Origin of the sequence: Paenibacillus brevis, assembly GCF_018919145.1 — a bacterium.
In the GTDB taxonomy this organism is placed as follows: domain Bacteria; phylum Bacillota; class Bacilli; order Paenibacillales; family Paenibacillaceae; genus Fontibacillus; species Fontibacillus brevis.
On the sequence record NZ_JAHLQJ010000005.1, the window covers coordinates 172050 to 278846 of the forward strand.

The 106797-nt window shown below is 46.5% G+C and carries 79 protein-coding genes, 11 tRNA genes, 1 rRNA gene and 1 pseudogene; 20 read left to right on the plus strand and 72 right to left on the minus strand.

What is annotated here, in order from left to right; translation table 11 throughout:
- Positions 1-36: 36 nt before the first annotated feature.
- From KQJ23_RS07585 to KQJ23_RS07595, 3 genes are all read right to left on the minus strand, one after another.
- Positions 37-1752: an extracellular solute-binding protein gene (locus KQJ23_RS07585; RefSeq protein WP_216478252.1), complete on the minus strand. Its 1716-nt coding sequence runs from the start codon at positions 1750-1752 to the stop codon at positions 37-39.
- A 282-nt stretch (positions 1753-2034) separates the two neighbouring features.
- Entirely contained in the window at positions 2035-3429 is a 1395-nt protein-coding gene (locus tag KQJ23_RS07590; protein ID WP_216478253.1) for a response regulator transcription factor, read from the minus strand.
- Positions 3426-5171, minus strand: a complete 1746-nt coding sequence (locus KQJ23_RS07595) for a sensor histidine kinase (protein WP_346779361.1) — start codon at positions 5169-5171, stop codon at positions 3426-3428. Before KQJ23_RS07595 ends, KQJ23_RS07590 begins: the two co-directional genes overlap by 4 nt.
- A gap of 418 nt (positions 5172-5589) precedes the next feature.
- On the opposite strand from KQJ23_RS07595, the gene KQJ23_RS07600 reads away from it, so the two are divergent.
- Positions 5590-6936, plus strand: coding sequence for an MFS transporter (locus KQJ23_RS07600; RefSeq protein ID WP_216478254.1), 1347 nt, complete (start codon positions 5590-5592; stop codon positions 6934-6936).
- A 64-nt stretch (positions 6937-7000) separates the two neighbouring features.
- On the plus strand, positions 7001-7765 hold the full coding sequence (locus KQJ23_RS07605; protein ID WP_249529585.1) for a PIG-L deacetylase family protein: 765 nt from the start codon (positions 7001-7003) through the stop codon (positions 7763-7765).
- A gap of 70 nt (positions 7766-7835) precedes the next feature.
- On the opposite strand, the gene KQJ23_RS07610 is transcribed toward KQJ23_RS07605, so the two are convergent.
- On the minus strand, positions 7836-8417 hold the full coding sequence (locus KQJ23_RS07610) for a TetR/AcrR family transcriptional regulator (protein WP_216478255.1): 582 nt from the start codon (positions 8415-8417) through the stop codon (positions 7836-7838).
- 140 nt (positions 8418-8557) lie between these two features.
- Between KQJ23_RS07610 and KQJ23_RS07615 the strand changes: the two genes are divergently transcribed.
- Positions 8558-9469 carry an ABC transporter ATP-binding protein gene (locus KQJ23_RS07615; RefSeq protein ID WP_216478256.1) on the plus strand — a complete coding sequence of 304 codons (912 nt, stop codon included), beginning with the start codon at positions 8558-8560 and terminating at the stop codon, positions 9467-9469.
- Positions 9462-11069: an ABC transporter permease gene (locus KQJ23_RS07620; protein ID WP_216478257.1), complete on the plus strand. Its 1608-nt coding sequence runs from the start codon at positions 9462-9464 to the stop codon at positions 11067-11069. The genes KQJ23_RS07615 and KQJ23_RS07620 overlap by 8 nt, the downstream gene beginning before the upstream one ends.
- 122 nt (positions 11070-11191) lie before the next feature.
- Here the strand turns inward: KQJ23_RS07620 and KQJ23_RS07625 are convergent, their stop codons facing one another.
- The 5 genes from KQJ23_RS07625 to KQJ23_RS07645 form a co-directional block, all read right to left on the minus strand.
- Positions 11192-11560: an MmcQ/YjbR family DNA-binding protein gene (locus tag KQJ23_RS07625; protein ID WP_216478258.1), complete on the minus strand. Its 369-nt coding sequence runs from the start codon at positions 11558-11560 to the stop codon at positions 11192-11194.
- Positions 11561-11596: 36 nt separating this feature from the next.
- Positions 11597-12352: an aminoglycoside 6-adenylyltransferase gene (locus KQJ23_RS07630; RefSeq protein ID WP_216478259.1), complete on the minus strand. Its 756-nt coding sequence runs from the start codon at positions 12350-12352 to the stop codon at positions 11597-11599.
- Positions 12353-12478: 126 nt separating this feature from the next.
- A complete protein-coding gene (locus tag KQJ23_RS07635) occupies positions 12479-13318 on the minus strand; it encodes a dihydrodipicolinate synthase family protein (protein WP_216478260.1) in 840 nt (279 codons plus the stop codon).
- 80 nt (positions 13319-13398) lie between these two features.
- Entirely contained in the window at positions 13399-14502 is a 1104-nt protein-coding gene (locus KQJ23_RS07640) for a PRK06851 family protein (protein ID WP_216478261.1), read from the minus strand.
- A 73-nt stretch (positions 14503-14575) separates the two neighbouring features.
- Entirely contained in the window at positions 14576-15196 is a 621-nt protein-coding gene (locus tag KQJ23_RS07645; protein WP_216478262.1) for a LysE/ArgO family amino acid transporter, read from the minus strand.
- A gap of 101 nt (positions 15197-15297) precedes the next feature.
- Here KQJ23_RS07645 and KQJ23_RS07650 point away from each other — a divergent pair, with 101 nt between their 5' ends.
- Positions 15298-16713, plus strand: coding sequence for an aminotransferase-like domain-containing protein (locus KQJ23_RS07650; protein ID WP_216478263.1), 1416 nt, complete (start codon positions 15298-15300; stop codon positions 16711-16713).
- A gap of 140 nt (positions 16714-16853) precedes the next feature.
- On the opposite strand, the gene KQJ23_RS07655 is transcribed toward KQJ23_RS07650, so the two are convergent.
- Entirely contained in the window at positions 16854-18464 is a 1611-nt protein-coding gene (locus KQJ23_RS07655) for a mannitol dehydrogenase family protein (protein ID WP_216478264.1), read from the minus strand.
- On the minus strand, positions 18465-19541 hold the full coding sequence (gene uxuA / locus KQJ23_RS07660) for a mannonate dehydratase (RefSeq protein ID WP_216478265.1): 1077 nt from the start codon (positions 19539-19541) through the stop codon (positions 18465-18467).
- 200 nt (positions 19542-19741) lie between these two features.
- On the opposite strand from uxuA, the gene KQJ23_RS07665 reads away from it, so the two are divergent.
- Positions 19742-20395, plus strand: coding sequence for a GntR family transcriptional regulator (locus KQJ23_RS07665; protein WP_216478266.1), 654 nt, complete (start codon positions 19742-19744; stop codon positions 20393-20395).
- 86 nt (positions 20396-20481) lie between these two features.
- Here KQJ23_RS07665 and KQJ23_RS07670 read toward each other — a convergent pair whose 3' ends face one another.
- The 4 genes from KQJ23_RS07670 to KQJ23_RS07685 all read right to left on the minus strand — a co-directional run bounded on the left by KQJ23_RS07670 (position 20482) and on the right by KQJ23_RS07685 (position 25585).
- Positions 20482-22113 carry a glycoside hydrolase family 13 protein gene (locus KQJ23_RS07670; RefSeq protein WP_216478267.1) on the minus strand — a complete coding sequence of 544 codons (1632 nt, stop codon included), beginning with the start codon at positions 22111-22113 and terminating at the stop codon, positions 20482-20484.
- 161 nt (positions 22114-22274) lie between these two features.
- Positions 22275-23132, minus strand: coding sequence for a carbohydrate ABC transporter permease (locus tag KQJ23_RS07675; RefSeq protein ID WP_216478268.1), 858 nt, complete (start codon positions 23130-23132; stop codon positions 22275-22277).
- A gap of 3 nt (positions 23133-23135) precedes the next feature.
- Positions 23136-24110 (minus strand): carbohydrate ABC transporter permease, encoded by a 975-nt coding sequence (locus tag KQJ23_RS07680; protein ID WP_216478269.1) that lies wholly within the window; start codon positions 24108-24110, stop codon positions 23136-23138.
- A gap of 62 nt (positions 24111-24172) precedes the next feature.
- Entirely contained in the window at positions 24173-25585 is a 1413-nt protein-coding gene (locus KQJ23_RS07685; protein ID WP_249529588.1) for an ABC transporter substrate-binding protein, read from the minus strand.
- A 120-nt stretch (positions 25586-25705) separates the two neighbouring features.
- On the opposite strand from KQJ23_RS07685, the gene KQJ23_RS07690 reads away from it, so the two are divergent.
- Positions 25706-25918 carry a hypothetical protein gene (locus KQJ23_RS07690; RefSeq protein ID WP_216478270.1) on the plus strand — a complete coding sequence of 71 codons (213 nt, stop codon included), beginning with the start codon at positions 25706-25708 and terminating at the stop codon, positions 25916-25918.
- A 242-nt stretch (positions 25919-26160) separates the two neighbouring features.
- On the opposite strand, the gene KQJ23_RS07695 is transcribed toward KQJ23_RS07690, so the two are convergent.
- On the minus strand, positions 26161-29265 hold the full coding sequence (locus KQJ23_RS07695) for a glycoside hydrolase family 2 TIM barrel-domain containing protein (protein ID WP_216478271.1): 3105 nt from the start codon (positions 29263-29265) through the stop codon (positions 26161-26163).
- 133 nt (positions 29266-29398) lie between these two features.
- On the opposite strand from KQJ23_RS07695, the gene KQJ23_RS24090 reads away from it, so the two are divergent.
- Positions 29399-30259 carry a helix-turn-helix domain-containing protein gene (locus KQJ23_RS24090; protein ID WP_216478272.1) on the plus strand — a complete coding sequence of 287 codons (861 nt, stop codon included), beginning with the start codon at positions 29399-29401 and terminating at the stop codon, positions 30257-30259.
- Between the two features lie 84 nt (positions 30260-30343).
- On the opposite strand, the gene KQJ23_RS07705 is transcribed toward KQJ23_RS24090, so the two are convergent.
- The 10 genes from KQJ23_RS07705 to KQJ23_RS07745 form a co-directional block, all read right to left on the minus strand.
- Positions 30344-31207, minus strand: a complete 864-nt coding sequence (locus tag KQJ23_RS07705) for a carbohydrate ABC transporter permease (RefSeq protein ID WP_216478273.1) — start codon at positions 31205-31207, stop codon at positions 30344-30346.
- Positions 31208-31221: 14 nt separating this feature from the next.
- The gene (locus tag KQJ23_RS07710; RefSeq protein WP_216478274.1) at positions 31222-32103 is read right to left on the minus strand and encodes a carbohydrate ABC transporter permease; all 882 of its coding nucleotides are present in this window, start codon (positions 32101-32103) and stop codon (positions 31222-31224) included.
- A gap of 32 nt (positions 32104-32135) precedes the next feature.
- Entirely contained in the window at positions 32136-33461 is a 1326-nt protein-coding gene (locus tag KQJ23_RS07715; RefSeq protein ID WP_216478275.1) for an ABC transporter substrate-binding protein, read from the minus strand.
- Positions 33462-33628: 167 nt separating this feature from the next.
- Positions 33629-34849, minus strand: coding sequence for a response regulator transcription factor (locus tag KQJ23_RS07720; protein WP_216478276.1), 1221 nt, complete (start codon positions 34847-34849; stop codon positions 33629-33631).
- Positions 34816-36513, minus strand: coding sequence for a sensor histidine kinase (locus KQJ23_RS07725; protein WP_216478277.1), 1698 nt, complete (start codon positions 36511-36513; stop codon positions 34816-34818). The genes KQJ23_RS07720 and KQJ23_RS07725 overlap by 34 nt, the downstream gene beginning before the upstream one ends.
- A complete protein-coding gene (locus KQJ23_RS23925) occupies positions 36510-36632 on the minus strand; it encodes a hypothetical protein (protein ID WP_283571159.1) in 123 nt (40 codons plus the stop codon). The genes KQJ23_RS07725 and KQJ23_RS23925 overlap by 4 nt, the downstream gene beginning before the upstream one ends.
- Positions 36633-39647: a glycoside hydrolase family 2 TIM barrel-domain containing protein gene (locus KQJ23_RS07730; RefSeq protein WP_216478278.1), complete on the minus strand. Its 3015-nt coding sequence runs from the start codon at positions 39645-39647 to the stop codon at positions 36633-36635.
- 126 nt (positions 39648-39773) lie between these two features.
- Complete coding sequence (gene dgoD / locus KQJ23_RS07735) at positions 39774-40925, minus strand: galactonate dehydratase (RefSeq protein WP_216478279.1); 1152 nt, start codon at positions 40923-40925, stop codon at positions 39774-39776.
- Positions 40926-40937: 12 nt separating this feature from the next.
- Positions 40938-41582: a bifunctional 4-hydroxy-2-oxoglutarate aldolase/2-dehydro-3-deoxy-phosphogluconate aldolase gene (locus KQJ23_RS07740; protein WP_346779362.1), complete on the minus strand. Its 645-nt coding sequence runs from the start codon at positions 41580-41582 to the stop codon at positions 40938-40940.
- Between the two features lie 13 nt (positions 41583-41595).
- Positions 41596-42552, minus strand: coding sequence for a sugar kinase (locus tag KQJ23_RS07745; RefSeq protein WP_216478280.1), 957 nt, complete (start codon positions 42550-42552; stop codon positions 41596-41598).
- A 254-nt stretch (positions 42553-42806) separates the two neighbouring features.
- On the opposite strand from KQJ23_RS07745, the gene KQJ23_RS07750 reads away from it, so the two are divergent.
- Together KQJ23_RS07750 and glf are read left to right on the plus strand one after the other, a co-directional pair.
- Entirely contained in the window at positions 42807-43475 is a 669-nt protein-coding gene (locus tag KQJ23_RS07750) for a FadR/GntR family transcriptional regulator (protein ID WP_216478281.1), read from the plus strand.
- A gap of 59 nt (positions 43476-43534) precedes the next feature.
- Positions 43535-44638, plus strand: coding sequence for a UDP-galactopyranose mutase (glf, locus tag KQJ23_RS07755; protein WP_216478282.1), 1104 nt, complete (start codon positions 43535-43537; stop codon positions 44636-44638).
- Between the two features lie 73 nt (positions 44639-44711).
- Here the strand turns inward: glf and KQJ23_RS07760 are convergent, their stop codons facing one another.
- The 11 genes from KQJ23_RS07760 to KQJ23_RS07810 form a co-directional block, all read right to left on the minus strand.
- Complete coding sequence (locus tag KQJ23_RS07760; RefSeq protein WP_216478283.1) at positions 44712-45338, minus strand: HAD family hydrolase; 627 nt, start codon at positions 45336-45338, stop codon at positions 44712-44714.
- A gap of 78 nt (positions 45339-45416) precedes the next feature.
- Positions 45417-46367, minus strand: a complete 951-nt coding sequence (locus KQJ23_RS07765) for a LacI family DNA-binding transcriptional regulator (protein WP_216478284.1) — start codon at positions 46365-46367, stop codon at positions 45417-45419.
- 156 nt (positions 46368-46523) lie between these two features.
- A complete protein-coding gene (locus KQJ23_RS07770; protein WP_216478285.1) occupies positions 46524-47501 on the minus strand; it encodes a ring-cleaving dioxygenase in 978 nt (325 codons plus the stop codon).
- 15 nt (positions 47502-47516) lie between these two features.
- The gene (locus KQJ23_RS07775) at positions 47517-48458 is read right to left on the minus strand and encodes a ring-cleaving dioxygenase (protein WP_216478286.1); all 942 of its coding nucleotides are present in this window, start codon (positions 48456-48458) and stop codon (positions 47517-47519) included.
- Between the two features lie 87 nt (positions 48459-48545).
- Positions 48546-48983 (minus strand): MarR family winged helix-turn-helix transcriptional regulator, encoded by a 438-nt coding sequence (locus tag KQJ23_RS07780; protein ID WP_044482370.1) that lies wholly within the window; start codon positions 48981-48983, stop codon positions 48546-48548.
- 66 nt (positions 48984-49049) lie between these two features.
- Entirely contained in the window at positions 49050-49856 is an 807-nt protein-coding gene (locus KQJ23_RS07785) for an aminoglycoside adenylyltransferase domain-containing protein (RefSeq protein WP_216478287.1), read from the minus strand.
- A 215-nt stretch (positions 49857-50071) separates the two neighbouring features.
- On the minus strand, positions 50072-52144 hold the full coding sequence (locus KQJ23_RS07790; RefSeq protein ID WP_216478288.1) for a serine hydrolase domain-containing protein: 2073 nt from the start codon (positions 52142-52144) through the stop codon (positions 50072-50074).
- Between the two features lie 118 nt (positions 52145-52262).
- The gene (locus tag KQJ23_RS07795; protein ID WP_216478289.1) at positions 52263-53570 is read right to left on the minus strand and encodes a sensor histidine kinase; all 1308 of its coding nucleotides are present in this window, start codon (positions 53568-53570) and stop codon (positions 52263-52265) included.
- A 2-nt stretch (positions 53571-53572) separates the two neighbouring features.
- Entirely contained in the window at positions 53573-54313 is a 741-nt protein-coding gene (locus tag KQJ23_RS07800) for a LytR/AlgR family response regulator transcription factor (RefSeq protein ID WP_216478290.1), read from the minus strand.
- Between the two features lie 24 nt (positions 54314-54337).
- Positions 54338-55546 carry an MFS transporter gene (locus tag KQJ23_RS07805; protein WP_216478332.1) on the minus strand — a complete coding sequence of 403 codons (1209 nt, stop codon included), beginning with the start codon at positions 55544-55546 and terminating at the stop codon, positions 54338-54340.
- Positions 55547-55600: 54 nt separating this feature from the next.
- Complete coding sequence (locus tag KQJ23_RS07810) at positions 55601-56629, minus strand: ROK family protein (RefSeq protein ID WP_216478291.1); 1029 nt, start codon at positions 56627-56629, stop codon at positions 55601-55603.
- Between the two features lie 88 nt (positions 56630-56717).
- On the opposite strand from KQJ23_RS07810, the gene KQJ23_RS07815 reads away from it, so the two are divergent.
- Positions 56718-57554 carry an SDR family oxidoreductase gene (locus KQJ23_RS07815; protein ID WP_216478292.1) on the plus strand — a complete coding sequence of 279 codons (837 nt, stop codon included), beginning with the start codon at positions 56718-56720 and terminating at the stop codon, positions 57552-57554.
- Positions 57555-57665: 111 nt separating this feature from the next.
- Here the strand turns inward: KQJ23_RS07815 and KQJ23_RS07820 are convergent, their stop codons facing one another.
- Entirely contained in the window at positions 57666-58535 is an 870-nt protein-coding gene (locus tag KQJ23_RS07820) for an ROK family protein (protein ID WP_216478293.1), read from the minus strand.
- A gap of 188 nt (positions 58536-58723) precedes the next feature.
- Here KQJ23_RS07820 and KQJ23_RS07825 point away from each other — a divergent pair, with 188 nt between their 5' ends.
- From KQJ23_RS07825 to KQJ23_RS07850, 6 genes are all read left to right on the plus strand, one after another.
- On the plus strand, positions 58724-60187 hold the full coding sequence (locus tag KQJ23_RS07825; RefSeq protein WP_216478294.1) for a glycoside hydrolase family 32 protein: 1464 nt from the start codon (positions 58724-58726) through the stop codon (positions 60185-60187).
- A gap of 68 nt (positions 60188-60255) precedes the next feature.
- Positions 60256-61605, plus strand: coding sequence for an ABC transporter substrate-binding protein (locus tag KQJ23_RS07830; protein ID WP_216478295.1), 1350 nt, complete (start codon positions 60256-60258; stop codon positions 61603-61605).
- Positions 61606-61710: 105 nt separating this feature from the next.
- Positions 61711-62586 carry a carbohydrate ABC transporter permease gene (locus tag KQJ23_RS07835; protein ID WP_216478296.1) on the plus strand — a complete coding sequence of 292 codons (876 nt, stop codon included), beginning with the start codon at positions 61711-61713 and terminating at the stop codon, positions 62584-62586.
- 1 nt (position 62587) lies between these two features.
- Entirely contained in the window at positions 62588-63421 is an 834-nt protein-coding gene (locus KQJ23_RS07840; protein WP_216478297.1) for a carbohydrate ABC transporter permease, read from the plus strand.
- Positions 63422-63440: 19 nt separating this feature from the next.
- Positions 63441-64529, plus strand: coding sequence for a glycoside hydrolase family 172 protein (locus KQJ23_RS07845; protein WP_216478298.1), 1089 nt, complete (start codon positions 63441-63443; stop codon positions 64527-64529).
- A 42-nt stretch (positions 64530-64571) separates the two neighbouring features.
- Positions 64572-65570: a LacI family DNA-binding transcriptional regulator gene (locus tag KQJ23_RS07850; RefSeq protein ID WP_216478299.1), complete on the plus strand. Its 999-nt coding sequence runs from the start codon at positions 64572-64574 to the stop codon at positions 65568-65570.
- Positions 65571-65803: 233 nt separating this feature from the next.
- Here KQJ23_RS07850 and KQJ23_RS07855 read toward each other — a convergent pair whose 3' ends face one another.
- From KQJ23_RS07855 to KQJ23_RS07870, 4 genes are all read right to left on the minus strand, one after another.
- On the minus strand, positions 65804-66727 hold the full coding sequence (locus tag KQJ23_RS07855; RefSeq protein WP_216478300.1) for a ketopantoate reductase family protein: 924 nt from the start codon (positions 66725-66727) through the stop codon (positions 65804-65806).
- A gap of 326 nt (positions 66728-67053) precedes the next feature.
- Positions 67054-67722 carry a hypothetical protein gene (locus tag KQJ23_RS07860; protein ID WP_216478301.1) on the minus strand — a complete coding sequence of 223 codons (669 nt, stop codon included), beginning with the start codon at positions 67720-67722 and terminating at the stop codon, positions 67054-67056.
- Between the two features lie 73 nt (positions 67723-67795).
- Positions 67796-68278 (minus strand): SRPBCC family protein, encoded by a 483-nt coding sequence (locus tag KQJ23_RS07865; protein WP_216478302.1) that lies wholly within the window; start codon positions 68276-68278, stop codon positions 67796-67798.
- 536 nt (positions 68279-68814) lie between these two features.
- Positions 68815-73800, minus strand: coding sequence for a sacsin N-terminal ATP-binding-like domain-containing protein (locus KQJ23_RS07870; RefSeq protein WP_216478303.1), 4986 nt, complete (start codon positions 73798-73800; stop codon positions 68815-68817).
- Positions 73801-74024: 224 nt separating this feature from the next.
- On the opposite strand from KQJ23_RS07870, the pseudogene KQJ23_RS24165 reads away from it, so the two are divergent.
- Positions 74025-74270, plus strand: a pseudogene (locus KQJ23_RS24165) (IS4 family transposase); the annotation flags it as partial.
- A gap of 22 nt (positions 74271-74292) precedes the next feature.
- Here KQJ23_RS24165 and KQJ23_RS07875 read toward each other — a convergent pair.
- The 8 genes from KQJ23_RS07875 to KQJ23_RS07915 all read right to left on the minus strand — a co-directional run bounded on the left by KQJ23_RS07875 (position 74293) and on the right by KQJ23_RS07915 (position 90346).
- On the minus strand, positions 74293-74943 hold the full coding sequence (locus KQJ23_RS07875) for a hypothetical protein (RefSeq protein WP_216478304.1): 651 nt from the start codon (positions 74941-74943) through the stop codon (positions 74293-74295).
- On the minus strand, positions 74909-81214 hold the full coding sequence (locus KQJ23_RS07880) for an ATP-binding protein (protein WP_216478305.1): 6306 nt from the start codon (positions 81212-81214) through the stop codon (positions 74909-74911). Before KQJ23_RS07880 ends, KQJ23_RS07875 begins: the two co-directional genes overlap by 35 nt.
- Positions 81215-81266: 52 nt before the next feature.
- Positions 81267-82169 carry an ATP-binding protein gene (locus KQJ23_RS23695; RefSeq protein ID WP_249529589.1) on the minus strand — a complete coding sequence of 301 codons (903 nt, stop codon included), beginning with the start codon at positions 82167-82169 and terminating at the stop codon, positions 81267-81269.
- Between the two features lie 139 nt (positions 82170-82308).
- On the minus strand, positions 82309-84204 hold the full coding sequence (locus tag KQJ23_RS07895) for a TnsD family Tn7-like transposition protein (RefSeq protein ID WP_216478306.1): 1896 nt from the start codon (positions 84202-84204) through the stop codon (positions 82309-82311).
- On the minus strand, positions 84155-85549 hold the full coding sequence (locus KQJ23_RS07900; protein WP_216478307.1) for a TnsD family Tn7-like transposition protein: 1395 nt from the start codon (positions 85547-85549) through the stop codon (positions 84155-84157). Before KQJ23_RS07900 ends, KQJ23_RS07895 begins: the two co-directional genes overlap by 50 nt.
- Before the next feature lie 57 nt (positions 85550-85606).
- Positions 85607-87367 (minus strand): ATP-binding protein, encoded by a 1761-nt coding sequence (locus tag KQJ23_RS07905; RefSeq protein WP_216478308.1) that lies wholly within the window; start codon positions 87365-87367, stop codon positions 85607-85609.
- A gap of 1 nt (position 87368) precedes the next feature.
- Positions 87369-89519, minus strand: a complete 2151-nt coding sequence (locus KQJ23_RS07910; protein WP_216478309.1) for a Mu transposase C-terminal domain-containing protein — start codon at positions 89517-89519, stop codon at positions 87369-87371.
- Complete coding sequence (locus KQJ23_RS07915; RefSeq protein WP_216478310.1) at positions 89516-90346, minus strand: TnsA endonuclease N-terminal domain-containing protein; 831 nt, start codon at positions 90344-90346, stop codon at positions 89516-89518. The genes KQJ23_RS07910 and KQJ23_RS07915 overlap by 4 nt, the downstream gene beginning before the upstream one ends.
- 168 nt (positions 90347-90514) lie before the next feature.
- Between KQJ23_RS07915 and KQJ23_RS07920 the strand changes: the two genes are divergently transcribed.
- A complete protein-coding gene (locus tag KQJ23_RS07920; RefSeq protein WP_216478311.1) occupies positions 90515-90994 on the plus strand; it encodes a helix-turn-helix domain-containing protein in 480 nt (159 codons plus the stop codon).
- Positions 90995-91281: 287 nt separating this feature from the next.
- On the opposite strand, the gene KQJ23_RS07925 is transcribed toward KQJ23_RS07920, so the two are convergent.
- Positions 91282-91644 (minus strand): hypothetical protein, encoded by a 363-nt coding sequence (locus KQJ23_RS07925; protein ID WP_216478312.1) that lies wholly within the window; start codon positions 91642-91644, stop codon positions 91282-91284.
- Between the two features lie 953 nt (positions 91645-92597).
- Between KQJ23_RS07925 and KQJ23_RS07930 the strand changes: the two genes are divergently transcribed.
- A complete protein-coding gene (locus tag KQJ23_RS07930; protein WP_249529590.1) occupies positions 92598-93278 on the plus strand; it encodes a DUF6037 family protein in 681 nt (226 codons plus the stop codon).
- 280 nt (positions 93279-93558) lie between these two features.
- Here KQJ23_RS07930 and KQJ23_RS07935 read toward each other — a convergent pair whose 3' ends face one another.
- The 21 genes from KQJ23_RS07935 to rrf all read right to left on the minus strand — a co-directional run bounded on the left by KQJ23_RS07935 (position 93559) and on the right by rrf (position 106667).
- On the minus strand, positions 93559-93849 hold the full coding sequence (locus tag KQJ23_RS07935) for a hypothetical protein (RefSeq protein ID WP_216478313.1): 291 nt from the start codon (positions 93847-93849) through the stop codon (positions 93559-93561).
- A gap of 198 nt (positions 93850-94047) precedes the next feature.
- A complete protein-coding gene (locus KQJ23_RS07940; RefSeq protein ID WP_216478314.1) occupies positions 94048-94248 on the minus strand; it encodes a helix-turn-helix domain-containing protein in 201 nt (66 codons plus the stop codon).
- A 181-nt stretch (positions 94249-94429) separates the two neighbouring features.
- The gene (gene glmS / locus KQJ23_RS07945) at positions 94430-96262 is read right to left on the minus strand and encodes a glutamine--fructose-6-phosphate transaminase (isomerizing) (RefSeq protein WP_216478315.1); all 1833 of its coding nucleotides are present in this window, start codon (positions 96260-96262) and stop codon (positions 94430-94432) included.
- 940 nt (positions 96263-97202) lie between these two features.
- Positions 97203-98543, minus strand: a complete 1341-nt coding sequence (gene glmM / locus KQJ23_RS07950) for a phosphoglucosamine mutase (RefSeq protein WP_216478316.1) — start codon at positions 98541-98543, stop codon at positions 97203-97205.
- A gap of 40 nt (positions 98544-98583) precedes the next feature.
- Positions 98584-99963 (minus strand): CdaR family protein, encoded by a 1380-nt coding sequence (locus KQJ23_RS07955; protein ID WP_216478317.1) that lies wholly within the window; start codon positions 99961-99963, stop codon positions 98584-98586.
- Entirely contained in the window at positions 99963-100787 is an 825-nt protein-coding gene (gene cdaA / locus KQJ23_RS07960) for a diadenylate cyclase CdaA (RefSeq protein WP_216478318.1), read from the minus strand. The genes KQJ23_RS07955 and cdaA overlap by 1 nt, the downstream gene beginning before the upstream one ends.
- A gap of 244 nt (positions 100788-101031) precedes the next feature.
- Entirely contained in the window at positions 101032-101655 is a 624-nt protein-coding gene (locus KQJ23_RS07965) for a zf-HC2 domain-containing protein (protein ID WP_216478319.1), read from the minus strand.
- 99 nt (positions 101656-101754) lie between these two features.
- Positions 101755-102348 carry an RNA polymerase sigma factor SigW gene (gene sigW, locus KQJ23_RS07970; protein WP_233500853.1) on the minus strand — a complete coding sequence of 198 codons (594 nt, stop codon included), beginning with the start codon at positions 102346-102348 and terminating at the stop codon, positions 101755-101757.
- Between the two features lie 239 nt (positions 102349-102587).
- Positions 102588-105386 (minus strand): phosphoenolpyruvate carboxylase, encoded by a 2799-nt coding sequence (gene ppc, locus KQJ23_RS07975; protein WP_216478320.1) that lies wholly within the window; start codon positions 105384-105386, stop codon positions 102588-102590.
- Between the two features lie 206 nt (positions 105387-105592).
- Positions 105593-105666: transfer RNA gene (locus tag KQJ23_RS07980), tRNA-Gly, on the minus strand.
- Between the two features lie 9 nt (positions 105667-105675).
- Positions 105676-105752: transfer RNA gene (locus KQJ23_RS07985), tRNA-Pro, on the minus strand.
- Positions 105753-105786: 34 nt separating this feature from the next.
- Positions 105787-105863 (minus strand) — tRNA-Arg (locus tag KQJ23_RS07990).
- 6 nt (positions 105864-105869) lie between these two features.
- Positions 105870-105944, minus strand: a tRNA-Gly gene (locus KQJ23_RS07995).
- A gap of 3 nt (positions 105945-105947) precedes the next feature.
- Positions 105948-106031 (minus strand) — tRNA-Leu (locus tag KQJ23_RS08000).
- Positions 106032-106042: 11 nt separating this feature from the next.
- Positions 106043-106115 (minus strand) — tRNA-Lys (locus tag KQJ23_RS08005).
- 9 nt (positions 106116-106124) lie between these two features.
- Positions 106125-106199 (minus strand) — tRNA-Gln (locus KQJ23_RS08010).
- A 10-nt stretch (positions 106200-106209) separates the two neighbouring features.
- A tRNA-Val gene (locus KQJ23_RS08015) sits at positions 106210-106285 on the minus strand.
- A 26-nt stretch (positions 106286-106311) separates the two neighbouring features.
- A tRNA-Glu gene (locus KQJ23_RS08020) sits at positions 106312-106386 on the minus strand.
- A 5-nt stretch (positions 106387-106391) separates the two neighbouring features.
- Positions 106392-106464, minus strand: a tRNA-Thr gene (locus KQJ23_RS08025).
- Positions 106465-106467: 3 nt separating this feature from the next.
- Positions 106468-106543 (minus strand) — tRNA-Asn (locus tag KQJ23_RS08030).
- A gap of 7 nt (positions 106544-106550) precedes the next feature.
- A 5S ribosomal RNA gene (gene rrf / locus KQJ23_RS08035) occupies positions 106551-106667 on the minus strand.
- Positions 106668-106797 lie beyond the last annotated feature (130 nt).

Consider the following 106797-nt stretch of genomic DNA (forward strand, 5'->3'; position numbering starts at 1 on the left):
ACGAGTACCAGGTACCCGTCTTGACGAAGAATCAACCTATTTAAGTTCGTTCACTTCTTCAGTGATTTTGTCGCCGCCTTGATCCTTCCATTTCTCCACAAAGGTATCGAACGAATCCAGATCAGCACTGCCCATAATAATCTTCAGGAAGGTCTCATCCTCGAGCTTCTTCAGGTTGGTCCATCTGGACTCCATCGTCTTGGTCTGAGCCGTGGCGATGCTGCGTACCCAGTTGATATCGGCATCCACGAAGGCGGAACCGCCATTCAAGTGGGCGTACAGGTGAGTGAAGAATCCGGCATCGGTCTCTTGATCCCAGTATTCGATATCATAGTTATCCATCGGATCTTTCTTGACATTCAGTGCATGGTTAGCCATTTCATAAGCCCAGCCATAGTTGTTATTATCGAAATCTTCCAAGGTCATTTTGCCTGCTAGGTAGTCGCGAAGCGAGTTCACAGCATACTCAAGCTGGTCGCCGGCACCCAGAATCAGGAACAGCGGCACCTCTTGCGAGGTCATTTGCTTGCCTGCGGTCAGGGTCTGATATTCTTCATCCTTGCCCCATTGATGGAGTGTCGTCATCTTGATGACGGTCTCCGGATGCTTGTAATTCTTGCTGACTACGAGATAGCTGCTGCCTGTGGCCGAGTTGGAATTGAACTTGCCGGAAGCATCGAGAGGAGCAGCATAGGCTCTCCAGTTGGCCTTCGGATCGTTCTTGATATTGTCAGGAATGTTGTTATAGGCGGACCACCAAGGCCCGAAGAAAATACCGGTCTGCCCGCTTGCTACAACCTCGCCTGTGCTCTTGCGGACGCCCAGCTCCTTATCAAGAATGCCCTTGGCATACCAATCTCTCATCAGGGCAAGTGTCTCTTTCGTCTCTGGTGTTGTCGAGCCGTACACGGCATTGCCGTCCGCATCCTTCACCCAGATTCCCGGATAGGCGCCGTTGGCAAAGAAGATCGAGGAGAAGTTATACCAATGATCCGTCGAGTTCAGGAAGGTAGAATAGAGCGTTCCGCCTTGCTGCGTGCCGACGATACCGATCGTATTTTCACCGCCCATTTTATTGTCAATGAACGCTTGGGCGATTTTCTCAATGTCCTCCAGCGTCTTCGGCGGCTCCAGGCCGAGCTGGTCGAGCCAGTCCTTACGGATCCAGGTCAGCGGAGCGGACGGAAGTGTCGTCTCCGGAAGGGCATACAGCTTGCCGTCGAAGGTCACGCTGTCCAGCAGCCCGGGGTTGGAGTCGTAAACCGCTTTCAAAGCCGGGCTTGCGTATTTCTCATATACTTCTTTCAGGTCGGCCAGTTGTCCGGCTTTCACCATTTGTCTCAGTTGAGTTTCGTTGACGATCATGGCATCCGGCAGATCGTTGCTGGAGATCGCCAGACTGACCTTTTGCTGGTAATCGGTACCGTTAGCCGCTTCCCAGGCGTGCTTGACGACGATATTGTATTTGTCTTTGAGCCAGCGGGTGTAGACGTTATCCTCTGATGTATCTGTGCCGTCAAACTTGTAGTTCGGGTCGATGCCCCGGCCGACGGAAATCTCGGTAGGCTCGTCGAACTTCGCGAACGGATCCACCACTTCCTCCACAACCGGCGTGTTCGTTCCCTTATTGCCGCCCGATGCATCGGGACTGTTCGAAGCGTTGCTCCCGGCATTCTTATTACCGCCGCCGCAAGCAGACAGGCTCATGGCTACGAGGATGACCGAAAGCAATAACAACAAATGCTTTTTCATTTTGCTCCCCCTTTAGGATGGTTACTTCTTGTGACGACTTCACTATAGCACGGGCTTCCCGCTGCTCGGGATAGAGAGCTTTCGCCGATCAGGGTAGAGAATTTGATGCTTTCCGGATTCAACCCTGCGGATACTGGCGATAGATTTCATACCACGTGGAGTATTCGCATGGAGTGACGGCAAGTTCCGCTCACGCTGGAATACGGTGATTTTGTGCAAAATTTCGTATAAAAAGGCGCACGAAATGTCTACCTTCATTTCGTGCGCCTCTCTACCCTTGGACTATTGCTCTGAAGAAGAAGCCTGCTGCCTGTATTCGCTCGGCAGCAGGCCGACCTGCTCGCGGAATAGCCGGCTGAAATATTTCTCATCGTTATAACCGCATTGCTCGGCAATCCACTGGATTGTTCGGGACGTATTGCGCAGCAAGCTCTTCGCCTGCTCCATTCGAGTGACACGGACGTAATCCGCAAAGGACTGGCCCGTGTACTGCTTGAAGCATTGGCTGAAATAGCTGCTGCTCATATTCACCAGCTGAGCGATCTCACCGGTAGAGATCGATTGGCTCAGATTCTGGCGGGCAAGGTTCATCGCTTTATCCAGGCTGCTGCGGATCTCAAGCGAAAATTGCTGCTTCGCTCCTGCCAGCCGGATCTGATCCCGGGCCCCTGCCAACCACAGTTCAAAGCTATACCAGCTTGGATAGTAATCCTCCATCGTGATGGGTTCCTCCAAGGTTGGCCTGTACAACCGGTTCCATTCATCCGAGAGTGAAATGAAAATCCGGATCAATCGCACCGACGGGAGTCTCATTCCCTTCAATTCCTGCAACAGCCTATAGAATAGCCGGTCCTCATAAATCCATTCCGTTCCGCTCCAGCGGTCCCGGATGGAATCCATGGAGGGACTCTGTTCCGCGGAGTCCCTATTCACCAGTTCCCTTGCATCCACATAATTAACCGGGGAGGAAGGTTCATAGTCATAGAACAAGTCGTGCTTCTTATAGGAACGAATGACCTGAAGAATCGTCTTGCGATCAAGTCCCTCCAGCCCGGACAGCGTGACCCGGGCCACACCGGGTCCAGGCTGATATTCCGGCTCCGCCTCCGTACCCCCATCCCCGGCTTCCTCATCATGCCAATACCAGACCCCGGGCTCCGCTTCGACAGCGGAGGGCGGTACCTGGCCTGACTCCGCCGCATCTGCGGATGGATTTAGTATATAGCAGAGCTGCAGGGTATTTATGCCTTCCCTCTCCCAGCTGCTATCCGGATCCGGCCTGGTTGAACCCGACTCCTTCTGCTTCATCAACCGGCTGACCCGACCAAGCACCTCCTCGAATTGTTCCTTCTCCAACTGAATTTTTGCAATGTAATCAATCGCCCCGAGCCTCAGCGCTTCTTGAATGTATTCGAAGTCTTGATGGAGGGTCAGGACGACTATCTTGACTTGACGATAGCGCTCCCGGACGATCCTCATCAGCTCAATTCCTGACATCACCGGCATGGAAAGATCGGTCATCAAAAGATCCACCGGATTGGATTCCATGAATTTCAAAGCATTCTCGCCATTGTTGGCTTCTCCGACGACCTCCATCTCAAATTGCTGCCAGGGCATCGCGGAGATAAGTCCCTTCCGAACCAGCTTGTCATCATCTACAATCAGGACGCGAATCATCCTATCTGTTCACCCCCGTTAATGGGAAGCCGAAGTGTAACTACCGTTCCTTTGCCCAGGTCGCTCTTGATGAACAACCCCGCCGTATCACCGTAATTGGCTCTCAAAATTCTCTTCACATATTTCATGCCGATCCCCATCCCAACCTTATGACTTTCCTTGCTGTCGTCATGCAACAGACTGGCTATCTTCTCGGGAGTCATACCTTCCCCGTTATCCTGAATAACGATAACGAGTTCTTCCTCTTGAAGCCTTGCGCTGACATTAATGTATCCATCATCGCTAACTCCATGATATAAGGCGTTCTCAACCAAAGGCTGCAATAAAAAGCGCGGGCTAGGCAAAGCCAGGCACTGCTCATCAATATCCAGGTCTACATCGAACTGGAAGTCGTACCGGATCTGCTGAAGCTGCAAATACTCCTTAAGCGCCTCTATCTCGTCCCCGATCGTCGAGACCTCTCCCATTTTGCCCAGATTATAATAGAGCAGCTTGTTCAGACTGAGCACCAGCTTGTCGATCTCGGTCTGGCCATTCATGAGTGCAAGCCAGTGTACCGTATCCAGCGTATTCATCAGAAAATGAGGATTGATCTGGTAGAGCAGCTTCTCTACCTCAAGATCAGCTCTTCGCTTTTCCTTCTGCTCGATTTCGTTATATAGAGCCCAGATTTTCCCCTTCATGCTGCGGGTCTGATAGAGCAAATAATCAAATTCCGGGATAAACGTCTGCTCCGTCTGTACTGTTGCATCGGAGTGAATCAACGACTTAATCTCCCGATGGAACTTATCCAGCGGACGATAGACCATTTTCCATAGCACCCAGGCCATAAATACCGTTACCAGTAGGAAAATCAAAAAAATGCCTGTAATCTGGATCAGCCAGCGGTTCCGCTCCTGCTTCAGTTCATGCTCGGGCAAGACGGATACGATACTCCAGCCCTGATTGCTGGTCTCCCGGTTCCAGAAGTATTTTCCAGAATAACCGGAGGTCATCTCCGGATTTCCGCCGGGAAACATCGTGTTTACCGGAAATTTATCCGGTACCTCGCTGAAAGCGATTGCACCATCATCATTAAGAAGCAGCAGTCTTCTGGAGCTGTCCTTCTGATTCTGGGGCGCGAACAAAGACTTGAGCGCATTACGCCCGGATTCAATATAAAGGTAAACATTCTGATCCGGAAGATTCACCTTGCGCATGATGCTGAAGACATATTGGTTAATCGAGCCGTTATAACTGGTGTGCGGGCCAAAGTAGGTTATCTCCGGATAAGTGGACAGCACCGGCAGACTGTCAGGCTCAAAGTTCCCTCGAACCCGGAAGTTCTCATATTGATAGGTTTGTTTGTCGGGATAATAATACAGCACTAAGCCCACGTTGGGGTTAGAAAAGGTAATAATATTCAACTCGCTGCGCAGCTCATTAGCAAGCCTTAACCGCTCGTAGGGCTCCTGCTCGGCCGCAAGCTGCTCGAACAGACGGTTCGTTCCGACCCCGTATGCAAGCTGCTGGGAGACATGGCTCATATTGCTCAGCGCATTCTCAAGAGTCATCAAATCCTGCTTCAGATTACTCTGCAAGGCACTCTCCACTTTATTGCCGATAATCGAATCAATCGTATAAAAGGAGATGAAGCCCAGGCAGATGAACGGCGCTAAACTGCTGATGAGAAAGATGAAGATGATCCGGTTTTTGAATGTTATATTTTTCAGCCGCCTAAGGATTCTGTCCGTAAGCTTCACCCTTTCCTGATTACTTCCCCTGTAAATACGAGTTCAAAAAGTCAGGTTTTCAGCACCGAGAAGATTGCGAGAACCCGAAGAAGGAGGGACGGAGAGTAGGCAGAACCTGCGTGAGTGAAATGCTTCCAAAGGAAGCATGCCTCGCAAGCATCCGCTCGGACTTCAAGGGTGAATGCAAGATTCGACGCCGAATCAACTCCTTGCAATACTTCGTGATCAAAAGGTGACTTTTTGAACTGCCTCTGTAAGATTCGGGAGCCTGGAAAGCCCCTATTTATACATCATAGCGTGAAATACGATTCAGCAGGGGGGAAAGTTCACCGGGATCAGGGTAGAAAAATTAACAGGAAAGAACTGTTTGACATTCCTTCCAGATCGAGGTATATATCAGACAAAAAACAAGGAGTGATCTGAGATCATGGAGGAAAGGGTCCCGGCACGCGAGAAAGTATTCTATTCCGGCGGTTTGCTCGGGCAAAACATGCTTTACAGCTTCATGTCCGCCTATATCCTTTTCTTCTACACCGACCTGCTCGGCATAAAGGCTACCACCGCCAGTCTCATTCTCGTCGTTGCCAGCATCGTCGATGCGTGCCTGGACCCGTTGATGGGCATGATTGCCGACAAAACGCGAAGCCGATGGGGGAAATTCCGCCCCTATCTGCTGTTCGCCCCTTGGTTGATTGCTGCGGCAACCGTCCTGTGTTTCTGGGATTTCGGCGCTTCACCTGGCATCACACTCGCGATATCCGCAGCGGCTTATTTGCTCTGGGGCATGCTCTACACCGTCTGCGATACCCCATTATGGGCTTTATCCTCCGTGATCTCCACGGCGCCCAAAGAGCGGAATCTGTTGGTGACTCTAGGCAAAATCGGCGGAATGCTCGGGGTCGTCGTGATCACGATCGGCGGGATTCAGCTCCTGCTTTCCTTTGGCGGGGAACGAAATTCGCGTGCCTATTTACTCTCCGCCATCCTCATCGGTATTATCGCGGCAGTCCTGATCTTTCTTGCCGGCTTTACTTCCAGAGAGCGGATTGCCCCTCCGGTTGAACGCATCTCTTTTCACCGTAATATCCAGACCGTCTATAAGAACAAACCTTTGCTCGTCCTGCTTTTCTCCCTGCTCGTCATGAATCTGGTCATTAATTTAATGCAAGGGATTCAGCTGTATTACGTTGTTTATGTGTGGCAGGATGCCGGCTTTGTCATGAAAATCGGTATTAGTCTGGTGGTTGGAATGATTCTGGGGATGGGAGCTACACCGAAGCTGCTTCATCGTTTCCCTAAAAAGAGACTATATATTTTCTCCTGTCTTTTCGGCTGTCTTTCATGTACGATCACATTTTTGTTAGGACAGCAGAATCCCGTTCTTATTCTGATTATGCTTGGATTCAATTTTTTCTTCTGCGGAATGGCGACCGTGGTCAGCACCTCCATGCTGCTTGATACGATTGATTATTCCGAATGGAGACTCGGCTTTCGCGGCGAGGGCATCGTCTTCTCGACCAACACCTTCATCTCTAAATTTAGCGGTGCTGTGTCACGGATGATGATCGGCGCAGGGCTGGGTCTGCTTCATTATGTGGAAAATCAGCCCGTTACCGCACAGCTGCAAAATGGACTCAGCTTTATGATGCTAATGCTTCCCGCCCTGTGCTTTGCCGCCGCCATTATTCCCGTATTGTTCTATGGAATTACCGAGCAACAAAGGATTCATGTCCAGCATGAGTTGGAGAGAAGGAGAACCACCCTTTCAGGGTGATCCATAGACATGTCATCAGAATTGTACGTTCCATCCATCCATTTCCATACAAAGGAGCGATCTTATGATGAACTCATCGCTGAATGAAATCAACAAGCTATTGGCGCCGCCTGACATTACCGGCTGTCGGAAAATCCTGTGCATTCAGCCTCACCCCGACGACAATGAAATCGGAATGGGGGGAATTATCGCCAGCTACGCTGCAAGAGGCTGTGAGATCCATTATCTGACGATTACAAACGGGGATCTCGGCGCACTGGACGTTAGCTTGTCCCATGAACAGATTGCCGAAGCAAGAGTACAAGAGACGGAATTAGCGGGCAGACATCTGGGGGCATCCTTCTTTTATACACTTGGCTATGAGGACGGAACCCTGCAGGACATCCCCTCGCTCTCTCAAAAAATAGCCGAAATCATCCGTCAGGTTCAGCCGGAAGCGGTATTCTGTCCTGATCCTTGGTTGAATTACGAAGCGCATTATGATCATATCGTTACCGGAAGAGCGGCGGCACACGCAGTCATTAGCAGCTCTCTGCCGTCCTATCCAAAGGGCACGCAGACAACTCCATGGCAGCCCGCCGCCATCGGCTTCTACTTCACTTCCAAACCGAATACCGTTATTGACATTACCCCGTATTACGAGCAGAAATTCCATGCTATGCGTCTGCATAAAAGTCAACTGTCGGAAGAAATTCTTGGTCTTTACTATATTTATTTCAAAAAATCAGGACAACAACTGGCGGCTGACCTGGATTTTGAAATCGGAGAAGGGCTAAAGGTTCTGTCTCCGCTTCACCTGCACTGCTTTGTCAATGCAGAGCACATCTAAATGCACACGACGCCGTATCCTGTCTTGACGGCAGACAGAATACGGCGTCTTGCTTTTCATAAATTTAACCTTATTTCTTTCCGGCCAGTCCATACAGGAACAATTCCATGACTTCCTTCGTATAAGGCAGAACCGAACTGTAGACGGATTTCTTGCGCAGCCCTTCAGTGAATATGCTCAGATAGACGATCATGGCTTCAATCGTCAGTTCATCATGAATCTTCCCATCGTTCTTTCCTTGCATGAACAAGTTCATATAGAGCTCAAGACCTTCTTGCTCGTACAACTCGCGGACCCGGCTGTCCGGTCTGTTATATTCCTTCATTACCTCATCGATAAATTCCGAGGAGTTGTGCTCCATCTCGGCGCTCTCTAAGAACATCATCTTCTCCAGCTTGGTCTCAAAGCTCAGGTCACCATGCACGATGGCATGGAACTCCTCATATACCTCGGATATATAGTGCAGAATGACCTCGCGGATCAGGTTGTCCTTTGTCCCGAAGTAGTTAAATATCGTAACCTTGGATACTCCGGCATCAGCAGCGATTTCAGCCACAGTCGTATCCTGGACCCCTTTTTGCAAATAGAGTGAAAGAGCGCTCTTTAAAATTGCCTTCGTCTTCACTTCTTTTCTCTTCTGAAATCCGTCCATCCCGATCCCTCCAACTTTATTATAGCCATTTTTTGAACTTCCTCAATGATTTTAGTTCAAAAGTATTGCATAACCATTAAAATCGCAGTATATTATGAACCATAAACGTTATTTGGGTTCAAAATTTAGGAGGGAATCGGATGGATACAATTGTTACGATCCGTGGTTTGTCGAAGAGATTTGGCACTTTCTCAGCTTTGAAAAATGTCAACTTGGATATTCGGGCAGGTGAAGTGCTGGGCTTCATCGGACCTAACGGAGCGGGAAAATCGACGACAATCCGTCTATTGCTTGGGATCCTGAAGCCTTCATCCGGCACGGCAAAAATATTCGGAGAGGATGTATGGAGCCGCGCCGTCGAGATCCATCGCCGTATTGCTTATGTCCCCGGCGATGTAAACCTCTGGCCTAACCTGACCGGAGGCGAAATTATCGATCTCTTTATAAAGCTGCAAGGCAGCGGAGATGTTGCCCGCCGGGACGAACTGATAGGTCGGTTCGAGCTTGATCCGTCCAAGAAGAGCCGGACCTACTCCAAGGGCAACCGCCAAAAGGTTGCCCTCATTGCAGCATTTGCTTCCGACGCGGATTTGTTCATTCTGGATGAACCGACTTCCGGACTTGATCCTTTAATGGAACGGGTATTCCAGGAATGTGTGGAGGAGATCAAAGCCAAGGGCAAAAGCGTTCTATTATCGAGCCACATTCTGTCCGAGGTGGAGCGCCTGTGCGATCGCGTAGCCATCATCCGCGAGGGAGAGATTATCGAGACCGGAACTTTGGAAGAATTGCGCCATTTGACCCGCAGCCTCTTTCAGGTGGAAACCCGCATTCCGGCTGACCGTCTATCTACATTTCCCGGTGTGCACGATCTTGAGCAGACTGAACGCAAGGCGGTATTCCAGGTCGATTCCGAACAGGTCGGCGTAGTGTTGGAGTATTTAACAGGCCTCGGAGTTATGAAGCTGGAGAGCATGCCGCCGACACTGGAGGATCTGTTCATGCGACATTATGAGAAGCAAGGCGGAAGGCAAGGTGCATCCCATGCCTAAGCTCTTTGCCTCAAGCATGCGGCTCCTTCGCTTCCAGCTTCGGCAAGACTGGCTCAAGCTCATGCTCTGGATTGCCGGGATCTCCTTATTCTCCATTGCCGTCGGTTATAGCCTTCCCGGCTTATTTCCTACGTCAGCCGAGCGGCAGGCGATCGCCGAGACGATGCGCAATCCCGCGATGATCGCCATCATCGGCCCTAGCGGGGCTCTGGACCATTATTCGATCGGAGCGATGTTCAGCCATGAGATGCTGTTATTTACCGCTCTGGCCGTCGCCGTGATGAATATAATGCTCGTGACAGGGCATACCCGAGGCGATGAAGAAGAAGGCCGCCTGGAAATGCTGAGATCCATGCCAGTCGGCAAATTGGCAGTCCTGAGCGCAACATTTATGGAGATGCTTCTTGCCAATGGCCTCTTGGCTCTGATTCACGGCATCGGACTTGGAGCCCTCGGGCTTGAATCCATGTCCGTAGCCGGATCCATGCTCTATGGCGTTTCTCTTGGTGTCGTCGGAATCGCTTTCGCAGCTTCTTCCGCACTCTTCGCACAGCTGGCTGCTTCCAGCCGGGGGGCTATCAGTCTATCGCTCGCCTTCTTGGGTGCCAACTATATGCTCCGAGCCGTCACCGATGTCAGCGCGCCTGAATTTTCCTGGCTATCACCACTAGCCTGGGGCTATCTGACCGAGCCTTACGTAAAAAACAGCTGGTTACCGGCGCTCATCGGGCTTCTCTATTGCGGGGGAATACTGAGTGCAGCTTTCCGGCTGAACCACTTGCGCGATCTGGGCGCCGGATTTCTTCCGCAGCGCGGAGGCCGGGCCCATGCCAAGCCATCCCTTCTCTCCCCGCACGGTCTGGCGCTTCGTCTTCTGAAGGCAACGCTGATCAGCTGGATCATCGCCTTGTTCGTTATCGGGATCACTTACGGCTCGGTATTCGGAGATCTGGACAGCTTCTTTGAGGGCAATGAGTCACTGGAGCTGATGCTCCCCAAGGACAGTACCTATACGCTTACGGAGCAGTTTATGAGCGTATTGATGGTGATCCTTGCCGTAGCGGGCACAATTCCGGTACTCACCGCCATATTCCAGTTGAGGGGAGAAGAAAAGAAGGGGCGCATGGATGCCATTTATGCTGCAGCGGTGTCCCGGAAACGCATGTATTTCACTTATATTGCCATCGGAGCCGGGATAGGAATCGTCTCTATGTTCGCCTCCGCGCTTGGGCTGTATCTTGCCCAGGCAGCCGTCATGGAAACTCCGATCGATCTCGGAACGATTCTGCTGGCCGCATTGGCTTATGTTCCCGCACTCTTATTCATGCTTAGTATCGGCAGTCTGCTCGTGGGCGCCCTGCCTAGATGGACCGGAATCGGCTGGCTCTATCTGGTTTATTGCTTTATTGTTGATTATATGGGGGGCCTCTTGCAGCTTCCGGAGTGGATGAAGAAGCTGACCGTCTTCAACCATGTACCGAAATTGCCGGTTGAATCCTTACATTGGGGACCGCCGCTGATTACGGCGGTGCTGGCGGCAGGAATCTGCCTTGCAGGCGCTGCATTCTATCGAAGAAGAGATATCATCGAGAATCGATAATATATTTTATACACGAAGCAGGCAGCCGTTCTCTTGGTAAGAACGCTGCCTGTTTTTCTCATTATGAAAGTCCCTTTGAAGCATATACTCGATCTTACCTTGATCCGTTTACCGTAATCTCCTCATTTACCGTCGATACGAAGCAAGATAGCCTCTCGCGCTGCTCTTGTGAGTGAGTTAAGCACCAGCTCATAAGAGTGATCGATCATGTCCTGCAGATCGCTCATAGGAAGACTCCCATCCACTGCTACGGTATTCCAGTGTGTCTTGTTTAAATGATATCCCGGCTGAACGCAAGGATGCTGCTCCCGCAAATTCGCGGCAATGACTGGATCGCATTTTAAGGATATTCGGGTCTCTCCCTCAACGGTCCGACTCAGCAGCGCAAACATTTTACCGCCAACCTTCAATACAACCGTTTCGGGACCAAACGGATAATCCTCGACAGCCCCTTTTTTCGAAAGACCATAACCGGTCAACTGTGAATGCAATACTATCTCTCCCTCCTCAAAATTCTATACAAAAGCTTAGGCTTTCTTCCTGAGCCGCAGCCATAAAGGCTCGATCTTGCCGCGGCCCATCGCCTTCGCAAACATCCATTCACTTTCAGCATCAATCATATCCATCAGTTGGTCCGCAGCAGTAGAATGATCCTCTATAGTTAACCGATTCATCACCGGCTTGAGCTCCTCCAAGATGACCCGCGGCAGGCTGTCCTGTAGTGTTTTCATCCCCAAATTAGCCTGTTCCGGCACATAGCGGTGCAGCAGCACCTTAGAGAAGTGCGTAAGAACTTGATGGAGAAGATGCACGCACCAGATATCATTTTGCCGTTTCGCACTCAGCTTGTACTGATAAATAAACCATACCGTATCATCGACATCGGCTTGGAAATCTTCCTCTCGGAGCGTCAAGCTCGTGTCCATCTGCAGTCCGCTCAGCCGGTTAAGCGGATCATATAGAATCTTGATGGCATCTTTCTTGCTGATCTCATCGAAGGTAACGGTGAACAGATCAATATGTACCATATTCTCGAATACACCCAGAATTTGCGGGGCGATAATATAGATATCATCCACAAAGATCAGTGGCTGATAAGCCTCCAGATGATTTATCCGTGACGGCAAAAAGGAAGGCACATCCCTAACCGCGCAATACATATCGATATCTGAATAGGCATCATGCTCGTCCCGGGCTATGGAGCCTCTCAGAAACACCGCCTCTACGTTTGGATCCTTTTTCAGACTATCCAAGATCTTGTCCATTGCGACTTGCAGTTCCACTGCCATCATCTCCCGGCCACATTTACTTGCTTCAATCTAATGATTCTATTATAAACGCAGCCGTAACACAGACAAGCCCGCTGTCCCCTAAAAGGATAGCAGGCTCGAAGTCCGGTACTCAGGTTTTTAGAGGCAGTTGTCGATACTGTTGCCTAGCGGGCTTCGGCAAATCCCCATGAAGATGCCCTTGGATTGGATTGCCGCCTTCAAATAAAGGAGCGGAGTCCCCGAGAAGACCTCATCAATCTGCCTGCTCATTCGCTCCCTCTCAGCCTGGGAAACGGGCTCGCCGGAAAGCAGCTTTCCGAACCAATTTGTTATTTCAACAGGATATAAATTACCCGCCATAGAGGACAGACGATTAAATCCAAGCTTGACCTTGTCCTCCAAGCCCGTATCCCCACCGGCATAATAGTAAAACGCCTTATCGATCCTGCTTCGTAAAAGCTCGACCTTCGACGGATCGCCTGCTTCTTTTATTCCAATTACCTGTTCTAAGCGGCTTAATTGCAAAATAGCATCCACCGACAGATCAAATCCGGTTCTTCTGGGATTATTATAGAGGATCACCGGCTTATTGCTTGCTTCCGCAATCTTTTCCGAATATCGCACCGCTTCTGCTTGAGAAGGAAGAATATAGGGCGGGTATCCTAATAGAATTCCAGCCACTCCTGTACCTCGGATCGCTGCTGCCAGCTTCACAGCTTCGGTCTCCCGAATGGAGGCGACCCCGAATATGATCTCCATGTGATCACACAGCTTCTGGTCCTCCGTCACAGCTTGAAGCAGCATCAGCTTTTCTTCAAGATTCATACTATGCTGTTCTCCTGTCGAGCCGCTAACAAGCACAGACTGAGCACCTTGACGACGTAAATCATGGATATGCGCGAGTGTTGCCCCCACATTTAACGATTCATCCTGGTTGAAAGCGGTTGGAACTGCGATATGCACCACTGCGTTAAGCATAGTCGGCCTCCTTTATCTCTAACATGTCTTCTTCAACATATCAGAATCCGGACGGAACGAAAAGCTCAAAGAAAGAAGTCTCAGGAAGGCAACCTGTCAGCCCAAGCCGCCAATTCGTCCCGGAGTCTATTGCCCAGCAGATCGACTTTGGAGAAGTCCATCGCGGACACGTAAATCCCCTCCAACTCGTCGCGGTACCGCTTCGCTTCCGCAAGATGACTTATAGCATCCTTCATGCTTGCTTTATACTGGGAGCCCACTTCCGCAAGCTGCCCAGCATAACGTTCATCCGTTCCCGGCTTCACGCTGGCAGCATAAGTATCAATGATCTCGTCTCCTTCCCGCTCCGGAAAGTATTCATGCGGACTGGTGCTGTCAAAAATCGTGAAATTCAGTTCGCGGACAATGACCATATCCAGGCTGTTCGGATCAAATCCGCAATGATAGATTTCAACGTCAAAGCCGCGGCTCTCCGCCTCCGCTGCAATCTTCTTCAGCATGGTCGATTTGCCAGTGCCTGCCCGGCCTTTTATAAAGTAACGGTGCGCTAATCCTTCCGTCAGATTCGGTACGAAGTCAACCGCCCCGGCAGGCGTAGCCGCCCCCAGAAACCGATGCTTGACGATCGGGCTCTTCTCAAGCCGATGATCTCCAAACAATTGTACCAGCATGCGATGGGTCAATTGATCCGCCTGCTCAAAATCCATCTGGGCATAATAAATCTGCTCCCATTGGTCATGAATTCGGAGTGCCTCGGCGAACTTGCTGTAAGCAGATGCATAGGCATCGGCAACTTGTTGATTGATCAGAAGAATCTCTTCCTTCTGGCCGATCAAAGCGCGGGAATCCCATGCTTCTCCGAGATTCACATACTCTTCAACAGCTCCCGGGGCCTTCGGCTCAATCACATGAGGCGCCGTACCGTCCACAACGCCGACTCCTAATGCCGGAATGATCACTGCGTCAAGAGATTCGGCGTCGGAGGAGCAGTGAATCAGCTCAACATCATAGCCCCGCTCATGCCATTCCTTGCCAATGCTCTTCATCAGCGTGGACTTCCCGGTTCCGGGACCTCCCTTCAAAATAAATAACCGCTGGAGATCCTTCAGATTGGATTCAAACAAAGAGTAGAAGCCCCGTGCCGTATTCCCGCCAGCAAAATATCTCAATTCTCTTGCAGTCACAAACCCACTTCCTTTCCCGATTCTTCCCTGAATACTGTCACCTTACAATATGCGTCAGCAATTAGGGAGGTGCCTATAGGGAGAGAGATGTCCACAGCGATACCAGCAAGTATAGCGCCGTTCCCCAGATAAAGACGGCAGAGCACTTGTTGAACAGCACAAACATGCTGTAAGGGAGATTCATCTTCTTGAACGCAGCCCCCGTTACAATGAGTCCAAAAAACCAGAGCCAAGAGACGGTTATGCATGCCAGCATAAAGGACACTTGGGCCTGGCCGCTGTATTGGACTGCACTTGTTCCGATGACGCCAATCGTATCCAGCAGCGCATGCGGATTCAAGATCGAGACGGAGCAGGCGAATAGAATCTGCTTCTTCAGCGGCAGCGCCTCTTTATTATCCAGACTAGTCACCGCAGTTGAACTCCAAATCATTGTCCCCATATAAAGCAGAAATATAATTCCGCCAATAAGCAGCATAAGCCTGAGCCACTCAAACTGCGTCACTACAAGGGATAGTCCCGTTACAGACAGGACAATTAATACCGTATCGCAGACCGCTGCGGCGATCATTGCCGGGAATGCCTTGATCAGTCTGGGTTGCGTGATGCCTTGCGAGAATACAAACACATTTTGTACACCTAAAGGTAAAATCAGTCCTAGCGCTAAAATCAGTCCATGGACTACCGGTTCCATTCTCTCAACTCCTTCCTTCTCTATCATAGTCATGGTATAACTAGAGAACAGGTCCAATTGGATGGGTAAATATCCAACCAATTATGCAAGGAGGGATCGCTATGAACTGGCAGCCTGACCGCTCGCTGCCCCTAAGCTTAACTGCGCAAATCAAGGATTGGATGATCGAAAAAATTCAAAGCGGGGAATGGCCGGCTGGAACCAAGCTGCCTCCGCAGCGTAAGCTTGCGCTATCGCTAGGCGTCAATCGCAGCACGCTTCAAGAAGCAATCGACGAGTTGAAGGCGGACGGATTGCTGAGTTCCCGGACAGGATCGGCTACCTTTGTTGCCAATGATTCCTGGTATCTTCTCGTTAAGCAAAAGCTGCCGAATTGGCAGCAATATATTGAAGCAAGCATTCATAAATCCAATTATCAGACCATCCAGCTGATCAACGAATTCGAGCAGGACGCTTCCATAATTCGATTAGGAACAGGCGAGTTGAGTCCTTCCCTGCTCCCGGTTAACGAGCTTCAAGCATCCCTCGGCTCACTGCCCCTGGACGGAAAGATGCTCGGATATTCCTCTCCTCAAGGCAGCGAAACTTTGAGACAAGCCATCTGTGACTATGTGAAAAAGAGAGGGATCACTACCGCGCCCGAAAATATTTGCGTTGTCTCTGGAGGACTTCAAGCCTTGCAGTTGATTGCGCTCGGCCTGCTGGAACCCGGATCGCTCGTCCTTCAACACGAATATTCTTATTTGAATTCCGTGCGCCCCTTTCAATCCTTCGGCATGAATCTGCACGGGCTTTCGGCAGATCAATATACGGCCGAGCATATCCGGGGGATTCGCAGACGCAGACAAGCCATCCTTTATACCATTCCAACCCTCCATAATCCCACAGGCGAATGCATGACATGGGAGGATAAAAACACCTTATACCAGCTATGCGAAGCGGAAAAGCTGCCCGTCATCGAGGATGACGTCTATTGCGAGTTGAGCTTCGGTCCCGCAGCCCCCGCTATAAAATCCCTCGACCAATCCGGGCAGGTGATCTACATCGGCAGTGTGTCCAAGACCCTAAGCCCCGGGCTTCGGATCGGATGGGTTATCGCCTCGGCACCGGTCATTCAGCGAATCTCGGATATTAAAATGCAGATGGACTACGGCTCGAGCGCCCTTTCCCAGCTCGTTGTCGAGCACTGGCTGCGCACCGGCTTATATGAAAATCATGTTCGGCAATTAAGAGCTGAGCTGCAGTCGCGTGCAGAACTTATGGAGCATTTGCTAAAGCAATATTTTGATAGCAGGGCTTCCTGGGAAAGTCCGCAGGGAGGATTCTACATCTGGTTGAGATTTCATCAACCTGTCATTACGAAGGAACTGTTCATGCGGCTTCTGAAAAAGAAGGTGCTTATTCATCCCGGTTATATTTACGGGGCACAGGATGCCCACCATCTTCGGCTATCCTTCGCCTACAGCTCGGAGGAGGAGTTAAGGAAGGGGATGGAGGTGCTGTATCGCGAGATTTGATCCTAGTGAAAAGGGTGTCCCCCCATCGACGATGGATTTTGGGACACCCTCAGCTATCCGCAGCATTTGCGGTCACAGCTATATTCGATTCACACGTTGCTTCATCACACACAATCATCAATTCAATTTAGATGAAGCCGTTAAATCACATACTTTTCCAATGTGCCCCGTACGGCCCCAGGGCCTGACAGCATCTCATGGAACATTGCCTCAATCTTCCCGCCAAGGCCAATCTCATATAATTGCACACCGAATAGCCGGGCATCTTCCAGAATATGACGAACCCCTGGCGCATGCGCATCTCCCAGCCGAACGCCGTGCAAATGATCTTGCAGAGATTCAAGCAGAGGATCCGGACTAAGCGCAAACGGCTGCCCCTCATCATCCACCCCGAGCAAATAACGGCACCAGGCAGCAATCGCCAGCGGAATAGCCGTTAATCCGGCAGGGTCCAGGTCTGCTCTTCGCACATAAGCTTTGAGGGTCTCCCCGAAGCGGATGCCTACCTTTTGCGAGGTGTCCGTGGCAATCCGCTGGGGCGTATCCGGAATATACGGATTCGCGAACCGCTCTTGCAATACCTCATCAAGAAATGCCTTTGGATTAATGATACCGGGGTCTACCACGACCGGCAGCCCTTCCTCGTAGCCGATGATTTCAACAAACCGCCGCAGCACGGGGTCTCTCATCTCATCCGCAATCAACGTATAGCCTAGCAGGCAGCCCGTAACGGCAAGTGCGGTATGCAGAGGATTGAGGCATGTAGTAACTTTCATCGTCTCGATCTTGTTAACGGTGTCCCGATCGGTGAAAATGATTCCCGCCTCTTCCAAGGCCGGACGCCCGTTTGTAAACTTGTCCTCGATGACCAAATATTCGCTGATCTCTGCATTCACAAACGGAGCGGTGTACGTATGCTTGGACGTGACGATAAGCTCCATCCCGGACAAGCCTGCCTCCTTCAGTGCCGATTGGACCTGTTCGGAGGGCCGTGGTGTAATCTTGTCGATCATGGACAGCGGGAATGTAATTTTTCGTTCATTCTCCAAATAAGGCACGAAGCCTTCTTCCACCAGGCCCTTGGCAGCCCAGGCCTTGGCGACAGCAAGCACACTGTCCCTCAGCTTGTCACCATTATGGGAACAGTTGTCCATACTTACGAAGGTCATCGGGTATTGCCCTTTGAGATAACGGCGGTAAGCCAGCGAAGTGACAATGCTCATGACATGGATCGGCCCTTCAGGACCAGTCACTAAATCCTTCTCCACAATACCCGTGTATTTGCCATCCGGTCCAGTCAGGGAGTAGCCCTTCTCCGTAATTGTGAAGCTGGCCATTTGCAGACTTGGATTCTCGAACGCCTCAATCAGGCGGCGATAATCCTCCGGACGTTCCTTTCCCACGGCAAGCCCCTCTACAATACTCCCGACTACATTCTTTCTAAACTCTCCTTTTGCATTCATCAGGACCAGTAATGTCAGGTTATCATAAGGCTTATAGACCTTGTCGATCATTTCGAAATCGAAGGTCTCTGCCGCCATGATACCCGTATTTGCCTTTCCGGCGTTAAGCAGCTTCTGATGGGCGTTGGCCACAAAGCCGCGAAAAATGTTGCCTGCTCCAAAATGCACCCACTGCGGATTGACTTGTGTATTCTTTGCAACGACGTCCAAATCAAATTGCGGCAATCCGACTCCGGCAGCCGCCCATGCTGCCTCATCCGCGATCCCCTTACGATTAAGCTGCAGCATTCACTTCACTCCTTTTACATTTTCCAGACTGTCCCAGACACCAAGCAGATACATAATTCCCATGGCCCGGTCATACAGGCCATATCCCGGCCGGCAATTCTTCTCTTCGCCCCATAAATGTCTGCCGTGATCCGGACGCACATATCCCCGGAATCCATTCTCGTGGTAGGCCTTAACAACCTCAGCCACATCCACACTTCCGTCTTGTCCGCGATGAGACACCTCAATGAAGTCCCCGTTCTCGAACACCTTGACATTACGGATATGAGCAAAATAGATACGGTCATGGAACTCCCGAATCATGGCCGGCAAATCATTCTCCGGATTTGTGCCTAGTGAACCCGTGCAGAAGGTCAGCCCATTATACGGACTATCAACCATGTCAAGTAAGCGCCGAATGGTGTCCCGACTGCGGATGATCCGCGGCAAGCCGAAGATCGGCCAGGCCGGGTCGTCAGGATGAATCGCCATCTTGATATCCACTTCTTCACAGACAGGAATGATACGCTCCAGAAAATACTTCAGATTATCAAACAGCTTCTCTTCCGATACATCTGCATAGGCTGCAAACAGGTCGTCCAGCTTCTCCAGCCGCTCCGGCTCCCAGCCAGGCATGGTGAAATTGCCCGCCCCCTTGAGGATTTTATCGACCATACTGCGGGGGTCGTCAACAATGGCAGCCTTTTCATAAAACAGAGCATTAGACCCGTCCGGCAGCTCCTTGTACAGCTCGGTTCTTGTCCAGTCGAACACAGGCATGAAATTATAACAAATGACCTTTACGCCTACTTTAGCTAATTTTCGGATGGTATCGATATAGATATCGATGTATTTATCACGGGATGGAAGGCCGATTTTAATATCGTCATGAACATTCACGCTCTCTACAACCGCCGTACTGAAGCCTTTGCTTGTAATCTGATCAGCAACCTTTTGAATTTCTTTCATTTCCCACACTTCTCCGGCGACCTTGTGATGCAACGACCACACGATACCCATTACACCCGGAATTTGCCGGATATGATCCAACGTAATATTGTCGTTCCCTTCCCCATACCATCTCCAAGTCATATTCATAACTGAGCCCTCCAAGTATTAGTCTCGACATCTTGTATACAAGATTTTTCTTGATCATAAGGGAAGGAAATTCATTTGTCAACCGCTTAAAATGGCGATTTCAATTAATATATCAAGTGAATTTCTTTACAAAGGGTTTGACCCTTATCGAACAAGTTGTATACTAGTGTTAGTTCATTTAATGCGAAAGTAGGAATGGAATGTACACGAAAGAAGAAATCATGAAGCTGTTGAAGACCGATATATTATCGTTAAAGTTAAAACCTGGAACTATCCTGAGTGAAACTACACTCGCTGATCAATTCCAATTATCAAGAACGCCTTTGCGCGATGTATTGAAGCAACTATCCCTGGAGTCCTATATCGATGTCTATCCTAAGAAAGGGAACTTCGTCTCTCACATAGACCTGGATTCCGTCGAGCAAATGATTTATTTGCGAAGCGCGCTGGAGAAAGAGATCCTGAAGGACCTGACCTCCAAACTGTCACTGAACGATACCCGAGAATTAAAAGAAATTTTAGACAAGCAGAGGTTGCTGATTGAGGATGAAGAAGCTACAGACCTATTTCTTGCGCTGGATGACCAGTTTCACCGCACTTTATTCAAAGTGGCGGGCCGCGAGTTTCTATGGAATTTAATCCAGCAGTCCAACGTGCACTATGTCCGTTACCGCAAGCTGCACATGCTGGAAAGAGGGAAGCTGCTGCAGATTTGGGGCGAGCATCAATCCATGCTGGAGTATATTGCGAACAAAAATACAGAAGAGATCGACGCCCTGGTGCGGCATCACCTTAGAGATGATATGAATTCCCTGGAGTTTCTCGACAAATACTCCGATTACATCAAGAAGTGACTGCCACAATGTTAATTCTATATGACAAGCCGGATTAAAAAACCGGGCAATTCAGCACTTTCTCCTGAATTGCCCGGTTCCTTTTTTTAAGCAAGCTTCGTTACAAACGCCTCATAAGGCTGCAACTTCAGCTGTTGGAAATCTACGGTATCTCTCGCATAGTTGCCGATGATGAATTCGCTGACCTGACCGATCCCCGGCATTTCCAGCATAACTGGTGCGGGACTAAAGTTGGCGGTAACCAGCCAGGTCTCGTCTTTATAGCGGCGGAAGTACATAAACATTTCCTCGGGAACGTCCTCCACCAGTTCAAACTCACCCCATACCACGATCGGGTTATTTTTCCGCAGCTCAATCAGTTTGCGGTAGCAGTGAAAGACCGAATCGGGATCGGCAAGACTCTCTTCTACATTGATCTCCGCATAATTGGGATTCACGTGCAGCCAAGGCTGTCCGGTCGTAAATCCAGCGTTCGGCGTCACATCCCACTGCATCGGAGTTCGCGCATTATCTCTCCCCTTGGCATTAATCGAAGCGATAATGTCTTCCTTGGCATAGCCCTGGGCAAGACGCTCATGATACATATTGACCGTCTCAATGTCTTGCGCCTCGCTGATATCATCAATCGGATAATTCGTCATTCCGATCTCTTCGCCCTGATAAATATAAGGCGTCCCCTTCATCAAATGAAGCAAAATCGCAAACATCTTCGCGCTCTCCACCCGGTACTTGCCGTCGTCCCCCCAGCGGGATACGATTCTCGGAAGATCATGGTTATTCCAGAACAGGCTGTTCCAGCCTTCATTTCCCAGCTCGATCTGCCACTTGGCCAGTACCTGCTTCAATTCATGGACGGACAAAGGCTTCAAATCCCACTTGTCCTTCCCTTCCTGCTGATCCAGTCCGATATGCTCGAACTGGAATACCATCGACAGCTCATTCCTGTCCGGATTGGAGTATAGCTTCGCCACTTCCGGCGTTGCTCCCCAGGTCTCTCCCACTGTCAAGACATCATGCTTGCCGAAGGTCTCCCGATGCATCTCCTGAAGGTATTCGTGAAGCTTCGGCCCATTTCCCGTAATCTCCTGATCGGGAATCTTGCCGACCAGATCGATGACGTCCATGCGGAAGCCGCCAACGCCTTTATCCAGCCAGAAATTCATCATGTCCCAGACTTCCTGCCGGACTTTAGGGTGCTCCCAGTTCAGATCAGGCTGCCTGCGGCTGAATAGATGCAGATAATATTGGCCGCTTGCCTCATCGAACTCCCAGGCCGGACCGCTGAATGTGGAGCGCAGCGAATTGGGAACCCCGCCGTTCACCGGATCGCGCCAAATATAGTAGTCCCGGTAAGGATTGTCTTTCCCTTGACGGGCTTCGATGAACCAGGGATGTTCATCCGAGGTATGGTTCACAACCAGATCCATAATGATTCGAATGTTGCGAAGCTTGGCCTTCTCAATGAGCTCATCCATGTCGGCCATCGTTCCGAATTCGGTCATAATATCCTTATAGTCGCTAATGTCATAGCCGTTATCGTCATTGGGAGACCTGTATACCGGGCTGAGCCATATCGCCGTAATGCCAAGCTGCTCCAGATAGTCCAGACGATTGATCATTCCCCGAAGATCACCGATCCCGTCGCCATCGCTGTCCTGGAAGCTGCGGGGGTAAACCTGATAGATGACGGCTGTCTGCCACCATTTCGTACTGTTCATAGGTATCACTCCTGTTCGCTATATTTTACTACGACCATGGACCGGATTTCCAGGCAAGGCAAAAGGGACCGCCGCAAGGCAAAAGGGACCGCCGCAAGGCAGCCCCTAGCAAGGGTCGTTCATTATAGTAAGCCAGTACGGCGCTATTCACAATAATGTCGCTACTCCTTAACGCCCCCAAGCGCAACGCCTGCGATAATATACCGGGACAGCAGGAAATAAACCACGAATAGCGGCAAGGCCGTCAGGGCCAGCCCCATGTAGATCGAGCCGAATTCTGTCTTGTAAATATCGCCGCGCAGCAAGCTTACCATGATCGGCATGGTATATTTTTCCTTCTGAGTTAAGAGAATCAATGGCATGAACAGGTTGTTCCAGTTCGCTACAAAGGCAAAGATCGCCTGCGTTGCGACCGCCGGCATCATCAATGGCAGAATGATCCGGTTAAACGTCTTGAACTCGCTGGAGCCGTCCACCCGGGATGCCTCCACGATCTCCAATGACAGTGTAGCCAACAGGTATTGCCGCATGAAGAACACAACCGCCGGAGCCGCAATGGCGGGCAGGATCAGCGGAAGAAAGCTGTTCGTCCAGCCCAGTTTGTACATGAATTGATAGAAGCCGATCGCGCTGGCCTGGGAAGGAATCATCATGACGCACATGATGAACGTAAAGAACGGCTTGCGCAGCTTCCAGTCATAGGTCACCAATCCGTAAGCGGCCAGTGACGAGAAATATACCGTCAGAATGGTTGCCGAACCCGAGATAACGAAAGAATTCATAAAGCCTTGAATCGGATCAAAGCTCTTATCAAGCAGCACCTGAAGGTTATTCATAAAATGAGTCGAAGGCAGCAGGGAGAGACCGCTTTGAATTTCTGCCGTGGATCGCGTAGCGTTGACGAACATAATCCAGAACGGGAGAATACTGAGGAGCGACAGCAGGATACAGATGATATAGATGATCGTCCGGCTGAATTTCAGGCCGAAGGCTCCTCCGCTTTTCAGTTGTTTATCCATGTGTTACACCTCTCTCTCGACTGCTGTTGCTTTAAGCGATTTTTTGTATAGTTTTTCCGCTTTCTTTACTTTCGCCGCATCGCGGTCCCGCATCACGTAGAACAGAACAGCAGAGAGCGCTGCAGCAATCAGGAACAGGATCATACTTGCCGCTGCTGCGCGGTTGTACAGGTAACTTCCCTTGAAGGCTTGCCCGTAGATGAACATCGACGTTGTCAATGTGGCATCATCCGGTCCGCCCAGAAGGAACAGCTGCGGAATATCGAACATGGTCAGACCGCCGATCATCGACGTAATCAGGGTAAACAGCAGGATCGTGCGAAGACTCGGCAATGTAATCCGGAAGAAGGTCTGCCATCCGTTGGCTCCGTCGATCGCCGCGGATTCGAAAAGTGCCGGGTTAATCCCCATCACGCCTGCAACAAGAATGATCATGGTATTGCCATACCACATCCAGAATTGGATGAACGCCACGATTCCCCGTGCGGTCGTCTTATCCTGGAGAAAGAAGATCGGTCCGTCAGACAATCCCAGCATTTGAATTAAACTGTTGATTGGCCCCATCGGATAGGCGAACATTGTGCTGAACAGAATGGCGATTGTACTGGCCGTAATAATGTTCGGCATATATAACAGTACCTTGAACGCGCCTTGCCCCCTGATATTTAGCCGCTTGTTCGTGAACCATGCCGTAAGCAGCAGCGCGAGTGTAATCTGAGGAACGAAGTTGACGATCCAGAGGAGCCCCGTGTTTAACAGGGACTTTTTAAAGGACGCATTTTCAAAGATAAGATCCTTGAAATTTTGAAACGGGTTATCCAGAATATGAATCGGCTTTGGAATAAGTCCCTTCATATCGGTAAACCCGATGACTGCGGTATATAGGATTGGGTATAACGAAAAAATCAAAAATGCCAAGACGAACGGAAAGGTAAAAATATAGCCGTACTTCGAGTAGTTCACACCTTTGCGGCGCATGCTCTCACCCCAATTGTTGATATGAAGAGGCGGGGTTGCTCCCCCGCCCCTTCTATTCTTAATTATTCGCTGCCAATATCAAGCTGGTCCTTGACCTGCTGCTTGAAGGTAGCAATCGCATCATCGCGGCTCTTGTTGCCTGCGGTGTACTCGCGTACCTGATCCCGCCACAATCTGTTGATCGTCTCATCATATTGCGTCAGGTTCTTACCGGAAGCGTTCGCATTGGCCGGTACGAAAATATCGAACATATTTTGTCCGCCGAGCAGCGGAACCTCACCATTGGAATTGCTCATCACCACGGAGGAGGCAACACTGTCCTTCGTGCCTTGCTCGCCATCCTTCATCGTTCCGTTTGCCCAGAAGTATTGAAGGCCAGTCTCGGAGGAATCAAGCGTTACCCAGTTGATGAAGTCGGCAACCGCCTGCTTCTTGGCTTCGTCCTTCGTTACGTCTTTATGGGCGAGAAGCCAGGTACCGCCCCAGAAGAAGCCTGTCGGCGGCTCGGTAACAGCCCAGTCACCATCCGTGTCTTTTACTTGACCGTTCATAACATAGTTAATCAGCCATGCCGGACCGAAGAATCCGAAGATCGGTTGGGCACCCGACCCGGACATATCCGCATACCAAGCTTCCGTCCAGTCTTGCGTATCGTTATGGTAGCCGTTATCCTTCAACTTCTTGGAGAGATCAAGGAACTCTTCGCGCTTCGGATCAATATGAAGCTTACCGTCAACGATCCAGCCTTTCTCCGAACTGTTCTCGATGGCATGCCAGATATCGCCGTCACCGGATACAATGCCGTAGCCTTTGGCTTTCAGCATGGCGGCTGCTTCGTAGAACTTTTCCCAGCCTGGACCAATTTCGCTCTTTATCGTAGCAGGATCATCCGTACCGAACACATCCTGGGCAATCGAGCGGCGATAGATAAAGGCTCCGCCAGTCGCCTGGTAGCCGAGGCCTTTCAATTGACCGTCTTTGCTGCCGATATCCACGGAATACTGTGCGATGCCTGCATCCTTCACTTTTTGGTCATCCAGACCAAGGTCCGCATAGTTCGCGGCATAGTCGGATGCATCGCCCTGGGTATACTTCAGGACGAATGCGGCTTCAGCTGCGTAAATGTCCGGAGCATCCTTGCCGCCAGCAGCAAGCGCCTGGTCAAGAGCCGGTTGATAAGCACCGTCCGTTGTTGCAATGATCGTAGTCTTGAACTCTACATTCGCTTCCGGATGGACTTCCAAATATTTTGTCGTCATGTTCGGAATTTCGTCTGTAAAGCTCCAGAGATTAATGGTAACCTTCTCGCCGCTCGTGTTGGACGGCGTCTCGGCCGCGTTGTTCGTCGATGGGGCTGGAGTGGAATTCGAGCCGGACGAGCTGGAGTTGTCTCCGCACGCCGCAAGCAGCGATGTCATCATGAGAATTGCTGAAATTCCGGCTATTACACGTTTCATACCTTTCATACGTTTCATACTTTGCCTCCCCCTATTTATTGAATCTTCGGTTTTTTGTAACCGCATACATATTATAAATCCGGTAATATGCAGGCATAAGGAGACAGGTATTGGATATAATTCTACTTTTATTAGATTGTGAGCGAGGCGAAAATTTTAATGCAGAATGTCACTATAATTGCTGATGCGAGGGCTCGTGCGGCGATTTTAATGCAGAATGTCACTATAATTGCTGATGGGAGGGCTCGTGCGGCGATTTTAATGCAGAATGTCACTATAATTGCCGATGGGAGGGCTCGTGCGGCGATTTTAATGCAGAATGTCACTAAAATTACTGATGTGGGTGACTAAAAAGCTTCGAGGCTTGCCAAAAGTAAGTTTGGAGGTCGGTTGGCTTTCACTCGCTCATAATTTAATCAAAAAAGCCGCGGTGGACGCAAGAAACCAAGGGGACTAAGCATGAGAAATCCCCTTGGTTTCTATATGTTTATATGAATATCAGTCTATTTCGTTATTAAGGATGACTGAATTTTACTTTTGAGACACCCTCTTCTCGATGAAAGAAAGCTGCTCAATACATGAATCATGGCCTGCTACAAAAACTCCAGTGTCATGCTGTACGTATAGATGCCTTTCTTAATTTTGTATTCGTCATGAATCGTCTTGGTCCAACCGTTATCTCCGCCCAGGCCGGCATGCTTGTGATCGAGATTCAAGTACACCCTATCGGAGAGGCCTAACTCCTCCGCATAAGACGCGCTGTCAATCTGATCTACGCTGTGCCGGTGAATATCAAAATGGAAATGACCCGCCGCGGCTACTTTAACCTTCCGGCCATCTAACGAGGATACATATAAATAACGTACGTCTTCCATGCCGCCGCATTCCACCGGAAGAATATAAGGAACATACTGCTGATCGACCGTGCTCTCATAAAGCCCGATCAGCGCTGACGTCTTGCGGTCCGTATAGTTCTCCCATGGGCCGCGCCCATACCATTGAATCTGATTCCAGCCCTCTGAAAATGCGAAACTCAGACCGATTCGCGGAATTGAATCGACCTTGGCATTATTCACCACGGTATTGGTGATCTCGATCCCTTTTCCGCCCACCGCATAGCTTGTTATTGTTTCAATGCAACCATGGTAAAGACTGCGCACCTCGATAGTCACGCAAGCGGATGCTGCATATACCCGGATATGCTGGATGTCTTTTTGCCGATGATGAAGCCCGATTCCTCTCCATTCATCTGCATAGTTTGGGGACTCCAGATGGATTCCGGCATCGATCCCTGTAGGTGGACGGTAAAACTGATTGGCACCGCCTGTGAAGTAACTCTGATTCTTATAACGCACTACGGTGAACTCTGCCGTGCTTTTCGAGAAGGCAACTTCCAGATGCTCATTGTGAATCAGCACTTGCTGCTCCGTCTCCTCGCAGGTCAAGCTGCCTTGCTCAATCTCTCCGGTATGAAGACGACGGACCGAATCCTTGATCTCGAACTGGCAGGCATAAATACGGGAGCCCCTATCTGCATAAAATATGTCTTCGTCCAGAAGCGCATAAAAATTAAGAAATGCTTCCCCGTTCACTTTGGAGTAATCATAAGGCGGTTCAATCCATTCTGTTGCCCCGGGCGGTGTGTTGAATTTAGGGAAGCTCCCGCCATCAACAACCGTCCCGTCGCATACCAATTCCCAACAGATATTCAGATGCCTAAGATCCCGATGCGTGTAATGATTGAATAGCCGATACTTTTTTGTGCCTTGAGGATCATATGGCGACTCGAAATCATCAATCAGGAGCGGCGAATGCACATTCCTGATTTCATAAGCTGCAGGCTTCGGCGTCAAGTCCGGGAAAACAATGCCGTTCAGACACATATCCAGCGCCGGGTCCACGATTTCTTCGCCAAAAGCTCCGCCATAGACATATTTCATGCTGCCGTCTTGAGCCGTTTTAACGAGTGCTTTATCCTGGAAATCCCAAATGAATCCTCCCTGGAAGCGAGGAAACTTATGAATGAGATCCCAGAATTCCTTAAAGTTCCCGTTGCTGTTGCTCTTTGCGTATGCGTATTCACACATGATGAAGGGCCTCAAGTCCTCGCTGTTAGCCATGATATCCAGAATCCAATCCTTGGGAGGATACATCGGCGCGATGATATCCGAGACATTGGCCGGCGGATTTCCAGATTCATACTGGACATATCGGGTCTTGTCATATTCCTTGATCCAGCCGTACATGGCCGCATGATTGGCGCCATATCCTGATTCATTGCCGAGAGACCACAAAATAATCGACGGATGATTCTTGTCCCGAAGCACCATTCGGGCCGCCCGCTCCATATAAGCATGAGTCCACACCGGCGATTCGCTCAATTGGCCGCCGATCCCATGGGTTTCGAGATTCGTCTCGTCCACCAAATAGATGCCCAACTCGTCGCAGAGGTCGTACCATTCGATTGCATGAGGATAGTGACTGGTTCGGACAGCATTGATATTCAGCGATTTCATCAGCTTGATTTGCTCTCGCATATAGTCGGTTGACACTGTACGCCCGGTTTCCGGGCAAAAAGCATGCAGGTTCACGCCCCGAATCAGGAGGCGCTTGCCATTGATCTTAAGGATTCCGTTACCGTCGATTTGGACCTCGCGGAAGCCAACATTTGCGCTCTCGATATCGACGATGTTACCGTCCTTGTCGATCATCTCCAACACCAATTTATAAAGATAGGGCGTCTCGTCGCTCCATAAATGGGGCTTAGAAACAGCCTGCTGGACCTTCGCCACGTATTTCTCTTGCAGATAGAATCCACAATCTCCGAATGTCGGCGTTTCAAACTGCGTAACCAGCATAAAGTCGGCGTCGTAAAGCGAAAGGCGCACATATGCTTCCCCGTAGCGGTCCGCCTGGTTGTTAGGATAGACCTTTACAACTAATTCAGCTTGCTCATAATTTCCCGAAAAAAGCGTTTCGATCTTATAATCCTGGATGCGCATGCGCGGCTTGGCGTAAAGCGATACATCCCTAAAAATCCCGGAAAGATGCCAATAGTCTTGATCCTCCAGATACGTACCGGCTCCGAAGCGCATCACCTGAACGGCTACCCGGTTTTGTCCCTGTTGAAGGTAATCCGTAATTTCGAAGGCCGCATTAAGCTTGCTGTCCTGCGAAAAACCCGCCCATTTCCCGTTAATCCACAGATAGAAGCAAGATTCCACGCCACCGAAGTCTATGAAGACGTCACGGCCAATAAAGTCCTCAGGCAGTTCAAAGCCCCGGACATAGCATCCGGTAAGATTACCATCCTCCGGAACAAAGGGCGGATTCAGGACGAACTCATCCTTCTTGAGCCGAATTTCATGACGGGAATTCTCCCCCTTCTTGCCAAAGGGATACAAAATGTTCGTATATACCGGTGTACCATAGCCTGACAGCTCCCAATTTGACGGAACGGAAATCGAATCCCAACCGGACACGTCATATTCCGGACAATAGAAATCATCGGTTACCCGATCCGGAGAAGGGTAGAGCTTAAACTTCCAAGAGCCATTCAGGTATTTCATGTATTTAGAGCTGCTGCGATCCCCTTGAAGAGCTTGTTCTACAGATTCGTATACTCCATAAGGCTCGTGCATGGGCGTCCGGTTCACTTGCGTAATTTGCGGGTTCTCCCATTCGCGATTCAGCTTCATTTCCTGGAATCACACTCCTTGTTCTATTTGGTGTTGATTCAATGTCCCACATCCTAATAATATAAGGGTATAGCGTGTCTTGAAATGTCAGTAATGGTATTTCATTTATCCATTTTGGTAGGAGTGGTTCTCAGTGAATTACGAAGAGATCAAGGAAAACGATGTCGTCTACCGGTGCATCGGCGACAATTTTGATCAAGGCATTTTATCCTGCGGCTTTATGCGAAAAAGAACCGCCGAACGCTCTCAGTATGATTTCAAAATCGGGTACTATAGCTGTGTTTTGATCCTGCAAGGAAGCGGACGTTACCTATCCGAGGACGGCACAGTGACGCCCATGCAAGCCGGCGATCTGGTCCAACGGTTCCCCGAGCGGTTGCACTCCACCGAAATCGAACCGGATGGGACCTGGATTGAGTTCTACATCAGCGTCGGGCATCCTGTGTACGACTACTTGACATCGTTGGGACTTCTCAGGACCGACAAAGAGGTACAAGTGACAACACAGCATCCTGGCGATGTTGTTCAGGATTTCGCAGGGTTGCTTAACTCCCTTAAGGAGGCAACCGAGGCAAGCCTCCCCTATCTTCTAATGAGGGCCCAGGAGCTCCTGATCCGGCTGCATGGCAGCGTCCAAAGTCCGCCAAGCGATCCCCATGAAGCGATAATAGCTAAGGCCTGCCAGCTCATTAGCGGGTCTAACGATATCCATTTCGAGATGAAAGAAGCAGCAGCCGTACTGAATATGGGTTACGAAAATTTCAGGAAGCTGTTCAAGCGGATTACGGGGATCTCCCCCCAGCGCTACCACACCGGGCAACTGATGAAGCAGGCCAAAATGATGCTGCTCTCCGGGCTCACCATTAAGCATGTTGCCTTAAGTCTGGGCTATGGCGATATTTATTCCTTTACGAAGCAATTCACGAAGTCGGAGGGGATGCCGCCGGGACGGTATGTGCGCAGCCGTCAGCGGGACAATACAAAACGGCCTTAGTCCAACATGAGGGACCAAGGCCGCTGTTCAAATAAATGATGCTGCTGTGCGAGCAATTGAAGCTCCTGCTCCATAGGCTGGCAATCAGCCTTTTACGGCGCCTTCAATCATCCCTGCGATTAATTGCTTCTGGAAGATCAGGACGATAATCAGCAGCGGTACGACACTGATCACCGAACCGGCCATAATCAGATGATATGGCGTATTGTTGCTGTCCTCCAGCGCTTTAAGCGCAACGGACAAGGTCATGTTCTCCTGGGAACGGAGAATGACCGAGGGCCACAGAAAGTTATTCCATTGCTTGACGAACAAGATAATCCCCAATCCGGCAAAACCGGATTTCAGGTTAGGCAATACGATCCGCCGGAATAGCTTAAATTCGGTGCAGCCGTCAATGCGGGCCGCCTCCAACATCTCTTCCGGAAGCGCCGAACAGTACTGGCGCATAAAGAAGATGCCAAATGCGTTCGCTAAATCCGGCAGGATGACGCCCCAAATATTATCAATAAGGCCCATTCCTTTATATATGGAGAACAAAGGAACCATGGTCGCTTCATGCGGGATCATGAGGGAAGCCAGGACCATAATGAACAGGAAGTTCTTCCCCTTGAAATGATATTTGGCAAATGCGAAACCGGCCAAGCTGCAGAAAACGAGGGCAACTACCGTAGAAGTGGTTGCGAGCAGGAAGCTGTTCCAGGTTATGATGCCGAACTTGCGGTTAACAAATAGCTCAGTGAAGTTCTCCCAATGAAATACCTTGGGTACCCACATCGGCGGATTGACGAAAATCTCGCTGATATCCTTGAGCGAAGAGCTGAATAGCCAGAACAAGGGAAACATGGTCGCAAGAGAGACCAGGGTCATGATGATAAAGGTAGTTACGGACAGGATTCCGCGCTTCCCCTCGTGATGCTTCACATGCTGCAATTTCATCGCTTTTTCCATCTCACTCCCACCTCCTATTCCTTATCATCGAATACGCGCATCTGGATTAACGAGATTGTCATCATCAGAATAAAGAAGCAGACGGCAATCGACGACGCGTAACCGAAGTTAAAGTTTTGGAAGCTTTCCGTATACAGCATCAGAACGGGAGTTAAGGTAGAATTGAGCGGTCCGCCCTGTGTCAAAATGAACGGCTCTGTGAACAAGGAAAAGGTTCCAATGGTGGACAGTACCGTGCAGAACAACAGCATTTTTTTCACCAGCGGAATTGTTATGAAGAAGAAACTTTTAATCTTTGTCGCCCCATCCACGTAAGCCGCCTCGTAAAGATCCTTTGAAATATTTTGCAATCCCGTCATTAATAGCAGCATATTGTAGCCAAGCCAACGGTAGAGCACCATGATCGACACCGAGATTCTGGCCCACCATGGTGATTCAAGCCATGGAATCGGATTATCAATGAGTCCGATATTTCGAAGCACACTGTTGAAGAGCCCATTTTGCGTGTTCAATAACAGAACGAACACGAAGGATACCGCTACGACGGATACAAAATTCGGAACAAACAAGGCCATCCGGAAAAAGCCCTTGCCTACCATCCAGTTAGAATTCAGCATCGATGCAAATATAAGTCCGAGGAACAGCATCAAGGGCACATACATTAAAAAGATGATCGAGCTGTTCCACAAGGATAACCAGAAATTTTTGTCCCCGAACAATTGGACATAATTCTCAAAGCCTATGAACGTCTTCTCGCCTGACCCATTCCAGTCCGTAAAGCTGATGTAGATAGAATAAAGAATGGGATAAAGGGAGAAGACGAAGAACAGGATGAAATAAGGCGAGATGTAAATATAGGGAGCTATTTTCAACTGCTTATTTAATCTGGATGTCATATCGTCCCCTCCAATCCTATCAGAAATATGCGCTATTCTCTTTTTGTTTTACTGCGAAGCTCGTCCGCCATTTCCTTCAATGCCTGCTCGAGGCTTGAATTGTTAAGGAATACCTTGGCCCATACATCGGTCATCAGCTTGTTAGCCATAGGGAAATCGGAAGTATAGGCGAGCGGGTAGGTGTTTGCCAAGGAATCGGCATAAACCTTACGGATCGCTTGGTTGTTAAAGTAGGTTGAAGGCTCATCAATAGCCGGGTTATTATCGATCATCATGGCCGGGAACAAGCCTGCGTCGGACATCATTTTTACCTGATTCTCTTCACTGCCCAGCATAAATTCGATGAACTGCCATGCTTCTTCCGGATGCTTGGAATTTTTGTTAATAGCCAGGTTGGAGCCGCCTTGGTTAGCGCCCGAATACTTGTCGTCCTTTGACCACTTCGGCATCATGGCTACGGACCATTTTCCGCTATCGGCCGGAGAATATTGATTTTCGATAATGGCATCATGCCACGATCCGCCCACCACGGTTGCAACCTGTCCGTCACGGATTCCGTTGCCCCATTGGTCCGTATTGGCGCGGGCATCGTACACGAGATTTTCCTGTTGCATCTTAATCAAGTAATCCGCGATTTCTTGAATTTCCGGAGAATCCACAGCTACCTTCCCTTGGTCGTCAAAATACCACAGCCCGCGCTGCCACATCATGGATTCAAATACCCGGTTGCTGGAGTTGGTTTTGGAGTCCCCGTACATGAATGCGCCGGTTTTTTCCTTCACCAGCTTCGCAGCCTCATAATAATCTTCCCAGGTCTGGATTTTCTGGGATACCTCAACCGGATCGGTTGGGAGTCCTGCCTGAGCAAACAGGTCGTTCCGGTAAAACATGACGACCGGACCACTATCCCATGGCATAGCGTAGGTCTTGCCGTCCTTCGTCGCATCCTCCCACTTGTAGGGGCTCATCTTGTCTTTGTAAGGCGCTACTTTATCCGTAATATCCAGCAAGGAATCGATCTGTACAATTTGCGCCAGGTTGGTGGATTCTACAGTAATGATATCCGGCACGGCATCTTCCGTGTTCGAGGTGATCAAGTATTTGGAATACAAATCCGTGGATTTCATATTCTGAAATTCAACCTCAATGTTCGGATATTTCGCCTGAAATGCTTCCATGTTCAAGTCAAGTCCATCTTTTGCCGTTTCCCAGGTCCACACAACCAGCTTGACCTTCTCGTCGCCCTTGCCCTGTCCCGCAGCCGATGAATTGTTGTTCTTATTGCCTGAGCAGGCCGTAGCCAGCAAAGAAATCATTAAGCAAGCAATAAGCAAATAGGCTATACTTTTCTTTCGCATTATTTGTAACCCTCCTTAGATGTGTACCGCTTCTTTCACTTAGTATCTTAAAATGTCTGAAAGGGCTTTCATACTGACATATGTTTTATATTAGTGTCCTCTTTTTCGATAAATAAAAAAATGCCCGAAAAGGCAGGGCATCGGAGTAGTTTTGTTGGAATCCGGCGTCATTTTGTTTGAATTCTATACTGGCCAGGTGTAAGCTCGGCTCTTTTCTTGAACCATTTAGAGAAATATTTAACATCTTGAATGCCGACCTTCTCAGCCACTTCCTCGGTACGGATCGTAGTTGCGCTTAGCAGTTCCTTGGCCTTTTCCAGCCTGCGCTCGGAAATGAAGGTAATGATGCTGCTTCCCGTAGCCTCCTTAAAAATCGTGCTGAAATAGCTGCGGCTTACGCCGATTTGCGAGGCCACATCCGCCGCACGCAGGTCGTCCTGCAAGTGTTGATCAATATAATCGATCGCTCTAATAATGTCTTCCTTATGGGTATCCTGCAGCAGCTCCAAGCCGGATTCGATTCCCCATAAACGGAACAAGGCCTCGGCCTGACGGAGCCATTCGTCTTCACCGTTGATTACCGGGCTTTGTCTCCATGCCAGTCCGCTATGCTTCAGCTGCATTTCTACCAGCGAGGATTGAACGAGCGATAAACAGGACTGATGCGTGACCACGATAGCAGTGCGGTCATCGGTCTGCAAGAAATCGATTTGACCCGCGCCGGCAGCCATAATATGTTTCCATGAATTTCGAAGAGATTGCATGCCTCCCCCTCCTTCTTCTTCAGGAAAATATAAAAACAGGATGTAGCACTTCTTGAGCATCCAATGCCATTCGGCTCTGAGCTTCCGGAGTAATTGTTGCTTGGCCGTGTAGTCGTTTTGATGCAACCATGCGCCCAGTGCCTCCTCTCCATCGCTTTGAATTTCTGAAGAAGGGGAATCTCCTGCCCACGCGGTAGTCTGTTGAGCGAGTACCCGTTGATCAAATTGCTGACGGATCCGCTCAAGAGCAAGCTCCATATGCTCATCATCCATGTCTGTCTTTACGATATAATCATGGACACCGATTTGAATTCCACTCTTCGCATACACGAAATCCCGATGGCAGCTTAATAATAGAATTGCCGTATCCGGCGCCTCTTCTTTAATTTTTTTGGCCAGCTCGATCCCATCGAGCTCCGGCATAACGATATCTGTAATTACCAGCTGCGGCCGATACTGCACAAACTTTTGCCAGCCCACGCTGCCATTAGGCGCATCGTCCACAACCACCATGCCATACTTCTCCCAATCCGTCGTCATACGAAGACCCTTACGCACCAACTGCTCATCATCGACAATTAGCACTTGAATCAGAGATGCATGTCCACTGTTGTCTTTAACCATGATAAAGTCACCTTCGTTCCCTTATTTCTGTTGGATCCTATCGAGAGACCGTAGCTATTGCCATAGTGCTGTTTAATTCGTTCATCCACATTCCTAAGTCCCAGTCCGCCTTGCTTGCCGGGAATCTTGCGGCCCGACGCTATATATGCCAAATGTTCCGGCTTCACGCCGATCCCATCGTCTTCCAGCACCATAAACAGCTTATTTCTTTCCGAATATACCTTCATCGTAATCCTTCCTTGTCCATCACGGAATCCATGGAAAAAGATATTTTCAAGCAAAGGCTGAAACACCATACGCGGAATAAGGCATTCCTCCAGCCCCGGCTCCACTTCCAACTCGAAGGTAAATGCATCGTCATAGCGATATCGTTGAATTTCAATAAAATGATAGGCGATATCAAGCTCTTTTTCTAACGGAACCAGCGTCTGCTTAAAATTGAAGCTTCCCTCAAGCACTACAATCAAATGCTGAAGCATTTTATGGATTTCCGGCTGATGCGCCAGCTTGGCCTTCCATTGGATCGAATTCAGCGTATTGAACAATAGATGGGGATTAATCTGGTAATGAAGAATTTGTAATTCAGCCTCACTCTTAAGCTTTTCGGTACGACTGATTTCATGCATCGAAGCAATAAGCCGTTCCGTCATTTTATTAAAGCTCTCGCTCAAAAAACCCAGCTCATCCTTTGACATGACCGGAGTTCGGATCAATAGATCTCCTTCCCCGAACCTGCGCATGGAATGGGCTAATTTCTTGATCGGCATCGTAAAGCGGAATGAGAAAAAGCTCGCCATAGCGATACCTAGCAAAATAGCCAGGACGGAAATAAGAATGGAATATTGTAAAATCACTGTGGAGGATTCATAAAAATCCGCATATTTGATTCTGGCTTCCACAATCCAATCTTCCATTTCCAAAGAACGGGACCAGACGATGTCATCATCGTGATGCTCATTGTCTGCCGAAGTTTGAAGCAACGTTTGCCCTGACGGGTCCATGATCTGCAAATGGGAGCGGGTATCTTTTTCAAACGACTTAATGACCTCAATCACTGTATCCGCTTTCATATCGATTAATATTTTGCTGCCATGGGGCAGGCCGAATGAGTTCTTTAAGGGCATCAGGAGGCTGATCACATATTCGTCGTTCTGCGCCGAATAATAATCAGGGATATGGATAGATACATGTCTTCGGTCGTAAGCAGAGATGGAGGTCCAAAATGGCGAACTCGCCAGCTTCTCGCTGACGATAAGCTCGTTGCCTATGATTCTTCCGGAAGGAGTTACCACGGCCACTTTATACAGGTTATTGCCTAATGAGTTCAAGTAATTTTGAAAGTCCCGCTCTTCAACGAATCGGGTATATGTTGCAGGCGGCTCATCCTCAATATAAATGGAGGAAGCTATTAAATACGTTAATATATTGCCAGTAATTTGATCCATCTGCCGAAGATCGTTATCGATATGAATTTTCAACTGCTCCACCGCATACATTCCGTAACTGCCGAACTGTGTATTCACGACCTCGGAGGACTTATGAAACGAGAAGTAGCTTAGTGCTCCCACAGGTAATACGGCTGCAATGAAGAAGGCAAGCAGCAGCTTGGTACGCACACTCCCGTTATTTCTGAATAGCTGTAATCTTCTCCAAAAGTTCTTCATTCTTGTACCTTCTTGCTGCGAATAGAGCCGCCGATTTTTTTAACCAGTATATCAAAAGTACTCGCTAATTTGAACAAATGATGTCCCCATGAAATCATGGAGACACCTGGTCCGTTCATTTATTCATCTTCCTTGAACACTGGAGTTATTGCAATTTCAAAGGAGAATTCCTTCTCGTCCAGACGGTATATATCCAGAAGCTCCGGTCCGCAGGAATTGGAACCTACGCCGCTCATTTTATAATCAACATGAACAATGGTTTCCTTCCGCGGCTTCAATTCGTACGTATGCTGCGCCTCGGTCAGATCCTCCGGCGTAAAATGGGAGGCGTTGAACGAGAATGGCTGCGGCCCCGTAAATTTCAAGCCCATGCCTTGCTCATTGGTTACGCTCACCCATTCCGTCCCGTCATGGGAGCCGTTCTCCTGAGGCATGACATACGGGACGAACAAGCTATCGACCATAGCCAAATATCTTCCTTTTCTGGTGCTGTGATTCTTGTCGATATAGCTCTCATGAGGGCCATTACCGAAATACTCCACCTCCTCGGTCCCGGGCGGCATCGTGACCTGCAGCCCGAAGCGCGGCAGGAAGATCAGGTCTTCACGTACGCGCACATCCACCTTTAAGTCTACCCGGCCATCTCCGGCCACGCGCCAGTAAGCAGTCCCATGCAATAATGGGGGCTTGATATAGCCGCCAAGAGAAAAGTCTACGCTGATCGCTATCTTGGCCGCGTCCTGCTCGGTGACTTCTGCCTTATACACATGCATAGTTGCCCGGTCATAGCCCTCTTCGTACCATTGCCGCTTGACCTTCCGGTCATTATCGATCGGGGCACGCCAAATATTAAAACCGAGCGGTTTGTGCAGCATCTCTACCCCATGCTTGGTCATGGAGATAAATGAACCATGATACGTATCGAAGACATGTCTGAAATCAAAGCCCTCAATGATGAGTTGATCCTTCTGCTTCACGATCTCGATTTCGTTGTTCCTTATGCCCGCAGCTTCCTTAGCAAGCCGTGTCACCGGGAGCTCAAACTGCTCGAAGGTCACTTCATGTCCGGCGGGTACGAACCGCTGATCCTCTTTCAATCTGCAGGACAAGGTCAATATATAGGGCCCTACCGCTGCCTGCGGACAATGATACGGTATCTCAACATTCCGGGAGGCATGGGCTTTAATATCTCCCAGGTCAATATAGCCCTGCTCCTTAAGCAAGCCTTCCTCTTCTACCTTCCAAAATAGTCTTAAATGAGATAAGTCTATAAAATCATAGAGATTGTTGATTTTAATCATGCCTTTGGCCAAATCTACCGCTTCAAAGGAGGCTGGCGCTATAATTTTTTTCAGCTCCAGCAGGCCCGTATGGGGAATCCGATCCGGGGATACCAATCCATCGATACAGAAATTCCCGTCATTAGGCTCATCCCCGAAATCCCCGCCATACGCATAGTAAGGAGTACCGTCTTCCGTGGCCGTCAAAATACCGTGATCGGACCATTCCCATACACAGCCGCCCATCAGCTTCGGATATTTGTAAATGACGTCCCAATATTCCTTCAGATCGCCGGGGCCATTCCCCATAGCATGACTGTATTCACACATGAACATCGGCTTCGTACTGTTCTCGTTCTTGGCATACTCTTCAATATAGGCCGGGGAGGAGTACATCCGGCTCTCCATGTCCAGCACCACGACGTCCGGGCTTCCGAAATGCCGCGGATCCGAGCCTTCATAGTGCACAGGCCTTGAAGCATCCCGTGATTTCGTCCATCTGGCCATGGCCATATGGTTCTCGTCATAGCCGGATTCATTGCCCATGGACCAGATAATGACGGACGGATGGTTCTTGTCCCGTTCAACCATACGGATCGCACGTTCCACGAAAGCAGGCTTCCATTCGGGAATACGGGTCAGCATGTTAAAATCTCCGACGGCATGGAACACGCCGTGACACTCCAGGTCCGCTTCATCGATGACATAGAAGCCGTACTCGTTGCATAGCTGCAAGAATCTCGGATCATTCGGATAATGGGAGGCTCTGATCGTATTGATGTTATGCTGCTTCATCAGCTTCAGATCGGCAATCATATGATTGACCGGAACCGTCTGTCCCAATACCGGATGAGAGTCATGCCGGTTGACCCCTTTGAGCTTCACCGGAACCTGGTTGATATAAAATACGCCGTCCGTAATCTCTATTTTTCTGAATCCGATCGAAAAGTAGAAGACCTCTTCCCCCGCCGAAATAGTCAGGTGATACAGATTAGGCGCTTCAGCGGACCACAGCTGCGGCTGTTCCACCTCGAGCATGAGGCTGCCCTTACCGTCCACCTGGCATGCTCCGCTTGCTATGATTTGTCCTCCGGCATCCGTCAGCTTGACTTCAGCTTCAAGGTTCCCGACCGACTCCAGCTCACAGGTCACGGTTGCATGATCCAGCCCGGCGTTTAATTCTGTACGATTAAATACGTCCCGAACATGCTGCGAACTTCTTGCAAGTAAATAGACATCCCGGAAAATCCCCGAGAATCTCCAAATATCCTGGTCCTCGATATAGGAGCCATCGCACCATTTCAGCACCATCACCGCAATGTTGTTCTTACCTGACTGGACGTAAGACGAAATATCGAATTCGGCCGGGACACGGCTGCCTTGGCTGTATCCGACCCATGTACCATTAATCCACAGATAGAAGCAGGAGTTCACGCCTTCGAAGACGATGTACTTTTGTTTTCCTTCCCAATCCTTGGACAAGTTAAACTCCCGGACATACAACCCCGCCGGATTCGCGTTGGGTACATAAGGCGGATCACAAGGAAAAGGGTAATTCACATTCGTATAATGCAGCTGATCATACCCATTAACCTGCCAGCAGGATGGAACCAGCAGATCCTCCCACCCGCTCACATCCGCATCCGCATCATAAAACCCGTCCTCAACCTGTTGAACCGACTCGTGATATTTAAACTTCCAATTCCCGTTCAGGGTTCTATAAAAAGGAGAGCGCCCTCTTTGCTGCTGCAGTGCCGATTTTTCGTCCGCAAAAGGAATGTAGTAAGCTCTCGCAGCCTCTCTGTTCTTATGCAGCACGTTCAAGTCTTCCCAGTACTTAGGCAGATCGATCATCATCATGCTCCTCACTCATCATTCAGCTTAGTCTGTTACACATTCATTCTACTGGATGTGAAAAGGCTTTCAACCTGATTCTTGTTTGAATTAAGGGTTATTTTGTTTGAAATCGATGAGCGAAAATTACCACTCGGCCACAGAGCCGTCACGATGACGCCAGATCGGATTTCTCCAACGATGCGGAGCTTCAAGTGCCATCCGGATCACATACTCTTCATTCACGGTGATGCCAAGTCCAGGCCCTTGGGGAATCTGAACATATCCATCATCGTATGCAAACACATTCGGATCGACGATATAATCCAGCAGATCATTGCCCTGATTGTAATGAATGCCGAGACTTTGCTCCTGAATGACGGCATTGTGCGCCGTGGCATCCACCTGGAGGCAAGCGGCCAACGCAATCGGTCCGAGCGGACAGTGAGGAGCAACTCCTACATCGAAGGCTTCGGCCATGGCAAAGATCTTCTTGCATTCTGTAATTCCGCCCGCATGGGACAAATCGGGCTGAATGATATCTACATAACCGTCCTGCAGAAGCGACTTAAAGTTCCAGCGGGAGAACATTCTTTCTCCTGTAGCGATCGGCGTGCTGGTATGCTTCGCGATTTCGCGAAGGGCTTCATTATTCTCAGGAAGCACGGGCTCTTCAATGAACATCAGACGGAATGGATCAAGCTCCTTGGCAAGCACCTTTGCCATCGGCTTATGGATCCGGCCATGAAAATCAACGCCGATTCCGAAATCCGGTCCCGCAGCGCTGCGAATAGCAGCCACTCTCTCAACGACCTTGTCAACCTTGTCGTGCGTATCAATATACTGCATTTCTTCGCAAGCATTCATCTTGATGGCTGTGAATCCGGCGTTTTTCTTCTCCAGTGCAGCCAGTCCCACATCGCTCGGACGGTCCCCGCCGATCCAGGAATACACGCGCATCGAATCCCTGCAAGCCCCTCCAAGCAATTGATATACAGGGGCGTTAAAGTATTTTCCCTTGATATCCCATAAAGCCTGATCGATCCCGGCAATCGCACTCATTAAAATCGGGCCTCCGCGATAAAAGCCTCCGCGGTACATAACCTGCCAATGATCCTCGATGCGAAGCGGGTCTTTGCCGACGAGAAAGTCCATTAATTCGTCTACGGCCGCTTGAACCGTATGGGCCTTGCCTTCAATAACCGGCTCGCCCCAGCCCACAATTCCCTCATCCGTCTCGATTTTGAGAAACAACCAGCGTGGGGGTACGATAAATGTCTTGAAATTAGTAATTTTCATGAGTTTCTCTCCTTATCCTCTGGCGCTTGTAATTGCTGCTTTAAATCTGCGAGCCAATTCCGTAATATCATCGTATCTTTCTTCTGCAATAGCCGCCTTGTTCAGCAGAGAACTGCCCAGGCCCACAGCCACTGCCCCTGCGCGAATAAACTCGGCGACGTTCTCCAATGTCACTCCGCCCGTCGGCATCATCGGAATTCCCGCCAACGGTGCCGACACCTCTTTGATATAGCCGGCCCCCAGTGTTGCTCCCGGGAAAATCTTCAGTACGTCCGCCCCCCACTCATAGCCCTTGGCAATTTCGGTAGGAGTCATCACGCCAGGAATGGAGATACGTCCATACCGATTCGTCATTTTAATCGTCGCTTCATCCAGGATCGGCGAGAAAATAAAATCGGCTCCTGCTTGAAGCGCTTTTTCCGCCACATTCGCATTCATTACGGTACCTGCACCGACCAGAACCTGGTTGCCGTATTTCTCTTTCAGCATAGGTATGAGCTCGAAGACTCCCTCCGAATCTACCGTAATCTCTAATGCTTCTACTCCGCCGGCTACCAGCGCATCGGTAATAAGCTGCACCTTATCACCCGGCGGTCTTCGCACAACGGCTACGATGCCTGAACTCATCAATTTGTCCAACTGCTCTTGCTTCGTCACTTCCCCCACACTCCTATCGTTTTACATTCTGATAGTCTTGATCTCCATGGATCATGCGCAGCAGTTCCGCCTCATTGGGGAGCCCTTCCACATCACCATTGACACTTACTGCGATCGCTCCCATTGCACTGGCTCTGCAAACGGCCTGTTCAAGTGTTTCTCCTTGCAGAAGCCCGCTGATGAAGCCCGCTGCAAACGCATCTCCTGCTCCTACGGGATCCACCTCCTCTGCCGGAAAAGGAGCCATATAACCGCTGTGCTGCTCCGACTGAAAATACGCCCCTTTGCTGCCAAGCTTCACGACAACGCCAGCTACTCCTGGTTTTAACAAGGCTGAGGCAATATCCTCAGGCTGCGTGCAGCCTGTCAACAGCTCGCCTTCGTCCAAACCGGGAAGAATGTAGTCTGCCGAGCCAGCCAGCTCCAGCAATATTTCCTTGGCTGCTTTCTCGCTATCCCAGAGCTTCCAGCGTACATTGGGATCAAAAACGATCTTCAAGCCAAGCTTCTTGGCTGACCCAACGGCCTTGCGCGTGAGTGCCAGGCAATCCGGGCTCAGCGCAGGAGTAATTCCTGTAATATGCAGAATCTTAAACCCCGCCAGATACGCTTCATCCAGCTCATCCGGATGCATCATGCTTGCCGCAGAATGACGCCGATAATAATAGACCTGCGTCTTCCCGTGAGAACGCTGTTCTTTGAAGTACACCCCTGTAGGAGCATCGCCGGTATGCCTGCATCTTGATGTATCGATGCCGTATCCCCTGATTTGATGAAGCAAATAACGCCCAAAAGGATCCTCACCCAGCTTGCTGAACCAGCCTACGCGATGTCCCAATTTGGCTAACCCGATCGCGACGTTAGACTCGGCTCCGGCCATTTGCTTGTTAAATTGGTGAACATACTCCAGCGGCAGGTTCTTATCCGAGCTGAACAGCACCATGGATTCACCAAAGGTTACTACTTCCATCGCCTTCCCTCCTCAGTTTATAGATCACATCTTTATTTTGTAATCAATGTTTAACCTCCAATAGATATGATCAATAACTAATAAAAACGAACAAGCATACACAATTCCTGAGGTATTCCGATAATAGATATGATCTTTTCGAAGTAATAATATTATCTTTGGTTTCACATGTCAATCCTCATTTTAATTAGAAGAAACAGAATCGGTTATGCTAAAATGAACATGATAGAGTAGACCAAACAGGGGAAATGGATATGAAAAAGACAGCTTTTACAGCTACAATAGATCAGATCAAAGAAAAAGTTATCAGCGGGGAATGGCCTCCCGGTTCCCGCATTCCGACTCTTCAACAAATTTCGAAAGAGCTGGGGGTGGGGGTCTCTACAGTCAGGGAGGCCTTGCGAACCTTGGAAAGCCAGGGGAACATTAGTATTGAGCATGGCCGGGGAATGTACGTGAGGAACGACCCCTTGTTACTGGAGGATCCGACTGCAAACCTGAAAGAACTTGGTGATATTTCGCTGGTTAAGCTGCTTGAAGCAAGGATACTTATTGAACCTGCTTTAGCTGCATTAAGTGCGGAAAGGGCAACACTGCCCGAGGTTAAACAATTAAGAGAGCTTGCTGATAACATGGTGCTGCAAATGGAGGAGGGCGGTCCTTTTCTGGATACCGACCTTGCCTTTCATCGCCTAATTGCAGAGTCTGCCCAACAGCCTGTCTTATTCCGGATGATGGAGTCGATATTCCCTCTGCTCTCTGAAGGCCGGAAGCATACAAACACACTGCCTCATATGAGAACAAAGGCTTCCAGCTACCATGTGCTGATTGCAATTGCAATTGAAGAGCGGCACAGTGAACAGGCACGCCAGCTTATGTATCATCACATCAATGATATGCTGGAGGCGCTAAAAAAATCATGAACAACCGGCAATCTATTGAACCCCACCTTATATAGTAGTTAAAAGAAGGAGATTACACCATGTACGATTATTTGATTGTCGGTGCGGGCTTGTTCGGCGCTGTATTCGCTTATGAAGCACGCCAGCGGGGCAAACGCTGCCTGGTGATCGACAAGAGAGAGCATGCCGGCGGCAATGTCTACACCGAGCATATCGAAGGAATCAATGTTCATAAATATGGCGCCCATATTTTCCATACCAATAGCAAACCGATCTGGGACTATGTCCATCAGTTCGCTGAATTCAACCGCTATACCAATGCCCCTTTGGCCAATTACCGGGAGGAGCTCTACAACCTCCCCTTCAATATGAACACCTTTCATCAGCTCTGGGGAGTGGTTCGTCCGGAGGAAGCAAAGCAACGGATCGAGGAACAAAGACAGGCCGCCGGCATTACGGATCCTCAAAATCTGGAGGAACAGGCGATCTCGCTGGTAGGCACTGATATTTATGAGAAGCTGATTAAGGGATACACCGAGAAGCAGTGGGGACGCTCTGCCAGGGATCTGCCAGCCTTCATCATCAAGCGGCTGCCGGTTCGCTTCACCTATGATAACAACTATTTTAACGACCAGTATCAGGGCATACCGAAGGGCGGCTATAACGTCATTATCGACAAAATGCTTGAAGGGATTGAAGTCCGTCTGCAGGTCGATTTCTTTGAGCAGCGCGAGGAGCTTGTGAAATCGGCGAAGAAGATGGTCTTCACGGGGATGATCGATCAGTATTACGATTACAGATACGGCGTGCTCGAGTACCGGAGCCTGCAATTCGAGACAAAGTTCTTGAGCTGGACCGGCAACTATCAGGGCAATGCCGTGGTGAATTATACCGATCGCCAGACGCCTTACACCCGGGTTATTGAGCATAAGCATTTTGAATTCGGCACCCAGGCCGGCACGGTGATCACAGAGGAATATCCGACCGAATGGAAGCCCGGTCTGGAGCCGTATTATCCGATTAACGACGAGAAGAACAATGAGATATACAAGCAGTACAAGGCTTTAGCTGATCAGGAATCGGACGTTATTTTTGGCGGCAGATTGGGCGGCTACAAGTATTACGACATGCATCAGGTCATTGCGGAAGCCTTGACGGCCGCAGGAAGAGAATTAGGGAAATAAGCACAGTCCCGGTGATCTCATCAAAAGGATCATCGGGACTGTTTCATTAAGCATCTGAACAAAAGCTCACTCATTAATGACGTTCTATCAGGGGAAGAATATCACTTGGGTGTTCAAATTTATACTTCGCCGGAATAGCGTCGGGCTGCCTGCATCCCCACAATGCCAACCCAAAATCCACACCGGCTGCTCTCGCACATTCATAATCGTAAATCGTATCTCCGATATAAATGGACTCCTCAGCCTTTGCACCCGACATCTCGAGAAACTTAAGCAATGGCTCGGGATGCGGCTTATGCAAATTCGTATCATCTGCACATACAGCGTAGGTCAAATCGTATACGAGACCAAAGGGGACGAAGTCGTCCAAAAACTCCTGGTATGTCTTCGACGTTACTACCCCGGTAAGCGCCGATTGCTCACTAAGATCAGTAAGCAGTTGCCGGACACCTTCGTAGACATGAATCGTATGGCGATACTCTTCCATCAGATCATTCCATCTTTTATTGGCAAGATCAATGTACTCAATCCCAAGTCGGCGCAGGGAGACGGCCCCTGGAATCCCGAGAACAAAGGTAAGATCTTGCTGGCTCATTTCCAGATCGTAATTTTGCTTCAGAAGCTTCTGCAGAGATCCCAACACGGCTTGCTCCGTATGGATCAGCGTGCCGTCAATGTCAAAGATGCAGGCATTGTACATGAATGTTCCTCCTTCAGCATGATTGGTGATTTGAGAATATCTCCATGCTAAAGTATGAAATGCATTTCAAGTCAATAGCTAGATCGATTGCCGCGTAATAATACGGTATGGAATCTCAACCTTATCCTTGGATTCCCCGATCAATAGGTCAAAGGCTTGCTCACCGACCTGTATCAGCTGATGATCAACCGTAGACAGTTGTAATCCGATCCCGACAGGCTGATTCTCTTGGCCAATAATCGCCAAATCTTCCGGCACCCGCAAGCCAAGGCCCGATGCATATCGATAAACCCCCGCCGCAACCTCATCGCCGTTCGCATATACAGCAGTCGGCTTAAGATCAGAATCGAGCAATAGCCGGGCTGCTCTCTCCCCGTCATCCATGCTGTAACAATCCGTAACATGATACGCCGGCGGCAGATCGCCAAATACATGATGATAGGCCCTGATAATCAGCTGCGTACTATTGCTCTCTATTCCTCTGGCCGTCGTAAATGCGACCCGTTCATGTCCTCTGGTTCTTAGCAGTTGAAAAGCGTCTACGAAGGACGCATATCGATCAATATAAGCGCAGCCGAGATCAGGATGGTCGGTATATTCACATACGACGATTGTGCCATATTTCGTATAAGGGATAATCGCATCCCAGTCGTTCGAACGCGAGGTGATCATAATTCCGTCCAGCTGTTTATTTTTGAGCATGGCCAAGCAACTGAGCTCTTGAGCCGGATCGTATCTCGTAGGCAGAACCATCACAGAGTAACCATGTTCAACCGACCGATTAAGAACCCCGTGAAGCAGTTGATCAAAGGCCTGATTGTTGTTGTACGGCATGATAACGCCGATCGTCCTCGTTTTCTGGCGGATTAAATCAACTGCTAGACGGTTTGGCGTATAGTCGAGTTCGTCGATCACCCGCTGCACGGCTATCCGCTTCGCTTCGGATACGTAAGGATTGTGATTCAGAACCCTGGATACGGTAGATACGGATACCCCCGCAAGCTTTGCAATATCACTTATATTGGCCATTGCAACCTTCCTCTGAACCTCATGCTTTTATTTTCTTCCTGCTTCCTATTCACAGGAATCTTATAACTAAGATACCACACAATTATCTACCTCAGTGCTGCCGGGCTTCTATATTTCTCGATTTCTCGTTGATTTTTTCAAATGCTTTATTGCGGATCATTCCTTAACAAACTCCTTGGTGCTTCTTACCGTATCAATTGGACGGACCAATTTCTCGATTTGCGCGCGCTTGGGCTCCAGGAAGGGTGGCAGCGATAATTTTTCGCCCAAGGTTTCATAAGGCTCATCCCCCATAAATCCAGGCCCGTCCGTGGCGAATTCAAACAGAATTTGCGGTGCGACTCTGGCATATAAAGACTCAAAGAAGTGGCGGTTGACATACCCGGAAGTCGGGAAGCCAAAGCTGCTCATTCGCTCAATCCATTCATTCAATACGGAGCGGTCCTCCACCCGGAATGCCGCATGGTGCACCGTGCCATAGCCTTGACGCGCCGGAGGCAGGAACGTGTTGCGCTCTACGATCACCGAAGCCCCATTGCCGCCTTCCCCTACCTCGAATAAATGATAGGACCCATCCTTGGCGGTTTCCTGGAACAACAAGACCTTCTCCAGAATTTCTTTAAAGTCATCAAAGTTTGCAATCCGGACAAAGACCGGCCCCAAGCCTGTAATCGCATATTCCAAAGGAACAGGGCCCTTCTGCCATGGCGTTCCGGATTCGACGCCTGTATTGTGCTCGTCGGAAATCAGCTGATAATGCTGGTCATCGAAATCGGTGAACGCGAGTACTTTTTTGCCAAACTGCTCTTTGATCCCGTTGTGGTTGACTTTGAGCCGATCGAAGCGTTGCACCCAGTACGTTAGCGCTGCATCGCTTGGTACGCGGAAGGAGGTCTTCGAAATCTCGTTGGTTCCATGCGTGCCCTTTGGAATCCCGGGGAAATCAAAAAATGTCATGTCCGTTCCCGCGCTTCCTTTATCGTCGGCAAAGAATAAATGGTACGTCTGAATATCATCCTGATTCACGGTCTTCTTGATTAACCGCATGCCTAATACATAGGTGAAAAATTCATAGTTCTTTTCTGCGCTGCTCGTAATAGCTGTTACGTGGTGTACTCCTTTAAGATGGTTCATTCTATTCTCCTCCAATTAATCCTCAAGCGGGATCAGTTTATTTTCAATTTCTGCTCTGTGCTCTTCCAAAAAAGGCGGCAAATCCAGTTTTTCACCGAGTGTGTCTACATCTCCATCCACGGTGAAGCCGGGTTCATCGGTTGCGATTTCAAATAGAATTCCATTCGATTCCCGGAAATACAGGCTCTTAAAATAGAATCGATCAACTATGCCGGATGAATGGAAGCCGCGTGCCCGCACTTGCTCTTCCCAGTAGATCAGCTCCTCGTCACTTTTTACACGAATAGCCAAATGATGAATGCTGCCGCGACCTGGCTTTTCCGAAGGTCCGTCCAGATACTTCACAACGATTTCGCCAAAGGCCTCTCCTTCGATGGATTGAAAGATAGCTTCGTCATCTGTCCGACTGACCTCTGTATAACCAAGCATGTCCGTAAGCGTGCTCGCCAGCTTATCCAGTCTTCGAACCGTGATTTCCACCGTTCCCATCCCTTGGATCTGATGCTCCGCAGGGACTGCTGACTTCTCCCAGGTCTGCCAGTGCGTAACCTTCGCACCATGGGAGACGAGAAGCGCCATACGCAGGCCTTCTGAATCTTCAAATAGCAAAGCCGGGTGATTCGCATAAGTCGTGATCCCCCCGTGCTCCACCCCCAATTCCTCAAACCGCGCTTTCCAGTACAACAGACTAGCTTCGGAGGGTACGAGCAGTCCGATCTTCGTGATAGCATTGGTACCACGATAAGTATTCCCTACCGGTGGAATTTCAAAGAAGGATAGCTCAGTACCCGGGCTGCCCGTTTTATCCCCATAAAATAAGTGATACATTGAGGGCTCATCCTGGTTTACGGTTACTTTCACGCGCCGCAAGCCAAGCACATCCCGGTAGAAGCGGCTATTTTGATTGGCGTTCTTGGTAATCATAGAAATGTGATGATGTCCTGGAATTTTCAACATGGATTACTCCTCCTTGGGTTCGGTTTACTAGTCAAGTGATCGGGGTTAAAAAAATGTACAACTTAGCTTGCCTCTGGCCTAGCAATGCTAAGTGTCCATTTTACTTTCCGTATGCTTCTGCAGCTTAGACATCAGCTTATATAGTGATTTCTGCTCTTCCTCAGTCAAGCACTCATTGAATAACGACGTTTGAAACGCAAGCTGGTGCTCAAAGACTTCCTTCATCTTATCTTCTCCTTTAGGAGTGAGATAAATCCACTTCGTCTTCCATTCCTGCTTACGCTGGATATAGCCCTCTTGCTCAAGCCGCTGGAGCATACGGGACATTCCGCCCTCCGTCACCGTTGCCTTCATCGCTAATTGACTCTGCATGATGGGCTGGTAACTGGCAATCTGATTCAATACATCAAATTGAGCGGCTGTGATATGAAATGGCTTCAGGAATTCATTCGACAACAAATTGCTTTGATGGGTAAAGCGGGCAATACGCAACCAATTCAGTGAACTAAGAGTATTCTTTTTCAATCGAGCTCACTTCCCTTCGCTACTATCACTTTACACCTCAAGTGAGTAAAAAGCAAGGGTTCTCTATTAGCGTAATGATAAGTTTCGTTTTATTTCTCGTATCATGTCGTCAGCAAATGCCAACAAAGACTGTGAATCAACAATACTATGTTCTGTCTCTCCGCAGCCTGTCCCTGTATATTCATGCAGGCATTGTCTGATCAGCGGGTGAAATGCTTGGGGCAAAGCTTTTAATCCCCAATCTCCTCCCTCTTGCTTGGATGATACCTTCCCTTCTTTTATGAAATACAAAACTCTGCAAAGATTTAAGGTGAGGTACATAGGAGTTAGATATGCAGGAGGATTGTCAGCAATCTCCTCAGCACATCCTTCTACATCCTGTAAAATGGAGGCAAGGTAATATTTACTGTCGATCGGCTCATAAAGCTCGCTTAATGGTTGTCCATATAGAGCTATCCCTCTTTCATATGCAACAACAATCTGAGAAGCTAGGTCCTCATCTTCAAAGCCCCCGCAAAGATAATTCTCGTCTGCAAGATATTTCTCCCTGTGATAATCAGAGTAATGAAACTCAAAAGGTGTCGGATAAACAAAAGACGTTAAGCAGTTTTCTAAAATGATGGTGAATTCTATTCCGCGCTCATTAGACCCTTTAGACATTTCGTCATGCAAAGACAACGCTATTTTTGCAATCCTGGGGTTATTTACCGGCATCAGCTTTTCTTTAACCACAATTAAAAAATCGATGTCACTCTTAATCGGATTAAAACACCCCATGGCTAGTGATCCATGCAAATAAATCCCTAACAAGTTCTCCCTAAGTTCATCTTTGAAAAGAGGAACGATTTTATCTAAAAAAGCCTGGGTATCCACATCAATCACCTTCCATATTATTTCATAATAGCACTCTAAGTATAATTTAACTGCTACTTATATCAAGGTAACACTCATTTATAACGGAGATGTCCGTTGGTTTAATTAAGCTGCTCCGTCTGATAGGATTTAAAAAAACGAATCCTGCGGGAGGATGAACCTCTCCCGCAGGACGTGCTGTTTTTTATAGTTCCGCCAGCCCAAGACATGTTTCCCTATTTATTGGCTAACTTGATCTCGAACACATCTCCCGCCTGACCGCCGAACACGATAACGCCATTCTCCGGCAGAAGCGCCGCCCGATTGCCACTGGCTACGGAGAACTCCACCAGCCCCCCGTCTGCCGTATAGACGGCAAATCCTCCTCCAACCGGAAGCTGTACGCTCATCGTTTTCCCGGCAGCCTCACTGCCCACCTTGAACCACCGCACATAACCCGATTCAGGAATCGTGACTCGTGAAGCCGTCCCGCCATAAATCGTGCTTACTGCCGCTTCACTTACGTAAGTGCGGGCATCTTCCATCAGGTATTCTACTCCATCTCGCTGCTGAAAGCTCAGATCAAAGGTATCACGGCCATTCATTACTGGAATTTCTGCGATGTTAACGGCATGATTTGCATCCTTGATCTGTGTTCCATTGGCATAGCCGCCCTTCTCATCCAGCACAAGTGGCTTCCACAGGATGGATGAAGGAACAAGATAGAAGAGAGAATTAATTTTCTCGTCCAGTGCGTAATACGTTTTGCCTTCTCTTTGTTGCCATACCTTGGATACCTCTGGACTTAATACGTTCTCGCCCAGCTTTTGATATTCATAGTAAGCCATAAGCGTCTGTCCAAGCCCCGGAAGCTCCAGGTTGGTCCGGGTACGCATATACGTATGTCCATTAGTTTGTTCATCAAAGCTGATCAAGGTGTGGCCATCCTCACTAGTGAACTCTCCATCACCTGTGTATACGTAATTCTGTTCCGGAATCATATTGCTTAATAAGCTAGGCATGGCAATCACACCGTCTTCCATGGCTACCTCAAGGGTTGAACCTACCGTCCCATATAGACCAGAGAACTCAAGCAATTCCCTTGGCACATCTACTTTCACAGGCGCTTCAAAGGTTGGCGGAGGCAATACTTCAGCAATTCGCCCCGTCTCCTGTAAGTAAGCCAGCATAATATTGGATGCCGAGAGCGTATTGAAGATCGAAGAACCACCTGAGGTCAGCAGCGCGATGGACAGACCTTCTTCCGGCAAGGCAATCAATGCCGCATGATAGAGAACCGTGTCTCCGCCCTTGGTCACTGCCTTAATGCCGTATTGGTCAAACGGACTGAGGTCTACGGAATCCCACCCGAGACCATAACCATACGTATTAGTCTCATCTTCTACCCAGATGCCCTTACGATACTCCTTGGCCTGCATGGCCAGTGCAGATTCGGTAGACATGAGCTCAGGACGTTTACCCATCAATACCTCCGAGAACAGGGTTACTTCTTCTGCGGTAGAGTAAATCCCACCCGTTCCCAGTATATTCGCATTCTCATCCGGCAAATCCCCGGCAATCCCCGGGAAGCGCACCGGACTCAACGAAGCCCGATTAAACGTATCTAATGGCGTCTTGGTATAAGTTAACCCTAGCGGCGTGCTCATATAGCGATCCAGGTATTCGTTATAGCTTAACCCACTTACTCGTTCTACCAAAAGCTGTAGCAACTGAAATCCATCATTGGCGTATACCGAATATTCTCCCGGATCGGATTTCAGCCGCTCGTTCCGCAAATTTTCCAGCAATGTATCATAGTTCTGCGAGTCATTATCCGCCATCAGCATACTATTCTTATAATGGCTACCATATAATCCTGCCGAATGATTCATCAGCATCCGGGTTGTGATCTGTTTGTAGCGTTCATCGGCCATTTGAAAATCGGGAATATAGTCTGTCAGCGGACGATCAAGGTCCACCTTCCCAGCATCAACCAGCATCAGCACGGCCGCGGTAGAGTACACCTTGCTCACGGAACCGATACCAAACATAGTATCTTTGGAGACTGCCTCCTGCTTCCCATCTTGCGTGACCCCAAGTCCACCAGACAATACAACCTTTCCTTGATCGCGAATCGCATATTGCACGCTATTTACGCCATAATCCCGAACGAGCACTTCGGCAGCTTCCCGCGCTTTGCGCTCGGCGAGTCCGACATCCTTATGATCTGCTGCACCAACTCCAGCTACCGGCAAAGCGAACATCAGGGCTGCAATTGTAGCCACGCCTAGCTTTTTCAATGTATTCATAGGGTGATCTCCTCTCTTCTCCATCCAAATTCTTTGATTGAGTCTCATTATACGGATGAATTTCTTCACGAGCATGGAAAGACCCCGAAACGAAAAAAAAGACCCCTGAACAGCATTTTTAGGCTGAGGAGTCTTTGGTTGAGAAAGGGATCATCACCATGTTGTCAAACGTGTGATTGTCAGATTCAATCGTCATATGTCCGCCGTATTTCTCACAAATTCGCTCAATATTGACCAAGCCAAAGCCGTGATAACCAGAGCTTGCCTTCCGGGTACTCAGATCGCTCATCTCACGGTCTACATAATTGCGGACGCAAATCAAAAGTGCAGATTTATTGGAACGAATCTGAATCCGGATATGTCGGTCCTGCGCGACCCGTACCTTCTTGGAAGCCTCTACTGCATTATCCAGCAGATTCCCCAGCACGACGCAAAGATCATAGCGTTCGATTCCAAGCTCCCGATCCTGCAAGCTAAGCTCCGTATCCACGCGAATACCGTTCTCCTGACCGATGTTCAGCGCGTTCGTCACCAACGCATCGACGACCAGGTTCCCGGTGTTCACCCGATGGTAAGCATGCTCCACTTTATTCAAGATTACCCGGACATGCCGGCTTGCCTCGTCCACCTGTCCCTGTTCAATGCACTCTGCGACATAGAGCAGCTGCTTGTTATTATCGTGGATAATGCTTTTAATTTTCTTGAAGCTATGCACCGTCTTCTCGTAGTTCGCATCCTGATAATCCATCTGCTGCTGAAGCCCGGCATTCTCCTGCGACAATTGGAATCTGGCAATGACGGTGTCCAGTATATAGACCACCAGCACATTCAGCACGATGGAACCGATAATGGAGATGAAGTAATGAATGTTCTTCTCGCTGTAGACAGACAGCACGTTCACTTGATAGATGCTGATGATCGGCACGCTTAGAAACATCAGGTAATAGCGTGAATGCAGAGGGAAGCTGCGGCGTTTGGCAACGAACCGGATTATCTGTACGACGGCAAACATGATCATACTGCTCAGCAAAATACTCATCTTGGCAACCAACATCTCTTCCCGTGCCTGCACGATCTCCCAATTGTCCAGAACCACAGAGGTCGAAGGATTGAGCAAATACAAACAGAGTAAGTTAATGAGGGAGATCAGCACGGCGTACAGCACCGAGAAGATCACCCTCATGCGCATCTCCACTTCATACCCCATCGCTAGACTGAAGATGACGAATAGGGCGATTAAGGAGGACAAAATTGGTGTGAAGTAGACGCTCATATACAAAAAATTCAGCAGAAGAAAGAGAAGAACAAACCATTTCTTCGTCGGCTTGCTCTTCTCCTTGCCAAACACGGAGTTAAAGTAGAAGTTCACCTGCACGGCCATAACCAGCACCACACTCAAATTAAGAAAAAGCAGCATACCGTCCATCCTCACTCCGCCTTCAAGACCATAAATTTTGTACAGGCATCCTTGACTTCCTTCATCTTGGACCGGCCGATCGGTAACTGCATGCCGTTCGACATCACCACCTGTCCCCCGGAAAACTTATGCACATGCAATAAATTAATCAAAATGGAGCGGTGGATTTGCAGAAAGCGTTCCGCCTTGAGCGCCGAGGCATAGCCGGAAACTAACCCCTTACCTTCGTAGACGGCATGTGTGGTCGTGAACTTGAGTTTATTCTTGACCGTTAAACTCTTCACGACCTCAATGGCAATAATCTCATCTTGTCTAAGCACAATTTCTTCATGCGCAGATTTGATAATCAGAATATCTGACTCACTTTCCTGGAAGAAACGGCATACCTTCAACATTTTCTCTTCAAATACCTCAGGCTCCACCGGCTTGATCAGATACTGAAACGTGATGACATCAAAGCTCTCCAGCATGTACTCCGGATAGCTGGTCAGGAAGATGATCTGCTCACTCTGCCGCTTCATCTCCCGCAGTCTCCGGGCCGTCTCTATTCCATTCCGTCCATTCATTTCAATATCCAGAATAAGAATATGGAACGGTTCGCCACCGGCCTCATAATACTCGATCAAATGCTCTCCAGCCTCAAATGCCGTGACTTCAAAATCAATTCCGCTCTTGACCGATAGGGCAAGCAGCAATTGCCGGACCTGCTCCCGCTGCCGCTCTTCATCATCACAAATCGCAATACGATACAAGAAGCCGCCTCCTATCTCGCTTGATTAAATCAGTTCCCCGCGTCTTTTGAGATAACGATATAATACAAAACCGCAAAGCGTACACAGAAGAGCACACAGTCCGATAAATGCGTATCCCGCCTGTAGCCCGCGCAATAGCCCCATCTGTGTCGCTTCTCCGTACATTTTTTTGACCGTTTCAATCACAAACCCAATCAGATAATTCCCAATAACACTACCAAGTCCCATCAAAGTAACGGTAAAGGTGATGGCCGTGTCACTCCCGCGCGGATAGCGCTTGGCAATAAAGGCCATGACCGTTGGATAAATCATCGCGATGCCCAGCCCTGAGGCAGCAAACAGAAAGGACCACCGTTCCCCTCCGACAATCGCGATAAATGTGCATGCCGCCGAGAAACCAGAGAAAATAATCAGAGACAGGGTGAAGCCAATTTTGTCCGTCACTGGGCCGAGCACAAGCCGTCCTACCGAGAATAGCAGGAAGAAGATCGATAATAGGCCGGATGCCTTGACGGTATCCCAATGGTACGCCTTCTCCAGAAAATTGACCAGCCAGCCCCCAACCGCGAGCTCGGATACCACGCCAAAGGACAGGATGAGCACCATCCACCATAATGCCGGGTCCCGCGTCAACTCCTTAAACGGGGTTCGGCTCTCCAGCGGCAAATCGTCCCCCGGAAATTTACTATACAATGCGCTCAGGATGGGAAGCAAAGATAAGGAGAGCATCACCAGGTACATGCCCCGCCAATCCAGCGTATGTCCAAAGACTTGCATCGACATGACGCCGGTGGCCAGCAAAGGCGCAACGGTCGAACTGATTCCATAGAAAAAGTGCGACAGGTTCATCATCGTACCTACATTTTTGACAAAAATTCTAGCACCCAAAATAGCGAGAGCAATCTCAAGCATACCGTTGCCGATATACATGAGGAAATAGGAACCTGCAAATAGCGGATAGGTGTGGGACAAGAAAATGAAAACCCCGGAGAGCAGCATGGAGGCGAAAGACATGATACTTGTCGCCTTGATCCCCCATTTTCGTACCAGGATAGCTGTAAAGGAACACGCAATGAGATAACCGAGTGCATTCAAGGATAATAAGCTGCCTAGCTGCTCTTCGTTCAGATTGAAGTCAAATTGAATTCTAGGTATGGCGGGTCCCTTAATATTTTCCGAGATGCCGAAAATAATAAAGCCTAAAAAAATCGTTACGAGTTGCATGATATACATCTTGTTTTTGCTTATGTAGCCAGTTCGTAATTTCAAGTGAGTAATGCCTCCTAATTATCTACGTTCCACTAATTGCAAACGGTAAGTCAAGCTTTCTAATGCCAGGGTGATAATACCCGTTAAATATTCATGATGGATGTCATTCTTAATCGTAAGCAGGGGCATATGCTCCTTCGGAATATACTTCATGCAGCTCTCCGTTAACGGCTCCAGCATGGACGGATGGGTTAATTCCCCCGTTACTGCGATGGACACCGGATTCATGATCGCGATGATGGAAGCAAGAACCTGGACCGCGTTGGTCATAAAGTGCTCCTGCTCATGCCACTTCGCCAACTGCTCTTCCCTGGTCATACCAAACGGCAGATAGGATACCTCACCCGCAAAGTGCGTATGTCCGGTCACCATACGACCATTCACAATAAAGCCGGCACCGGGAAAATGGTTGTTAGGGAAGGTCACGACGGCCACCGTCTTGTCTTCTTCGACATCTTGCAGGTTGTAAAAGCCATAGACCGCAAGATTCATGTCATTTTCAATAATGACGTCGATACCGTACTTCTCCTCTAACCAAGGACCAAGGGCGAGTCCGGCTAAGGCAGCAACATCGCAAATCCCGATAACCCCATGATGGGCTACACCGGGAATCCCGATGCCGATCGCCTTGATGTTGTCGTACTTCTGAATCAATTCCCCAATGATCAAATCAATTCGCGATCGGTCGATAGGCGGGAGGCTCCTAACCTCCTCTTCCACCATCTCGCCCATCAGATTAACGATGGCATAGCTAATGGAATGGGCGCCGCTCTCTGTTTTCACCAACAAGCATAGTACATAAGCATAATCGGCATTAAACATATATTGTCTGGCCGGGCGCCCGCCGCTGGACTCCTCGAATTCCGTCTCAAGCACCTCTCCGCTCTCAACCAGTTCATTAAGGATCGTCCCGCAGGTTGCCACGCTTAAACCGGTGCTTCCGGCAATCGATGCCTTCGTACCGGTCCCTATAGCCTTCAAGGTATTTTTAACCAATTCCACATTGATTTTTTTCACTTGCCGTGTATTATGGGAGGTAGGTATCATGGAATCACTTCTTTCTTAGCCTACTTTTTTTAACTCTTTTAATAAGAGGAATATAAATTGACCCGGAATAAATGTCAAGGAGGAAATGATGGAGCCTAAAATTTGTCTAGTTACAGGAGCGAACTCCGGCATTGGCTTTGCTACCGCTGAAGGATTAGCGAAACAAGGCGCTCATGTGGTGCTTGTCAGCCGCGATGCGAAGCGTGGAGAGGATGCACGGCAGGAAATTACGAGTCGCACCGGTAATTCCGCTATTGATGTGTTGGTGGGAGATCTGTCTTCCTTTGCAGATATTCGCCAGCTTGCCGAGCAAGTTGGCGAGCGCTATGGACGATTGGACGTACTAATCAATAATGCCGGGGGCGTATTTTCACAGAAACAGCTTAGTCAAGACGGTTATGAAATGACCTTTGCCGTGAATTATTTGGCTCCCTTCCTGCTAACCCATTTGCTGCTCGACTCCCTGAAGGCTTCCGGCGCGGGGCGTATCATTAATGTAGCTTCACGTATGCAGACCAACCAGCTCAGGCTTGAATTTCTGCCGAAGCAAGATGCCGGCAGATATTCCGGCATGAACGTCTATAAACAAGCCAAAACAGCCCTGCTGATGTTGACCTATTTCCTGGCCAAGCAATTGCCGAAGAATGAAGTCACTGTAAATGCTCTGCATCCGGGAGTTATCTATACACCTCAATCCGCAAGATCAGCGCCCTCCTTCGTCCGTCCCTTGATGAAGCTAGTGATGCAAAGTCCGGAGCAAGGGGCTGCGACCTCGCTTTATCTGGCTACCTCACCAGAGGTAAGCCAGATTACGGGCAACTATTACACCGGGCTGCAGCCTGTCCGCACTGTCCCGATCTCCTACGATGCGGCGCTTCAGCAGCAATTATACGAGCAAAGCCTGATCTGGACGGGATTAAGTTAGCCAAATAAGAGAAAGGCCGTGAAAGGAGGCTGTATAGCTCCCTTTCACGGCCTTTCTCTTATTTGCTCATTCGATATCTAATTGGACCTTCCACTCACTATACGCCACCTCTTAGATTGCAGCAATTCCCAGCGCGAGCGCTCCGCATAATCCGGCGTTGTCTCCCAAGGCCGGAGGAACGATATAATCGTCCATATCGTCAAGAATAGCAGGGGAAGCAACGTATCCGTTTAAGTTCTGTGCCGCTTGCGCACGGACTAACGGGAACAACTGCTCCTGGTGCATGACCCCGCCACCGAGAATTACTTTTTTCGGCGATAACAATAGAATCACCCCTGAAAGGGCCTGACCCAGATAGTAAGCTTCCATCTCCCATGCTTTATGATCGTCCGGCAATTCGTTTCCTTTCACTCCCCAGCGTTTTTCGATTGCGGGTCCGCTGGCCATCCCCTCCAAGCAGTCATCATGAAAAGGACATACCCCTTTGAAATTGTCCTCCGGATGCCGCCGGGTTAAGATATGCCCCCCTTCCGGATGGACCAGGCCATGCACCAATTTGCCTTCCGCGTACACCCCGACGCCAACGCCCGTTCCGATCGTATAGTAAACGCAGCTATCCAATCCCTTGGCCGCGCCCCACTTCGCCTCGCCGAAAACAGCAGCGTTCACGTCGGTATCGAAACCGATCGGTACCGTAAAGAAGCGCTTCATATATCCGACGAAGTCAAATCCCGCCCATCCCGGCTTCGGCGTCGTGGTCACCAGCCCGTAAGCGGGACCGGAGCGATCCAGGTCGATCGGCCCAAAGGATCCGATGCCGAGCGCCTCAATACCCTTGTCCCGAAAAAACGCGACCGATTGCTCCAATGTTATCTCCGGCGCTTCCGTCGGAAAGCTGATTCGTTCGAGTATTTCCCCCTGTTCATTTCCGACACCGCATATAAATTTCGTACCTCCGGCTTCAATCGCACCGATTCTCATTGTTAGCTCCTCCTCTGTAAGTGTTTCCGTGTATATTTTACTATTAAGAAAAACGTTTTACCACATCATTTTTTTATCTCTGAAAACAAAAGTATTTATCGATATTTATAAGCAATGTAACCGTTGACAAGATAATAAATTATGTTATTATGATTTTGTAAAACGTTTTACCAAATGGAGATGACAAGATGAAAAAAGTATTTTACAAACCGCAAGACGGATGGGTCGGAGACGTAATCCCGTTCTATGACCGTGGAGAGTATAAGCTCTACTATCTCCATGATCAAAGAGACGGTGGTGATTACGGAAACCATACGACATGGAATCTGATTACCACTAAAAACGGCTTGGATTTTAAAAATTATGGGGTCACATTGCCAAACGGCGATGAAACCGAGCCGGACCGCAATGCCTATACCGGTTCCGTGATCATGGACCAAGACGGCTTGTACCACCTCTTTTATACCGGGCACAATCCCAACGCCGAGTTCAGCGTAGACGGCAAGCCCTTGCAGGTTGTATTGAAGGCCACCGGAACCGACGGAATTCATTGGACGAAGGATGCCGATTTCAAGCTGTATGGCGACGGGGTGATCTACGAGCAGTTCGATTGGCGTGATCCGTTCGTGTTTTTCAATGAGGAACGGCAAGAGTACTGGATGCTCGTGACCTCCAGATTAATGAACTCCTCCGAGAAGAAAGGCGGCTGCATCGCACTCCTTACTTCTGATGATCTCGTGCACTGGAGTTATCGCGAACCGTTCTACAATCCGGACAAGTATATCACGATGGAATGTCCGGATTATTTTCAAATGGGAGACTGGCATTACCTGGTCTACTCGACGTTCAGCGAGAAGTTCGTGACGCATTATAAGAAGAGCAAAAGCATCCGGGGCATCTACTCTTCCCCGATCCCGGACACCTTTGACGGCAGGGGATTTTACGCGGCGAAAACGGCTTCGGACGAACAGCAAAGGTACGCGTTCGGCTGGGTCCCTTCCAAGCAAGGGTCAAGTGACTATGGTGATTGGGAATGGGCCGGAACCTTGGTCGTGCATGAAATTCACCAAAATGATGGCGGCGATCTGCTCGTCAGGATGCCTCAAGCCATCTATGAGCATTTTAATACCGAGAGCGACCTCCTTCCCCAAGCGGAAAGCAACTGCCGCCACGACGGCCGCTGCTTCGAACTGGCTTCTCCCGATGGACTGGCTTACCGGGTCTTGAATGATCTTCCTGCTCAGGTTCTGATCGAAGCCGCGTTTACGGACTGGGATGAGGCCAAGGATTTCGGCATTGCGCTGCGCACCGACAAGGCGCTCGACACCGGCTATTTCATCAAATTTGATCCGTTCCACAATCGGATTGCTTTCGATATGTGGCCCAGAACCGAGCCCGGCTTCTTCCAATGGCAAATTGCCGGCGACAAACCGCAAATGATCGAATTGGAGCGTCCGTTCCGCTTTGCGGAGCATGAACAAATCCACGTCAAGCTAATTTTAGAGGATGATATATTGTGCCTTTACGTTAACGACATGGTCGCGATGACCACGCGGATCTATAACTTCGAAACCGGCTATCTCGGCTTTTATGCCAATGAAGGTTCTGTTAAAGTTCACGACATCAAGATCAAGACAGCGGAAGTACGTTAATCTACTGCGAATTTAAAAATCTCTCAAAGAGATTTTTAAAGATAAAATCAATAATGGGGGGTTTTGAAATGGGAAGAAACAAAACAAGGTTTAAGTTCTTTTCTCTTATCTTTATTTCCGCTTTGCTTGCAACCGCTCTCGCAGGCTGCGGCGGTTCGGCGAACAAGAACGCCGGAGACGACGCCAAGGACCAAGGGAATTCGTCCGCAGGCAACGAAGGCAAAACAATTACCTGGCTGACGGCCCGGCCGGAGAACGGAGCAATCATTCAAACCGTTCGGGAACTGGCGGACAGCTATGCACAAGATCATCCCGGATTCAAGCTGGATATTCAAGTGACAGCCGACCGGCCTTCGTATTTGACCAAGCTGAGAACGCTCGTGGCTTCCGGAGAGGTTCCTGAATTTATTGATACGGACGCCGATCCGTACGCTCAGGAACTGGCAGAAGCGGGAATGCTGGTTGATATGAAGCAATTCCTGGACGAGCAAGGCTTGTACGATCAGTTCTACGAGCCTGCGTTGAAATACCAGGAGCTGCCGGATGGAAGCTTGTACCTTATCCCCCTGGAATACCACCTGGAGATGACTTGGTACAATAAGAAAATATTTGAGGAAAATAACCTGACCGAACCAAAAACGATCGATGATATGCTTACCGTCAGCAAGGCGCTTAAAGAAAAGGGCATCACTCCAATCGCCGTTGACGGCGTGGATGTCTGGCCCGTACTGCGCTATGCGGCGATGATTCCATTCCGCGCTACCGGGAATGAATTTGCCCGAAATCTGAGCCAGGGTAAAGCTAAAATGACCGACGAAGTCGGCATGCAAGCGGCAAGCTTCGTCTCTGAAATCGGCCAATACTTCCAACAAGGATTCGCCACGACGGATTACACGACGGCCCTAAACATGTTCCTTAACGGCGAAGCCGCCATGTATCGCATGGGCACCTGGGAGATTCCGTCCTTCGTGAATGAGAACCTGCCGAAGAATATGAAGGATAATGTCGATTATTTCTATCTCCCGACCATGACGGGCGCCCAAACACCGGATAACGAATTTTTCGGCAACAGCGGGATCGGCCTGGCAGCGACTGCCGACAAATTCGAAGGAATCGCCAAAGACTTTCTCAGCTTCGTCTTAAAGAATTACAGCGACGTCTATGTGGCTAAACAGCAGATGTCTCCCTTGAAATTCACGATTGAAGACGAGTCCAAGTTCTCCGAGCTGTTCCTGCAGATTAAACAGGATATGGATAACTACGGTTCGGAATTTGCCAAGCCTTGGGATACGCTGCTTGACGCCAATACGAACTCCGTCATGAGCGATTTGATCATGAAATTGGCTATGGGAGGCATGACTCCGGAAGAGTTCGCCAAGCAAGTCGACGATACTATCGCCCAGAACGTGAACAACTAAATCGTTTGTGCTCGCACAAATTGTCCCCTGCCCGGTCCCGTTAAGGTCCGGGCGGGGAGCTTTCCTCCTAAGTTTGTCAATCTGAATCAATGGGAGAGATTCCACATGAATGTACTCAAGGATAAGAAGGCATGGTTGGTCTTTGTCACTCCCGCCCTGCTCTTTTATTTGGGAACCGTCTTTATTCCTATCATCCAGTCGCTGAATTACGGCTTTCAAGATTGGAACGGCATCAAGGACGCCAAATACATCGGGCTGGGCAATTATATCAAAATGTTTCATGATCCTTACTTCTGGAACTCTGTACAAAATAACCTGGCCTACGTCGTCATCGTTGTGTTGATGCAAGTATTCATCGGCTTGTTTTTTGCGCTGTTGCTCTCCTATGTCAAAAAAGGGGCCGGCATTTTCAGAACGCTATATTACTTGCCAGCCGTCGTGGTCACCGTTGCCATTGCGCAAATGTTCCGTAACTTCTATTCCTTGCAGCCTTTAGGCTTGCTCAACATGTTTCTGGAGTGGATAGGGCTTGGCCATCTGCAAAGCGCCTGGTTATCCGATCCGCACACCGCGTTGATCGCTGTCTCCATTCCCGAAGGCTGGCGTTTTACCGGGATGTACATGGTTATCTTTTATGCGGCACTGATCGCCATACCGAAAGAAATCGAGGAAGCAGCCACCATCGATGGCGTTAACGGCTGGCAGTTAATCCGTTATATCAAGCTGCCAAGCATCAAGCATGTGCTGAGTCTGGCGCTGATCATGTGCACCACCGGCGCGCTGCGTGGCTTCGATATCCCTTATATCATCGGGGTTCCGGGTTCATCGACCGAGTTGGTCACAACCTATATGTATAAAAAGGCGTTCTCCACGATCCAATATGGTTACGGGAGTTCAATTGCCGTCTTTATCGTTCTCGAAAGCCTGCTTGCCGTCTTGATCATCCGGACTATCTTCAATTCCAGGAAAGGAGGCGCGTAATATGCGATCTAAAAAAACAGCCTTATCCTTCCTGTTGTATTTTATTGTTATCGCAATACTGATCGTACAAATTTATCCGGTGATCTGGCTGCTGTTGTCCAGCTTCAAATCGAGCATCGAACTGACGACCAAGCCGTTTTCGCTGCCTACCGTATGGTCATTCGCCAACTACGCCGACGTGTTCAGGGAAAGCAGCCTGCTGCTGTATATCAAAAATACCGCCATCGTAACCTTCAGCTGTCTGGCACTGATCATCTTCCTCAGCGCAACGGCAGGCTTCGCCCTTGTCAAAATGAATTTTAAACTGAATTCAAAGCTGCTGTTGTTCTTTACGATCGGCATCATGATTCCGATTCAGGTGACTTTAATCCCGCTGTTTATTATGTACAAAGACTACGGAATGCTGAACTCCTACTTGGCATTGATTCTGCCGCAAGTCGGATTTGCCTTGCCGTTGTCGATTCTGATCTTCACCAGCTTTTATAGCTACGTCCCCAATGAATTGATTGAAGCCGCCACCATCGATGGCTGCAACATCTATCAGGTGTTTTATAAAATCATCTCGCCGCTGACCATCAACACGACGGTCACGGTCGCCTCGATCAATTTTATTTTCATCTGGAACGATTTTATTTTTTCCAACACTTTTACGAACGATAAGCAATACAAAACGATCGCCGTCGGGCTCCAGGATTTTATCGGGGCGTTCGGCGCGACGGATTGGGGCCAGACGTTTGCGGCAATCTGTATCAGTATCATTCCGATTATCATCACTTACCTGTTCCTGAACAAATACGTGATGGCCGGCGTGTCCGATGGTGCGGTCAAAGGATAAGAGATAAGGAGAGATCCCCATGCAATCAATGAATCAACTTTTTGGCAGAATGGAAGGAAGAAGCCGGGCAATTACCGCGGAGAATCCTCGCGGCTTGAAAGGCGAAGGCGGGCAAGCGGCCGGCCCGTTAGGGGTTGCCAGAAAAGGAAAGGCCTTTATTTCCCTCGCTCAAGGCGAGACGGCGACGCTCGTCGATATCGAGAGCCCCGGCATTATCCAGCATATCTGGATGACCGTTACCGATCAAACCGAATCCGGCTGGTTCGTATTGCGCGACCTGGTACTCCGAATGTATTGGGACGGCGAAGAATCCCCATCCGTGGAAGTTCCATTAGGCGATTTCTTCTGCAACGGCTTCGGTGCCAGAGCAATCGTCAACTCCATGCCGATTGTGGTCAATCCGGTCGGCGGCATGAACAGCTATTTCGCCATGCCCTTCGGAAAATCCGCCAGAGTAACCATTACGAATGAGCACCCTCAAGAGATCGAGGCGTTCTTTTATCAATTTGATTACCTGCTGGTTGATGGGCTGCCGGAGGATACGGAATATTTCCACGCTCAATTCCGCCGGGAAAATCCGACCCGGCTCAAGCAGGATTATACGATTATTGATGGAATTAAAGGAAGAGGGAAATATGTCGGCACCTATATGGCCTGGACCTCCCTGTCCCGCTACTGGTACGGCGAAGGGGAAGTGAAATTTTACCTCGACGGCGACCGGGATTGGCCGACGATTTGCGGTACGGGAGCAGAGGATTACTTCGGCGGCGCCTGGGGGTTTGTGAAATCCGACAACGGCAACCCGGTTCAGGAACAGACGTACTCTACCCCGTTTATGGGTTTTCCTTATTTTGCAGTAAAAGATACCACAAGAGCGCATATTTACGATGGAGCAGCTTGTCCAATGCGCGGCTTCTATCGTTGGCATATACTTGATCCCATTTTGTTTGAAGAGGATTTGCGAGTCACGGTTCAACAGATCGGACATGACGGAAAAGCTTTGTTCGAAAGAAGCGACGACGTGAGTTCCATATCCTATTGGTATCAGACCGAGCCGCATCAAGCGTTTCCCGAGCTGCCCGGCGTATCAGAAAGACGCCCGCGTTAATCAAGAGAAACTTCGCAACTATAAAGAAACAGAGGTCCAAAAATGACGAATAAGAGGGTTACCTTAGTTCAAGTCGCCAAAGACGCGGGTGTATCGCCCGCAACGGTCTCTCATTTTTTGAACGGCAACTTTCAGAAAATGGGCGTAGAGACAAAGGAAAAGATCCGTCTCTCGATCAAAAAGCTGGGGTATCAAGTAAACCCTGTGGCCAAAAGCCTTATTACCGGCAGAATGCATACCATCGGACTTGTTTTGTCCGATAGTGTCTATGACGGAGACGGTTACTTTGAGGACTTATACTTTCTTCACTTTGCCAAAGTCATCAAGCAGCAGTTGAAGGCCTTGGGATATAAAATCATCCTTCTGGACTTTGAAGAAATCTTTATGAACGTCCAGATGGTCGACGGGATTATCGTCAAGGCAACATTGGAAACGGAAAAGTTCATGCCTAAACTAATGAATCTTAACGTACCTGTCATTACAGTAGGCCGCCACAATTTGCCTTACGGAGCACATGTGCTGCGCGTCAACGACTACCAAAGCGGCCAGACCGGGGTGAATCACTTGTTATCCCGCGGCTATGACAATTTAATCATTTTGACGTATCCGCACGGGCAAGTTCCCGGATTCGATGACCGGCTGAACGGAGCGAGCAAGGCCCTGCAGCAGCATGGCAGGCTGACTACAGTGTTGACGGGCGATATGACAGAGAAATTCGGGTACGATACCGTGGTTAACCTGGCCCAAACCAACCAACTGCCCCAGGCGTTGTTTTGTTTGAATGATATTTCCGCCATCGGGGCTTTAAAGGCCTGCAAAGATTTAGAGCTGGCCGTTCCGGAGAAGCTTGCGATACTTGGTGTCGACGACATGCCAACCGTCTCCGAGTTGTTGAGCTTATCAACGATTCGGCATCCCATCAACGAACTGGCCGCGGCCGCCTCCAAGCTGATGATCGAGTCCATTGAGGTCGACGGTCAACCGATTACTCCAGTCGAAGAAGTATTTCCGACGGAATTGATGGTACGGCGCACCAGTTGATTTACGAATGAGCTTCAGGCTTTGCCTGTTTCGCTGAATGGATTAGGCCTGCTTACAGCTCAACTCCCAGCCTGTTATAATGGTCGGAAGGTTGAGTTCAAAAGCAGGTCTGATTTGACTTATACTGTATTGGTTCGAAATTAAAGAACCTTCAAATAGGCCTCGTCTAACTACTTGGACAAAAAAGCGAATACCCGCAGGTACCCGCCTAGAATCAGATGATTTGATGTACTTTATGATTTCGCTCCTTCATACACGAGCAGGTTCTGATTAACCGCCTGAAGGAAGGGAGCCTCGATGCTGTAATCTCCGGCCAGCTTTAACAAATACCCATGCAGATGCGCTGCTTCAGTATCCAGACCCTTCTCCATATCCCGAAGCATCGAGGATTTCATTTCATCCGAGGACTTGTCCATCGTCTCCATATGTTTAGCCACAATATCATGGTCTAGCGGAGCCCCATGCTCAAGCATAATTCCCTCGATTTCTTGAAATAAATGCTGAATGAAATCCCGCCCGCCTTTACTCTCACGGATCGGACCGAGTGCAGACCTCATCAAGGTCGTCACACCGGCAATCGTGGCTATATACAAATACTTATGCCAAATATCTTGTTCGATAAATTCACTGCGAATGAAGGAAGGCAATGCTCCGCTCAGCACCTGTTCGATCTTCTGGATCCGGTCGGTTTGCTTATTCTCGAACTCGCCATATCTTACAGTATCAGCCTTGCTTGTCTGTACAATATGGCCCTCGCGGTTCAAGGTTGTCTCAATAAAACAAAGCCCTCCGATGACCTTGTCCTCCCCGAACTCACGTTGCAGTACCGGATAATGCGCTACACCGTTCAACAACGGCAGAATGACTGTCTGCTCGCCAACAAATGGCTTTACATCCTGAATCGCTGCTTGCAAATGGTAGGCTTTGGTTGAGAACAATACCAAGTCATAAGTTCCCGCCGTACCGGAATCCTCGATCGTGATCAGCACAGGACGAAACTTAAAATCGCCGTTGACACTGGAGATAACCAAGCCATCTTCCTCAAGCTGCTTCTTACGCTGACTTCGGACTAGAAAAGTAACATCTGCTCCTTTTTCTACAAGCCGTCCACCAAAATAACCGCCCACTCCGCCTGCTCCAAGCACTAATATACGCATTCTTTTGCCTCCATCCCAGATTGTCTGACCGTTAAAACTAAACTATAGTTAGTTTACCATATATTTATTATCGGCTTGGGGAGGCTTAGTTCTTTGCTAGATCACTCCATATACTTAGCCACTAGCTCATAACATCTTTCTTTGGTAAGCTGCGCTTACGTCGCCGCATACTCTAAGGACGTTATCGTGCCGCCTTCGTACAGTTCTCCATATTAGAAACTGGTCCGTTAGGGCCATCTGGCATCCCCGGCGGAAAAGAAAACGAGCAGTGCCAGGAAAGAACCTGGAACTGCTCGGTCTATAACAACAAACTTTATGCGGTAGATTTACTTCTTATTTGCCTGTTTAACCGCTATTTGCAATGTATCAAGCGGATCTGCAGTTTTTTGGTCAATTACATATACCTTGGTTCCTTCTTGCCATTGGATAATGGTCTCCGGATGCTCACGGAAGCCATTGATTTGTATCTTGCCACGCTCATCCGGCGGAGGAAGAAAGTGATCCTCTAAATAACTTACAATGGCTTTAGCCATAGCTTCCCCATTGTCATAATCGTCTACAGCATACTCGGGATCCGTTGGAAAGTTAACTTCGATCAACCACTTTCCTTCATTCCAAGAAATATATTGATGTCCTGCCGCACCTTCAGCATGTCCTTTAATTCCATGTCCCAAATCTACATTTGTTTGTTCAATTTCATAATAATTCTCTATGGCATTAACAGCTGTTTCTTTGCTTGAATACTGTGTTTCCTTTACTGGTCCTTCTTCTTCGTGGCGAGAATCACTCGTGTTATTAGGACTTGCTGCATTACCATAATTAGATTCATTCTGGGATTCGTTACTTCGATGATCTCCATTTAATTCTCCTATATTAGAGCTATTCGTTTGGCCGGTTTGCGTAGTGTTATTCGGTGGAGTCTGATCCATTCCTTGGCAAGCAGTTAAAGTGAACACACATACAATGGTCAGAGTAAAATAAACCTTCTTCATCATGACGAGCCTCCGTTCTTGATGTAATTAGTTCTGACTATACGTTACTCTTCATTACCCGAAATGAATATGGAATTCACCGTAACTGATTGATTACACTAACATACCTCTGACGCCATTCTTCCCATTCGCCTTTTGGAAAGTCCATATATTGACCTTCAAGTAAAGCACTAAACATATCCAGACATACATGCCATCCGGCTAGATCTATTGGGGTATGGTCATTTAAGACAGGAATAAATTCCTTTAATACTAACAAGCAACCACCGTCATTGGGAAATAGCTCGAAGCGAACCCACCCTTGTCCCCATTCGTATTGCAAATAGAACCTTTCTTTGTAGTCCTCAATCGAGATGTCAAAGAATTTATCTGTTCCATCGTTCATATTGAACTTGAGCTTCCCGCCTTTTCGAAGGTCTACAACTTGGAGGTTAGGTATCCATTTTTCTAGTTTGTCATTCTCGGTTAATGCAGACCAAACCTTTTCAACTGAATATAGTAGTGACCGATTATAGGTAGCTATATAGCCGCCTTCAAATTTCTCTACTACTGCCAGCATATCGTTACTCCTCCTTCAATAATTGTCTTAGAGTATTATCGCCCAGATTTCCTTAATTTACTAAATCTTATTATAAGCGAACAATAAAGGATCATATAAAATACAAAGTGCCAGTTCACATGTGAACTGGCACTCGTCTAAAAAAAATTTCGTCACGTACTCACATTACCAAGCGGCTTTATTGTATTGAAGCAACTTTAATCTTCATATAAGCAGCAACATGTCAGGTGTAAAAAATCTCTGGAACCAATTTTGTTGATTTTATTGGGTTTGCCGCGGCACGTGATAAACTCGAAAAATAAAAAGTCATGAACCACCAAAGATTACCATGAAAAGAAAGTTGGTAACCATCATAAGGAGGCGTGTCACCCAATGATTACCGACATGCTGGCTACATAACGAAAACCTCAGCTCTTTTATTCTGAGCTGAGGTTTTAACCTAACTATTTTTGTTTTTACAAGTCTGCTTGAAAGGGTGCAGTTCAATTATTGCCTTAAATAATATTCTTGGGGTTTATCTTTTCATCTTATATATCCTATTTAACTTCAGTTATAACATTTTCATAGCTTGAATCAAGTATTATCTTAGGATTTTGATTCCAATCATGTTTACTTTTTGCGTACTGAGATACATTCAAAGATAAATAATCACCTAGCTTTCTATCTGTGAGGTATTGATGGTTAAGAAGTACTTCATCTACCGATTCATTTATTGCTTTAGTCAAATAATAAGTCCATATACCATTTTCTAGTGTATCACAAGAATAAGATTTCTCTCCATCTTGACACGATAAAAATAATGCATAATGTGGAAATTCATTTGAGAAAATAATCAATTCTTCATCATTAATATTAGAAATAGTACTTCTAGAATATTCATCTACAAAACTCTGTGCACAAGCATCAATAAATATCAATGCATTATTGCAACTAGAATGTTTCAAAGGATCAAGCAGTAACTTTCGCAATGAAATTGCGGTGTTCGATATATCTGATTTACTCATATCGTATGTTGAGATATAGTTAGTCGCACCATCATGAAACCCATGTCCTACATAATAAAATATCAGTCTATCATCTTCTGTCATAGAGAACATTTGATATTTTATAACATCTTCAATCTCATTTTTTATGGCTTTATCATTTTGTAAAATTATAATATCACTTTCATCAACATTTAATTTATTCATTAATACTGCTTTAAATTTCGCTCCATCACTATTGGCATATTTTACTGGTGGTATTTGATTTCTTTGTTTTGGAAAATAATTTTCTATAGATATAATAATAGCTATTGTTCTTTTGAATTGTGGATTATTTACAATCAAATCAGTTATTCTTACTTTATCATTTACTAATACCGTGGAAGATAATTGTCGGATATATTTTTGATTATTCAAAAGTATATCCTCGCTTGCTTTTTTTGTTTCAATAACGAATACTAATTCTTCACCTTTTTTGATCCAATCAAAACTTACATCAGGTGTTGGATTAAGCATTGAAATGGCTTTATTGGTTATATCAATTACTTTGAAATCAGTACTTAGACCAACAATCTCATTTTCAATCGGAGATAGCTCTTTTATCCCAAAAACTATAGTGCCTCCTTTGGTATTAGCGAATGATGAAATGATCTTCGCTGTTTTTTCAGGTGAAAAAGGTACTGCATCAAATTCTAATATTTCAGATTTTGGATTGTTAAATTCAGCATCTTTAATATCAACTTTTTTGATTGGGATTTTATTTATTTTTGTCATTTTCAAAAGTTGACCGAGTGTAAACCGTTTAGGGGGTGTAACACCATCCTCATACCAAATTTCTGCATCTACATATTCAAGGACATCAAATTCAGAATCATAATAAAGTCTAACTTTATCATTATCTGATGGTCTAGCAACCACTTTTATGTCATTTCCGTTTTTAGTTATACCTCCAATAACACTTTCTGATATTACATCAGCAGCAGTACAATCATATTCTGGAAGTGTTCTAAGATGCTTAAGCACATTATCTACGGCTCTAGGAATAAGTGATTGTATATATGTTCTTCTATTAAGATGATGACTTGTAACTTCAAAAAAATCCTCAAAAGAATCTCTACTATAACTATCATTACTATTTTCTGATGAGACTACATTAGTTTTACCTATTGAAATTTCTATTGGCAATTCAATGCCTTCTTGGGAAAAGTATTTATGAATTTCATCAATCTCAGCTCTTAGTAAAAAATCAAGTTTATTACTATATCCATCTAAACCAAAACAAATGCATAACTTTTCTGCCAATCTTAATAGTACACTATTTGAATTCCACGGATTTGTTACATAAATTTTATTTTCATCAACATGCAAATTAACATATTTAATAAAGTTCATTTCTTCATATGTTATTTTCAGCTCATCTGACTCGTAAATTTCTAGATTATCAATTCTATTTTGTAATTGTAATAAATTTTGTTTAGTACTAATATCATTCCCATCATGTTCTATCCATATTTTAAAGTATGGAACAATACTGTTTAGCTTGATTTTCAGGTTATCACATGCTTCATCATTATGACATATTAATTTAAATTGATTTTGGCTCAATAATTTCACTTGAAAAAATGTCAACATTTTCATTAAATTTGGATGTGTTTTATTTCTTGCATTCAATTTTATAAAATCATACTTTTCTTGGAAAATAGACTCATTACCATCTGTAAAATAATGTAAACTATTACATTCTGTAAAAACATCCTCACTATTCAACAATCTATTGCTTTCGGACCACAATTTAACACTTTCAATATCACTTTCACTCCAATTAGCACATTCATCTAGTAATATTGTATAAATTGATTGTAGTCTTTCATGATTTTCATCTTTAATGCTACCTTCACCTTGAATATCTGAAGAAATCTGTAATAGTATACTTAGATAATCTTCTAGACTAAGCACTGTTTTAAACTTAAAAAAAGCCTTCCAGTCCTGTGATAAATGAGAACCTTTAAATACGGGTAAATATTTCCCCGAAATATCTGATATTTCCTTTGTATTTAAAAATACGTCAGGGGATGTATATGTTTTTCCTTTAAGTGTCGGAATACATTTTATGTTATTAATAAACCAAGGTAAATAATTTGAAACTTTACTACCATAAGTGCGACCAGCCATTCCATAATTTCCCCAATATGCTGTTACTTCTTTTATAACTTCCGACATATTATTATTTTCTATACAATCTTGCCAAAAAAGAAAACTTAAATGGTTATTATTCTCTAAGTAATTTATTAAAGATAAACTGACAACATTCGAAAATTCATCCGCCCAAAACGTATTTATGTATGGAGTGAATTTCATATCTTCTGTACTAAAATAACCCGCTTTAATTCCATAGTCTAACAATAAAGTTTTCGACTCTTTTTCTTTAAATGGGATCGGATTAATTCCATCTTTAACACCAAGAATTTCAAAAAATCTTCTCCAATCCTTTTTTTCTTGAATGTTATAGCAATATTCTTCGCTAATAAACATATCTTCTTTCAGTATCTTTTCGATCTTTAACCTTGGATTATAAAAGTCAGATAAATAACATTTAGAGGCTTGTAATAGTGTGTTTTTATTAGTAATAAGCTTTATTTCAGACAGCTGGCTAATTAGATTTTCTTTTAGGTCGCCTTTTCGATATAATGAAAATAATTTTTGTATTTCAGATATTGCATTATCATTATTAATATAATTACTTACTTGAGGTAAGATATTTTGTGTTATGTAGGTTATATCAGTCTTTTCTTTTACTCCCAGTTTTTCTAGCCAGGTTCTGGTTTCTAATTCATGCAATAACCAACTCAATATATCTCTATGAACAAAGGACAATTCATTGTCTATATTATCCCAATTTTCGTCATCAGCTGTTGGAAAACATACTTGTTTAGGATAGTTAATTTTATTTTTATGATCCCAGATAAAGGGCAGATTACTTACATATTCATCGGTAACACCTCTAACTTTTTCTGAATTACAACACAATCTTAAGAATTTTATTAACTCAATATTTTTTTGAATCGAATGTGTCTGTTTAAAATATACAGAATTCAAAAATGGTTTAAAATCTTTCCATTCAAAACTTGAAATCTCAAGTTGTTTTAATTTATTCCAATAAGCACATTGATGAACATAAACCTTATTTACAGTATTATTATTTTGTTTCACAATAAAACTTTTAATTGGTTCTTCACCGATAAAGTTTTTTTCTGATAGGTATGTAAAATCTATCAAGGCATCGCTAACCTTAATCAATGTATTGTTACGAGATAAAATAAAAGCAATATTTTCTTTTGCTCTTTTAATCCCTATATTGTAATGTTTTGATAAACTATCCTCATAAGGGGACTCATCTGGTATTAATTTATATGCCTCAAATGATACTTCAGAAATCACTAGCTCAGAAATCCATTTGAAAATTTCGTAAGAAATGCATTCAAATAACCACTGGTTCCACTTTGAATCTTTATGAATATTTTCTCTATTAGCCGAAATAAGAAAATTTGTGTTTACTAACACTGGAAATTCATATTTTGTTTCACCAGTAGGTAAATATGAATATAAAACTCTATCCTTTTTTTCTAAAGAAATTATGTTAGTGTTATCAATTTGTGCTGCAAAAGTCATTTCAATAAATTGGGTATCTAATAATTTAGGAGGGATATGACGTTCTTCTCTAAGAGTCTTTCTTAACTCTTCTGAAACATTTAATTGAATATTATTTACCAACCAGTCTTTTTGAGAATCTGTTCCTTTATTTAGGATTATTCTATTTACATTAGTCCTATCAATTGTGATAACTTTATCTTCGAAATGAATCTCTGTAATATTTTTCAAAAATATAAACATATTAATATTTTTAAATAAGTTTTGAATTGCTTCTCTTGTTTCTTCGATGTGCTTTATTTTTAGTACTGTTGCAACACTTGAACCAATTTCCGATATAAAACTTCTTATTTCTGGTCTAACCTCTATAGTTTCTGTGTATATCGGGATTATTTGCCAGGGGTATTGAAATCTTCGATTATTTTCGTCTTCCCATTCTTTTTGCGATTTATCCCATTTCCATTCAAAATTATAAGAATTGTCAAATCTAAAGAATTCTCCGTTAGTATATATTACAACATTGTTTGATTGACCAAATACTGATTTGAATCCAATACCCTTATATCCAGTCTTTTTTAAGTCGGATTTTTTTGTCCCGTTGTTAATATTACAAATACCGCGAATATCTTTTTCATCAAACACTTTACCTGAATGAGCTACTACCAATTCATTATTAAATACTTTTATCCAAACTTTAACCCCGCTAGTATTGCAAGATGAGTCATCAGCATTTTGTAAAAGCTCATATATAAATCTATCTGAATCTGTATAAAGATCTATCGATAAAGCAGCTATAGAATCAGCTTGATTTGCTGCTTGTGTTGGATTCATATAACTTGTATTATCATTAAATATTTTTTGCAACGCTGGCATCAAATCTGTACTATTCATAATATCACCTATCCTAATATCAAAAGTTTCCCTTGCTTTAGAACTAACTTTCGCAGAGCACAAATCATCTTAAGAGCATGTCGTTGCAGTCTTTCAAGGGCTCAGGTATTGGGCTTGTAAATAGAAAAACACCGCTTCGTTTGCTAAAGTGAGAGTGTCGAGCAATCATTTCAACCGAAGAGGTGTCTACCCTAATGTTAGCCCAACCATCTGAATTGAATTAACTGCTTAACGAGCTAAAGCCAGCGTTCCAAGAATGGAAAGTCATGCAGCATCTGCAACAAGCTGGATTTCGTAAACACTTTGGCTTTAGCTGCGCCCAGCTATTTCAACTTGTCTTCGTTTTTGTTGTTCCATCAGAAAAACTGGTTTCGCCTGCTTGAGATCCGTAAGGACGATTCCATGCCCAGCAAGATGCGGTTTATCGCTTTCTTAATCATACCGGCACCCTCAAAAGGAGAATAGAACTTCTAAAATATTATTAACCTTCCCTTATTTATACTTTTTAAGTTCATCCCTATATTCAGACAATAACAATTGGTTTAATTCTGCGTAAGCCTCAAGTTTCTTGATTTTCGAATTTATAGTCTTTCGTTTCTTTTCATTCTTATCTTGGTGTTCTCCCCAAATATCATCGATATCACTATACAAATCTCGGAAGATTACAGAAAAATGGTCGTCTTCCTGAAGAGCCGCTGAATTCTCTAACCATTCGATAGTAGAGTCATCAGTTGCAGCCAGTGTAGCTTGTTCAAAAACATATTTCAACCATACGCGCACGGCTTCATCTATTCCATTGGCTACATCCAGCCACTTTTGAACTTCCTCTGGGATACCGTCCTTTGCATCCCTTCTATTTTCAAAGAAGAAATGGCGATCGTTTTCAGGATCAAGTCGAGTTAGAGCACGAAGTATAGGCTCAAAATTTTCAAATGGCCTTGAGCCACTTGGGAACGTTAATCTGTGATTCCATAGCTTTAAAATTGCTTCAAAACAACGTTCTTCCGCCTCTTTTTTTTCAGCTCCAGTGCTATTTTCAGCTCTTTCGATTTGCTCAGCAATATAATGCGCCATCCAACGAGCAGTGGTATCTACACCGGGGTCCAAATTAAGCTCTTTGACTAGCGCTTTGCCTAAGTTCATAGTGCGTCTCTGTATCTCTGAGTCTTCCATCGGCTGAGAAGATAAATAATTTGCTAAGCGGTGGCTTATACTCATCCGACTCACTTCCTCTCATGTATGATTTCTGTCTATATCTTCTTCGAAGTTGAACTTCAATAATTAATTCACTTTGGAATTCAGTACAAAGTCTTTTTAGAAATGAGAGCGATGCTGTTAGTCGATTACCACTGCGTATTTCCTCATCTTCCAGATTATCATGAATTGGAACCCAGATTTCACAAATCATTGATGCTCTATTCTCATTGGCCAAACTCCATTCTCTCTGTTCATAATCAGCAGATATCATCATTTTCTCAGCGATTGACCTTCCTATTTTATAAGGCGGGTAATCTACTTTAGCAGAATGTGGATCGAACTCATCCAGACGCTTATATACTTCTTCTTGATATACCCATCCTTTAAGTTTAAAAGTATCCAAATCAATCTCCATTTCCTCTTCTTCGTAAGCAGGTAACTTAAAATCATGAGGATTTGAACATGTGCTCAATGCATGCAAAAGAGATTGAGCAGTGGCCGATGATACGAGAGAGCTTGCAATATTGAAACTTTCCGCTCTTTCACTATCTCCATCCTCCCAAGATCCGAACACGTTTAGCCATAGTTCTCCGTTTCTTTCAGACAATATGCCATCAAGAATATCATTATTTGATATCTCTTCACGCCAATCTGGACTTCTTACTTCATTAATCCATTCCCTTCTATACAAAGGGATAGGATCTCTACGGTCATACAGCCAATAACCATCACTTCGAGTTAATAAGTGTCTATGTAGCCACTCATACCACTCATCTTCATACCAATCCGAACTGTGAACAACAGGCATCTTCTCTAGCAACCTTGAAGCTACAACAAACATGGCATGATACGATAAATAAAAATTATAATTATCTATTCTCGGATAGCTCCCATGACTATGATAAGTTCCTTGTTGTTCCCTCGACGATCTCCATAATGAATGACGCGGGTCATCTTTATATCCACCATCATGTTCTCTTTTCCATTCATTAATAACAACATTCGTTGTAAGATCCTCCACTTGCTCACTGGAAATACCGAATACCCGCCCTAATGGTTCAAACCAATACCTATCAAAATCGTACCCATGATAAAAATTCAAACTAGTATCAAACGTCTCGTTAGCATGCCAATAACTATCTCTTGTTTCCCAACGGTCTTTTAATTCAACCTTATCAAATTGACTCTTCCCCACTTTTTGCAATGATTCAATTACCTCTTTCGAGTAAGTCCCTGGATGAGCCTTCTCGATATTGAATGCAATATCAGTTGCATATTTTTGAATTAGCATATGAGGAGAAGACTGTACGGCATATTTATAGAAAACATTACAATGACTTAGCAAAATGTGCGGATTATCAATTGATATTCGAGCAAGTGAAATCAATAAATATAATCTTGCATGTAGGTTGTAAAACGGAAATTTACTAGCACCAAATGCATCAACAGTATCCCTTTCCATCCAATCAATTAAAGCATCGATCTCATCCCTGCATTGAGATTCTGCGAGTCTACGAACACAGTGAACGGCACACCAGCGTGTTGAAGATCTTGGAGAACCTAAAGCAGACCAAACAAAACCTGTAAAAGCACTATCCATGTGAATCGGCGGCAACAACAATTGAGACCATGGCCCATCAGCGTACTCAGAGTCAATATGTAATTCGAATCTCGATAATGCAAAATCGAGTAAATCAGTTGCTTCCTGTGTTGTGATATATTTCGAAGCAACTGTTACAAAGCCAAAAAATGTAGTTGCATGAACCAAATCTCCATGGGTTGCTAATCCTTCGATTATTCCTTTTTGAATAAAGGGTATATTTTCCGCTCCTAAATGAAGCCTCCTAGTGAAAAAAGAGATTGATCCCCTTTCCAGCAGAAACGTAGCAAATCGTTTCCCTACGAATTGCATGATTTGGGGCCACTCAATTTTAATGCTCATTTTGCGATGCCATTCTTCCGGCACTAACAAAAGCGCATTCTGTATATCATAAAAATCGGCTTCATTTACTTTAATAAGCTCATACAAAAATTTCTTCGCTTCACTATCGGAAATTCGATTGTAGACTTCACGCCATAAGAACTCGCTGTTTCGCACAGTCTGAGGAAGTCCATCATAGCGTTGGATAGCTTGTCTTAATCCATTAGATGAAACCAAGTCCAAATCATGCAGCAGATCGTTCCAATCAATCGCACTCTCTTCCGACTGTACACAAAGCGAGGAAGTACTTTCTTGGTTAAGAATATTCCCTTCTTCATCAATAATGTCGCGATTATAAGCAATAACTTCATCCAATAGATTACTTTGTAAAGAGTACTTTTTAGCAGTTTCAGCAATCCTTCCCCAAACTTCCCCTCCAACTCCGTTTATCCTAAGTTCTCTAATGACTGATTCAAAAATATACATCCGATTATCATGCGATGTTTCCTTCATAATACATTGTCTTGAGAAATCCCCTATTTCAAACTCCGTCATGAACGCAGAAAGAGACCATGCTACCGTTGGTACAACGTAGCCGCTTCTTACAATTTCCTCGGACAAAGCAATTAATTGATGATTATATCGACCAATTTCCCGGTCCCGCCATCTGCTTAGTGCGGCGATTCCAGTTACCGGGGACAATCGAATACAAGTCCTAACAGCCTCATCCCTATCCCAATACTTTTCGCGAGCTACATTTTCTCCTATAAGCTCTGCACAACGTATAAATCTGTAAGCTAAATCATAAGGTGCAAACTCATCTACTTTTCTTTGGTTAGCTAGGGAAACAACAGCTTCCCATCTCTCGACGATTTCATCGCCAAATTTCGAAACGGCATCGATGGCAAAATTGAAGTAAACAGCGGCATCATCACGATTTACATTAATCAATGCTCGTGCAAGATCAATGTAACAGTTTGCCCTTTCCTCTGGGCCAATGTCTGTAGCAGAACGGATTACGTCATAAGCATATTGTTCAAAATCTCGCTTCTGTCCATCTAAGTGGCTTAATCGGAAAGCAGAACGAACTAATTTTAGATGATCAGGAAGAAACATCCCGTTACTCTTTATATAATTTTCATAAAAAGTTTTGACTGACATTTGTCCGGGAAATTTATGAAACATCAAAATGTCACAACATATTCTAGCTATTTCCGTTGGCAAACTATCATAGTCTCTATATCGACTCGCTGTTGCTGATCCTGACTTCTTTTTCACTTCTGCTACATCATTATCAAACTCAAGAATATCCCCTGCTAAACAGCGTATCCGGAGCATATACCAAGGTAACAGTCCGCCAATCACCTCTTTTATTTCTCTTACCTCTTGCTCATCCTTATATTTTTTATTCTGTTGTAGATCCTTTGGAAGCAATTCATTAATATCGAATTCCAAATCTGAAAGTAATACTTTTTTCAATGCCAGTGCACGCATAAAAATTGCACGATCTTTATTATCGTAATCGCTTGTAATAGATCGTGAAGCACATTGAGGGAAATAATGATTTAGAACTCTGATGATTTTCCCCTTCGGTAATTTGTTTGCTGCGCAAGATTCAAGAAAAGAGATAAGAGATTGAAGTGTTGTGTCCTGAAAAGTATTTTGTTTTTTTGAAATTCTAGCCCGTTTTGTAGTTAGTAAATCAAGGCAAGAGCAGAGCACATCAGAATTGGGAATATGTCCAATATCTAAGGACTCATGTGCAAAAGCAATTATTAAATACTGATTACGCGAACCGAGTTTTGCAAACTGCATTGCAGCAGATAATTCCCCTAGGTCCATAAGACGTTTAAATAGTTGCCTAGAAATATGATAGATTACCTTCTTCGGTCGCCAACTCATAAGAAATTTGAAGGCCCTCTCTACCCCATGTAAATTAAAATGTGTGTATACGAGTTCCATAATTTCTTCATTTTTTAGTTGCTCACGATGAAATGGAATATCTTCTTCTTTTTTCTTGTCTCTATCTTGGAAGTATAGACTTAACCAGTTCTCAGCAGCCCTAAGAAAGCTTCTGGCTTCCCCTCTAAAATTCTTGACTGTTGATAACAACGCTGCTGAATAAACATTCTCTGATCCTCTCCAAGAACCGCTAAACAAACGACGAAAAGCAAACTCCTGTACACGTTGTTCATCTTGTAAAGGCGCAATCAGATCAATATTGCTTGCAAGAAGTTCGAACTGTCGTTTATCACCAGCTACTTCTTCACCAGCTCGTAAAGCTAATTTAATTGCCTCAACAAAGCTTTTTTGCTTCAACGAAGCCTTAAATGCAAATTGAAGACGAAATACTCGAACATTTCGCTCATCAATGGGATTATCGGGGAGATAATTATCAGATAAAGCCAATTCAACAAGATCGGTGTTCTTCCCTGCTTGTAATAACAGAGCAGGCATAGCAGAAGCTACATATGAATACTCGTTAGCTAATGGTTTGATTTGTTCAATAAAAAACTCTATTTGTTCCTTCGATGCTGCATAAGTTTCCCTAAACCATGTTTCCGTAGGCTCATCTCTAAACTGAACTGAGGAGTCAGAAAGCCATAAGGGACGTCCCATATCTGCAACAAAACTTCTTATAGCAGACTCCTCAACATCAGCTGCCCTAGATAGTATCTTCAGTGGAATAAAGGGAGGTAATGTAGCAAGACCTACACAGATAGAGTCGATTTGTTTTCTGTAATCATCATGAAGTTTATCTCTTATTGTATCAATTGCTGACATTAATTGTCCTTCTATTTGTTCATCGACAGTGGTTCCAATACTACCAAGTCTGGAGAATACTTCATCAATCGTATTACCATTTAAACTTAAAGCATTTGACTGCACACGTGGATTGCCACTAGTAAGCCTATGAAATTCTATTCCATCCTCTATAGACGCTTGCGGAAAATGAGATCTTATATAATCAAAAGACTCTTTCTCCGAAAATGGATTTAACTCAAGTTGTTTGATGTTACTAGGCGGCTGGAGTAAATGTATACGCTCGGTTCTACAAAGGGCAACTATTTTAGCACCTTCGATTATACGTTCACGGAGAAGTTCATGGGCAAAGCAATTATCATTGAACTCCGCCGCGGCCATTTCAGCATTATCAGCTGCATCTATTAGAATCACTAGGACTGCATTGCTATTTGATTTCTTCATAGCAATAACTGCTGTATCAATTCTGTCGAGGAACTTTCTTAATATATCTGTTTCAGATGCACCGGAATTCACAATAAGTGGGTCACAAAGGCCTTGTACAGCCAATTCATTAACAATTTGAACAAATGCTTGACGATGGTGATGCCTCACTTCGCTCCGATTACGATAACGTCCACCACCAAAGCAATCATATACAACACCGAAAGATCCAACAGGTAATGATTTGGCTATTTGACGAGCAAAGACCGTTTTTCCTACCCCTCCAGATGCATGTATAATCAACGGGGCTTCTGATGTTAAAATGGTTTTCAACAAATCATTATGCTGCACTCTATGTACAAGAGTTTCAAGTTTTTCAAACTCGAGTGGAGCAGGAAAGAGATCACGATCAGATGTAACCTTAAATTTTTCAAGTATCTCCTCACGAAAAATCACACCATTTGAATCAGGTAATGCCTTGTCACGAACCAGTCCAGTAATGCTTTCTATTTCAGGATTATCGACGCTACCGGCCACCAACTGAGATATTTCTAAATGAAGCCTATACTTCTGTGCATTATAATCTCCTTCACCGTCTGCAAATTTTATACAAGCACAAAACTTTTTTAGATCTTCCTCAGACAACTGAGTATATTTTAATAATGTGTTCTTATACTTTAAATTAGCTTTCTCGCCAGCAGATAATTTTCCAATATTCACCTTAAGATTTTGATTAACTGGTCTATTTGTGACAATAGTAAAGATGACACTATCGACTTGGGTAGTGGCACTGGTAAGCTTTTGAAACCGTTTCGAAAACCCCTCAAATGTTTCCCTTAGATCACTAAGATCAAAAGGATTATTTTTATGTACAGTGGTGTGTTTCAACTGATAATATGTTACGTCTTGAAATCCTTGCCTAGTTAGTGAATCAGAGTATTCAGCAACATCAATAACATATTCTCCTGCAAGTTTATTCTCCTTAGAACCCTCAATCACAATTTGATTAATTCGAGACTTAGGTGAGATTAAACGCAGACACCGGCGAGCTGCCCATCGGTAATGAAAAATGTCACCGGCTCTTGAATACCTAACAAGTTCGTTCTCCAAAGTATCCACCTCTACTTTCCATTAAGTATATGAGCATCAATACGTCCGGAACTTATGTGGAATCCCTCTGCTCTTTCACCTTCCAAAGAAAGTCTCCGTCAGCAAATACTCCTCCCTCACGTATTGTTGCAGTGTGTTGCTTCAGCCGAGCATCCAGGAGTTGTAACTCAAAATCATTTTTCTCATCACACAAACCGAATTCGTCAATTTTAAGTATAAATGGTTGAGATGAAGTAAAGCCAACAAACAGATGTCCTACTACTTCTGACTTTGGCTGAAATGTTAATTTGAAATCAGCACCAACATATTCGTTTAAACCAAACACAGGATGGTTGGTTAACTTGGCACCTTGTTTGTCTCTTATCAAGAGTTCACCGGCAATTATCGTTATTGGCAAATCTGTTGTATTTGAAAATGCAATCTCTATAGACGCGCAACCATCGGCGTCATGTACAGCATGTAAATCCTGTTCCAGAAATCTTATTTCAAACTGCCCCTTATTAAGGTACATATAATCAAAGTCGCTACGTTTTGCTAAGGCATTCATACTGCCTTTCCTGATTAAGCAAAGTCCTTCATTTAGTCGATCATATTTCTTTTTCAGCATATATTGTTTGTTATCTGTACTATAAATCCAAAATACACCTAAAACTAATCCTCTGTAGTCAAATTTGAAATAGTCAAACTGTATCTCGGGTTCAATGTTACTTAGAATTACTTGTTTGTAGTTTGACGAATCTATAAATTCTTCCGGGTTTATCCCCTTGATTTCTTTTCCTTCTGGTCGATCCTTTACTCCCACGATGATAAATTTTTCTCCGTCATAACGGGAGTTGGCCATAGCCATAATGTCCGCAATTAGGTCGGTAGTTTTGTCTTTGGCATATTGCTTTTCTTTAAAATCTAAGTATTCGCACTCGTATCCGTATTCTACTAATTCATTTATCTTATCCATTTTGACCTCACCCTACAGTCGATGATTGATACGCACGCTGAAGTGCCTCTGATACAAATTCGACAATAAATGCCAATATCCTACTTTTCCCAAACAGCAAACGAAAAAGGCTACTGACAAGTCAGTAGCCAAAGACCGTCTATAATGTCTTGAGTTTTTCCATTAGAATCTCTTTCATATTATTTGAGATGCCTCGATAAGACCGCCGATATGACAATACCGTTTCCAATGTAATCTCTTTATAATCATAATGATTCCTGAGTTGCCACACCAACGCCGGCAAATGGCGGATCTGGTATTGCTCCTTTGTTTCGGCACATTCACGCAGAGCGTGATCAGTTTTGGGCAGGTGCTTTATGTAATTTTTGATGCGACCACTTTCATTCAAAGTTAACGCACCCATAATTGAGTATCTCCCCACTCTGATATTTGGGTTTGATGCAATTAATTGATTTGCCACCTCCTTAACCTTTAAGGATAAAGCTTTATCAACCTCATTCCAGTCGAATCGATCAAACGACCTTGAGGAAGGCAACTGCTGTTCCAACCAATCCCTGTCGTTCCGCTTCAACCATTCATATTGAGTTTTGCACTTCAGGCATATCTTATATCTGCTCAACCCAGGGTTCTCACTAATTACCTTTAATAGTTTATCCCGATATTGCCTTTTCTTTGGATTCTCTACTTCCTCCTCAACTGTTGCTGCGATCTCATCAAAACCAAAAAGGGTTAATTGGCTTCTCTCCATTTCCTTCTTTGCCAGTGTCTTCACATAATCTTGTGAACAAAATAGTTTACTTGAGATGTCATCTGGTGAAAAACCGGAATTCAACATCTCTATAACTTGTTGATCCTTCTCTTCAGAGAAAAAGATGATTTTATAATTTGTTTTAATAAGTCCCTGTTTCCATCTCCATTCCATCGTATATTCACCTTGGCAGACAACGCACCTAAATCGTCCCGATACTCCTCGGTATCCGTTGTCCACTCGAATACAACGTTGGATGGACAACTCTTGGAAACTAGGGCAATGCTTATTTTCACACCGCCAAGGACCATCTATAAACGGAATCTCACATGTGTAAGGGATGCCAACCTCAATGAAACTCTTAATAGATCCTGCAAGAAAACGTATGATAAGAAAATTTAATGGGAGATTGATGACCAATGGTGCGTCCCAAAAGATTCTTTCAAATGTGTTCCGTTGAACAACGTGCTTTTCGCTCAATCCAAACATACGCAGTACTTCCCGAGGGAATTGTTTAAGGATGTCATTAACCAATTTCCCGCGTTTGATTCTGGTGCCAGACTGATCAAGGTATCCTTTGGAGTGAAGGTATTCCAAGAACCTCTGCTTAATTAGCGTATTCTTGATCCCTTTGTAGTTGACAAGTAGGTATTGGAGGTCCGAATAAAGTTCCATATCCAATGTATTATTCTCTTCCCTCGCCAAATACGAGGCTATGTAGTGCCCGTTCTTGCACTTACCGGTGATTGGCCAATACATCAGAGTATCGTTACAACAGGTGCAACGACTCACCAACTTTACATTGTGGACAATGCATGTCGAGATGAATGCCACTTGATGCTCTCTGTGGATATAACTACAACCGTAGCGGCTCATATCCTCATGTGCGCAACAAGGGCAGTAACGAATATCGTCCGATATACATTTTCCATACTTATTCCCAGCTAATTTTCCTACGTAACTCTCTGAAATCCCACCTCCATGTTTCACCTCGTGGTCTATATCCGCAATACGCTCTTCGACCATGAAGGGAAGTAACAACGGCAATAAGGAGTGGTCCTCAACAACTGCGCTTGACGATAACACTTGCGGGTCTCGAAACTTACATAATAAAATCTCTAGCCCTCTCGGGAAGACGGTAAAACTGCTTCTAGTCCCGAATAGCTCCTGATTTGTGTCTGTAATCTCAGGGTTTAGCGAATAGAGATGGTAACGATATAATACGCTACGAAAATCCTCACCAGGAAACGGGGTAGGAAAATGTGCGATCTGGCTCAAAATCATCATGCCCCTTTATTAGACTCTGAAACTTTGCTTCAACATTCTCAGCAAGTGGATGATTCAACCCCGCAGCTTTGAGTAAACGCCATCCTTGGACCTTAAATCCTTGTTCTTTCATCACGGAGGTAGCACACTCCAGCCGTCGTATTTGATACTTTTCCGTGGTTTCAAGCTCTTGCGATATGTAACTCTCAGTAAGGGGTAATTTGTTCAAACACTTCTCCAGCAATATGTTAAACTTCGTGTGGCCTATATGCCTAGATATAGCAGCGACAGTAATGCGCGGTGGCTTGATCTTCTGTGCTTTCATTTCAGTGACTGCTTTTTTGACCTCCAACCGAAAATATGCATCCCTCTCTGCCCAATCTTTATTTTGGGTGACTTTATTCAACCTTTTGACTTTTTCAGTAGGCAGCTTTCTTCCCCTTCCCATGTTCCGCCCTCTCTGCACTGCGTTCTGGAATGGATCCAATCCCAGAAACTCGGAAATCAATATATATCGTAATGGATGCGAAACCAACACTTTCCCTCTAATGATCTTGTGCAGCCAAGTTTCGGAATAGTCCCTTTTCACCTCACAGTTTATAGCCTTTAAAAGCTCGGGGGTAAAGTGTGTATCAAAGTCAACAAGCAACTTACGAAAGCGGAACCGCCCTTCATTAGTGACGTAATCTCTTCTGATTAAACTTTGGAGATCGACATACTGGAATGATCGAGATAGCAGTATCTCCGACCTTTTGGCGATTCTCAAACAACGTCCCAGAACAAAGTCGTATGTTATATACTCGTTCTCATCCTTAACTGTACTAAGAGGTTGGAATCCAAATTTTTGTTCACGCGTAGTATAAGGAATAGCCGAATTGCTAAGCCACATCTTATGAATTGGACAAGCTAGAACACCTGGGAGCTGATGAAGCCGATGCCAATAAGGTTCGCCATACCTTTTAACGTCATCACGATAGCATCCTCTGCAATATCTCAAGTTCGCCGGCAATTTGATCGTGCTTGCTGGTATTCCCAATGATACATGGGCTTCGCCTCTGTTTTTTCCCTCTGCCATTAAGCAATATATTTCCTCTGCCTTATCTTTAGAAACAAAAGTGGTGTAATACGGATAGAGTGTATGCCTCTGGACTAACTCCTCCACAGTATACGCACCACCTAGCCTTCTAGTAAGTGAACCTAGGTGACTGGGTAGATCGACTGTTGCACAAACCAGTCGTTTTCCGAACAAATCACGAACCGTCTGCTTTTGTGATGTATTTCCGGACATTTGATGATATCGGGCAATCCCACTGTAAAGCAGCTCATCTGGGTACAACGAAGGGAAATGTGCTACCAATAGAATCATTCCTTTGCATGAATTCTATTAGTAGTTTTCCCCTCGTGTTCGGCATTTAGTACAGTCTCAGATAATCAATCTGGACAAATCTTCTTCTGAGGGAATGGAACCAAGCTCGACCAGATTTTCGTAGATTTTATCACTCTTATCCGCGCTGCTAGTTACAGCATTTCTCAGATCATCAACGTCCAGAACATTAGGCGTCGTCTTTCTGGTCGTTCTTTTCCTTGGTCGTTTATTCTGCTCTTCCTCTGTTTGATTATCTGATATAGGATTGTGAATATCCGCCGCGGCACCATTCAACTCAATTTCTTGAAGCAATTCTTTTCTCAACCGGACCAGGTCGCTCTCAGCCTCATTCCGCAGCAAAATGCGTTTCGCCAGTTCCTCAGCACTTTCAGCCGGAACTCCAAAGTCAATCGCCGTTTTTACCAGCTCTAGGTATCTGGCCTGATCGAGTTCAACATTCTCATCCCGCAAAAGTTTAGAACGTATCTCCCCTTGAAGATTGACTTTCTCCTCTGAATTACGCAGAAATTGGTCTAATACATCCCACTGCGGATACAAGTCATCTACAAGTATTTTTGCCGAGGGATCATTTCGCTTTAGAACTTGAAGCAGCGGCTGAACCAACTGCATATGTCTTCTAGCGACGTCTCTAAGCAGCCCTAACGTCACGCGTTCTTTAGTATCTCCCCCGTTCATGATGACTTCCCATTGGGCCAGCATATAAAGTTTTACCGCGATGTCCACGATCCCCTGAGATAATTTGTACATTTCCCTCTTCAAGGAGTCATTTAATTTTGTAGGGGTGCTTGTCCACTGGTATTTCCATAACCGTTCAACGAAATAATCCCATTCTTCACCTTCCGTCAAACGATCCATAATCATGTCACCTTGACCGGTACTCCTCCTGGCTTGGCTAAATGAGCCTGACAGAAGCTTCATCGCTTTAAAGGTTCCGATCAGAATAACAGGCACACCGATTGTGTTAATCAACTGCGTAAAGTAGTTGAGCATTCTTTCGGCACCGCCGCTTTTCATAAAGCTGAGGTTCTGGATCTCATCAATAACGAGTGCGCCAAGTCCATGTAGCGTTGCAATATGAGCCATTACAGGTAAGAGCATATCAACCAATGAACCCTTTGTTGCAAACTTCCGAAAGTAGTTCGTTTCCAGTACCGAGTCAACAGCTTGTAGAAAGTTGAAGCATAATCCCTTCAGCGAACCATCGTGAGGACAGTTGAGTTTAAGCCAAACAAGCTGTTTTCGAATAAAGGGCTGCCCTTGATACGTCGAGTGGTGGATAACCTGAGGATAAAGCAGCAATGAACTTTCGATTGCAGTCGTTTTCCCTTGGCCGCTTACACCGAGAATAGCAAACCCAGATGCAGTCGACCGAATGCCAGCTAAATTAATGCCCTCATCATTGACTCCGGATTCGAGGATATTCTGAAATCCAATGTGGAACTGTTTGACTGATTCGCGTGTCAACGGATTTCTCGCTTTGTACCCGTGCCGTATTAATCGCGAGAGCCGTTGTTCCACAAGCAGGTGTGAAGGTAAAGGTTCAACGTAATCGGCAATCTGTTGGATAAGATGAAGCCTTGTTTGTTTGCCCAGATTGCGTTGCTCCTTATTATGGTCGGGAAATCGAGCAATTTTTGCACCTACGTACTCTTCTTCAAAAATTGGTGGTAAGGCTTCGATAAAAGGGTTATTTTTGTAGCCGGAGATTTCTTGCGTCAAATATCCAGCATTAACCTGACGACCAATTAGGCTTGGGGTATAGTGATACATTGCTTCGAGGTTAGCTTTTCGATCCATCTTAACCCTCTCTTCTGATCATGGATAATAATCCGAACTTAGATTTTGGCGAGAAAGACGTCTCGTTGTCACGGTCGTCTTCAGTAACTCCGTCATTACTTATGTTATCCGCTTTGCTTAGCTCAAAGCTCTGTAACTTACGCAGCTTATCTCGTTCTTCTTTCCGGTTTGCACGGATATCAGACTTTCGCTCGGATTTCGTCAACGAATGATCTCTCTCAGCCTCAACTCGCGACACTGCCTCCTCTTTAATCTTCTCTAGTCGGGTACTTAAATCTACGTCTTGTTGGTTCTTCGTTGACTGATACAGACTCTTTTGCAGCTTTTCCTCAAATCGCTTCATCTTCACCTCTTCCAGACTCAGATCTTGAAACCGTGAAGATTTCCCCAATAGGTTGCATTTCATGAACTCCTTTCCGTCACGCAATTTAATGTACGTAAAGTTCATATTTCGTCTGTCATACGCGATAATAACTTCAGCCGAATTTCCTTGAACGAACCACCCTTGCTCTAATAGCTCATCACACCAGTAATACATGCCTTCGAACTGGATTCCTTCACTATTTACTGTGACCTTAGCCTCCTCAAGCACATTGAGACGTACAATATCAGGATGTACTTCATGCAAGAAGTGATCGCGTTGCATTCCCCAGTTCCACAGATCCCTCGGAATCGGTTTTACATTGTCTTTAGACAATGCTTTGTCCAAAGGATAATGCTCCATGAAATGATAATTATTGCGATGTAGAATCATCTCAATTACCATCTTGGTGAAATCCTTTAATGTGAGTTTTGCGTCCAGAACATAGTCAGGGCCTCCCCGCTTTCGATACTCTTTCTTTACTGCGCCGGGCATCCACGGTTGAAGCTCTAAATTTAAAGTGCGAAACTGCTGCTCAACAATCCCCTTTAGATCGGCCCGATATGGAGGAGCATTTTTCAATTTAATGCCTAACGCTTTTCCCAGAGAGTCCGCCTTTTTGCTCTCCATTTCTCCCCGGTCAGCATAAAATTGTTGAGGCATATGATGACACGGCCATTCGTACTCAGTGATTTCTATCCCAAATTCCGCACAAAACTCAACTTTATTCATTGCGGTATTTTCTATAGCCATTGTTACGCCTAACCAAGAAGGTCCTTCAAACCCGACATAAAGACCAACAACCATGTGAGTCCATACATCCACCACAATATAGACGACTGGTCTTCCGATGATCTGGTCGACGTTATCTGAGCTAATCAGGTACACGTCAGCAACCGTCGCATCGATCTCAAAGATTTGGCCAGGGCCTGTAGCACGTCTTGTTTCTGAACCTAACAATGGTCTAAAGTCCCGATCAAAAGTAACTTTCCCCTCACGCCCCACCAATCTTTTGCGTTTTGTATATCTCGTCCTAATGTGATACCGAAGCTGGTCAATACTCGGAACCTTATGACTAGGCGGGATGATTGGGATTTCTACTCCCCTAACAATCTTCGTGCCGATGCCATAACGTTTCTTAAGCATCTCAATGTATGTAAATCTGACCGAATCTCTTCGATTTACCTTAAGGTAAACACTCCGGATAAAATCATCAAAAATCCCTCGAGTCTCACTATCGGTTAAAACCCCGTTTAGTGATGGATCAGTTGTCGCAGTAATCCGCTTTCTACCCATTTTGTGTTTTGGATTTTTGGGCTTTCCAGGACCTCCGCATTTTCGAAATCGAGGCAATAAGGCATTTTCTTTTTTTCCTCCCATCCAATAATACCGAAGGTATTTATAAATAAACTTCTTACCCTTTCCAGTCTTCTTGCACAGCTCTTTGATGATCTGGTATCGCTCCTTTTTGTCATATATGTTAGGTTCTAATTCAACGATCTCCTTAATGCATTCCCATGCCTGGTCTCTGATCTTAATCTCATTTGGGCTAAGCTTGTCTTCAGGAATCATGAACTTGGCATAGGGATCGTACTGTAGCTTGATAAGCTGCCCAGAGTCCAACTCATTCTGTAAATTGGAGAGACTTTTGTATAGGGGCAGAGCGTTATCGTTAATAATCGAGATGGTAATAACCGCGTCTTTCTCTTTGTTTATCCAAAGCACCCTCTCGCAGTCAAGCAACTTGCCATTTTCCTCACGCTTCAGAACATTGTTGATAAAAATACTCATACAATACCTCCCATGTGATAGTGTGCGCAGATTTCCAGTGGTTGCAATGTAGGTAAAATTCGCTTTGTCATATCGACGTTCCAAAAACGATTAGCTATCAAGTACCTTACAATCTGAATGCATGTGCCCGTCGGCAATCCATGCTTCAAATCCTGTTCCAGAGTGACATCCGTCAAGGGAGAATCACTTAGCGAGATCGCTTGACCGAGGAACGGTTCTATAATCTTTATAAGCTCAGGTGTAAGGTACATATGCCCTTCCAACGAGCGTGCTGAGTGGAGCCATTCTACATTACGAACAAGATCATAATTTATTTGTTTTTCAGTGATCAGCGACCAGTCAATTCCTTGGTCATTGAAGAATTGCTTTTCGATTTGCAGTTTTTCCACCACGCGTTTGCTTAACCTGTTAGACGGTTTAATTGAATGTGCAGCAAAGCTGATATCATCTCCCTCTTTGATCGTCAGTAACATATCCGTGGTCATCACAATGGGGTATTTCGTTTTCGGATCCACAGGATGTCTTATGCCTAGTTTTTGCGCGATGAGTAGCGTCCTCTCCAACGGCAATAGTGGAAACTGCTCTCGAATATCAATGACATCCTCCGCCCATTCCATCTGATAATGATGCGCGAGCTCTAGATGCTCCGAGAGATAGTGATGTAGTCGCCTGCTCTTCCATCCAAGGATTCGTGTTACAACTCCTGTTGAAGGTACATCATGAATGGTTAGCCATGGTTTATAGGCATCAAAATGCCCCTCCCCTCTACCCTCACGAATTCTCCTTGCAATTGATGAAGCTGTAGAGGCCGTACGTCTCTTAGACACCTGTATTCCTCCTTGTTAATTTTTATTTTACAATATAAATGAATAAGTTAAATTATTGTTGACTAGAATGATATACGAATATTATTTAACCTGTCAACTTCGTCAGTTAAATAATTTACTATTTTGAATTCAAATGCTATCATGTAACCATAGGATGGTGAGGCGGCAGTGTCATTAATAGGGGAGAAGATCAAAGAGCGAAGAACGCTCTGGCAGTGGACTCAGGAGATGCTTGCCCAGAAAGTGGAGACGACTAAACACGTAATATCCAATTGGGAACGTGGTGTCGCCAATCCCGATCATAAGCAAATTGCCATGTTGGCAAATGTATTTGAGGTTACGACAGATTATTTACTTGGCCTTACAGAATATCCCGAACCACAGTTCCGTGACCCCTTCGGTCAGATTCATTTTCTGCCGGCTATTGATTACTCTTTTATTAGGGGGGCAAGCTGGGATCTGATAAAACTCCTCGATTCAGGAATTGACCTCTCTGTAAATGGTGAATTGTTACCTGTAGAGGATAAACAGCTCTTGTCTACTTTGGTGGAACAAACCATAAGCAGAATTCAGCAGGTGCGCCTGCAAATGAAAGAACTCACAGAGGATCAGATTGAGAGAGATTCTGACGGTGACACGCTTTTTTAATCACACTGTACTCGATCACCTCCTTTCGAGTAGCAGCAGTTAGATGACCTGGCCAGCGCTTCGGTTCCATTTCAATACGCTTATCGAATTCATCTCCTCTATTGCCTACGATGTTTACCCTCAATATTCACAAGGAGTGTTTCACACCTCTTCCAAGTTTCCAATTTGGACAGAGTCATCAAGCAACGATGTAAAAATAGTCACACTCGTCCATGAACGGGTAATCATAGTGTTTTTTTTGACGTTCCACCTAATGATTATATCTCCTTACTTTAGCTTGCAATTTTTCAACGAGTTCTCTCAGTTGGCTCCCCCACAGGATTAATTTGACGCGGCGCCATTCTATTACGATTTGGCCTCAGGGAGCGCATTGCTTTCAGCTTTTGGATGCTGTCAAAATACTTTTCGAGTTTCACTGCTGATACACTATTGGGTTGAATTACGTTGCAAACCAGCAGCAATTTTCTGAACGGCTCAATCACCAAAATCTTCTCCAGATTGCTCTTCTCCGAGATAACTAACACCAGCCATTCCCCTGAAGTTCTCGCCTTTTCAAACCACTGATGTTTTATTGCTGCATCACAAGAATAGCGAAGTTTATTAAAAATGATCCCTCTCTCTGTGATTCTACCAATCCCTATCTCATTCATTGACTCTCTCTCCTTTCGGTTTATAGTATAGTAATTATCCGTTTTCGGATATTTTATACTTACAGCTTTGGTTGCGCTCCCGGAGCGATTGTGATTTATTCCTCCTCCTCTTTCCCTTATATAACAACAGTGAATTTTGTTGATTTGCTTAAGAAGGGTTTCGACCACGGCACGAAGAAATTTTAATAATTCGGGATTTGCGGAGAGGTCAGCATGGCGAAGAAATTAGATAAAGGCGAAATTTTTGAACGTTGAGGTAGGGAAATCGAGGAATCGAAGGCCTTACCGTTCGCCCCCACCGATAAGTATAAAAACCTAATCATTATGCTTCAAATGTGTGAAATCATGCTAGCCGATATGGACAAACGTAAGTTCAAGAATATGGATGAATTCCGCATGATTAGCGGTTTTGTAATTGCGCACATTTACCAGTTAGGTTACAGTGTATACCAACTTACGAAAACTGGGTATGGAAATCCCGCGCTAATTATCTGCCGTTCTATGCTTGTGACCTTTCGTATTTATGGCTATGTAAGGATATAAACGGTGACGCAGTCGAACGGAACACTTGGGCGGAATATAACAAGGTTCCGTGCTAGAAGCAGAATATATAGCCATTTACAAGTACACAAGCGAATACGCCCACGGGAAGAGCGGAGCCTTTCAACCGTTATACGAAACCGAGGGAAACGTAGGATCAATAATCATTAGCATAAGTGACCACGCTAACAACGTGGCCGCTATTGGCCTGGCTGCTAACTACATGCTTTTATTAATGTACATAATCGCGCACCTAAACGGGTTTGACCTCATGTTCATTCCGAGGAACTGGACCGTCACGGCTTTACAATTCCAATCGTGGAATAATCAGAAACAAAGTGAAAACCACGCCGATTAAGCGGATAGAGGCGGACTTTCAGCTATTTTCCCAACGTGGGGGGAACTAATTTAGAATGGTAAAATGGAGATATCAGCATAGGAGTGAAGAAACGGTGGCTCAAGTTTTTGGGAATTTAAAGTTACTAAAAAGTGATATGGAAGCAAAAGGATGGGTGATTGACTCGTTTATTTTCAAATACAAAAATGAGCAGTTTGTCGTATTAGTAAAGTTGTTCGCGGAAAAGGAAAAAAAGCAGAACCCCTACGCTCTCGTTAAATTAGAATTTTTAAGGCGGATTGACGTGAGCAGCAGCTTGCAAGTGGAAGCGAGTTCTAGCGGGCTACTCGTTGACGCAAAAACACTTAGGAAGTTTTTTAATATCGAATATAGTGAAAATCTAAGGGATATACTGCAGCAGTTCAACGAAAATTTCTCGAGGTTTATTCCCGTAGAAGTGATGGATAACAAAGGTAACGACCAACTGAGTGTAATGGTATCTTCATTAAGCAGAAGTGACTCGGAAAATCCAAAAAAAGTGTATTGTTTCAAAGTTAGAAGGAATGGGATTAAATCTAACGGAGAATTAGCCCAAAGAAGCGATTACAACGATAATAAAGCTAGAATATTACTGCCACACTTGTATTCAAAATTCAAAGACGATAAGAATATTAGTTTTTGTTTTTCAGAAAATGAACATGATAAAAAGACCGATGAAGAGATACTAGCAAATTGGGCGAAAACGAAAAATGATTAGTTTTCAACGAATACGAATAACTTTAGTAAATCTAGCGATCCTTGGCGGTCGTTTTCTGTATTATTGTCCCCTGAAAATAAAGTTATATAGATTGAAAGAACCGAGTTACGCGGTTTATATGATAGAAAACCGCTAGACATCAAAAGATAAGTATTAGACTGACAATATAAATGAGACAGCGGCAGATCAAGACTTGAAAAAGTCTTAGACTTCCGCTGTGTTTGTGTTTGTTCGACTAACGTCATGGTAAGTTAAACATCAATTCCGCAATATACTTTTCTTAAGCAATAAAGGTGAAATCTAAATCAACAATTATCTTTTTCAGATCATAACTATTATCTTTAATGTATTCCATCATATTTGACAAGCAGTGCTCTTCTTTACATATGCCACGAAAAAGGATCCAGTAGTCATTTTCATTCAAATCAATCCTCTCTGCAAGATCATATGCATTAAGCAGTTTCACTTCTTCCGGGAACCTCAATTCAGAAATTTTAAGCAATCTTTTAATAAGGATCTCTCTAGTTCCAACAGAATCCCCACTCTCAACAAATTCAGATCTTGATAACAAAGCGTAAAAAACGTCATCCTACTATATTGGTACTACTATGTGCAGTGATAATAAAGTATTATTACATTGCCGCCTTGGCATTAAACTATTCTAGCTGATAGCATGTCTATATCTATTTCTTAATCGACAAGACGCCTGTATTTTAAAGCTTCACTTGATATTATATGGCTACGGCCGATTCATATACCGACCATATTACTATCCCTCATCGAATAGCCAGTTCAAATCAACATTAAATTTATTTCTTATCTCATAGAGAGTTTCTGCCGATGGTTTTGTTTTCCCCTGCTCGATCTCACTCAATCTTCCTTGAGAAATCCCAATTGTCTTTGCAAAATCATTCTGGTTTAAATTAAGTTGTTTTCGAAGGACTTTAATTTTCGCTCCTAATTTATTCATCCTGGTGCCTCCACTCAAACAAAATTAGGGCCGTCCTCACCTTTAGGACGGCCCTTGATGACTTGCAGTGGTTCCACAGTTTTTTTACTGGTTCCACACTTTTTTAACTAGTTCCATAGTTTTTTTACTGGTTCCACACTTTTTTATCACCAGACACAACAACACAACCGGCCCCACTCCCCTACTCCACCGTCACGCTCTTCGCCAAATTCCGCGGCTTATCGACATCATGACCCAGAGCCAGGGATGCATAGTAAGCCAGGAGTTGCAGAGGTACAACGGACAGAGCCGGCATCAAGAGCGGCAGGGTCTTCGGAATCGCGAAGACTTGATCGACTGAACGCATCAGGTCTGCTGCATGCTCTTCATAGGTGATCGCCATGACCTCGGCGCCGCGCGCCTTCACTTCCTTGATGTTGCTGACGGTCTTCTCCAGCAAGGCATCCTGGGTAGCCAGGGCGATGACTGGAATGCCGTCTTCGATCAGGGCAAGGGTTCCGTGCTTCAATTCACCCGCAGCATATGCCTCGGAATGGATATAAGAGATTTCCTTCAGCTTGAGCGAGCCTTCCATCGCTACCGCATAGTCCAGAGCGCGGCCGATGAAGAACAGATGCTCATGTTTGGAAATATGCTCGGCATATGCCTTGATCGATTCGCTTTGGGCAAGCAGGCTTTCTACTTGTTCAGGCAGCGACTGCATTGCTGCAATGACATGTGCAATTTCCGAGGCTTCCATCGTTCCACGGATATCCGCCATATACAAGCCAAGCAAATTGAATGCAATAATCTGCGAAGTGTATGCCTTGGTCGACGCTACAGCGATTTCCGGACCCGCCAGCGTAGCAATAACATCGTTCGCATCGCGTGCAATCGAGCTGCCTACCACATTGGTGATTGCCAGAACATGCGCACCGTTCGCTTGTGCTTCACGAAGTCCAGCCAAGGTATCCGCCGTTTCACCGGATTGGCTCACTACGATAACGAGCGTATCCGGGGTAATAATCGGATTGCGGTAACGATACTCCGAAGCGACTTCGAACGACACCGGTACACGGATCAATTGTTCAATGACCGAGCCGCCTACGAGCCCAGCATGATATGCCGTGCCGCAAGCTACGATGTGAATCTGACGAATCGAGCGGATATACTCCGGCGTCATATTCAGATTCGGGAAGACTACCTTGTGCGTCTTCTCATCAATCCGGCCAAGCATCGTATCCCGGTATGCCTTTGGCTGCTCATGGATTTCCTTGAGCATGAAATGGTCAAATCCGCCTTTTTCCGCAGTCACTTCATCCCACTCGACAGAAATCATTTCCCGAGAAATAAAATTCCCTTCGATGGTCATCAATTCGACAGCGTCTTTAGTCAGAAGCGCCATTTCCCCGTCATTCAAAATGTAAACTCTACGCGTATATTTCAAAATCGCCGGAATGTCGGAGCCGATGAAGTTCTCACCTTCACCTATCCCGATGATCAGAGGGCTGGCTTGACGCACGGCCACCAACCGGTCCGGTTCATACTCCGTTAATACGCCAAGCGCAAATGCGCCTCGCATGAAGCTGATCGCCTTTTGGACAGCCTTAACAATATCTCCCTCATATTCACGTGCAACCAGATGGGAAATAACTTCTGTGTCTGTCTCGGATACAAATACATATCCCTGCTCGATCAGTTCTTCCTTCAGTTCCAGGTAATTCTCAATGATTCCGTTATGCACCACCGAGAATTTCTGGGTGTGGTCCGTATGAGGATGGGAGTTCACATCCGACGGCTTGCCATGGGTTGCCCAGCGGGTATGGCCGATTCCGGCCGTTCCCTCCAACGGGGCACCGTCCAGCTTGGATTCCAGGTTGGCCAGACGTCCGATCGACTTGGCTACCTTCAGGCCATTCGAGGTATATACCGCGATTCCCGCCGAATCATATCCCCGATACTCCAGCTTTTTAAGTCCATCCAACAATACCGTCTGTGTATCTCTCTCCCCAATATATCCCACAATACCGCACATAATTTATATCCTCCGTTTCATTCTCTCCGAATTTTAAAAGTTCAGACAGGAGGAAAGAAGCGGAAGACGCTCGCACGGTCCACAGAGACAGGTCTATTCAGTTATGAATTCATCACAAATAACACAGCTCATCCTGTATAAGTTGAACTAATGATCACATGTGTACGGCTGCAGCCGCGCGAAATATTATGATCCATGTTGATTGTTAGTCCACTTACAGATAAAGTATCGCTCATGAATGTCCATCTTCTCCGTACACCGCGGTTCTCCCGCACTCCTGTCAACACTCATGAAATAATTACGTCTTAATAAGGTCATCAGCCTGAAAGGTTTGGCAGAACGGTCGCCCATTCCTTTTGTCCTTACAGTTACGATGTGATGAATCACCGGGAGGCCCCCGCCGAACAATTCGAACACCTCCACCTCGTCAGCTTGCCTTTGCCGCTCTCTCCGTTCGGATCTTGCGTCACCCTGAGGTTACGCTTATTTTGCCTATCACAGCACTCCGAATCAGCTTCACGCGCGAAATCAAGCTCTGGCGCTTAACTTGCAGTTACCTCACGATCCTCACTTTCGCTTCTTGAATAATGTCTATTATATGCACTTGAAGGAGGTTTGGCAATTCGTCTCTTCTCATCTTTTATGCATACTCAGTGATTTTACCCTAAACCAAGTTAAAAAGCACGTTCTTCTCCATCCTTTCTCTCCCTCCCTCCACCTTACACAAAAAAGAACTGCCACTTCTCCTCAGAGAAAGGCAGCTCGCAATTTTTACATGGATGTTTTCATGTACATCAATAAACTAGATAAGTTGAATTAAAGAAGCCGCGTAGAAAAGAGCATAAGTGCATACTTTCATTCAATCAAGAAATCCGTGAACAACAGTGATCGAAGGCACACTTTACACGTTGACCGCTGCATACGCAATCACTAGTTCGACTTAAACCAGTTCCTTCTCTACAACCGAAACGATGCTCGCTACCAGTTGTTCAAGCTCCGCCAGTTCCGGTCCTTCAGCCATTACGCGAATCAGGGATTCTGTCCCGGAAGGACGAACCAGCACCCGTCCATTATCGCCAAGCTGACGCTCCACGGATACAATCGCTTCTTCAATCGCTGTATTGCCTACATACTTGCTCTTATCCTGAACCCGCACATTCACCAGCACCTGCGGATATTGCTTCATGACCTTCTTCAACTCGCTCAGCGGCTTGCCGGCCGCCTTCATCGTATCAACCAGCTGAATCGCCGTCAGAATGCCGTCCCCGGTCGTATTATAATCCAGGAAAATCACATGGCCCGACTGCTCTCCGCCCAGATTGTAGCCTCCGCGAATCATCTCGGCCATGACATAACGGTCTCCAACCGCTGTCTGCTGCGTGTTAAGCGACAGCTTCTTGGTCGCCTTATAGAAGCCGAAGTTGCTCATCACCGTCGAGACGATTGTGCTGTCCTTCAGCTTGCCTGCGCGGTTCATCGCATCGCCGCAAATACAGAGGATATAGTCACCATCGACTTCCTCTCCATTCTCATCAATCGCAATCAGACGATCCGCATCCCCGTCAAATGCCAATCCAATATCGGCACCAAGCCGTCTAACCTCTTCCTTGAGCTTCTCCGGATGGGTCGAGCCGCACTGATCATTAATGTTCAGCCCATTCGGCTCGGAGCCAATGCTGTGCACCTCGGCGCCCAGCTCCTTGAATAATTGCGGAGCCAACTCATAGGCCGCACCGTTTGCGCAGTCCAGAACAATCTTAAGCCCTTCAAAGGAATGGGAGATCGTCGTTTTCAAATGATCAAGGTATCTGAATTTGGATTCAATATCTACGGTAACCGAGCCCAGACCGGCGCCAATTGGCCGCGGCAGCTCGTCTGTCTTCTTGTCCATCAGCTCTTCGATCAGCAGTTCGGTCTCATCGGACAACTTGAAGCCATCGCTTCCGAAGAACTTGATCCCGTTGTCTTCCACCGGATTATGCGAGGCCGAGATCATGACTCCTGCCGATGCATTCAGCAAGCGCGTCAAATAAGCCACTGCCGGTGTAGAGACAACCCCGATCCGGATGACGTCCGCTCCAATCGAGAGCATGCCTGCCACAAGAGCAGACTCCAGCATCACGCCGGAGATCCGGGTATCCATCCCGATGACGACCTTAGGCTTCGGAACCTGGCCAGCCAGCACATATCCTCCGCAGCGGCCAATTTGATAAGCCATTTCTGGTGTTAGCTCTTGATTTGCAATCCCTCTGACTCCATCTGTTCCAAAATATTTCCCCATAATTACACTCCTTCAGTGTTGTTCCATAGGATTCTTTCATTCACGTTCCGTTTGTACCCGTAGGTCCCCCGTCACCATGAGTATCCGCCTCAGCGTTATCCGAAGGCTCCGTCGGAGGGACGGAATTGTCAGCACCGCCATTTCCCGTCTCCGCATTCGGGTCATCAGGGACTGTCGCGGCCGGATCTGCAATCTCGGTCAATTCAATTTGAATAGAATGGCTGTAGCCCGGCTCAGCCAAATCGATATAATTCGGAAGCTTGATCGCTATGGGGACAGTATGCGTACCTGCACCAAGACCGGATAGATCAGCAGTTGCGAGGATGTCCTCTGTCCCAAGCCTCCCCAGCTGGTTCTGTGATCCAAGCACGGTTAACGAAATGTGCTGATCTGCAGCATTGAGAAACTTAGCCTCCAGGCTATCGCTCAAATTTAGCAGATTCACCGAAATATTGTCAATCGTTCTACTGGCCGCAGGCTCGATCTTCACCGTAACTTGCGCCGTAGTGGGCTCAATCGCGTCTAGCCCCTCGGGAGGCGTCAGATTTACTGTATAATTCGTCTCACTGGTCCCGACGAACTGTCCCAGATCCACCGTCACCGGATAAGAGGTAATAGCGTCCAGGCTTTGTTTGGGGCCGTAAAGAGCCACCCCTTCCACATCGGTACTGATTCCTGAGAGCACATAGCCCGTTGGCAGGCTCCCCGTATGCTTCACTTCGAGCGGCACACTTTTATATAACTTATTGATCGGAACATCCACCTCTGTAGAAGCCGGTTCGATCTCCGCATTCTTCATTTCCTGCCCATGCTTATCATATGCAGTTAGCTTTACCGCCTTGCCTTTTACAGACTCTGTCAGATCCGTTACATCGATCGTTCCCTGCACCTTCTGGATCTCCTGAACTTCGCTCTGCGGAAGAGTCACGCTCACATGATCCGCTCCTGTCAGTACAGGACTGCCCAATTGCATGCCCTCTGCAGGCGTGCCCTTGGTCACGATGGTAACCGGCATTTCAATCGTTTCCTTCGCCTCAATGGTTACCTTGATCGTGGAAGGAGACATAGAGATTAACGTGACTCCGGCAGGAACCTCCGGTGAAAGCGGCAATGTCGTCGTTCCCGGCCCTATATTCTTCAGATCCAGCTTCACCCGATAATCGGAAAAGTTCGTCGTCAGATCTGTGCGCTTCCCCTTTACTTCCATCGTCACATTATCCGGCTCAAGGTCGTAGAGGACATAATTCTCACTATCAAAGCCCGTTACCTCGATCTTGATATTGTTAATCACCTTCGAATTCACGACGGTCGTCGGTGAGACCGGGGTTCCGCTGTCGATATGAACCATAGCCCACAGGACGATGCTGAATACCAAGGCGATAACCTTGGCTACATTGTTCTGGCTCAGCCACTTATCCATTACTTCCGCCCCCCTATCCGTTTCCAGAAAGGCTTCCGCTTCTCGATCTGAATTGAATTCGGACCAAGCTCCTCATACAACTTGGAGATCAAAGACTCTTCATTAATATCCCGGACGACCTGACCTTCGATCGCAAGCGAGATTTGCCCCGTCTCCTCGGATACAACAATCGAGACCGCATCTCCCACCTCACTGATTCCAATGGCGGCGCGGTGTCTTGTCCCAAGCTCTTTACTGATAAACGGGTTCTCGGACAAAGGCAAATAACAGGCAGCCGCCGCAATTCGGCGATTCTGCACAATGACCGCTCCATCATGAAGCGGAGTATTCGGGATAAAGATATTGATTAGCAGTTCCGAAGAGATCATCGACTGCATCGGAATGCCCGATTCAGTGTACTCGTTCAGACCCGTATTGCGTTCAAAGACGAGCAAGGCGCCGATTTTTCTACGTGATAAATAATTAACGGCCTTAATAACAGCGCCGATTTCTTTGCTCAGCTCTTCATCATCCGCAGCATTCCGTCCGAACAGCTTGCCCCGGCCTAACTGCTCCAATCCCCGTCGGAGCTCCGGCTGAAAGATAATGAATACAGCCAGCACTCCGAACGTAAACATCTGATTCATGAGCCACTTTAAGGTGTACAGGTCAAACCACGTACTCGCCGCCCAGATTAACACCAACACCAGGAGCCCTTTTAACAATTGAATGGCCCGAGTACCCCGGACCAACAGAATCAGGTGATAGATAATATATGTAACAATAAGAATATCAATAATATCCTTGAGATAGTCCTGCCAAGTCGAATTCGCAAAATAACTCATAGATGAAACCCCCAACGTGTCTCTGTGGCAGCCGCCATATCCAGAAACATTTATGTAAAGCTCAGGTAGGCTTGTCTGCGTAGTCTTCCCTAACCTCTAGGTTATAACGTTATGGCAGCAGATGCAAGTTCCCATTCTTTCTCTAGGTTTAGGAATTCACGGAATTTTTTTCCTTGAAGCGCAAAGAAAGGGCGCCCATGTTCCTCCTGGGAGGAAGGCGCCGTGTTCTCCATATGTGCTGCCCCTACCTATAAGCCACTTCCGTAAATACGTTGGATATCCGGTACCAGATCCAGTCCAACGCCTGATCAATGCTCTTGATCTCTCCGGCGATATGCGCCGTGGACGCCTGATAGTAGGAACCATCAATGACCGTTAGATTCCCCTGCACCTCTCCCAAAATCTGCACATCGCCATTCTCTATCGTTAGATTACCGGCAATGGACACCCCTTCGGGAACGGTGACAGTTTTCCCCTCAATAATAAGCTGACTCTGGTTGGATTCCGCGGTCTTGACCACCAGATCCTCCCCTTTATCCCACATGGATACTGCACTGAACAGCATAACCACCAGGAATAGCGCGGCCGCTGTAAGCGCAGGATGGCGTCTCACCCATTTGGGAAAAGGTTGCCGGTCGTACTGCCGGGGAATCTGATGCATAATCCGGTCGACAAGCTCATCATCCGCCTTGATCGCCGTATGCTTGATTGTGGCGAACATGAGCATCTCTGTCTGCTCCAACTCCCGATACAGGGCATCGCATGACGGGCAGGCCTGCAAATGCTGCTTAAGCTCCAAGGCCTGCTCATGCGGCAAATCATCATCCAGAAAATCATGCATCAATGAGGAGGCTTGTTTGCAATCCATATTAGCCAATCCTTTCTCAGTATCAATCTATGGCAGCCAACGTTCTGTCCTTTGGCATAGTCGTCCTACCTTACATTACGTAACACAAAATTAAGCGTTTCATAAAAATTTATGTTCCAGCTTTTTCCGTAAAAATTCCCGTCCGCGGTGTACCCTCGTCTTTACCGTAGTCACCGGCATCTCCAGCACATCACTGATCTCTTGCAGCGACAGCTCTTGTAAATACCTGAGGATGATCACCGATTTATACTTGGCCGGCAAGCCTTCGATGGCCTTGTGAATCGTCTGCTGGGTCTCCGAGAGCAAGTATTCCGTCTCCGGCGTCCGGTCATCTCCTGGAATGAGCGCATACCCATCTACCCCATCCTGATCATTCATTCCCGCATCAAGATAGTAATTGGGCTTGCGCTTGCGCAGCCGGTCTATACACAGATTTGTCGCAATCCGGTAAATCCAGGTCGAGAACTTCTGCTTATCATCATATCGGTCAAAATTTTTATATACGCGCAAAAAAGTCTCCTGAACAATATCTTCAGCCTCATGTCGATTCGACAGCATCCGATATGCCAGGTGAAAGATCTTGTCCTTGTACAATTCAACGAGCTCGGCAAAGGCTGTCTGTTCTCCCTTTCGGGCCAGCTTCACCAATCTCGCCTCAAAATGTTCCACCACGATCATTTCCCCCATATCCATGGATGGGCTTTTTCGGGATTCCTACTTGCCTTGCGCTCCGCTTCCCTAGCCCTTGCGCGGCAACTTGCGCCTGCGGCACTTCATTCAAATGTTAATTCAACTGTCATGAAATTGCAATAACCTTCACATACATTCCCTCTGGAGTCCCGCAAAAAAACAGACCCGCTCATTCCTGAACGGGCCCGGGCTTCAGCTTATACTTGTTTCATGTGCTATTGCATTTTGATTTGTCTCGGGTATCAGCCTGTATTGCGAAGGCCGGCTGCAATTCCGTTAATGGTAAGCAGAACCTCTCTCAACAGGACTGAATCATTGCGACCCAGCTCCCGCGCCTCACGCAGCTCGCTTAACAGCTTCACCTGCATATAGCTGAGCGGATCTACATAAGGATTACGCTGACGAATCGACTCCTGAAGGTCTGGGGCATTCTCCAGAATATCCGACAATCCGGTAATCTTCAAGATCATATCCTTCGTAAGACGGAACTCCTCCTCGATTTGCCGGAAGATTCGTTCCTTGTAGTCCTCTTCTCCGCACATTCGAGCATATTCCTCTGCAATGACAAGGTCCGCCTTAATGACCGCAAATTGCAAGGTATCGATCAAGGATTTGAAGAAGACCGAATTCTTGTACATATCTTGAAGGACTTTAAGATTCTCTTCCTTCCCTTGATAGTACGTATTAAGGCCCGTGCCTGCTGCGTACCAAGCCGGGAACAGATAACGGCTCTGTGTCCAGGCGAAAACCCAAGGAATCGCACGCAGGTCTTCAAACCGGTCACTATTCTTACGCTTAGATGGACGTGATCCGATATTCAATTCGCCAACCTCGATCAATGGGGTGGATTCTCTGAAGAATTTCAGGAAGTCCGGCTCCCGGAAGACCAGATCCTGATACTTCTCCAGGGAGGTCTCCGAGATTCCTGCGATGATCTCATCCCAGTGATCCTCTTTTTCGGTGCCATTCTCTTCATGAACCTTGGCTTGAATCGCAGCTGTAATCAGGGCGGAGGTTGCTGTCTCCAGGCTTCGATAAGCAATTCCCCGAAGCGAGTAGCGGGAGGAGATGACTTCCCCTTGCTCCGTAATTTTGATGCCCCCACCGATGGTCTCCGGCGGCTGAACAAGGATACTGCGGTTAAGCGGCATTCCACCGCGGCCGAGCGCTCCTCCGCGGCCATGGAAGAACTTCAGCTTGATGCCAAAATCCTTGGCGGCTGCCGTGATCTGCTTCAACGCCACACGAAGCTCCCAGTTTGCCGTCACTACGCCGCCATCCTTGTTACTGTCGGAATACCCCAGCATAATCTCCTGCAGGTCCTTCATGGCTGCTACAGATTGGCGATAGACCGGCATACTGAACAGTCTGCGCATAATATCAGGCGCTGCATGCAGATCGTCGATCGTCTCGAAGAGCGGAACCGATTGAAGCGTACAAATGACTTTGCCATCGGCTTCTTTTCTGAACAGACCAACCTCTTTGGCGAATACCATAACCTCCAGAATATCGCTTGCCGCTTCCGTCATACTGATCAGATAGCTTGTGATACACTGAGTGCCGAATTCCTTCTGCGCATTGAAAATAGTACGGTATACGTTGAGACATTCCTTCGTGCTGTCACTATATTCCTGATAAGAAGAGGTTAGCGGCCTAGGATCATTCAGCAGCCGTTCCAGCAGCTCCAGCTTGGCTTCCTCTTCGAGCTCTGCGTAGTTGCTGACAATATTCATATTGGCCAACACTTCGGTCATGGCGTTCTCATGCTCTTTGCTATGCTGCCGGATATCCAGGGTCGCCGTATGGAAGCCAAACAGCTCCACTTGCCGGATAATCTTGTTCAGATGAGTGTCAGCCACATAATCCGCATAGTGATGCCGGAGACTGCGGTCAATGACCTTAAGATCCTCGATCAAGCCGTTTACATCGTAGAAGCTCTCACGGCTATCCTTTTTCCCGGAATCAAGCACCATGTGCAGCTTCTCCGTCATATACGTCAGCTTAACACGGTAAGGCTCTTTATCATTGTTCCATACCGGCGTCTTCAGCAGCTTCACTTGCAGACGGTCGCGCTGGATCGAAGCCATCAGCTCATCGGATACATCCACAATGCTGGTGCTGAAGCTCAAATACTTGAACAGCTCCGCCAATAGATTCTGATACTCACGGATGACCAGCTTGCGCTGCATCTTCAGCGTCTGCCAGGTTACATCGGCGGTTACGGACGGATTCCCGTCCCGGTCGCCTCCAATCCAGGAGCCAAACCGCAGATAAGTAGGAACATGCCATAGATGCTCCGGATAATATTTGCTCAGACATCGTTCAAGCTCTTGATATACCTCAGGCAAGACATGGAATAAGGTTTCGTGAAAATAGTACATTCCGTTTCTAACTTCATCCAATACCGTAGGCTTGCGGTCACGCAGCTCGTCTGTCTGCCAAAGCGTGATAACCTCATTCAGCAGCTTCTCCCGCAACTGCTCCCGCTCGCGGTAAGTCAGTGTCGGGTTATCCAGTTGCATCACATCATCGGCAATCCGTTTATGGATGTCGAGAATTGCGCGGCGCATCGCCTCCGTTGGGTGGGCCGTCATAACCAGCTCCAGTGACATCCCCTCCAGGACCTCCTGGGCTTCACTGAAGTTAAAGCCATGCTCCTTCAAATCTCTTACCGCTGCCTCGATAGACCCAAACTGTACAGCGTCTCCTGCAGAGCGCTCGTAATCTCTTTTACGGCGAATCCGGTGGTTTTGCTCAGCAATATTAACCAGCTGAAAATAGATGGCAAATGCACGGATGACCTGATGCCGGATATCCGGTTCTAGCGAATTGATCATGCTCTTGAACTCGTCATGCAATTCCGGCATAAACATTGCTCTTAAGGACTTACTCGCTTCACGAATCTTCTCGACAATATCTAAGAGCTCATTACCGCCCTGGTGAACAAGGACCTCTCCCAGAATATTGCCCAAAAAACGTATATCGCGTCGTAAAAGGTTATTTGAGTTCGTTTTACCGGCTGCTACTGCTACTTCCGTCATAGCTCTCCCCCATTTCGTCCCTATTCCATCTCAAGATGCCTTCCTAACATAATACAATAAACTTCCCCGAAAATCTTCACTTTATTTGTAAGTTTTCTATAGCACCTTTATCCACCCTAACACGGTGAAGCAATAAAATGCAAGGATAAAAAAAAGCTTGGTTATAACAAAAAACATCATCTTTATGATGATGTTGCATGAATTAATGGAGCGGGTGATGGGAATCGAACCCACGCTACCAGCTTGGAAGGCTGGAGTTCTACCATTGAACTACACCCGCAACTTATAATGGTCGGGACGACACGATTTGAACATGCGACCCCCTGGTCCCAAACCAGGTGCTCTACCAAGCTGAGCTACGTCCCGACATTAAAGTATACAGCACTTATAAAATTAAAAGTGGCGCGCCCTAAGAGATTCGAACTCCTGACCTTTTGATTCGTAGTCAAACGCTCTATCCAGCTGAGCTAAGGGCGCGTACTATGGAGCGGACGACGGGAATCGAACCCGCGACCCTCGCCTTGGCAAGGCGATGCTCTACCGCTGAGCCACGTCCGCAAATGGTGCGCGTGGAGGGACTTGAACCCCCACGTCAAAGACGCTAGATCCTAAGTCTAGTGCGTCTGCCAATTCCGCCACACGCGCACTTTGAAAAGTGAGCCATGAAGGATTCGAACCTTCGACACCCTGATTAAAAGTCAGGTGCTCTACCAACTGAGCTAATGGCTCATAGCTAAATGGCTGGGGATATAGGATTCGAACCTATGGATGACGGAGTCAAAGTCCGTTGCCTTACCGCTTGGCTAATCCCCAATAATTAAGATGGTGGAGGCTGAGGGGATCGAACCCCCGACCCTCTGCTTGTAAGGCAGATGCTCTCCCAGCTGAGCTAAGCCTCCATATGTATCGGCTAACTAAATATGAATGGTGACCCGTAGGGGATTCGAACCCCTGTTACCTCCGTGAAAGGGAGGTGTCTTAACCCCTTGACCAACGGGCCTCAAAAGCTTCCAACCGGGATCGAACCGGTGACCTCATCCTTACCATGGATGCACTCTACCTACTGAGCTATGGAAGCAAATGGCTCCCCGAACAGGACTCGAACCTGTGACAACTCGATTAACAGTCGAGTGCTCTACCAACTGAGCTATCAGGGAACATTACGCTTGGCGGCGTCCTACTCTCCCAGGACCCTTCGGTCCAAGTACCATCGGCGCTGGAGGGCTTAACGGTCGTGTTCGGGATGGGTACGCGTGGAACCCCTCCGCCATCGCCACCAAACGGCTTCAGATGCTTAATCACCTGAAAACTGGATACGAAACGTAGATCTGAATTAGATATTGGATAAGCCCTCGACCGATTAGTACCTGTCAGCTCCATACATTGCTGCACTTCCACCTCAGGCCTATCA

Bases quoted from the DNA above. Each gene is read 5' to 3' on its own strand.
- KQJ23_RS07585 (WP_216478252.1), bottom strand. From the start codon at position 1,752: ATGAAAAAGCATTTGTTGTTATTGCTTTCGGTCATCCTCGTAGCCATG.
- KQJ23_RS07590 (WP_216478253.1), bottom strand. From the start codon at position 3,429: ATGATTCGCGTCCTGATTGTAGATGATGACAAGCTGGTTCGGAAGGGA.
- KQJ23_RS07600 (WP_216478254.1), top strand. From the start codon at position 5,590: ATGGAGGAAAGGGTCCCGGCACGCGAGAAAGTATTCTATTCCGGCGGT.
- KQJ23_RS07605 (WP_249529585.1), top strand. From the start codon at position 7,001: ATGATGAACTCATCGCTGAATGAAATCAACAAGCTATTGGCGCCGCCT.
- KQJ23_RS07610 (WP_216478255.1), bottom strand. From the start codon at position 8,417: ATGGACGGATTTCAGAAGAGAAAAGAAGTGAAGACGAAGGCAATTTTA.
- KQJ23_RS07615 (WP_216478256.1), top strand. From the start codon at position 8,558: ATGGATACAATTGTTACGATCCGTGGTTTGTCGAAGAGATTTGGCACT.
- KQJ23_RS07620 (WP_216478257.1), top strand. From the start codon at position 9,462: ATGCCTAAGCTCTTTGCCTCAAGCATGCGGCTCCTTCGCTTCCAGCTT.
- KQJ23_RS07635 (WP_216478260.1), bottom strand. From the start codon at position 13,318: ATGCTTAACGCAGTGGTGCATATCGCAGTTCCAACCGCTTTCAACCAG.
- KQJ23_RS07645 (WP_216478262.1), bottom strand. From the start codon at position 15,196: ATGGAACCGGTAGTCCATGGACTGATTTTAGCGCTAGGACTGATTTTA.
- KQJ23_RS07650 (WP_216478263.1), top strand. From the start codon at position 15,298: ATGAACTGGCAGCCTGACCGCTCGCTGCCCCTAAGCTTAACTGCGCAA.
- KQJ23_RS07655 (WP_216478264.1), bottom strand. From the start codon at position 18,464: ATGCTGCAGCTTAATCGTAAGGGGATCGCGGATGAGGCAGCATGGGCG.
- uxuA (WP_216478265.1), bottom strand. From the start codon at position 19,541: ATGAATATGACTTGGAGATGGTATGGGGAAGGGAACGACAATATTACG.
- KQJ23_RS07665 (WP_216478266.1), top strand. From the start codon at position 19,742: ATGTACACGAAAGAAGAAATCATGAAGCTGTTGAAGACCGATATATTA.
- KQJ23_RS07670 (WP_216478267.1), bottom strand. From the start codon at position 22,113: ATGAACAGTACGAAATGGTGGCAGACAGCCGTCATCTATCAGGTTTAC.
- KQJ23_RS07675 (WP_216478268.1), bottom strand. From the start codon at position 23,132: ATGGATAAACAACTGAAAAGCGGAGGAGCCTTCGGCCTGAAATTCAGC.
- KQJ23_RS07680 (WP_216478269.1), bottom strand. From the start codon at position 24,110: ATGCGCCGCAAAGGTGTGAACTACTCGAAGTACGGCTATATTTTTACC.
- KQJ23_RS07685 (WP_249529588.1), bottom strand. From the start codon at position 25,585: ATGAAACGTATGAAAGGTATGAAACGTGTAATAGCCGGAATTTCAGCA.
- KQJ23_RS07695 (WP_216478271.1), bottom strand. From the start codon at position 29,265: ATGAAGCTGAATCGCGAATGGGAGAACCCGCAAATTACGCAAGTGAAC.
- KQJ23_RS07705 (WP_216478273.1), bottom strand. From the start codon at position 31,207: ATGGAAAAAGCGATGAAATTGCAGCATGTGAAGCATCACGAGGGGAAG.
- KQJ23_RS07710 (WP_216478274.1), bottom strand. From the start codon at position 32,103: ATGACATCCAGATTAAATAAGCAGTTGAAAATAGCTCCCTATATTTAC.
- KQJ23_RS07715 (WP_216478275.1), bottom strand. From the start codon at position 33,461: ATGCGAAAGAAAAGTATAGCCTATTTGCTTATTGCTTGCTTAATGATT.
- KQJ23_RS07720 (WP_216478276.1), bottom strand. From the start codon at position 34,849: ATGGTTAAAGACAACAGTGGACATGCATCTCTGATTCAAGTGCTAATT.
- KQJ23_RS07725 (WP_216478277.1), bottom strand. From the start codon at position 36,513: ATGAAGAACTTTTGGAGAAGATTACAGCTATTCAGAAATAACGGGAGT.
- KQJ23_RS23925 (WP_283571159.1), bottom strand. From the start codon at position 36,632: ATGAACGGACCAGGTGTCTCCATGATTTCATGGGGACATCATTTGTTC.
- KQJ23_RS07730 (WP_216478278.1), bottom strand. From the start codon at position 39,647: ATGATCGATCTGCCTAAGTACTGGGAAGACTTGAACGTGCTGCATAAG.
- dgoD (WP_216478279.1), bottom strand. From the start codon at position 40,925: ATGAAAATTACTAATTTCAAGACATTTATCGTACCCCCACGCTGGTTG.
- KQJ23_RS07745 (WP_216478280.1), bottom strand. From the start codon at position 42,552: ATGGAAGTAGTAACCTTTGGTGAATCCATGGTGCTGTTCAGCTCGGAT.
- KQJ23_RS07750 (WP_216478281.1), top strand. From the start codon at position 42,807: ATGAAAAAGACAGCTTTTACAGCTACAATAGATCAGATCAAAGAAAAA.
- glf (WP_216478282.1), top strand. From the start codon at position 43,535: ATGTACGATTATTTGATTGTCGGTGCGGGCTTGTTCGGCGCTGTATTC.
- KQJ23_RS07760 (WP_216478283.1), bottom strand. From the start codon at position 45,338: ATGTACAATGCCTGCATCTTTGACATTGACGGCACGCTGATCCATACG.
- KQJ23_RS07765 (WP_216478284.1), bottom strand. From the start codon at position 46,367: ATGGCCAATATAAGTGATATTGCAAAGCTTGCGGGGGTATCCGTATCT.
- KQJ23_RS07770 (WP_216478285.1), bottom strand. From the start codon at position 47,501: ATGAACCATCTTAAAGGAGTACACCACGTAACAGCTATTACGAGCAGC.
- KQJ23_RS07775 (WP_216478286.1), bottom strand. From the start codon at position 48,458: ATGTTGAAAATTCCAGGACATCATCACATTTCTATGATTACCAAGAAC.
- KQJ23_RS07790 (WP_216478288.1), bottom strand. From the start codon at position 52,144: ATGAATACATTGAAAAAGCTAGGCGTGGCTACAATTGCAGCCCTGATG.
- KQJ23_RS07795 (WP_216478289.1), bottom strand. From the start codon at position 53,570: ATGGACGGTATGCTGCTTTTTCTTAATTTGAGTGTGGTGCTGGTTATG.
- KQJ23_RS07805 (WP_216478332.1), bottom strand. From the start codon at position 55,546: ATGTATATCATGCAACTCGTAACGATTTTTTTAGGCTTTATTATTTTC.
- KQJ23_RS07810 (WP_216478291.1), bottom strand. From the start codon at position 56,629: ATGATACCTACCTCCCATAATACACGGCAAGTGAAAAAAATCAATGTG.
- KQJ23_RS07815 (WP_216478292.1), top strand. From the start codon at position 56,718: ATGGAGCCTAAAATTTGTCTAGTTACAGGAGCGAACTCCGGCATTGGC.
- KQJ23_RS07820 (WP_216478293.1), bottom strand. From the start codon at position 58,535: ATGAGAATCGGTGCGATTGAAGCCGGAGGTACGAAATTTATATGCGGT.
- KQJ23_RS07825 (WP_216478294.1), top strand. From the start codon at position 58,724: ATGAAAAAAGTATTTTACAAACCGCAAGACGGATGGGTCGGAGACGTA.
- KQJ23_RS07830 (WP_216478295.1), top strand. From the start codon at position 60,256: ATGGGAAGAAACAAAACAAGGTTTAAGTTCTTTTCTCTTATCTTTATT.
- KQJ23_RS07835 (WP_216478296.1), top strand. From the start codon at position 61,711: ATGAATGTACTCAAGGATAAGAAGGCATGGTTGGTCTTTGTCACTCCC.
- KQJ23_RS07840 (WP_216478297.1), top strand. From the start codon at position 62,588: ATGCGATCTAAAAAAACAGCCTTATCCTTCCTGTTGTATTTTATTGTT.
- KQJ23_RS07845 (WP_216478298.1), top strand. From the start codon at position 63,441: ATGCAATCAATGAATCAACTTTTTGGCAGAATGGAAGGAAGAAGCCGG.
- KQJ23_RS07850 (WP_216478299.1), top strand. From the start codon at position 64,572: ATGACGAATAAGAGGGTTACCTTAGTTCAAGTCGCCAAAGACGCGGGT.
- KQJ23_RS07855 (WP_216478300.1), bottom strand. From the start codon at position 66,727: ATGCGTATATTAGTGCTTGGAGCAGGCGGAGTGGGCGGTTATTTTGGT.
- KQJ23_RS07860 (WP_216478301.1), bottom strand. From the start codon at position 67,722: ATGATGAAGAAGGTTTATTTTACTCTGACCATTGTATGTGTGTTCACT.
- KQJ23_RS07865 (WP_216478302.1), bottom strand. From the start codon at position 68,278: ATGCTGGCAGTAGTAGAGAAATTTGAAGGCGGCTATATAGCTACCTAT.
- KQJ23_RS07870 (WP_216478303.1), bottom strand. From the start codon at position 73,800: ATGAATAGTACAGATTTGATGCCAGCGTTGCAAAAAATATTTAATGAT.
- KQJ23_RS07875 (WP_216478304.1), bottom strand. From the start codon at position 74,943: ATGAACTTAGGCAAAGCGCTAGTCAAAGAGCTTAATTTGGACCCCGGT.
- KQJ23_RS23695 (WP_249529589.1), bottom strand. From the start codon at position 82,169: ATGGATAAGATAAATGAATTAGTAGAATACGGATACGAGTGCGAATAC.
- KQJ23_RS07895 (WP_216478306.1), bottom strand. From the start codon at position 84,204: ATGATGATTTTGAGCCAGATCGCACATTTTCCTACCCCGTTTCCTGGT.
- KQJ23_RS07900 (WP_216478307.1), bottom strand. From the start codon at position 85,549: ATGATTCTATTGGTAGCACATTTCCCTTCGTTGTACCCAGATGAGCTG.
- KQJ23_RS07905 (WP_216478308.1), bottom strand. From the start codon at position 87,367: ATGGATCGAAAAGCTAACCTCGAAGCAATGTATCACTATACCCCAAGC.
- KQJ23_RS07910 (WP_216478309.1), bottom strand. From the start codon at position 89,519: ATGAGTATTTTTATCAACAATGTTCTGAAGCGTGAGGAAAATGGCAAG.
- KQJ23_RS07925 (WP_216478312.1), bottom strand. From the start codon at position 91,644: ATGAATGAGATAGGGATTGGTAGAATCACAGAGAGAGGGATCATTTTT.
- KQJ23_RS07930 (WP_249529590.1), top strand. From the start codon at position 92,598: ATGGTAAAATGGAGATATCAGCATAGGAGTGAAGAAACGGTGGCTCAA.
- KQJ23_RS07940 (WP_216478314.1), bottom strand. From the start codon at position 94,248: ATGAATAAATTAGGAGCGAAAATTAAAGTCCTTCGAAAACAACTTAAT.
- glmS (WP_216478315.1), bottom strand. From the start codon at position 96,262: ATGTGCGGTATTGTGGGATATATTGGGGAGAGAGATACACAGACGGTA.
- glmM (WP_216478316.1), bottom strand. From the start codon at position 98,543: ATGGGGAAATATTTTGGAACAGATGGAGTCAGAGGGATTGCAAATCAA.
- KQJ23_RS07955 (WP_216478317.1), bottom strand. From the start codon at position 99,963: ATGGATAAGTGGCTGAGCCAGAACAATGTAGCCAAGGTTATCGCCTTG.
- cdaA (WP_216478318.1), bottom strand. From the start codon at position 100,787: ATGAGTTATTTTGCGAATTCGACTTGGCAGGACTATCTCAAGGATATT.
- KQJ23_RS07965 (WP_216478319.1), bottom strand. From the start codon at position 101,655: ATGGATTGCAAACAAGCCTCCTCATTGATGCATGATTTTCTGGATGAT.
- sigW (WP_233500853.1), bottom strand. From the start codon at position 102,348: ATGGATATGGGGGAAATGATCGTGGTGGAACATTTTGAGGCGAGATTG.
- ppc (WP_216478320.1), bottom strand. From the start codon at position 105,386: ATGACGGAAGTAGCAGTAGCAGCCGGTAAAACGAACTCAAATAACCTT.